This window comes from Halosimplex rubrum, assembly GCF_013415885.1.
Lineage (GTDB): Archaea > Halobacteriota > Halobacteria > Halobacteriales > Haloarculaceae > Halosimplex > Halosimplex rubrum.
Map to the genome: position 1 here is coordinate 4,066,577 of NZ_CP058910.1, position 109,195 is coordinate 4,175,771.

Consider the following 109,195-nt stretch of genomic DNA (forward strand, 5'->3'; position numbering starts at 1 on the left):
GAACGCGATGGTTCCCGAACCGCACCCACGCCGAATCGCCCTCCCGCCCGGCCAGCGCGAACCGCCGGGCGGCGCACCGCGCGCGCCCGCGGAGGTGGCGCCGTGAGCCGCTTCGACCGCCCGTTCCGGTTCGTCACGGAGCACAACCTCGTCGTGCTCCTGCTCATGCTGCTGGTGACCGCCGGCGTCGTCGCCGGGATCGGCCAGCTAGAGACCCAGAGCCGGATGAACGGCTCCGACGCGGTCGGCGACACGGAGGTCGCACAGAAACTCGACTACATCCGGGCGAACTACGGAGCGAACGACAGCGAGTCGAACGCCACGTCGGTCAGCCCCGCACCGGTCTACGTCCGCAGCGACGGCGGGAACGCCCTCTCGAAGGCCGCCCTGCTGGACTCGCTTTCGTTCCAGCGCCAGGTGGTCGACAACGAGTCGGTCGCCGCCGCACTCGGCGACCGGGAGCCGTTCGGCGTCGCGAACCTCGTCGCGAAGCGGCTCGCGGGGAGTCCCGCCGCCTCCCTCGCCGACCAGGTCGCCGCGCTCGAATCGGCGAGCGCGACCGAGGTCGAACGCGCCGTCGAGTCGACGGCCACCGAGAACTCCTCGGCCGCCGCGTTGCTCCCCAGCGACTACGAGCCGGGGACGGCGACCGCCGAGAGCCGTCGAGTGCTGTTCGAATTCGAGAGCGCCGACGACGGCGACGCCGCGGCCGAACGGCGTACCGCCGCGACCGCCGCGCTGTACGAAGCGGCCCGGGACCGCTCGGGCCCCGAGTACTTCACGCTCGGCGAGCACGCGGCCGCGACGGCCAACGCCAACTACAGTCAGCAGATGATCGAGCTGATCCTCCCGGTCGCGCTGCTGGCCATCCTGTCGGTGCTCGCGTTCGCCTACCGCGACCTGGTGGACGTGATCGTCGGGTTCACCGGCGTCGTCCTCTCGGTGCTGTGGATGTTCGGCATCCTCGGCTGGATGGGGATCCCCGCCGGGTTCACGCTCATCATCGGTCCCGTCCTCGTCGTCGGCCTCAGCGTCGACTACGGGTTGCACGTGTTCACGCGCTACCGCGAGGAGCGCGAGGCGCGGAGCGCCTCGCGGGAGCAAACGGGGAGCGCGCGGCGCGACACGACCCGTGAGCAACGCGGTGACGGCGAGGAGATCCGCGAGCCGATGGCCCGCGGGCTCTCGTCGGTCGCCGTCGCGCTCGGGCTGGTGACGCTGACGGCCGCGGTCGGGTTCATGTCGAACATCACGAACGAGTTCGGCGTCATCAGGCAGCTGTCGATCGGCATCACGCTGGGCGTCGTCTCGACGTTCGTCGTCTCGCTGACGCTCGTCCCGGCGCTGAAGGTGACCGTCGACCGCCTGCTCGAACGCGTGGGCCTCGACCGTCGCAAGCAGCCCCTCGGCGAGACCCGTCTGATCGAACCGCTGCTCGGGAGCGGCGTCCGCCTCGCCAAGCGGGCCGCGCCCGTCGTGATCGTCCTCGCCCTCGTCGCCGGGTCGGCCGGCGCCGTCGCGTGGACGGATCTCGACCGCCAGTCGGTCCAGCAGAACCAGGACGACATCGCCGACTGGAAGCAGGATCTGCCCGGGCCGCTCGCCTGGGAGACGAGCGAGTTCGACGCCCTGTCCGCCTACGTCGACGACAACTACCGCGCCGCCGACGAGGACGCCCGCAGCCGGTCGCAGGTGTTGCTGGAGGGCGACGTGACCTCGCCGGCCGCGCTCGCCGCCGTCCGGACCGTCCACGACCGCGCGGCCGAGGAAGGAGCGGTGTTCCAGCGGGCGGGCTCGGTCCCGGCCGTCTCGCCGCTGTCGGTGATGGGATCGGTCGCCGCCGGAGACGACGAGTTCGCGGCGACGCTCGCCGAGGCCGACACCGACGGCGACGGCGTCCCCGACCGGAACGTCGAGAACGTCTACGACGCGTTCTACGCCGCCGCGCCCGAGCAGGCGAGTCGGGTGGTCGAGCGCACGGACGACGAGTACCAGTCGCTTCGGGTCGTCGTCCCGATCGCCGAGAGCGCGACCATCGCCGAGCAGGCCGACGCCATGCAAGCGGTCGCCGGGGGCGTGAGCGCCGACGGTGTCGACGCCACCGCGGTCGGCACCGGGACGCTCAACGAGGCCGAGCTGTCCCAGACCACCGACAGCATCCTCACGACGCTGGTGGTCGCGCTCGCCGCCGTCGCCGTCCTGCTGACGCTCATCTACCGGCTCGCCACCGGGAGCGCGACCCTCGGCGCGGTGACGGGCGTCCCCATCGTCCTCGTGACCGCGCTGGTCGTCGGCGCGATGTACCTGCTCGCGATCCCGCTGACGCTGCTGACCTCGCTGTTGCTCAGCCTCGTCGTCGGGCTCGGTATCGACTACAACATCCACGTCAGCGACCGGTTCGCCCAGGAACTGGAACGGGGCCGGACCGTCACCGGCGCGCTGCGGACGGCGGTGACCGGCACCGGCGGCGCGTTGCTGGGCAGCACCCTCACCTCCGTCGGGGCGTTCAGCGCCCTGCTGCTCCACCCCCACCCGCAGATCACGAGCTTCGGGGCGCTCGTCGTCGTCGCCCTCTCGCTGTCGTTCGTCGTCGCCGTGTTCGTCCTCCCCAGCCTGTTGCTGGTGTGGGCCGACTACGGCAGCGTCGACGCGGTCCGCAGCGAATCCCCGGCCCGCGAGGGGCCGATGGCACAGGACTGACCCGACCCCCGGACTCCCCCGTTCAGTTCTGCCGCGAGCGCGCGACCGCGCCGACGACCGCCGCGACGACCGCACCGACCGCGAGCACGGTGCCGAGCGGCGACGGTCCGGAGCCCGAGGTGGGCGTCCCGAGCACGCTGTCGCCGTTCGAGTTCGACTCGGTGTCGTCGCCGTCGCCGCCGTCGGCTCCGTCGCTCACGGTCCCCGCTCGGTCACTCTCGGTTTCGTCGCCCTCGGTCGCGGTCGGCGACGCCCCGACGGCACCCACGTCCTCCTCGGGGATCAGCCGCGAGCTCTCGAATCCGGTGAGGTAGTCGTAGCAGGCCTCGATGTCGGCGGTGTCGAAGTCGGCGCCGCCGGTCGATTCGACGACGCCGCCCTCGCCGATATCGGCCATCGTCGGACCGGTCGACTCGTCGCCGGTGCCCACGCGCTCGACGTCGTAGGGCTGGTACGGCGAGTACACCTCCCAGACCACCTCGCCGTCGGGCGTCACCTCGACGATGCGGTGGGCCCGCCGGTCGGCGATCAGCGTGTTGCCGTTCGGCAGCCGGTCGGCGTCGCGAGGCTCGCTCAGCCTGCCGCCCCGAACCGCCCACGTCCGGTTCCACGAGTCGCCCTCGCGCTCGTACTCGACGACGCGGTCGTTGAGGCTGTCGGCGACCAGCACGGTCGCGTTGCCGCCCTCGCTACCGAGGTAGTCGGGGTTGTGCTGCTCGTGGAGGATCGAGGTGTCGTCGTCCTCGCCGAGCGTCCACTCGACCTCCTTCGTCTCGCGATCGATGGCGACCACCTTGTCGAAGTTGCGGACCGAGACCATGACGACGCCGTCGCGGATCTGCTCGACGTCGTTGTTGTGGGTCCAGTCGCCGCCGAACTCGCCGCCGCCCGACTCGGGGTAGTGCTCGCTGTAGTTGGCGAAGTAGTACTCCCAGGTGACCCGCTCCTGGGTGAGGTTGTAGATCAGCACGCGGTCCTCGCCGTCCCGGCTCATGTCGTTCATGAGGAGTTCGTCGCCGTTGATCAGGTCCACGTCGTGGGTGTCGTAGGCGTTCTCGAAGCGGCGTTCCGAGACGTGCTCGCCCGTCTCGGGGTCGATCTCCTCGATCAGCGTGTCCCGGCTGTCGGTCGTCGCCTGGAGGATATTGCCGTTGTCGAGCACGTCGATGTCGTAGCTCCACCAGCGGCCGGCCGCCGTGTCGTTGTGGACGCCGACGATCGACCCGTTCGGCCGAGCGCCGACGACCATCGCGGAGGTCTTCTCGCCGCCGCGGGCGCCCTGGATCGAGAACAGGGTCGACCGCTCGGGCGTTCGTTCCATCGTTCCGACGCAGGGATTCGACGCCTGTTGGAGGCCGGTCGCCCCGAGGTCGACGGCGGGCGCGGCGCCCGCGCCGGAGCGGTCGCCGGCCGTCGCGACGCCGCCGGTGGCGCCTGCGACCGGGACCGCCAGCAGCAGCGCGACGAACAGAGTAGAGAGGACGGTTCTGCGCATCTGCCACGAGTATCGACCGAGGCGGTTAACTCGGTTACGACTCCCAGCGGAGTCGCCACCGACCGCGACGGCGACCCCGATACCGCTACGGCGACCCGCGGTAGAACTCGACCAGCCGTCGCGTGTGGGGATGGGTCGGGTCGTCGAGTACCCGGTCGGTCGACCCGGCTTCGACGACGTGGCCGTCGTGCAGGACCGCAAGCCGGTCGGCGAGCGTCGCCAGCGCCGGGAGTTCGGTCCCGAGCGCGACGAGTGTGGGACCGCCGGCGCCGGTGGCCCCGCCGCCGGTTCCGACCGCCGATTCGAAGCTACCCAGGCGGTCGCCACGGGCGAGGTGGGCGACCGCGGCCGGGCAGTCGTCGACGACCAGCACCGCGGGGTCGGCCAACGCCGCCCGTGCGAGGTCCGCGAGCTGGGTCGCGGCGGCGTTCAGTTCTCGGGCGCGCGCGTCGAGCACGCGGTCGGCGTCGAGGCCCACCGCCGAGAGCAGCCGCTCGGCTCGCGCCTCGTCGGTTCCGGTCGCTCGGAGCGCCGGCCGGAACTGCCCGCGGAGCGTCGAGGTGGGGTCGAACCCACCCGCGTCGCCGCCGACGACGGCGACCGCCTCGCGGCGGAACCGCTCGCGTTCGGCGTCGTCGAGGTCGAAGACCGAGACCGGGTCGCCGCCCTCCGGGCGGTAGCCGACCGACCCGGAGACGCGAGCCGACGCCGGGAACCCGTCGACCAGCGCCCGCGCGAGCGTCGTCTTTCCGCTCGCGCCGTCGCCGACGACCGCCAGTCGATCGCCGCGCTCGACGGCCAGGTCCAGTCGGTCGAGGACCTCGTCGCCGCCGTACGCGACCGAGAGGCGTTCGACGGCGAGGACCGGGTCGTCGGGTTCGTCGACGGGGGCGTCGACCGGCGCGGCGACCATCGTGGCACGACGTTCGGGCTTCGGCCATCTATGGGTTCCGGCGGTTCCCCGAAGCGTCACGCCTATACTCGGCGGTGGGGAATCGCGGGTATGAGCTGGCTGCGGGGGCTGTTCGGCGACGGCGAGTCGGCGGGCGCGGACGACCCGAGCGATGCGACCGCCGCGGGCGCGACCGGGAACGACCGCGACGCTCGCGGGCACGACCAGCCGCGGGTGGGGCTGTTCGTCGACGGGCCGAACGTCCTGCGCGAGGAGTTCGACGTGGACCTGGACGACGTGCGGGACGCGGCCGAGCGCTACGGCCACCTCGCGTTCGGGCGCCTCTACCTGAACGAGAACGCGCCGGCGGGGCTGATCCAGGCCGCCGAAGCGCGGGGGTTCGAGGTCGTCTCGACGAGCGGCGACGTGGACGTGAAACTCGGCGTCGACGCGACGGCGGCGACCGTCGAGGAATCGATCGACGTGCTCGTCGTCGCCTCCCGGGATACGGACTTCAAGCCGGTGCTGGAGGCGGCCGCCGAGCGCGGGCTGGCGACCATCGCCGTCGCGCCCGGCGAACACGGCCGCTCGGACGCGCTCCGCAACACCGCCCACGAGTCGATCACGCTGGAGTAGCGGCGGGCCGACCCGACCCCCTGGCCCACCGGCCGTAGTACAACAGTTAACTCGGCGGGGGCGCATCGGTCGGTATGCGCAGGATCGACGGTCGGAAACTCGCGGCCGGGCTGGTGACGGCGCTACTGGTCGGACTCCTCGTCGGATACGTCCTCGCGGTGGTCCTCTGACCCGCGGGGTCGCCCCACCGCGCCGACCGGGCGCCCCGCGGCCGGTCTCGCGTTCAAGGCGTGATAATCGGGGCCGAGTCTTTAACCGGGCGAGCGGAAATCGTCGGACATGCTCCGGATCGACGGACGCGTGCTCGCCGCGTCCGTGCTCGGCGTCTTCCTCGTCGGCGCCATCGTCGGATTCGCGGTCGGCGGCGGAAGCGGGCAGCCCGGCGGCCCGACGACGCCGACCGACGCCGGGCCGGGCGACGGCGCCGCGCCGACGCCGACGCCCTCGCCGGTTCCGACGCCGACGGGGACGGCCCTCCCGACGACTGCGGCGACCGCTTCGCCGACCGCCTTCCCGACGGCGACGCCCCCGTCCACTCCGACGGCGACGCCCTCGCCGGTTCCGACGCCGACGACGACTCTCGCGCCGACGGTGACGTCCGAACCGACGCCGACGGCCACGCGGACGCCGACCCTGATCCGCCGGTTCGACACCGCGGAGATCGAGCGACAGCTGCGACGGCTGATCAACGACTGGCGGGAGGACCGGGGACTCGAACCGTTCGGCTACCCCGACGGGACGGTCGTCCGGAAACTCGACCGGATGGCGACCGCTCACAGCGTCGACATGGCCGACCTGGGCGAGACGGTCCACCGGATCGACAACCGCTCCAGCGCAGGCCGCTACCGCGCCGCCGAGCTCTTCGAGACCTGCCAGTTCAAGAAGAGCGACGCACAGTACATCGTGACGCCGACGCGCAACCGCCTGGAGGTGCTGGGCAAGACCTACGCCGGGAAATCCTACCGGGGGCCGAACGGCACTCGCTACAACGAGAACGAGTCGATGGTCGCGCGAGCGGTCTTCGAGAACTGGCGGACCGACTCGGTGTTCCGCGACCGGCTCGCGTACGCCAACGCCACCCGGATCGGCATCGGCATCGAGACCACGGAGCGAAACGAGGTGTACGTGGCCGGGAACCTCTGTGGCGTCTACGGGAGCGCGTAACGCGGGCCGTTCCCCGGCGGCCCGCGGTCGCCTCGCCGACCCCACAGCGAACGGTTTTTTCGAGCGCGCGCCGGAGGCCCGGACATGAACGCGGAGATAGCGGGTCCGGTCCTCGACGACCACATGCACTTAGACCCCGTCCACGGCCGCGGCGTCGACGCCGCCCGCGAGTTCGCCGACAGCGGCGGCACGCACCTGCTCGTCGTCAACAAACCCTCCTGGCACCTCCTCGATTCGCTGCCCGAGGGCGCCGACGACTTCCGCGAGGTGTTCGACCTGACCGTCGACGCGGTCGAGCGGGCCAGCGAGGCGTTACCGGGACGGGCCTGGCCGGTGCTGGGCGTCCACCCGGCGCTCGTCTCGCAGCTCGTCGACGAGGGGCTCGACCCCGAGGAAGCCCGGGACCTGATGCAGACCGGGCTCGACACGGCGGCGGAGTACGTCGCCGACGGGCCGGCGCTCGCGCTCAAGTCCGGTCGGCCCCACTACGACGTGAGCGACGCCGTCTGGACGGCCTCGAACGACGTGATGAGACACGGGTTCGGCCTCGCGGCGGAGACCGGCTGCGCCATCCAGCTGCACGCCGAGAGCGGCGAGGACTTCACGGAAGTCGCCGAGTGGGCCGAAGCGCGGGGACTCGCGCCCGAACGCGTCGTCAAGCACTACTCGGGCGGTCGGCTGGACGGGATCACCAAGAGCGTCATCTCCCACAAGGACGAACTCGAACTCGCGATCGAGGAGGACGAACCGTTCATGATGGAGACCGACTTCATCGATGATCCGGACCGGCCGGGGGCGGTGCTGGGCGTCGGGACGGTCCCTTCGCGGGTACGCTGGCTGCGCGAGCGGGGCTACGACGAAGCCATCGAGCGCGCCCACGTCGATACGCCGGCGGCGGTGTACGGCATCGACACCGAAGGGACGCTGGAGTGAGCCGGTACCTTTTCGATTCGCTGAGGGGAACGGGTGGGCATGGACGACCATCGCTGTCCAGACTGCGGCGTCTCGATGGAGGAAGTCGAGTTCGGCATGAGCGACGCCTGGAACCCCCACGTCAGGACCGGCGAGAAGCGCGAGGGCCTGCTCGGCAAACTCGGGATGAGCGAAACGGCGGACGTGACCACGCTGATGTGCCCCGAGTGCGGGCTGTTGCGGTTTTACGCCGATATCGACGAGGGCGAAGAGGACGCCTACTGAGGCCGGGCTGTGTGGTCGTGGTGCGGTCGCTGTGGCCGCGAGCGCGTGCCCGCGCAGGGGCGCGGGCCGCGAGACCTCGGGGAAGGGCAGGCTTGCCGCGGATGTCCGGCGCCGGAGGCGCCGGTTCACCGGCCGCGAGGCGGAGCCGAGCGGTCGGCCTTTTTCGCCCACGTTTTTGCGCCGAGCGGTACCCGCAGGGCCGAAGGCCCGAGGATACCCGAGGCGGAAAAAGGTGGGTCGAAAGCCATATCACCGGAGCGACGAACGACGTTGTATGAGCAATCAGCCGGGGGAGTACTACACGCCCGAACGCTGGCAGAACTGGCTGGACAGGATCGACGAGGAGGACCTCGACCCCGAGGACGACGACACCGCGCAGTTGCTCTGGAACATGCAGGACGACACGGCCATCGCCGTCGTCAAGGTCGTCTCCGACTTCGAGGAGGGCGTCCTCGACGAGGACGAAGCCCTCTCGGAGATCGAGGAGATGCGCGAGGTCGTCCTCGCCGAGCCGGAGTTCGACGACGAACAGGCGCTGATGCTCGTCGACAGCGTCCAGACCTCGCTGGTCTGTGTCTTCTACGCGGCCGAGGAGTTCGTCGTCGGCGGCACCGCCGAGGACGCGCCCATCGGCGAGTACGTCGGCGCCGCGGCCGACGCCGAGGCCGAAGAGGACCTGGACACGGCGCTTTCCTACTGCGTCCAGGCGGGGACGCTCGTCATCGACGGCGCCGAGTTCGACCCGTCGATGGCCGAGGAGGTCGACCCCGGGCTCGTCGTCCAGTGGGTCAACGGGCTCGACAGCCTCCAGACGGCGATGAAAGACCCCGAAGTCGTCGAGGAAGACGACGAGTAACCCTCCGAGGCGCACGCGACGGTCCGCGGCGGCGTCCCCGCCGCCGCGACGGCCCGCGCGGCCGCCGTCGACCGACCCCGGCTCGACGGGCGAGCGGTCGTTATCAGGGTGGAAAATCGGGGACACAGGTTTTTGCACGCCGAGGCGGTAGTCCGGCGACATGGAGCCGTGGGACGACAGGGGCCAGTCCATCCAGATCGGGGCGGTCCTGGTCTTCGCGGCGCTGATCCTCCTGTTGTCGCTGTACCAGGCGACGATCGTCCCACAGCAGAACGAACAGGTCGAGTTCGACCACAGCCAGCAGGTCCAGGGGGACCTGCTCGACCTTCGCAACGCCGTCACGTCGATGTTCGGCGAGTCGGCGAGTCGGTCGGTGTCGATCCGGCTGGGGACGACCTATCCCTCGCGAGTGCTGGCGGTGAACCCGCCGCCGGTGTCGGGGCTGTTGCGGACTGATGGGACCGCCGACGGCGACGTGTCGTTCGCGCTCTCGAACGTCGAAGCGCTGGACGAGGAGACGGACGATTTCTGGGACACCGGCGGGTCGCCGCGGGAGTACCGGACGGGTGCGATGGTCTACCGGCCGAGCTACAACGAGTACGGCCAGCCGCCCCGGACCGTGTACGACTCGACGGTGCTGTACGACAACTTCACCTTCGAGGGGGCGACCATCGCGCGCAGCGACCAGACGCTCGTCGACGGATCGACGGTCTCGCTGGTCGCGCTGAACGGCTCCCTCCAGCGGTCCTCGTCCGGCGCCACGTCCGTCGACGTGCGACCGGTCAGCGCGTCGAGCACGACGGTGGCGGTGACGAACCGGGCGCCGAGTGACCCCCTCACGGTCCGGACCGCGACCCGACTGCCCGAGTCGACCTGGGAGGAGTTGCTGGCCGACGAGGCGAACGTGACCGACGTGCGGACGAGTTCGCTGCCGGTCGACGGGTTCCGGACGCTGGAAGTCGACCTGCGGCCGGGCACCTACGAGCTTCGGATGGCGAAAGCGGGCGTCGGGACGCGGGTGACGGGGACGGACCCGGCGTACATGACCGACCTGGCCGCGGACGGGTCGACGGTGCCCGAGGGGGGATCGGTCCGGCTGACCGTCGAGGTGCGCGACGCGTTCAACAACCCGATTGCCGGCGTGAATGTGACCGGGAACTCGACGGATCCGGCGGTCGGGACGCTCGCCTCGAACGAGGTGACGACCGGCGACGACGGCCGGGCGACGTTCCGCTTCGACGCGAAGTCGGTCACCGCGGAGACGGACGTGCCCGTCGAGTTCAACTTCACGCTCGATTCGTCCCCTTCGGCGTTCGATCCGCGCGACCCGGAGGACATCGAGGCCGTGGTCGAGGTCCAGAACACGCAAGTCCCCGGGGGGTCGGGCGGTGGCGGCGCGGGCTACTCGCTCACCTGGACGGACGCCACCTCGCTCCCGGGGACGACGAGCGGCGGTGAGCCCTGCACGTCGGCGCCCGACCCGTGCGAGGTGGCGATGCAGTCCGAGACCTCGACGAGCCAGATCGGGGCGCCGGTGGGCTTCGGATCGAACGACACGGGCGTCGCGCGCGTCCTCCAGCGGTCGACCGCGACGGACTCGGACGGCACGGCGGAGACGACGGTACGGTTCGAGCGCGCCGTGGGCAACGCGACGCTGTGGACTCAGAGCGCCGGCACCAACGACACGCGGCTCGTCTCGACGCCGTCCTACGAGAGCTTCGAGTCGGGCTTCGGGAAGTACGGCGTGTTCGGCTCGTTCCAGGGGTCGGGCCCGGAGTTGACCTCGGCCCAAGGATCGAACAGCGGGTCGTCGGCGATCGTGTTGCACGGTGGCGACGACGGCGGCATCGTCACGACCGGGTACGACACGACCGGCGCCGAGATGGTCGTCGTCCAGTACTGGGCCAAAGAGAGCGACGAGGGCGACCTGAACGACGGTAACGGCGCCCTGTACGTCGAGTATCTGGACGGTGCCGGGACCTGGCAGACGGCGGACACGCTCCCGCTGACCGGGACGAATCCGGGACAACAGCGGATCGTCAGACTCGGAGCCGACGCGATCCACGGGAACTTCTCTCTTCGCTTCCGCCAGCAGGGCGCCGACGACGCCAACGACGAGTGGCTGATCGACGACCCCCAGATATCCGTGATCGGGAAGGCCGTGGGCGGCGGCGAGGCCGGCGGGCGGGCGCCGGAGAACGGTGGTGGCGGTCCGGGCGACGGACCCGCAGACACGACCCCGCCGACGATCTCCGAGGCGGAGGCCACTCACGACGATAACTCCTTTTTGCCGTTCGGCGATTTCGACGACGAAGTTTTATTTACCGTCGATTCAGAGGACGCTTCGGGCGTGGAAAGCATCACTCTCACCGTCCAGCGGTCCACGAACGGAAATCAGTTGGCCCAGCGGACGGTCCAGTCACCACCGGGCGGTGACCTCGACGGCGAAGCGCTTGATCTCGGCACCGAGGTGAGTTTCAACGGGAACAACGGCCTGGACATCACTATCGAGGTGGTCGACACCGTCGGTAACAGCAGGACCTGTACCGGGAAGATCGACTCCGAGGACGGAACCGTCTCACTGGCGGACGGAAGTCTCTCGTGCAGTCAGACCTCGGTCGCCTCCGTTCCGCTCGTCGCGCCGCCGGGCGGCGGAGCTGGTGGTGCTCTTCCCCCTTCCGTTGCCGTCTTCGGCGTGTTGGTCGCCCTCGCTGCGGCCGCGGTGATGGGGAGCCAGTTCCCTTTGCCCGTCGTTCGACACCCGTCGATACGATAGTCGACAGGCACTTGTAGGAGTCTCACGGAATTCGACGCATGACATCCGTCGGTATCGACGCCATCGAGATCCGGACGGGGAAGCTGCGACTGGACCTGCCGGAGACGTTCGCGCCGGCGCAGGGCGACGACCCCGGCAAGTACACGAAAGGGCTCGGTCTGAACGCGAGTTCGTTCCCGGACGTGTACGAGGACATCGTGACGATGGGGGCCAACGCGGCCCACGACCTGATGGAGCGCAAGGGTCTGGAGCCGGAGGACATCGGCCGCATCGACGTGGCGACGGAGTCGGCGTTCGACAACTCCAAGCCCGTCTCGACGTACATCGCGGGCTGTCTCGAACAGGTGTACGACGGCGACTTCCACCACGCCAACAAGGGCGAGCGCAAGTTCGCCTGCATCTCGGGCACCCAGAGCTTAGACGACGCGTACAACTGGATCCGCGCGGGACGCAACCGCGGTCGCTCGGCGCTGGTGATCGCCACCGACACCGCGCTGTACGCCCGCGACGACCCCGGTGAGGCCACCCAGGGCGCCGGCGCCGTCGCCTTGCTCGTCAGCGAGGACCCCGACGTGGTCGAACTGTCGACCGATCAGGGCTACGGCAGCGCCGACGAGACGGACTTCCTGAAGCCCCAGCAGCAGTTCCCGAGCGTCGACGGCAAGCGATCCGTGCAGGTGTACCTCGCGCGGATGCGCGAGGCCGTCGAGGACTTCGAGTCCGTCGCGGGGACGATCCACCCCGACGACGCGGCGCTGATCCCCTTCCACACGCCGTTCCCGGGGATGGTCCGCAAGGCCGCCGCGCTCGCGTTCCGCCACGTCAGCCGCGACACGGAGATCGAGGAGGACCTCGCCGGCGAGATCGGCCGCCAGCCCCGCCGCGAGGCCTTCGACAGCGAGGAGGCGTTCCGCGAGGCCGCCGCCGACTACACCGACGATCTGACCGACACCGACGCCTACCGCGAGTGGTACGCCGAGACCGTCGAGCCCACGCTGACGATCTCCCGCGAGGTCGGCAACTGGTACACCGGGTCGGTCCACGTCGCCCGCCTCTCCGGGCTGAAGGCCGCCTACGAGGACGATATCGACATGACCGGCGAGACACTGATCGTCGGTTCCTACGGCTCGGGCGCCCAGGCGGAGATCCACGCCGAGACCGTCCAGTCGGGCTGGGCCGAGGAGATCGAGGCCCTCGATGTCGACGAGCAGTTGGCGGCGCGCTACGAGTTGACCTTCGAGGAGTACGAGGACGTCCACGACGTACACAACCACGACGAGGACGCCGGCGCCGCCGACGTGGACCAGTTCACCGCCCCCGAGTCGGAGTTCGTCTTCGACGGCTGGGGTCGGATGGGCGAGCGCAAGTACACCTACGTGGAGTGATCGACTGAGAGCGACGGCGTCGCTCGAAGTCGCTTTTTTGGTCCAGATTTTTTGGCCGAGCGGGTCCCGCAGGCCCCGGAGGGGCCGAGGAACCCCGAGGCGAAAAAAGGTGGTCGCGAGTTCGTCTTCGACGGCTGGGGTCGGATGGGCGAGCGCAAGTACACCTACGTGGAGTGATCGACTGAGAGCGACGGCGTCGCTCCCGAATCGCCGCCCCGCAGTTTGATAGTGGTCAGGCCGAAACGGGTAGCCGTGAGCAACTGGTTGTTCCCGGACCGCGACGTGTCGGGGGCGCCCGACGACGGCGTCGACCCGGCCGACCCCGACGTGGACCCCGCGGAGGCGAACCTGGACACCGAGGCGACCCACGTCGAACCGCTCCGGGTCGACGCCGTCGACCCGGGGACCAGCATCCTGATCGCGGGACCGGCGATGACCGGCAAGCGGCGACTGCTGTTCGACCTCGTCGGCGGGTCGGCGTCGAAGACGGCCGCGTTCGTGACGACGAAAAAGCCCGCGCGAAAGGTGGCCGCCTGGTTCGCCGCGACCCGCCCCGAGACCGAGGTCTGGGACCGCTCCGTCGTCGACTGTACGGGCAGCGCCGGCCGCGAACGACGGTCCCGCACCCCCGAGATCGACGATCTGCGCGTGGTGTCCAGCCCCGGCGACCTGACCGGCGTCGGCATCGAGCTGACGGGCGTCCTCCGGGAGTGGCACCACGACTCGGTCGCGGACCCGCGCGTCGGCCTGCACTCGCTGTCGACGCTGCTGATGTACACCGACCTGAAGCGCGTCTACCAGTTCCTCCACGTCGTCACCACTCGCGTCGCCAGCGTCGACGGCGTCGGCGTCTACACCCTCGACGTGAGCGCCGGCGGGTCGGCCCACGACGCGCTCAAACAGCTGTTCGACGCCATGGTCGAGGTCCGCCCCGGCGACGACGGCTCGGAGTTCAGAGTCCGGGGCGGCGACTTCGGCCCCCGCTCGTGGACGACGTTCTGAAACGCAGATAGCTGACCGTCGAACGCGGTCGCCGCGGTCGCCGTCCCGGCGGCGGCGCGAGACCGCGTCGGTGTCGGTACAGGCAGAAGATACTTGTCACGGTGTACCAAACCCGGCGGTGAAGCCATGACGGACCACGCGACGCGACCCGGCGAGGCGGACAGTGCCGAGAGCCAGCCGTCCGCGGACGTGCGAGTCGCCCCCGCCGACACCGAGGGCGTCGCCGCCACGGACGCCTACGAGGTCGACGGCGGCGTGGTCCTCTTCGATACCGAGAACCCGCTCGCCTGGGTCGAGTCCGACGACGCGCTCGCGCTCGGGCGGATGGCCTGAGCGGCGACCGCGGCGACCGACCGAGTGGGAACCCTTTTGCACGCGAGCGCGCAACTCGCGGACGTGTTAGGCGACGGTGACGGCGACGACGACCCGTTCGAGGACCCCTTCGAGGAGGGACGCTCCGAGTCCTCGCTCGGGCCCGACATCCCGGAGGTGGACGTGCCCGAAGTGGAGGTGCCGTCGGTCGAGACGAGCCACGACGACTTCGACGCCGACGTGGACCCGGAGCTCAGGCGGACGTTCTGGCGGCTCGTCGTCGTCTTCGACGTCGCCCTGCTCGCGCTGTCGCTCGGGCCGATGTTCGTCTACTTCCGGGGCGACTGGGAGACGGGCGGCCCGCTGTTCGCGCTCGGCGCGATCTCCTTCGCCTACGGCGTCTTCACCTACCGCCGCTATCGCGCCGACGACGACGCCGGCGAGCCGGACGCCGTCGGCGAGTGACCGCGTTCCCGCCCGGCGGCCTCGCCGACCGGAACCGCTAACCCCGCGAGGCCGCTACCGCCGCCCATGCGAACGGTCCGCGACGAGTCCGGGCGGCGTCTGGTCCTGCTGAAGGAGTCGAGCGACGCCTCGCTCGTGCGCGACCCCGAGACGGGCGAACAGCGCCACGTCCCCAACGGCCGGATCGAACCCGTCGACGGCGAGTCGCCGCTGGAGACGGCCAGCCGCGCCGTTCCCGAACCGGTCCGGGCCGTGGCGAGCGCCGTCCACGACGACCGCTCGCTCGGGCTCCTGGTGGAGATCGACGCCCGCTCACCCGTCGACGTGCGGACGCTGACGGACGCGGTGGACCTCTGCGAGAGCGACCTGCACGGCCACCTCTCGGAGTTCCGGGCGGCCGGTCTCGTCACGGAGACCGACGCCGCCGGCGTCCGCGGCTACGAGACGACCGAGCGGGCGAGCGACGGGCTGGCCGCGATGCGCGGCAGTGCCCGCGGCGACGGCGACGACCCGGGGGCTGATGACGACCCCGCAATCGGCGACGCCTGACCAAGACATTTACCGGAGCGCTCGCCACGGGGAGGTATGAGCCGGGACCGGCTGCGGGCGCACGTCGTCGGCGAGCGCCCGAAGCGGATCCCGGTCGCGTTCGGGGTCGGCGTCGCCGCCGCGGTCGCGCTCGAACTCCTCTTGGCGGCACTGGGTGCAAGTGGCGGATTCGCTGTGGTGACCGTCGTCACCTACGTCCTCGGTGCCGCGGGGCTGACTCGCCTCGTGCTCCGGTGGTCCGGCGGACTGGTCACCGTCTGGGGCGGCGTGTTCCCCCTGATGTTCGCGTTCGCCTGGCGGTTGTTCTCGTACGTCGGGCCCGGGCCCAGTTTCGGTCAGATACTCGGCCCGGCGGTCGCGTACACGGTCGGTGTCGGGACAGTGTGGTACGCACTCGGGATCGCTCTCCTGACGCCGCCCGGAGACTCGCTTGCGCGCCCCACTCGGTAATACGGGGTCGCCCGAAACCCGGGCCTGTCCGGGCGTGGCATCCGGTCTCAGTCGTCGGCCTCGACGGCCTCGGCGAGGCGGTCTTCCGGGCTCTCGCGGCGGACCGACGAGCGATTGGTGGTCGAGTCCTTCTCGACGCGGACCAGGTCGTCGGCGGCGCCGACGAGTTCGTCGTCGTGGCTGACGACGAGGATCTGCTCGACGCCGTACTCGCGCATCGCCTCGACGAGTTCGACGAGCTGGGAGACGTGGCCCGAGTCGAGGAAGACGGTCGGTTCGTCGAGGATGAGCGGCGGCATCGGGGCCGCGCCCTCGATACCCTCGGCGAGCAGCCGGTAGATGGCACACCGGAGGCTGAGGTTAAAGAGGGCGCGCTCGCCGCCCGACAGCTGTTCGGGGTCGAGCGGCTCGCCGTCCTTCTGGTAGACGGTGAGTTCGTACTCGCCGGAGAGCTCGATGCGGGCGTACGAATCGTTCTGGTAGACCAGATCGAATATCTCGTTGAGCATCGCCTCCAGGCTCTCGACGTTGCGCCGGCGCAGCTCGGCGCGCAGGTCGCCGTACATCCGCTGGAGTTGCTCGGCCTCCTCGTACAGCGAGTCGAGGCGCTCGACGGCGTCGGCCAGGTCCTCACGGCGCTCGCGCAGGGACTCGAGTTCCTCGATCTCCGCCTCGACGCCGCCGATCGCGCTCTGTAGCTCGTCGCGCCGTTCGCGCAGCTCCTCCAGCTTCGCGTCGGCCTTCTCGATGTACTGCTCGGCGTTCTCGCGCTGCTCGCGCGCCCCCTCGATCCGGTCCTCGTCGAACGCCTCCTGCAGGTCCGACCGGCGCTCGCGCTTCTCGGCGAGGCGTTCGCGGCGCTCGTCGTTGGTCTCTTTGAGGTGCTCGCGCCGGTCGCGCAGGCGCTCGACGGCGTCGGTCGCGTCGGCGACGGCGTCAAGCAGCTCCTCGACCCGTTCGAGTCGTTCGCGGCGCTCGCGGATCGTTCCGACTTCCTGGTTGATCTCACCGACGCGTTCGCGCGACTCCTCGGCGGCGTCCTCGCGGTCCGCCGCCGCTTCGCGCTTGTCCGCCGCCTCCGATTCGAGGTCGTCGGCCTCCTCGCGGAGCCGCTCGGCCTGCTCGACCTTCTCTTCGACAGTCTGTTCCTCCTGTTCGAGTAACTGCTCGAACGTCGATTGGTCGGACCGACACTCACGGATCTCGGACTCGACCTCGACGAGCCGTTCGGCCTCTTCGAGCCGGTCCTCGAGGTCGTCGCGGCGCTCGCGGGCATCGTCGAGGTCGTTTTCCAGCTCGGCCAGCCGCTCGCGGTCGTCGTCGATAGACTCGACGTGGGGCGAGTCGTCGACGTCCTGGCCGCATTCGGGACACTTCCCCTGCTCCAGCAGCGCCTCGGCCTCCTCGATCCGCTCGCGCTGGTTCTTCACGTCCGATTCGAGGCTGGCGACGGTCTCGCGGACCTCGCTCAGATCGTCGCCGACCTCCTCGCGGAGGGTCTCGGCCTCGCCGAAGTCGACGGGCGCATCGTCGAACTCGCTCTCCAGGGAGTCGATGCGCTCGGCCAGCCCGTCGATCTTCTCGCGACGGTCGCCGAGCGCGTCTCGGGTCTCGGCCACGTCGGATTCGAGGTCGTCGGCCTGCTCGCGCTTCGCTTCGGCCTGCGATTCGAGGTCGTCGGCGCTCTCCCGGAGGTTCTCGGCCTTGGTCGTGTGCTCGGACACCGCCGCGGTCACCTCCTGCAGCGTCTCCTGTAGCTCGTCGTCGCGCTCGGCGAGGTCGTCGAGCCGCGACTCGACGGCGGCCGGCTCGGGCAGGTCGTCGGCGCTCCCGTCGAGTTCGGTCTCGGGGAGCAGATCGCCCAGTTCCTCGCGGTGCTCCGTCCTGGTCTCCCGGTGGTCGGCGATCGTCTCCGCCAGCTCCTCGCGGTCGCGCTCGGTCTCGGAGATGGTCTCCCGGAGCGCCTCGATATCCGATTCGAGGTCGTCGAGTTCCGCGCGCTTCTCCTCGTGGCTGTCGAGGATCTCCGCGGCTCGGTCGCGCGTCTCGACGGCCTTCTCGCGCTGGCCCTCGAAGCGTTCGATGTCCGAGGTGACCGATTCGAGGTCCGTCCGGTGGTCGTTGAGCCGCGCGTGGAGGTTCTCGTCTTCCTTGGCCTCGATCTGGTCGTCGAGCTGTGAGAGCGAGCCGCGCTTGTCCCGGCGGACGCGGTCGACGCCGACGCGGGCGTCGCTGGCGCGCTCGCGGTACTCCTCCAGTTTCCCGAGTTGGAGCAGCGAGTCGAGCATGTCCTGGCGCTCGTCCGGGCTGGCGTTGATGAGTTTGTTCACCTCGCCCTGGCGGACGTACGCGCAGTTGACGAACGCCTCGGCGTCCATCCGCAGCAGGCCCTCGACGTAGCCGCGCACGTCGCGGGCGCCCTCGACGGTCCCCTCGGGTCCCTCCAGCACGCACTTGGCGGTCTGGGCCTGCTCGCCCGTCGCCCGCACGCGCCGTTCGACGTGGTAGGCGTCGCCGTCGTGGGCGAACCACAGCTCGACCTCGGCGTCGTCGGCACCGATGGTGACCACCTCGTCGAGGGTGTTGTCCAGCGCCTTCGAGCCGTACAGCGCGAAGAAACAGGCCTCCAGCAACGAGGACTTGCCGCTGCCGTTGAGCCCGTGGATGACCGTCACCCCGCGGTCGAGGCGCACGTCCGCATCGTCGTAGCACTTGAAGTTCGACAGCCTGACGCGCTCGAACCTCACTGGTACTCACCCCAGGTGGCCTGGCCGTCCTCGTCCTCGTCCTCGTCGGGCGCTTCGGTTCCGTCGTCGGGCGTCACGTCCGCATCGACGGGCCCCTCGTCGCCGTCACTGCCTTCGTCTGCAGCGTCGTCGTCCCCAGCGGATCCGGCGGACTCGAACGCCGCGGGGTCGCCGTCCGCGACGAGGTCGGCGACCGTGTCCTGGACGACGTCGTCGACGTTGGAGTCGGCGACCTTGCTGGCGCGGACGGTCTCGTCGATCGAACGGGCCGCGTCGCTGAGGCCCAGGTCGCGGACGCGCTCGCGGACGGCGTCGTCGGGGTCGGCGAAGGAAACCTCCCGCTCGCTCTCCTCGGCGGTCTCCCGGCGGTCGGTGACGCGGGCGACCAGCGCCCCGCGGTCCAGCGCGAACTCCTCGACGGCGGCGGGCGTGACCGGCTCGCCCTCGCCCTCGACGGTCACGACGACGACGGCGTCCGCCAGGTCGTACTCGCCGACGCGCTGGCGGACGCGCTCGACGCCCTCGCCCTCGCCGAGTTCGAGGTCGACGAAGACGAACTCCCGGGTGTCCAGCCCCCGACGGCGCACGTCCACCTCGCCGTCGAACTCGACGACGTTGTACCCGCGTTCGTCGCGCTCGGCGGCGCTGGTGCGCTCGGTCGACCCGCAGTAGGTGACCCAGGTGTCGTCGACCTGCGCGGTCTCGGCGTGGTGGTTGTCGCCGAGCAGGAGCGCGTCGAACTCGACGTCGGTCGTCGCGAAGATCTCGCTGGGGTCCCACTCCCCGAAGTCGAACGGCTCGAACAGCCCGTGCGTGACCAGGGCGGCGTGGTCGGCGTCGTGGGCGTCCAGGTCGAGTTCGAACCCCTCGCGCTTCGAGCGCGGGACGAAGTCCAGTCCGTAGAAGGCCGTCGCTCCCACCTCGACGGGGTCGGGGCCGAGTCGGGTGGCGAGCCCGAGCGACTCGAACAGATCGAGCCACTGGCCCTCGCGTTTGGCCTCGTGGTTGCCGACGACGGCGAGGAAGGGCACGTCGGCGTCGTCGAGCGTCCGCAGGACCGAGAGAGTGCCCATGATGTCGTCGAGGGTCGGCCGCCGGTCGTGAAAGAGGTCGCCGGCGTGGACGACCGCGTCGACGTCCTCGGCGGCGGCGTCGTCGACCACCTGGCGGAACGCGTCGAGGTAGTCCCGCTTGCGCTCCGGCCGGTGGTACTGCCGGTAGCCGAGGTGGGTGTCCCCGGTGTGTATCACGCGCGTCATCTGTCACCGGGTACGAAACCCCCGCCTAAAGAGGTGTCGCGAGCGCGGTGAAAGTGTTCTCGCGCGGTACGGTCGACGTGCTCCCCGGTTCGGCGGTCCCGGCACGGCGGGGCGGTGAGAGAGCGACGAGAACGCGTGGAGAGCGGCTCGGGCGGAGGACGGTTCGGGGGCGAGACTATTCGATCTCGAGCGTGTAGATCCGCTTGCGGGCGTCGGCGAAGGAGAATCGCGAACTGACCACGTCGACGTCTTCGAGTCGGTTCAGCGCGTAGCGGACGGTCCGCGGGGGCAGCAGCGTCTCCTCGGCGAGCTGGCTCTGGGTCAACGCGTCGTTGTACTCCAGGGTCTTGGCCACCAGTTTCGCGCTCGGCGGCAGGTCGCGAACGGCGTCCCAGCCCTCTTCGGCCGCCGATTCCGCCTCTGCAGTTTCGGACGTGCTCATGCTGTCTTCCGCTTCTGGATACAGCCTAATAATATTTCCCGTTTCGAATAATTACCTCTGTGAATCTATCGGCAAGAACCGCGGCCGCGGTCAGCGGGACGGGATCTCGGTTGTTTCGAGGTAACGTACCACATAATTTTCCCAGAGAATCGGCCGACAGCGTCGGAGACGAGTGAGACATCTCGGATCGGCAAGTGACCCGACCGACCCGAAACCTCTTATTATCCCATCCGCTAGCAGGGGTGTAATGACCGACACCGTGGACGAGGTGGACCTGCCGTACGACGACGACGCGTCCCAACAGGACAAAATCGAGGCGCTGGAGGAGCGCCTGGAGGTGCTCGAGTCGCAGAACGAGGAGATGCGGGACAAGCTGCTGGACGCCAACGCGGAGAACAACAAGTACCAGCAGAAACTCGAACGGCTCACCCACGAGAACAAGAAGCTCAAGCAGTCGCCGCTGTTCGTCGCCACGGTGCAGGAGCTGACCGACGACGGCGTCATCATCAAACAGCACGGCAACAACCAGGAGGCCATCACCGAGGTCACCGACGAGATGCGCGACGACCTCGAACCCGATTCGCGCGTGGCCGTCAACAACTCGCTGTCAATCGTCAAGAGCCTCGAAGACGAGACGGACGTGCGCGCCCGCGTCATGGAGGTCGAGGAGTCGCCCGAGGTGACCTACCAGGACATCGGCGGTATCGAGGACCAGCTCGAAGAGGTCCGCGAGACCGTCGAGATGCCGCTGAAGAACCCCGACATGTTCGAGGAAGTCGGGATCGAACCGCCGAGCGGCGTCCTGCTGCACGGCCCGCCGGGCACCGGCAAGACGATGCTCGCCAAGGCCGTCGCCAACCAGACCGACGCGACGTTCATCAAGATGGCCGGCTCCGAACTCGTCCACAAGTTCATCGGCGAGGGCGCCAAGCTCGTCCGCGACCTCTTCGAGCTCGCCCGCCAGCACGAGCCGTCGGTCCTGTTCATCGACGAGATCGACGCCATCGCGGCCAAGCGGACCGACTCCAAAACGTCGGGCGACGCCGAGGTCCAGCGGACGATGATGCAGTTGCTCTCGGAGATGGACGGCTTCGAGGAGCGCGGCGAGATCCGCATCATCGCCGCCACCAACCGCTTCGACATGCTCGACCGGGCCATCCTCCGTCCGGGCCGCTTCGACCGCCTGATCGAGGTGCCCAAGCCGGACATCGAGGGCCGCGAGCAGATCTTCAAGATCCACACGCGCAAGATGAACCTCGACGAGGAGCTGGACTTCGCCCAGCTGGCCGACATGACCGGCGAGGCCTCCGGTGCCGACGTGAAGGCCGTCTGCACCGAGGCAGGCATGTTCGCCATCCGCGACGACCGCACCGAGGTCCGCATGCAGGACTTCCTCGACGCCTGGGACAAGATCCAGGCCGAAGACGAGGAAGAAGACATCTCGCGTACCTTCGCCTGAGCGGCGCCCACGGTCGTCGGTCACGACCGCAACCGTTTTTTCGCTTTCGCTGTCAGTTTCGGTATGCCCTCTAGACGAGACATGCTCCGCGCGACGGCCGGAGCGGCCGCGCTGTCCGCGACCGCCGGCTGTCTCGGAACGGGCCCCTCGGCCCCGGTACTCAACTGCCTGAGCGCGACCAACGACACCGCGGAGAGCCAGACCGTCCACGTGCTCGTCGAGCACGAGGGCGAACTCGCCGCCTGGGAGACGGTCGACCTGGCCGGGCAGGAGGAGTCCGGGGCGTCCCGAAAGTGGGTCGAGCGGACGTGGCCCGCCGAGCCGGCGCCGTTCCTCGTTCGGGCACGCGTCGAGGGACGCGACGGTCGGAAGCGGGGCGATTCCGCCGAGCTGGCCGACGGGAACTACATCCACTACGATTTCGAGGTCGAGACCGCCTCCGCGACGCTCTGGAAGAACTCGGTCCCGGACCCGGGCGACCAGTGTGCGGGCGCACCGGTCGCGACCGACACGCCCCGTCCCACCCGCTGAGGCGGGTCACCGGCTCGCGTCGCGCTCGTCGACCCGCGGGAGCGAGACGGTGACGACGTTCCCACCCGGTTCGTTCGCCGCGAAGGAGAGTTCGCCGCCGAGCGAGTTCACGCACCACTGCATCACCCAGAGGCCGACGCCGGTGCCGTGGTAGGTGCTGCTGGCCGCGACGGTCTCGTCGAGCACGTCGGTCTCCACGTCGGGGATCGGCGGCCCGTCGTCGGCGACGCGGATCACGCACTGGCCGCCGTCGTCCGCGGTCACGGTCACCTCGACGGTCGGTGACTCGCGGTCGTTGTGTTCGATCGCGTTCTCGACGGCGTGTTCGAGCGCGTAGCGAAGCCCCTCGTCGGCCATCAGCCAGGCGTTCTCGTCGACGACGAGGGAGAGCTCCGCGTCGGGATAGGACTCGCGGGCGCCCTGGACGACGGGTCCGACGACCGCGCGGACGTTCGTCGGCTCCCGCTCGGTCGCGTCGGGTTCGGCCATCTCCTCGATCTGGGTGACGGAGTCGCTGAGGCCGCCGACCTCGTCGGCGACTCGCGCGATCGTCTCCGCCTCGGCGGACAGCGCCTCGTCGTCGACGGCCCGGCCGACGTGGGCCGCGCGCCCTCGCACGAGGTCCATCCTGTTGCGGAGGTTGTGACGGACGATCCGACTGAGCAGGCGCAACCGCCGCTCGCGGGTCCGGTACTCCGTGATGTCGTCGATCTCCGCGAGGACGCACTCCTCTCCGTCGATAGTCGTCGGACTCAGACGGACCCGAACCCAGCGCAACTCCCCGGTCGCGCGCTCGATCTGCCACTCGAAGCTCTGGCGCTCGCCGGCGGCGGCCGCCCGGATCCGCCGCGTGGCCTCGCTCTCCGTGTACTTGGTCGACGGTGCGGTGTACTCGCCGACCGACATCTCCCGGAGCTCCGCCGCCGAGTAGCCGTACAGCTGCTCCAGGCGCTCGTTCACGTCCAGAATCGCACCGCTCTCGGGGTCGTGAAGGGTGATCCCGGTATCCAGGTCGTCGAACGCCGACGGGAGCGTTACGCCCCGGAATACACTCATTACCCGATCGTTGTGATTCCAGTCGCTTACCAGATGGGCCTAAAGAATTTGGCCGATAGCTACGACCGCGGGACAGCGGTCGGGCTCGACCACTGTCCCGTGGGAGCGACGGGGACGGGAGGGTCCGAGTCGGCTACCCCAGCCGGAAGGTCTCCAGATTCTTCGGCGCGACGGTTCGCATGCCGAACTCCTCGTAGAGCGCCGACGAGAGGTGGTCGGTCGACGACTCGTCGCCGTGGACACAGAGGACCGTCTCCGGACGGGGGTTCATCGTCTGGACGAACGTCTCCAGGCCCTGACGGTCGGCGTGGCCGGAGAAACCGTCGACCGTCTCGACGCCCATGTTCAGGGCGACCCGGTCGGCCCCGCGCCCGCTCGTGTCGTTCAGCGAGATCTCGTCGCGACCCTGCTGGATCTGGCGGCCGAGCGTCCCCTCGGCCTGGTAGCCGACGAACACCAGCGTGCTCTCCGGGTCGCCGCCGAGCAGGCGGAGCCAGGACATGATCGGGCCGCCGGTGATCATCCCCGAGGTCGTCAGGACGATCGCGGGCTCGTCGTCGGTGATGTCCCGGCGCATCTCCTCGCCGCCGTCGACCTGCCGGAACTGGTCGGCGAGGAACGGGTTGTCGTCCTCGTAGAGGATCCGCTCGCGGAGCCGTTCGCGGAGGTGGTCGGGATAGGCGGCGTGGATCGCCGTCGCCTCGCGGATCATCCCGTCGAGGTACACCGGCATCGTCGGGATCCGGTCTTCCCGCATGGCCTCCTCGAGCACGAGCATGAGCTCCTGTGAGCGCCCGACGGCGAACGCCGGGATGAGGATCTTCCCGCCCTTCTCGTGGGCCTCGTTGATCACCGTCTCGAGCTTGCGCTCGGAGTCCTCCTGGTCGGTCTGGTAGTCGTCGCGGCCGCCGTAGGTCGACTCCAGTATCAGGGTCTCGACCCGCGGGAAGTCGTTGACGGCGCCGTCGAGCAGGCGGGTGTCGCGGTAGTGGATGTCCCCGGAGAACGCGACGTTGTAGAACCCCTCGCCGACGTGGAAGTGCGAGACGGCCGACCCGAGGATGTGCCCCGCGTTGTGCATCGTCAGCTTCACGTCGGGGGCGATGTCGGTGACGTTGCCGTACTCGACGGGGATCGTGTGTTTGAGCGCCTCTCGAACCATCGCGCTGTCGTACGGCGGCGTCCGTCCCTCCTTCGAGGCCACGTCGAGGTAGTCGAGCTGGAGCAGTCCCATCAGGTCCCGCGTCGGCTCGGTCGTGTAGATGGGGCCGTCGTAGCCGTACTTGAACAGGATCGGGATCAGCGCCGAGTGGTCGAGGTGGGCGTGGGTCAGCACGACGGCGTCGATCGAGTCCGGGCCGGCCGCGAGCGCTTCGGGCGCCTGGAGGTACGGCACCTCCCCCTCGGCGCCGGGCTTGTCGCCGCAGTCGATCAGGATCCGCGTCTCCGGGGTCGAGAGGAGGAACGAAGCGCGGCCGACTTCGCGACAACAGCCCAGCGTGGTGACGCGGACCCACTCCTCGTCGGTCGTCGTCGGGCTGTGGATCTGCCGCCCGACGTCTTCGAGGATCGTCTGTCGCTCGTCGCGCTCCCCTTTGAGGAAGTTGCGGACGTTCGAGACCGTCGAGGACTCGATCGGGGGCGTCCGGACCACCTCGGGCGTCCAGCCGACCGCCGCCCTGATATCCTCGAGCGTTTCGCCGTGACGGCCGATCACCATCCCCGGCTTCTCGGCCTCGATGTGTACCTCGCCGGTCGAGCTGTCGAAGTCGAGCGACTGGACGCCGGCGTCGTCCGGGATCGTGTCGCGGATCGTCCCCTCGGCCTCCCGCTCGGGGACGAGCGCGTCCGCGGTCGGACGGACCGTGATGCGTTTCTTGAACGTACTCGCCAGCTTCGGCACGAGCCGGTCGCGCTCGGCGAACGTCTCCACGTCGGGCGAGTAGATGACCAAGTCCGGCCCCTCGAACTGGACGCTCGAGATCTCGATGTCGTCAGGTGTCTCTTCGTCGATCTGCGCGTGGATCTCGTCGATCGAATCGTGTGTCGTTTTCATGCGTTTCCTTCGAATCCGGGTCCGCGCCGCGAGAACCGCCGAAAAACCCGACGGCTACCGGGTCGATACCTAGACTCAGTTCGAGCGCGAGTAAGAATCTTCCCTTCCGGACCGAGCGGAGTCGACGCGAACACGCGGGTCGTTCGTCTCCGCGCCCGGGCGACGGAGACGCGCTCCGAGCGATCGGAGCGAGTAATAGCCTTTAATAATTGTTGACGCGTGTGTTGTTATATGAGCGTCGTAAGCGTCTCGATGCCGGAGGAACTGCTCGAGCGGATCGACCAGTTCGCGGACGACCACGGTTACACCGGTCGGAGCGAGGTAGTCCGGGAGGCCAGTCGGAACCTCCTCGGCGAGTTCGAGGACAAGAAACTCGAAGGTCGCGAGCTGATGGGCGTCATCACCGTCGTCTTCGACTACGAGACGACGACCGTCGAGGAGAAGATGATGCACCTCCGCCACGAACACGAGGACCTCGTCGCCTCGAACTTCCACAGCCACGTCGGCGGCCACCACTGCATGGAGCTGTTCATCCTCGAGGGGTCGCTCGAAGACATCTCGACGTTCGTCGGCAAGATCCGGGCGACGAAGGACACGCTCACGGTCGACTACTCGGTGCTGCCCGTCGACGACTTCGGGCCGCTCGCCGATATCGACTGAGCCCGTTCTCTCTCCTCGCCGAGTTCAGACCGTAGCAGCGACGGCTGCGGACTCCTCGGAGTGATATTAAGATTCCATCTACAGACCACAGATAGTATTATAATTAACCTTAGAATTGGTACCGCCGATGGTTCGAATGTCGCGCCGAAGACGAGATAATCAACGCCTCGAACAACCTCGCGATGGCCACCAGCGTCGCCTACATGGGCCTGATCAGCCTGGCGTTCCTCTGTATGGACGGCGGGACCTCGACCGGCCGAACAGCTAAGTCCGCGGGCGTTCACGTTCGGTCGTGAACGCGCTCGACCGCTTCGACGAGCCCGCGTGGGTCACTGCCGCGGCGACGCTGGTCAGCTACGGCCTGATACTCGCGGTCCTGTTCGCGCTGCTGTTCGTCGTCCCATTTCTCGTCTACTCACAAACGATCGCCTGACCGACCGCCGGGGATTCGACGGACCGGGACCGACCGGTCAGTACGCCCCGGTGGTCACGCTCGTCCCCGCTTCGTACACCGAGCAATCGACGAAGAAGTCGTCCGCCGGATTTCCGACCTCGACCCAGACGCCGATCCGCTCGCCGTGGTCGGCCGACGCCTCGACGTACAGGAGGCCGGTCGCGCTCGACGATTCCAGCGGCGCTGCGGCGGCTCCCGGCTCGATCGTCAAGTCGTAGCTATCCGTCCACTCGAACCGAGACTCGTCGACCTCCCCGTCCGCCGCGGCGGCCTCGAAGTCGTCGCGGAACGAGTCGGTTCGCTCCTCCAGAGGGTCGACCGCACCCACCTTCCAGACCCGCAGGTCGACGCTGCGGGGCGCCCCGCTCTCGTTTTCGACGGTGTACGGCGGACGGTCCTCGGACTCGGTGCCCGAGACGAGCGAACAGCCGGTGACCGCGACCGCGGCCGGGACGGCGGCGAGCAGGCCGCGCCGCGCCGCGTCCATCAGTCGACGAGCTCGGCGATCTGTCGCGCTTCGCCGGAGGGCGAGGCGTTCTTCTCGACCATCCGCAGGACCTCGTGGTCGGTGATCTCGGGGTAGGGCTTGTCGATGGCGTCCTCGATGAGCGACTTCTCCAGGCGGAAGTCGTGGCCCTCGTAGACCACGTCGACGCCCTGTTCGTCGAACGAGAGAGCGGTCATACGCCGGGGGTAGGCCAGCGCCCCTTAAATATCTGGAGGTCACGGGAGATCCGCCGACCTGGGTCGCGGACCGCCCGGGGAGCGGATTTATCCGTCGGGGCCGAGAGTGCGTCGGTACGGATGACAGGGGAGGCGGGCGACGACGGCGACGACCTCAGCGGCCGCGACCTCGCCGGGACGAACTTCCAGGGCGCCGACCTCGCGGGCGTCGACCTGAGCGGGACGGACCTCTCGGGAGCGGCGCTGACGGGCGCGAACCTGCGGTACGCCGACCTGAGCGGGGCGGATCTGACCGGTGCGGACCTCAGAGGCGCCGACCTCGTCGGGGCGGATCTCTCCGACGCGGACCTCTCCGACGCGAGCCTGGTGGGTGTCGATCTGGACAGTACGAACCTCGACGGCGCGGAACTCGCCGGCGCGGACCTTCGCGGGGCGAGGGCCGGCGACACCGGCACCGGTGGCGCGAGCGGGGACAAGTCGCTGTCGTCGACGGTCGCTTCCGTCGCGGGCGTCGGGACGCTCGTCGCCGGTCTGGCGGCCCTGGCCCTCGGCGTGTCGTGGTTCTGGTTGGTATTCGTGGTCGGCTTCCTCGTCGTCGCGCCGGTCGCCGAGTGGCTCGCGGGTCGCTACGACTCCCACGCCGACGATGCCGGCGACGCCGAGCCCGACGAGGCGGCGGACGCCCTGGCCGAACTGCGGGACCGCTACGCCCGGGGCGACATCGACGAGGCGGAGTTCGAGCGCCGTGTGGAACGCCTGCTCGAAACCGAGTCGGTCGACGACGCCGAGTCACACTACGGCGCGGACGACACCACGGATGCCGACGGGACAGTCACGGCCGGCCGGGGCGTCGAATCGGACCGTGACGGGGACGCCGATCCGGAACGCGAGCCCGAGTGAGCGCGAGCCCGGCGACCCCGGGACACGGCTGCAGTGTCACCGTCAGACGTGCGTCAGACGCGCGTCGTGCGCGGTGTGAGGCTTTATTACGACCGAAATCGCTATAGACGGTGTGCCGATCCGCTCGGACCCGCTCGACGAACTGACGATCCCGGACGGGACTACGGTCGAGGAGCACGACCTGGTGACCGACGGGGACGTGATCGTCGGCGGGCAGAGCACCGTCGAGTTCGGTGTCCGCGGCGACGACATCATGGCGGGCGAGCGGGTCACCTTCGACGGCCACATCGAGGCCGAGGGCGACTGTCGTCTGGACATGTGGAGCGAGGTGGAGGAGGACGTACTCGTCGGCGGCGACGCCTACCTCGGCGAGCGGACCCGGGTCGGCGGCGAGCTCAAGGTCGCCGGCAACGTCGACATCGGCGACGACGTGGACATCGAGGAGAGCTTCGAGGCCAGCGGCCACATCGTCATCCGCAACCCGATGCCGACGGTCGTCTTCCTGGTCGTTTACCTCTCGCAGCTGCTGCGCATCGGCGAGGAGGAGGCCGCCGAGGACCTGGCGAGCCAGCTCGTCGACGCCGAGGACGAGGAAGACGAGCCGGTCGTGATCCCGCGGGGCGCCCGCGTCAGCGACGACGCGTGGCGCGTCTCCACGCCGGCCACCGTCGGCGACGACTGCCGGCTCCACGGGAACGTCCGCGCCGAATCGCTCGAGGTGGGAAGCGACAACACGATATTCGGCAGTCTCCGCGCCCGCGGCGACGTGACCGTCGGCCCCGACAGCGAGATCAAAGGCGACGTGACCACCCGCGGCGGCGACGTGGCCGTCGCGAGGGGCGCGACCGTCTGGGGCGACATCTCCGCCGAGGACGTCGAGCTCCACGAACACGCCGTCGTCGAGGGGAAGATCCGCGTCAGCGGCGAACTCACCCAGGTCCGCGACGCGCTCGGGCCCGACCCCGCCGACGACGGGACGGACACCGACGCGGACGCGGCGGACGACGCCGAATCCGAGTCGGCCGACGAGCTCGATTCGGCGGACCCCGAATCGACCGAGAGCGAGACGGACGACCCGACCGAGACCGAACCGGACGACCCGACCGACGCTACCGGAGACGACCCGGCCGACGCTACCGGAGACGACCCGGCCGACGCGGACGGCGAGTCCGAGGGCGAACCCGACGACGACCCGCCGGCGGTCGAGAGCCGCGAGACGGTCGAGGCGGAACTGGACGGCGTCGTCCCGATGATGGGCGAGGACCCGGCCCACAGCGAGAACGGCCACGACGAGGACGCGGAAGTCGTCCCGGACGCCGACTGACCGAACGCGGGACGAGCGACCGAAAGCGGCTTTTCCCGGCCGACGGTACCCGGTAGCATGCTCTCTATCGCGCTCGCCGGCAAGCCCAACGCCGGCAAGTCGACCTTCTACAAGGCCGCGACGATGGCCGACGTGGACGTGGGCAACTACCCCTTTACGACCATCGACGCCAACCGCGGCGTCACCCACGTCCGTACCGATTGCCCCTGTCTCGACCGCGAGGAGCGCTGCGGGCAGGAGAACTGCCACGACGGCAAACGCTTCGTCCCCGTCGAACTGCTCGACGTGGCGGGGCTGGTCCCGGGCGCTCACGAGGGGCGCGGACTGGGCAACCAGTTCCTCGACGAGCTCTCGAACGCCGACGCCATCCTCCACGTCGTCGACGCTTCTGGGGGGACGGACGAAGAGGGCGAACCGGTCGAGGTCGGCGAGCACGACCCGGTCGAGGACCTGCAGTTCATCGAGGAGGAGATGGACCTGTGGCTGGCGAGCATCGTCGACCGCAACTGGGAGGGCGTCGAGCGGGCCTCGCGCTCGCCCGACTTTGACATCGACGAGGAGCTGACGGAGCTGCTCACCGGCGTCGGCGCGACCGAGTTGGACGTGGCCCGCACCCTGCGGGACCTCGACTATCCCGACGACCCGATCCAGTGGACCGACGAGCACCGCGAGGAACTGGCGAGCGAGATCCGCGAGCGCACGAAACCCATCGTCGTCGTCGCGAACAAGGCCGACGTGGCGCCGCCCGAGAACCTTCAGGCGCTCAAGGAGCGCAACGAGGCGACCATCCCGACGACGGCGGACGGCGAGCTCGCCCTGCGGAAGGCCGCCGAGGCGGGCGTCGTCGACTACGACCCCGGCGACGCCGATTTCGAGATCGTCGGCGACGTGAGCGACCAGCAGGCGGAGGGCCTCGAACAGATCCGCGAGGTGATGGCCGACCACGGCGGCACCGGCGTCCAGCAGGCGCTGGACACCGCCGTCTACGACGTGTTACAACAGATCACGGCCTACCCCGTCCAGGACGAGACCCACTGGACCGACGGCCAGGGCAACGCGCTGCCCGACGCCTTCCTCCTCGGGTCGGGGTCGACGCCGAAAGACCTCGCCTACGCCGTCCACTCGGACATCGGCGACGGCTACCTCCACGCCGTCGACGCGCGGAAGAGCATGCGCATCAGCGACGAGGAGGAACTCGACGAGGGCGACGTGATCAAGATCGTCTCGACGGCGAACTGAGCGGGGAGGCGACCGAACGGTCCGTCACCCCGTGATTCGCGTCCAGAGTCGCGCGAGCAGATCCGATCCGGCCGACCCGGGACCGCCGTCGTCGCCCCCGAGCGACCAGCCGGCGGCGTCGGCCACCTCGGCGGGCGTGCGGTACTCCCAGCCGGTCGCGTCGGCGATCCGGCGGTCTTCGGGCGTCGTGCCGACGAAGACGTGCCGGGGCGCGTCGCTGGACTCGCGGATCCCCTCCATCGTCAGCCAGATGTCTCGATCCCCGAGTTCGAAGTCCTGCGCGAGGTCGTGGTCGGCGACGAACTCGACGACCGCGTCGGTGTCGTTGGCGACGACGCCGACGTAGCGGCTCCACTCGCGGGCGTCGGCGAAGACCCGCTTTGGGTCCGCGAACTGCTCGATGGCCGCGAGTTCGAACGCGAGGGTCATCTCGCTGCTCCGGTCGCCCTCGGCGGCAATGCTCATACGCGTGTATTCGGGCGCTTCGGGTAAAGCACCTGTCCGCGTGACGTTCAGTTCGGAGCGTGTGCTGGCCGCGATACACCCTCGATTTTCACACACTTCTCGAAAGGCGTACAAGGTGACAGTGCGTCTCACTGCGTGGCAGATCCCACAAAAAGCTGTGAACCCGTTCCAAGCGGTTCCCACAAACAAACTCTAAATGAGAGAATATCCGTGCTAAGTTTTAACAGACAGTCGAATGATGGATCAGAAGTAATGCCAGACCCAGAGTTGCCGATGCTCCCGGACGGCACGACGCTTCGATGGCAATACCTTGAAAAAAGCGAATATTCCGCGATTACGATCTTTGCGGAAGTTCAAGATGGCCGGATCCAGTTCCAAGGCGAACCGAGGAGTCCCTCGGGCGCAACACGTGATTTTGACACCCTGATTAGAGGGGAAGACGGTTACGCGTGGGACTATCCGTGGGAAGAGTGGGAGTGGAACACGGGCGAAGAATGGGTTCCGATCAAGAGACTCAGAGAAGGAGATAGCTGATCCATCGACTCACTCGAAGATGGTTAGACGCCGCAGGATCGGGAGATTATAAGAGCGACTCTCCGAGTTCAAGGCTGTATCAACACTCCGAGTCTTGCAGTGACGTTCCGATTAGAGATTGATAAGACGAGCAGGCTCCGGATACTGATTTACCTGCCTTTACTGTCCGCTCACTTATAATTCAAGCTGGCCGTTGACATCAGTCGTCGACGACGATCGTCTCCCAGTCGTGGTCGCCGTGGGCGCCCTCGCGCTCCTTGGCGGCCTGCTCGACGCGGATGAACTCCGCCTTCTCGCGGGCCGCCTCGATCGTGTGGCCGCCGCAGTAGGAGAGCCCCGATTTGATGCCGGCGCAGAACTCCGCGGCCACGTCGGCCAGCGGGCCCTTGTACTCGGTGAACCCCTCGACGCCCTCGTCGGCGTCGACCTCGGCGCCGGCGTCCTCCTTGTCCGAGCGCTCTTCGGCGGCGGCGGTCGTCGCCATGCCGCGGGACTTCTTGTAGCGCTCGCCGTCGACCTCGACGATCGCTGGTGGCGTCTCCTCCGTGCCGGCGAAGAGGCTGCCCATCATCACCGTGTCGGCGCCGGCCATCAGCGCCTTGACGGCGTCGCCCGACGAGCGGATGCCGCCGTCGGCGACGATGGGGATACCCAGTTCGTCGGCGGCGTCGGCGCAGTCGTCGACGGCGGTGAGCTGCGGGACGCCCGCGCCGGCGACGCGGCGGGTCGTGCAATGACTGCCGGGGCCGATCCCGACTTTCACGCAGTCGGCGCCGGCGGCCGCCAGGTCGCGGACGCCCTGCGGCGTCGCGACGTTGCCGACGACCAGGTCGGTGTCGGGGAACTCCGCGCGGAGGCGTTCGACGGTGTCGAGACAGCGGTCGAGGTGGCCGTGGGCCACGTCGACCATCACGCAGTCGACGCCCGCGTCGACGACCGCCGCGGTGCGGGCGACGGCGTCCTCGGCGATGCCGACCGCGGCGCCGACCGGCTGGCCGGCATCGACGACGCGTTCGACGGCCGCGGCCTGTTCGTCGACGGTCATGAACCGGTGGATCGTGCCGAACCCGCCGGCCCGGCCGATCGCGACCGCGGCGTCGGGACCCGTCACGGTGTCCATGGGGGCCGAGAGGAGGGGGTTGTCGAGTTCGATATCGGCAGTCAGGCGCGTCGAGAGATCGACGTCGCTCCGACTGTCGACGGGCGACCGCTGTGGGACCAGCAACACGTCGCCGTACGAGAGCCCGGTTCGGAGGTCGTTCATACCGCCACAATCGTAACGCGTCCGACCGTAAAGCGGTGACGGTCCGCGGAGAGCGTAGCCGGTACCTACTCCCGTCGCCGAGCGGGCGGGTCCGGCGCGGCCTCGCGCCGTCCGGTCAGCCCAGCGGGCGGAACCACACCGCGGCGACGAGGACGGCGAGGAAGAGGTACGACCCGCGGATGAGCAGCATCGTCGCGAGTTCGGGCTCGGCGCGGCGGGCGACGAGCGCGACCGCGCCGAAGACGAGCGCTGCGAGCCCGGCGCTGGGGGGGATCGCCCGTAGCCCGAGCGCGAGTGCGACGACGGCGACCATCCCCGTCGCCATCAGCGCGTAGGCCGCCCGGTAGGCGCCGCGTTCGCCCAACACGACGGCGACCGTCCGCTTGTCGATCGAGCGGTCGTAGTCGAAGTCCTGGGCGTCGTCGACGACCTTGATACCCGAGAGGACGAGGAGAAAGACGCCGGCGAGCCCGACGATCGCGGGCGTGAGCCGGCCGGTCTGGACGTAGAATCCGCCGACCAGGGCGAGCGCGATCCCCGCCGGATAGCCCGTCGTGGCGCCGACGGTGTTGGTGTCGAGCTGCGGGGCGTGGAAGTACCCCAGCGCCCACGTCGGCGCCGTCAGCGCGGCCGCGCCCGGCCCGGCGAGCGCCCAGACGGCGGCGAGCGCGACCAGAAACCCCGCCGTCGACCCGGCGAGCGCGCGCCGGCAGGTCGAGGCGGAGAGGGGATGGCTGTCGTCCTCGTCGCGGACGTGGAAGTCGACGTAGCCGTCCTTGACGTGGGCCGTGTAGACGGCGAAAAAGAGCGCGGCGACGTGGGCGCCCGCTGTCGCCGGGTCGACCGCGCCGGCGAAGACGCCGCCGAACAGCGACGCCGAAAGCGGCGGCAGCATGAACACCGGGTGGACCTGCGAGAGCAGCGCTCGAACGACCGGAACTCCACCACTGGCGTGCGTGGCCTCCCCCATGGGGTCCCGTTGGGCCGGGAGCGACAACGTTCTTTCGCAGGATCAGGTCTCGCACCCCGACGACGCCGACGATACTAACAAACATGCCAAACCACTATGGTCCAACAGCCCCAACATTGGTCTATGTCGAGCGGTGCTATCGATATCGACGAGTTCGAAGACGCTGACGCCAACGAATTCGAGGAACGGAATGATACCGAGCGAATCGTACTGTTCCTCGACGAGAATGACGACCGGGCGTGGAAGGCTGCGGTGATTGCCGAACGACTCGGGCTGGAGACCGACGCTGTCAGTGCGATCCTCTCACGATTGAAGGAGCGTGAACTCGTGCGACACAAGCGCCCGTACTGGGCGATCACGGCCGACAAGGAACGACTTCAGTCGGCCTACCGGCTCCACCGACATCACGAGACGGCAGACGATCAGTGCGGTGAAGAGCGTCTCGAAGCCCTCCGAACCGAGGAGATGGAAGAGGTACAGTGACTGCGTTCGAAGAACTGGAACGCGGTGACATCGTCTGGGCGGCCGATCCGCTCTCGGAGAAAGGTCGCCCGATGCTCGTGCTGGGAACGCCTCGATTCCCGAATCACGGCGGCAACTCATCACGGTTCTGATTTCCACGAAGACCTATCACGAAGCGACACTCACGCTCAGAGACGACGACTACGAGGGCGACCCACTCGGGGAACGAGTCACGTTCTCCCGTGGTCGCTCGCGACTCTCACCAGTGCCGCGGACATTGACCACTACCTGACATCGCTCGTGGACGACCGCACCGAGGATGTGGCGAGTCAGGTGATCGAGTACATCACCTCGTGACATCCTCTCCGCGACGGACGGAACAATTCCATCTTCGAAGCAAGACAGGTCGAATACCGCTGATTCGCTCGCGCGCTGTATGCAGCCCGCTCAGAGCGACAGCTATCGGAACCGGAAGTACATTTCACGACCAGTTCCCAGGAGAAGCGAACACCCTCCGGAAGCGGACCCCGACCGCTCATGTGCGTGCGACGACGATACCATGGTATGGATAGCGGTCGCGTGGCTCAGTTCGTTGCCGGCACCTTCGCCCTCGGTATCGTCACGCTCTGGGCGACCGTCGCGGGCGTCGCGCCGCCGAGCGGCGGTCTGGCGACGGTCGTCTGGCTCGCGACCGCTCTCGTCGTCGCCGCAGGGCCCGTCGAGCGGGCGCCGAACCGGCTGGTGCTGGGCGGCGCCGCCGGCCTGGTCGCGCTCGCCGCTGCCGTCGCGGCCGAACCGCTCGCCGCTGCTCCGCTCCCCGACATCGGCGTGCTCGGCGCCTACACCTACCTCGCGACAGAGGTGGTCTTCGGGTCGCTCGCGCTCGCACTCCTCGTCCGGGCGGGCCGAGCGGCACTCCGCCGCGCGGCGGTGACCGTCGCGGTCATCTACCCGCTGGCGTACGTCTGGGACTGGTACACGCTCGAGGTCGGCGTGTTCGCCGTTCAACTGCGGACGGGCGTCGAGTTCGTCGGGATCCCCGTCGAGGAACACCTGTTCATGGTCGTCGTGCCGGCGCTGGTGCTGGGCGTTCACGAGACGCTGCACGGTCGGTCCGAGACGGAGTGACGCGAGGGCGAAGGGCCGACACGCGGGGGCGGAACCGGGGCGGCGCCTAAACGAGGTTGTCGTCGTCGAAGACGAACGCGGAGACGTGCGAGGCGAGCCGCCGGGCGTCGTCTTCGGTCTGGGCGTGGAGCTCGCCGGCGACGTGGCCGGTCTCGCCGCCGACGCCGGCGGTCTGGGAGTCGGGGTCGACGCGGACGGAGTACGAGCGCAGCGAGCGCACGTGCTCGCGGAGTTTCCGCAGGGCTCGCTCGGAGAGCTGGCCGTCGAGGTGCTGCAGGTCGTAGCGGACGACGTAGCCGCGCTCGCCCTCGCGGACGGCGACCACGGGGAGCCCGCGGTCGGCACAGCGGTCCCACAGCGAGCGCCCCTCCGCCTTGGTCTCGTAGGTCGGGACGTTCGACGGCGTCAGTTGGTCCATCGCCCGCCGGTAGGGTCGCGAGACGTTTCTACGTTCCGCACGCGAATGTCGGCCGGGCTCGAACCGCGACGGGTCGGTCCGGCGGACCACCGGAGCGCGCCGACGCGTCAGGCCACCGCGTCGTAGGCGTCGCCCATGATCGAAAGCGCCTCCTTCAGCGTCTCGACGTTCACCGCGTAGGAGATGCGGGCGTAGCCCTCGCCGTGCTCGCCGAAGGCCTCGCCGGGGACGACGACGACGCCGCGGTCGATGACCTCGTCGACGAAGCCCTCCGGCACTTCGGGCATCGCGTAGAAGGCGCCCTTCGGCGTGGGACAGTCCAACCCGATGTCGGCGAGGCCGTCGAGGAGTACGTCGCGCCGTTCCTCGAAGGCCGCGACCATCTCGTCGACGGGCTCTTGCGGGCCGGTCAGGGCGGCCTCGGCGGCGTGCTGGGCGGCGGCGGTCGCGCAGGCCTGGCCGTACTGGTGGACCCGCAGCATCCGCTCGATCCGGCGGTTGGAACCGGTGACCCAGCCCAGCCGCCAGCCCGTCATCGAGTAGGTCTTCGAGCAGGCGCTCACGACGACGACGTTGTCGGTCTCCGCGAACTCGATGGGAGAGCGGTGTTCGCCCTCGAAGACGATGTGTTCGTAGACCTCGTCGGAGATGCAGAGCACGTCGTGCTCGTCGGCGATGCGGGCGAACTCGCGCATGTCCTCGGGCGACTGGACCGCGCCCGTGGGATTGGCGGGGCTGTTGACGATGAACGCCGCGGTGTCGTCGGTGATGGCCGCCTCGACCGCCGCGGGGTCCATCGTGAGGTCGTCTCGGAGCGCGACCGGCTTCGGTTCGCCGCCCGCGAGGTGGGTGAGCGCGTCGTACGAGACGAACCCCGGGTCGGGGAAGACGACTTCCTGCCCCTCGTCGACGTGCGCTTCGAGAGCGATGTGCAGCGCCTCGCTCCCGCCCGCGGTGGCGATGACGTCGTCGGGGTCGACCTCGATGTCGCGGTCCGCGGCGTACCGATGGGAGATGGCCTCGCGGAGCGACTCCGTGCCCTTGTTCGAGGTGTACTCGTCGGCCTCGCCCGCGCGGATGGCCTCGATGGCGCCCTCGCGAGCGTGCTCGGGCGTCGGGAAGTCCGGCTGGCCCAGCCCGAGGTTGATCGCGTCCTCGCCGGCGGCCTCGAAGACCTCGCGGATCCCGCTTATCGACACCTGCTCGACGCGTCGGGAGAACTCCGTCATACCACATTCGCGGGCGCGCTCCCCGATAACTGTTGAGGGTCCGCGCCGTCGCGCTCGGTCGAGCGGAGCCACCGAGTCCGCCGGCCAGTCCCGTCGACGCGCCCGACCCGACCACCAGCAAGCTTACCCGCGTCCCGGCACGACGAGGAGACCATGCACGCACGACAGGGGCTGGCGGCGCTGGCGGTCGTCCTCGTGACGGTGACGGCGGGCTGCGGGTTCATCACCGGCCAGAGCGCGCTGGCGTTCGCCGCCTCGCCGGCGACGGCGAGCGACGACGCCCTCTCGGAGACGGGCTACGAGGAACTCGCCGTCGCCAACTCGACGGTCACGCGCAACTTCAGCGCCGCGGGTCAGACCCGGCAGGTCGAGGTGACCAACCAGCAGGCGAGATACGAGCGCGCGGTCGACCTGGGACCGCTGGGCTCCCAGCGGGCGGCCGCGTTCGTCACCTTCGCGAGCCCCGAAGTGGAGGTCGCGACGCGGACGTTCAACCCCGTCTCGGACATGTCGACCCAGGAGGTTCTGAGCCAGTTCGAATCCCAGTACGAGGGGCTGTCCGTGGGCAGTCACGTCGACAACCGCAGCGTGCGAGCGCTGGAGGGCCAGCGTACCCTCCAGCAGTTCGAGGGGACGGCGACGCTCTCCGGCAGCGAGGTCGACGTGTACGTCCACGCCGCGAAGTTCGAACACGAGGGCGACTACATCGTCGCCGTCGGCATCTACCCGCAGCGCCTCGACGGCGAGACCGAGAGCGTCGTCGCGCTCACCGAAGGCCTCGAACACGACACCGAGGAGTAGCCGGAACTACTCGACGAACCCGAACGTATTTTCCGGGCCGTCCGCCGACCGCGTGTACTCACCGGCCGGACCGGCGCAGCGCGTCGAGCAGGACGGCCCACGCCAGCGCCGAGAGGCCCACGTCCCGGACGAACACGTCGACGAAGAAACCGCCCTCGACGACCGCCGCGAGGGCGAGATAGGCGGTCGTGGCCGAGAGCGAGACGGCCGCGACGCCGGCCGCGAACGCGGTCGCCCGGTCGGCGAGTATCGCCGCGCCGAAGCCGACCTCCAGAACACCGTTGACGAGCATGAACGCGACCGGCGAGACGACCAGCCACGGCGCCAGCCAGTCGGTGACGTAGGCGGCCCAGACGCCGGGCGCGAGCAGTTTGTGGACGCCGGCGAGCAACACCATCGCACCGAGCCCGGCGCGGGCGACCGAGAGCGGCGCCGGTGTGCGGTCGACGAGCCGAGTCACCGGCTCGTCGCCGACGAGGCGGCGGAGGTCCATCGACCCGTCGTTGGGGGCGCTGGTCCAAAACGGCACCGGGCCGACCCCGGGATCGGAACGTCACGACGCGTTCGACCGCTCTCGCCGTGACCGCTCGCTCGTCGGCGGTCTCGGGCGAGCGTGTCGTGAAACGGGAGCGAGCGACGGCGACCGCGCTCGACGGCGCGCCGCCGCAACCGCGAACCGCGTCGCTCGCACTGGTCGGTCACACGTCGAAAAGGCCGGTCCGCGAAGGAGTGGTAGCCGGGCGGCGTTACATGTAGCCGAGGTCGCGCAGGCGCTCCATCAGGTCCTCTTTGTCCTGGGCGCGGCCGGCGCGTTCGGTCGTCGAGTCGAGATCCTGCTGCCAGGCGGGCTCCTCGGCGGCTTTGTCGGTACTGACCTCGCTACCGAGCGAGCGGAAGCCGGCGAAGTACTTCGGCGAGACGGGGATGTCGTCCTGTGCGACGCCCTCGGGGAGGTCGTCGTCGGTCTCGGGGACGTAGCCCTCTTCGGGGAAGTCCTCGACGGTGTCGGGGACGACGAAGTTCCAGAAGGCGTCCCAGACGGCGGCCTCGTCGAACTGGAGGATGGTCTGGACGCGGTCGTGGGGCGGGTAGATGTCCGGGTCGTGCCGGGGCGAGAAGAACGTCTCGTCGGCGCGGGACTCCTGCTCGTCCCAGCGGATGCCCGAGATGATGCCGTCGACGTCGTGCTCCTCGATGGCGTCGTTGAGCGCGACGGTCTTGAGCAGGTGGTTGCCGACGTAGGTGTCCAGCAGGAACGGGAACGAGTCCTCCTCGTACTCCAGGATGTTGCGGACGTGGTGCTGGTTGTGCTCCGAGAGGTCGTCGATCTCGATATCGTCGCCGGGCTCGAGCCCCTGCTCGTCGACGATCTCGCCGACGTCCTCGTTGCGGGCCCAGATCACTTCGAGGTCCCACTCGTCGGCCCAGTGCTCGACGAAGTCGATCAGCTCGTCGAAGTGCTGGTAGTGGTCGATGAACACGACCGGCGGCACCTCCAGGTCGAACTGGTCGGCGACCTCCTTGACGAAGTAGAGGGTGAGCGTCGAGTCCTTGCCGCCCGTCCACATCACGACCGGGTTCTCGTACTCCTCGAGGCCCTGTCGCGTGACCTCGATGGCCTTCTCGATCTTGTCGTTGACGTGCGGGTAGTCGGCCGGGTCTTCGCCTTCGCCTTCGCTGTAGTCGACGTCCAGGTAGTCGGGGAACTCGGCTGACATCGGTAATGAGATGTAATTACCGGGTCGGTTAAGTTCTTTTTGGAGGACCAGTCGTCTGTCGGATGTGGCCAGTTGGCACGGGGCGAGCGGTGATCTGGACCGGCGGTCGGGGCGGGCGATCGGAGCGGGCGGTCGGGGCGGGCGTTCGTGTCGGTCGGAGGACAGAAGGGGGTCGGGGTCGAACGGGGAGGTGATGAGTGCCGGCACCGACCAGCGCGGCGGAGCGGCGGACGCACCGGATTCCGAGGAGGGCGCCACCGGCGAGAGGCGGTCGATCCGGGAACTACACCGGGAGGCGCGGTTCACGCGGTGGTTCCGGTGGCACCTGGTCGCGGCGCTGGCCGTCTTCTTCGGGAGCGCGTTCGCGGCCTACGCGGTCGTCGGGTCGATCCCGATCGCGCAGCTGGAGGCGCTGATCGAGGAGGTTCAGACGGGGATGCCGGCCGACAGCCCGCTGCCGGAGCTGGCGTTCGCGCCGCTCTTGCTCAACAACCTCAGGGCGCTGCTGTTGATCGCCCTCGGGACGATCACCGGCGGGCTGCTCTCGCTGTTCGGGCTGGTCGTCAACGGCGCCCTCGTCGGCGCGGTGGTCTCGGTCGTCGTCCGCCAGACCTCGTGGGCGGTGGTTCTCTCCCTGTTGATCCCCCACGGAGTGATCGAGCTCTCGGCGTTCTTCGCCGCGGCGTCGATCGGGCTGCGGGTCCCCCACCGGATCGTCCGGTATCTCCTGGGCTGGGACGAGACGCCGCTGTCCCGGGTCGAACTGTACGAACTCGCCGTCATCGCGGCGCTCCTCGTCGCCATGATCGGCGTCGCCGCCTGGATCGAGGTGTACCTCACCCGCGACGTGGCCGAGTGGCTCCTGGGTCCCGGCGCCCTCCCGGAGTGACGGGCCCGACCCGGCGTTCAAGTTCGTCGATCGTCGTATGAACCTTCGGTGGAGTTATACGTGGGACTGGAGAACCCGCGCTCAATGAGTACGACCGCACCAAGTCACAGCGACGATAGCCGGCCGCCGAGCGAGGTCGTCGTCTCGTCGGTCGCGGCACACAAGGGTGTCGAGCAGGTCGCGCTCCCGCCGCTGTACGAGGCGCTCGACCCGGACGCGCTCGACGCGCTGTTCACGACGCCCGGCGGGGCCGCCGGGCGGGTGACGTTCGACTACGCGGGCTGTACGGTCGAGTGCGCGAGCGACGGGAGCGTCGACGTGCGCGACGCCGCGGCGTAGGACGGGGACAGCGGACCAGCGGCCGGTAGACCGGTGGGTACGGGAGAGCGAACGGGAACCGATAGGAACGACGGCTATCCGCTGATGAACTCGTTGTCGCGCCAGTTGACGCCCTCGGAGTCCTCGTCGTCGCGGGGGTCCTCGACGACGTTGATCGAGGCGGGCCGGTCCTCGCCGTCGACGATGCGGACGGCTTCCAGATCGTCGTCGGGGCACGTGATCGCGGTGAGCGTGCCCTTTTCGGCCACGCGGGCGATCTCACAGAGCACGAGGAACATCTCGTACTGGAGGGTACTGTTCTGGAGGACGGTCTCGCGGTCGCCCTTGAAGCAGGCGTACTCGACGAGCTCCGAGGGGGGTTCCTCCTCCTCCTCTTCGAGGGCGCCCCACTGCGGGCCGCCCGCCGTGTCGGTGGTGTGGACCGGTGAGCTGTCCTCGTCTTCGTCCTCTTCGATCTCCTCGTAGACGCGGTTCTCCGTGACGCTGGCTTTCAGCTGTGCCGTCGGCGTGTACTTGCTGATGCTCTCGTCGGCGGAGACCGCGCTGATGATGAGCGTGTTGTTCCGGCGGGTGATGTCGACGTCTTCGATGTCCTCGGGTAGATCCGGGTCATCGAAGAAGTCGTACACGTCCTCCAGGGGCAGTTCCAGTGTCGAGTGGAGTCTGTATACGCGGGACATAGTTGATGGAATCGCCGGCCGTCCGCTGACGACGGTGCTACACCTGCGTAGGACGCCCACCCATATAGGGCCTACCCTTCCGATTCGGCACAGACTTGCCCGTCACCGGCGGGCCCCGGTCCGTCCCCACCCCGCGAATCCACCGCGGACGGCGGCATCGCGTGGGTTTTTCACCGTCGAGACCGGATCCCCGACCGTGCAAGAGTACGAGCGCAAACAGCTCCTGGAACGCATCGGCCGCGAGGGAGCCACCGTGGGTGCGACGATCCCCGAGCGCATCGAGATACAGGGGGAGCACATCGACCTGCGGGAGTTCGTCTTCGAGATCAAGCGCCGCGACACCGTCCCCGCCGGCGAGCGCGAGCGCGTCGATCAGGCCAAGAAGAACCTCCGGCGCGAGCGCCGCGAGCGCAAGGAGATGATCGAGGACGGCGACATCTCCCGTACGGAGGGCGAGGAGTTGACCGAGGCGATCGTCGGCATCGACCGCGCGCTCAACGCCCTGGAGAACCTCGGCCCGACGAACCTCGAAGCCGAGATCGAGGCCCAGGAGACCGCCGACAAGAAGCGCTGGATGAACTTCCTCAAGAAGGCGCTGGGCCAGGACCAGGACAGCCAGGGGAGCCACCGGTCGAGGTCGCCATGAGCCGCAACGACGAGATCGCCGACCGCCTCGAGGAGTTCGCCGACCGCCTCGAAGCCGACGGCGTCGAGTACAAACCGCGCGCCTACCGTCGCGCCGCCGAGAACGTCCGCGACTCGCCCGCCGACGTGGCCGGCCTCGCCGCCGACGACGGCGAGGCCGCCATCGGCGAGATCGAGGGCGTCGGCGACGCCATCTCCGCCAAGATCGTCGAGTACGTCGAGACCGGCGAGATCGAGGAGCTGGAAGCCCTGCGCGCGGAGATGCCCGTCGACATTGGCGCACTCACCCGCGTCGAGGGCGTCGGCCCGAAGACGGTCGGCAGCCTCTACGAGGCGCTCGGCGTCGAGACGCTCGACGACCTCGAGGCGGCGGCCGAGGCCGAGGAGATCCGCGATGTCAGCGGTTTCGGCGCCAAGACCGAAGGGAACATCCTGGAGAACATCGAATTCGCCCGCGAAGCGACCGAGCGCGAGTTACTGGGCGAGGCCCGCCCCCGCGGCGAGGGTGTCGTCTCGTATCTGGACGGGCAGTCCGGCGTCGAGCGGATCGACCTCGCGGGGTCGCTGCGGCGCTGGAAGGAGACCATCGGCGACGTGGACGTGCTCGTCGGCAGCGACGACGCCGAGGCGGTGGTCGCGGCGTTCGTCGACTGGCCGGAGGCCGACGCCGTCATCGAGGCCGGCGACCAGAAGGCCAGCGTCCGCTCGGGGGAGGTCCGCGTCGACCTCCGGGTCGTCGACCCCGCTGAGTTCGGGAGCGCGCTGCAGTACTTCACCGGCAGCAAGGACCACAACGTCAAACTCCGGAACGTCGCCATCGAGGCGGACCTGAAGATGAACGAGTACGGCGTCTTCGATGTCTCCGACGTGGACGACCCCGACGCCGACCAGCGAGCGGGCGAGCGCGTGGCGGGGGAGACCGAGGCGGGGATGTACGAGGCGCTGGACCTGCCGTGGATGCCCCCCGAGATCCGGGAGAACTGGGGGGAGATCGAGGCCGCGCAGGCGGGCGAACTGCCGGATCTCGTCGAGCCGTCGGCGATCCGCGGCGACCTCCACACCCACACGGGCTGGTCGGACGGCGACCACACGGTCGCGGAGATGGTCGAGGGCGCCGCCGCCTTCGGCCACGACTACGTCGCGATCACCGACCACGCCACCGGGCCGGGGATGGTCGGCGGCGTCGGCGTCCCCGACGAGGAGTTGCGCGAGCAACTGGAGGAGGTCCGAGCGGTCGCCGACGAGGCCGACATCGAGGTGTTCTCCGGCGTCGAGGCCAACGTCGGCACCGACGGATCGGTCTCGGTGGCCGACGACCTGCTGGCCGAGCTGGACGTGGTCGTCGCCTCGCCCCACGCCGGGCTGGACGGCGACGGCACCGACCGGCTCGTCGCGGCCGCCGAGCACCCCGAGGTCGATATCATCGGCCACCCGACGGGCCGATACATCAACCAGCGGTCGGGGCTGGACGTGGACGTCGAGCGGCTGGCGTCGGCCGCGGCCGAGTCCGACACCGCGCTGGAGGTCAACTCGAACCCGGCCCGGCTGGACCTGGGCGGCGGCGCGGTCAAGGCCGCGGTCGATTCGGGAGCGACGATCGCCGTCGATACCGACGCCCATCGGCCCGAGAGCTACGAACTCGTCCGCTACGGCGTCCACACGGCGCGTCGGGGCTGGGCCCAACAGACCGACGTACTCAATACGCGAGGCGTCGAAGGCCTGCGCGAGTTCCTCGAATGACCGGCGACGAGTCCGACACCGACGAGCGCGCGAGCGACCGGCGAGCGAGCACCGCGACCGCCGACGCGGTCGCGGACGAGGGCGCGGACCGGGGCGACCGCGGTGGTCGCGGCGACGGCGACGGGGGCGAGTTCCCCCAGGAGCCGGCGGGCGAGACGGCGCTGTTGCTCGACACCATGCTCGGGAAGCTGGCGACGTACCTGCGGATGTGCGGGTACGACGCCGCCTACGCGGGCGAGCGCGGTATCGAGGCCGACGACGACGTGCTGGCGCTCGCCCACACCGAAGGGCGGGTGCTGGTGACCCGCGACCGCGAGCTGGCGGCCCGCGCCGAGCGGTCCCAGCCCCTCTCGACGCGGGAGGTGACCGAGCAACTGCTCGAACTGCGGCGGTCGGGATTCGACCTCGAACTCGCCGACGAGCCCGCGCGCTGCTCGGCCTGTAACGGCCCGCTCGAACGCGTCGACCGGACCGAACCGACGCCCGACTACGCTCCCGAGACTCACGAGGAGACCGTCTGGCGCTGCCGTAACTGCGGTCAGCACTTCTGGAAAGGCAGCCACTGGGACGACGTGGCGGGCACGCTCGACGACCTGTGAGCGAACCGTCGGCGTCCGGCAAGCAACACGGATTAATAACCCGGTGAACCTACCCTCGGAGGAATGACGCTATCGGACGAGGCCCGCGAGCGACTCGCGGACGTGGTGGCGCTCCAGCCGACGAAAAACGCCGAGTTGCAGGCCCAGTGGGACATGGACAGCGGGAGCGACGTCCACCAGTACCTCGAATCCGAGCTGAAAGACTACTACTACCGCGACGAGGACAGTCTCATCTGCGCCACCCCGGAGGCCAACAGCCTGGTCGGCGACGACGTGGAGGGCGAGATCGACGAACAGGTCGTCACCGTCCCCGCGTTGCAGGCCGCGGCGATCGACGCCCTCCCCGACCACGACGACGAGCCCCAGAGCGTCGTCGCGACGCTGCACGACCTGCGCGACGCCGGTCGCGACCCCGAGGTCGACGAGGTGCGCTCGGCGCTGCGCTCGCTCGCCGAGAAGGGCGTCGTCGAGCGCGTCCAGAAGACCGTCCCGACCTACCGGCTGGCCGTCGAGCGCGACGCGCTCGAAGTGCAGCGGCTCGACGACGAGAGCGACTGACCGACGGCGACGACCGACGGCGAACGGTGCGGCCCGCTCGCACCGGTCGGCCCCGTCGAACGGAGTCGTTTACGGGCTCGCGGCCGTACGGCCGGGCGATGACCGCCTTCGACCCGGAGAAGTTCGAGGACAAGTACGTCCACTACATGGACGAGCTACAGGCCGCGTACAAGAACGCCTACCAGCACTTCCACGGTCGATACGACTCGACGCTGCTCAAAGCGATCGACCGCCGCGTGCTCGACGAGAGCGAACCGCTGTACCAGGGTGACGGCGAGTTCCGGGTCGAACTCCCGGAGAATCCGCGCGAACGGGCGGGAGACCTGCCGGTCGACGACGAGACGTTCGACGCCGTCCTCGACGAGTTCGTCGAGCGAATCGAACTGGAGTTGCGGCGGATCTTCGGGTTCGAGGAGGACTGAGTGCGGGTCGCGCGCCGTACCGAACGGTCGCAGCCGCCTACGCTCTCTCGTCCAGCTCGGGTCGCTGACGCCGCCGCTGGCGCTCCAGCAGTCGCTTGATCCCCTTGCCCGGCCCGCCGGAGATGGGCCAGTCGCCCGACCGCCACACCGGCGGTTCGGGTTCGAACTCCGAGCAGGAGCCCGAGCACTCGCCGGCGGTGGGGTGACATTCCTTCGCGGCGCAGTACGGGAGAAACCCCGCGGACTCGTCGGTGAGCCGGAAGTGTCGGCAGTCGGGGCGCATCGTGTCGGCGTAGGAACGCCAGCCGCGGCCGTAGGCCCGCTCGGCGAGTTCGAGCCGCTTGTCGGCCTTCCACTCCGGATCGGCGTACTCGAAGCGGGCTGCCGAGGCGTCGCGGTCCCCACCAGCCGGTCGTTCGAGAATTCTGGTACCGGGGTCGTCGACGGGCAGCGAGCGGGGGTGCCAGGACACCGCCGCGTCGCCCGCCGCGTCGACCGTGAGGACGCCCGCCTCGACGGGCACGTCCTCGATCAGCGCCGGCTCGACGGTCCCGCCTGTCTCGGTCGTGGCGACCCACACCTCGTCGGCGAGCGAGATCGCCACGTCGCGCTCCAGTTGCGGGCCGAGCGCGCGGGCGGCGCTGGCGTCCAGATCCGGCTTGTTCTCGATGGCGACGATCCGCTCGACCCAGTCGGGGTAGACCCACTTTCGCCGGATCTCGACGCGGTTGTTCGACCGGCGACGGGTCTCGACGACCCCGCGGTCGGCCGCCTCGTGAACCGCCTCGCGGACGTACCGCCAGGGGTAGCCCGGATCCGGGAGAGCGTCGCGGTACCAGGTCCACTCCGCCGGCGCGTTGCGGACGACGTGGAGCAGGTCCGAGTCGAGTTCGTCGAGCCCGAAGTTCGCCCGCAGGGCCAGTCCCTCGGGGTCGCACTCGACGACGACGGTGTCCCATCGGCGCCGCTTGGTCCCGATCTGTCGGGCGACGACGGCGACGCTGTCGCCGTCCCCGGTTTCGGTCCCCGCTGGCGGCCACGCCCGCTCGGCCCACTGACAGACCGCCAGCTCGAAGAGAAACTCCGAGTCGTCGACCGCACCGCCGCCCGTGGGTGACACGACCCGACGTAGGCGCCGCCGGGCGGATATACGTTTCGCGAACCGGTACCAGTGCGACGGGTCGTCGACCGGTGCTCGACCTCGATACCCGCGGCCGAACGTCGGAGTGTCCCTACCTGTCACTGGTACGTAGTTTTAAATGAGGACGCGCCGCAGGTGCGACCATGGTCGGAGATCCACAGGGGGTCGGAGTCGGAGCGGTGCTACAGGCGGGTCCGAGCGCGGGCGAGGCGTTCTTCTCGACGTTCCTCGTCCTGTTCGGCGCGGTGCTGCTGGTGACGCTGGTCAGTGTCGCGGGGGTGTGGAAGACCTTCGAGAAGGCGGGACAGCCCGGCTGGGCCGCCGTCGTCCCGGTCTACAACGTCTACGTCCTCGTCGCGGAGATCGCCGACCGCGACATCCTGTGGGTGCTGTTGAGCATCTTCGTCCCCATCGCCGCGGTGATCCCGATGATCGACGTGGCGAAGGCGTTCGGCAAGGGGACCGGCTACGGGGTCGGGCTCGCGTTCCTCGGGTTCGTCTTCTTCCCGTTGCTGGGCTTCGGCGACGCTCGCTACCGCGGCGCGTCTCCCTACTGAGACCGGCGCGGTCGCTACCGACGCGGCTGGTCGCCGACAGCGGTCGACCGTCCCCGCGCGGGCGGCTCCCGCGACGCGGCCGTCGTCACTCCTCGTCGTCTTCGTCCTCGTCGTCGGCGAGTTTCTCGTCGAGGAACTCGTGGGCCTCTTCGAGTATCTCGCGGGGGCCGTCCTGCGTGACGGTGTTGATGGCCTGTTCGTAGTCGCGCCACTGCAGGTCGCGGTGCTCGTGGGAGAGCTCCGCCGACGCCTCGAACGAGCGGGCGATGAACAGGTGTACGGTCTTGTGGATCGTGTTGCCGTTGGCTTCGAACACGTAGTCGTAGTCCTCTCGGAAGCCGTCCAAGAGCCGGAAATCGCCGATCCCGGCCTCCTCTTTCACTTCGCGGATGGCGGTCTGCTGGAGCTCCTCCTCGCCCTCGACGCCCCCTTTCGGGAACTCCCAGTCGCCCGGGCGACTCTTCAGGAGGAGGTACTCCCGCCGGCCACGCGTATCGCGAAAGAGGATGGCTCCCGCGCTCGTGGCCTCTATCATTGCCACTAAGTACTCTATCACTCCTTAAGTGAATATCGGAGCGTCGTCACGGTGACCACTCGGGTTCCCAACATGACCTGGGGGCAAACGCATGGCTTATCCCGGTGCCCGGCGACCGGACGGACATGCCCTTCGTCACGAAGCTCACGTTCACGAGCGGGGACCGACGGCTCCTCGACGACGTCGTCGACGGGGTCAAGGCCGCCGCCGAGCGCAAGGGCGTGGAGCTGAAAGGGCCCCATCCCCAGCCGCCGACGGACCACCGCGTCCCCCAGTCCAAGCGGCTGGCCGCCGACGGCGGGAGTTTCGAGCCCTGGCAGTACACCGCCTACACCCGCACCGTCGAGGTCCACGGCCACGACGACTTCGCCCGCTCGGTCGCCGGCGACGACTACCCCGACCGCATCCACGTCGAAGCCGAGATCGAACAGGTCCGCTGAGTTCGAGCCGGCGACGCGTCGCTGTTTTCGAAGGTCTCGCGGCCACGGCGCCGTCCCGGCGATCGAAACCGCCGTCGCCGAAACCGACACGTTCTCGCGGCGCCCACCACCCCGTATGAGCGCGCCGAGTCGCGAGCGACTGGTCGAGTTACGCAGGGCGTTCCACCGCAGGCCCGAGCCAGCCTGGCGGGAGTTCTGGACGACCGCGCGGATCGTCGACGAACTCGAAGCGATGGACGTGGACGAACTCCTGGTCGGCCCGGAGGTGCTCGCCGACGGGGAACGCATCGCCGTCCCGGACGACGAGGAACTCCGGCGGTGGTACCGCCAGGCCGAGGAGGCGGGCGCGAACCCAGAGACCCTGGAGCGACTGCGCGGCGGGCACACGGGCGCCGCGGCGGTCCTCGAACGGGGGTCGGGTCCGACGGTCGCCCTGCGGGTCGACATCGACGGCCTCCCGCGCGCGGAGTCGGACGACGACGCGCACGTCCCCGCTCGCGAGGGCTTCCGGTCGGAACACGAGGGGGCGATGCACGCCTGCGGCCACGACGCCCACGTGACGATCGGGCTCGGCGTGCTGGAGGCGGTCGCCGGCAGCGACTTCTCGGGGACGCTGAAGGTGTGCTTCCAGCCCGCCGAGGAGGCGATCGGCGGCGGGAAACCGATGGCCGAGAGCGGCCTGCTCGACGACGTCGACTACCTGCTGGCCGTTCACGTCGGCCTCGACCATCCGACGGGGGAGGTCGTCGCGGGCGTCGAGGGGTTCCTGGCGGTCCACCAGTTCCGGGCGGACTTCTCGGGCGAGTCGGCCCACGCCGGCGGCCGACCGGGGTCGGGGCGCAACGCCGTCCAGGCGATGGCCGCCGCGGTGGGGAACCTCTACGCGATCCCCCGTCACGAGGACGGCGTGACCCGGGTCAACGCCGGGAGGGTCGGGGGCGGGAGCGCGACGAACGTGATCCCGGAGACGGCGTACATCGAGGGCGAGGTCCGCGGCGAGACGACCGAACTCATGGAGTACATGCGCGACCGCGCCCGCTCGGTGATCGAGGGCGCGGCGGCGATGCACGACTGCGACGCCGAGTTGACGCCCGAGGGCGAGGCGCCGGGCGCCGAGAGCGACGACGCCGTCGTCGACGTGGTCGAGGCGATCGCGGGGCGGACGGCGGGCGTCGACTCCGTGGTGCGCAACGACGACCTGGGCGGGAGCGAGGACGCCACCGTCCTGATGAACCGTGTCCACGAGCGGGGCGGGCGAGCGGCGTACGTCGGCGTCGGCACCGACCATCCGGGGGGCCACCACACCGCGACCTTCGACGTGGACGAGGACTCGCTGGTCCCGGGCGTCGAGGTGCTGGCCGGGACGATCCTGGCGCTCGCGCGCGACCGGCCCTGAGCGGGGGAAGACGAGCCCCGAACTCAGGCCGCGGGGCCGCGCCAGCGGTAGAGGACCCGTCCGCTCGCGGCACCGGGTTCGACCCACGAGACGGAGATCTCCGTCCGCGAGAGGTCGAGCCGGCTCGCCGCCGCCGGACAGACCGTCCCGACGGTGACCTGCGCGTCCGTCCCGGCGGCGACGGTCGACCCCGGGAACCCGAGCTCCCCGAGGTCGTAGCGGTCGGTGACCGACCCGACGCCCCGACACCCCGCGTTAGCGACGTGGACCTCTACGTTCTCGCCGGCCACGACGTCGCCGCCGGTGAACTCGACCGTGAGTTCGTGACCGCCCCTGTCGACGTCGAACTCGCTCTGGACCGCGACGGTGGGCGACCCCGACAGCGATCCCTCGAACCCCATGAAGAACGTCGCCGCCGTGGCCGCCAGCAGGACGGTGATCGCGACCATCAGGATGACCCCGATGACCGGTGAAACAGCTCTCGACGAGTCGCTCCCTATCATGCTTGCCTTCCCCACGCGCGCCTGAACGCTGTCCGGACGCCCCCACGGGGCGGCGACCCCAGCCGACGCCCCGTGCTCGCCCGGACCGTTCCCCACCGCGCGTTACCGATCGGTACATCGAGGAATACATATAAATATTCGTCATCATCTACGGAGTAGTCACCGCTTACTGTCCAGAATGTCGCGAGTTCCCGGTCGATCCGGCGGCTCCGGGGTCGGTGGGAAGCGGTCGGGACGGGGACGGCGCGAGCGCTCAGTACTTCGGATCGGCGCCGGTCGTCTCGTACACGTCGTCGAGGATCTCGTCGCGACGGGCCTGCCAGTCGGCGAAGCCGGCGCGACGCTCGGGGTAGTCCTCGTAGTGGTCGAGCACGCGCTCGGCCAGCTGTTTCGTCTCGTAGAGGTCGTAGATGGTCCCCCAGTGGCCGACCGACTTGACCGCGGTCTTGAGCTTGAGCCAGAGGCCGATGTCCGTCTCGCCGGCGTACAGTCCCTCGGCGATCTTCTCGGCGGGCAGGGCCGCCAGCATGCCCATCAGGCTGTCGATGTCGTAGGCGGTCACGAAGATGTTGTACACGTCCAGCGTGGCGAACCGCGCGCCGAAGTGGTCCATCACCCGCTTGTTGTACTCCCAGAGGGCGTCCTCGCCCGCGTCGCCGTCCTCGATGGCCGCGATCGCCTGCTCGCCGGCGTACTGCCCGGAGTAGGCCGCGCCGCCGATGCCGCCGCCGGTGGTGGGGTTGACCAGGCCCGCCGCGTCGCCCGCGGCGATAAAGCCCGGCGCGACCGCCGAGTCGTAGGGGCGACGGGTCGGCAGCGCGGCGCCGAGCTTGTCCTCGACGGTGGCGCCGTCGAACTCCTCGCGGCCCCGCAGGTCGCGCTTGAGGTCCTCGACCAGATGCATCGGCTCCTCGTTCATCTGGAAGCCCAGCCCGGCGTTGATCTCGGTGTCGGTCCGCGGGAAGTACCACAGGTAGCCCGCCGCGCGCTCGGTCGGCTTGAACACCAAGGCGTCGTCCCACTCGACCGGTTCGTCGACCGTGACGACCTCGCGATAGGCCGAGCAGAACTGGCTGTAACTGACGTTCGTGTCGAAGGTCGTCCCGTCGAAGTCGATCTTGTCCTGGAGGATCGACAGCGCGCCCGCGCCGTCGATCACCATCTCGGCCTCGTAGTCAACGGGGTCACCTTCGTGCATCGCGCGGACGCCCGTCACGGTGCCGTCGTCGGCCTGGGTCACGTCCTTGACGAGCGTGTCGAAGTGGATCTCCGCGCCGGCGTCGAGCGCGCCCTCGATGACGGCCTTGCCGTACTCCCAGCGGTCGATGACGGCGAGTTCCCCGGGGACGGGGATCTCCAGCACGGTGTCCTCCTGGGGGATCTCGAAGCGGCCGTGGTCGACGCCGGTGTTGGTCATCGCGGGCTCGATCTTCGACTTCGGGATCGCGTCCGGGAAGGAACTCGCGCCCTTGAGGGCGTCGCCGCAGGCGATGTGACCCCCTTCCTCCTCGGGCTTGCGCTCGAGGACCGCGACGTCGTAGCCCTCGCGGGCGACGGTCGCGGCGGCGTATGAGCCCGCAGTCCCCGCCCCGACGACGACGACGTCGTACTCGCGTGTAGTCATGCACTCCCCTGATACGCCCACGGAAAAAACTCTTTACCAACCGTATTTTCGTCCGGAGGGTTCCTCGGTCGCTGTTCCGTACTGAACGGCGCGGACCCGGACGGGTCTCTCCCCCGACCGACGGGCTACCGCGCGGTGTCGGCGGCGTCGAGGTTCTCCAGGGCGATGCCGGTCCCGGCGGCCGTCCCGAGGATCGCCGTCCCGACCAGACCCAGGATCACCACGGTCGGGTCGGCGTCGGATCCGGCGGTGTCGGCGACGAGCAGCGTCGTGAACGTGAACAGGCCGGCGAACGCGCCCGACCACAGCGACGGCCGCTTCCACGAGTCGACACGGGATTTCAGGTCGAAGTGGACCCTGCAGAGCAGGCCCAGACCGACGGCGTACACGAATCCGAAGCCGACGGCACCGAGGTGGAGACCGGCGAACTCCCAGGCGACGGCGGCCACGCCGACGCCGGCGGCGATACTCACCGGCCAGTAGCGGAGGGCGCGCATAGCTCGGTGTCGTGCCCCTCACCGAAAAGCGTTCCCGAACGGACGGTTCGTGCGGTCTCCGGCCCCGGTCAGTTCCCGTCGGCGCCGACGGGGAGCGTGACGCCGTCGCCGTCGAGGCCGTCCGCTTCGGCCTCGATCTCGACCCGGCCGCCGTCGCGGTCGGCGCGGACGACGGCGATGCAGGTGCCGTGGTAGGCCGAGCGGGACTCGCCGACCCACGGCTCGTCGCTGTCGAGGTTCCCGTTGTCGACGCCGGCGATCTCGCCCGCGCCGGAGACGGCGAAGTCGACCTCGTGGTCGGCGCGGGGGACGCGCACGCCCTCGTCGTCGACGACGGTCGCCTCGACGTACACGAGGTCGCGGCCGTCGGCGGCGAGCGTCTCGCGATCGACCGAGAGTTCGACCGCCGCGGGCTCGCCCGCCGTCTCCAGCTCGTGTTCGTCGACGACCTCGCCGTCCTCCTTCGCCACGGCCCGGAGCGTCCCGGACTCGTAGGGGACGTACCACTCGATCGGCCGCGGGCCGTAGTCGTCGGCGTGCTGGGTCCCCAGGTACTCGTCGTTCTGGTAGAGTTCGACTTCCTCGGCGTTGGTGTACGTGTAGACGTTCACGAAGCCCTGGGAGTCCTCGCGGTCGGGGAAGTTCCAGTGCTCGGAGAGGGGCGGGCCGCTCCACGCCGGGCGACAGGCCGGGCGCTCGCGGTCGTGGTCGACCGCGGCCGCGAAGACGACCGGTTCCTCCGACCAGGCGGCCTGGTGGAACCGTCCCGAGGGCTTGATCGCCCCGGTCGTGTCGATCAGGCCGGTCGGCCACCCCTTACTGGGCCACTCGCGGGCCTCGCCGAGGTAGTCGATGCCCGGCCAGAGGAACTGGCCGCAGACGTCGTCGCGCTCCTCGACGTCGTACCAGGGGTTGCGCGGGACGAAGGCGAGAGGTTCGTCGTCGGCCCCGCGGAAGAAGCGGCGGTTCTCCGACCCGAGGACGGGCAGGTCGATGCCGGCCTCGCGGTAGTCGTCGTACCAGTGCTCCTGGTAGTTGCCGACGAGCACGTCGACGTGTTCGGCGACGCGCTCGATGTTCTCGACGACGCCCTCGGTGCCGTCGCCCCACGGCGGGTTGCCGTAGGTGACGGGGCGAGTGGGGTCCATCTCGCTGGCGGCCTCGGTGAGCATCGCCAGGTCCTCGATCATCTCGTCGGAGCCCTGGTCGAAGTTCTCGTTGCCGACGCTCCAGAGCACGATGGACGGATGGTTGCGGTCGCGGTCGATCATCGCCGACAGGTCCTCGTCCCACCACTCGTCGAACCACTCCTCGGCGCCGACGTGGCGCCACTTGTCGTACACCTCGTCGACGACGAGGAAGCCCATCCGGTCACAGAGGTCGAGCAGTTCGGGCTGGGGCGGGTTGTGCGCCGTTCGGATGGCGTTACAGCCCAGCTCTTTGAGCGTCTCCAGCCGGCGCTCCAGCGCGCGCTCGGTGACGGCCGCGCCGAGACAGCCGGCGTCGTGGTGGAGGTTGACCCCCTTCATGTCGACGGGCTCGCCGTTGAGGAAGAAGGCCTCGTCGGCCGTCCACTCGAAGGTGCGGACCCCGAAGGGCGTGACGGAGTCGTCGACGGCGAGGGCGGCGGAGCCGCCCTCGTCTCCCCCGTCCTCCCGGTAGACGACGCTGCGGGCGAAGTAGCGGGTCGGGTCGTCCAGCGTCCAGCGCTCGGGGTCGGCGACGGAGAGCCGCTGCTCGAACTCGTGGAACGCGCCGGGTTCGACGGTCGCCTCGTCGCCGGCGGTCGCGACGATTTCGCCGTCGGCGTCGAGGATGTCGGTCTCCAGCGCCACTTCGACCGCCTCGTCGTCGTCGTTGGTGACCTCGGTGAGCACCTGCACCTCGGCGCGCTGGCGGTTGACCGCGTTGGTCCGCACGTCGGTCCCGAAGGGTGCGACCGAGACGGGGTCCGTCTCGGTGAGGTGTACGTCGCGGTAGATGCCCGAGCCCGTGTACCAGCGGGTGTGGGGGTGTTCGTCGTTGGCGACGCGGACGGCCAGCGTCTCGCCGCCGGTGACGCCGAACTCGCTCAGGTCGTAGTTGACCGTCGAGTAGCCGTAGGGGCGGCTGCCGACGTGTTCGCCGTCAACGTACACGTCGAAGTCGCGGTAGACGCCGTCGAAGCGCAGCGTCGGTTCGCCCTCGATGTCCTCGGGGAGGTCGCGGCGGTACCAGCCGACGCCCTCGGGGGCGAAGCCGCCCGCGGCCTCGCTGGGGTTGTCGGGGTCGAACGGACCCTCGATGCTCCAGTCGTGGGGGACCTCGACGGCTTCCCAGTCGCTATCGTCGAGCGCGGGGTCGGCGCCGTCGTCGACGTCGCCACGCGTGAACCGCCAGCCGGTCTCCAGGCGGCGGCTCCGTCGGTGCTGCTCGTCGGGACCGTCGGCAGTCGACATACGCGCAGGTCGCCCACACGAGTCAACTAGCTTGCGGCATCGGCGGAGGGTTCCGGAGTCGACAAGGCGAGCCCGGCGGCGGCCATCGTCCGGTCCCGGCCTCGCCGTCACGCAAAGCTTTAGCCCGGGCTCACCCCTACGCCGGGGTATGGTAACCGCTCTGTCCGGCGGGACGGGCACGCCGAAGCTCCTGTCGGGCGCCGACGCCGTGTTCGAGCCGACCGAGACGACCGTCGTCGGCAACACCGGCGACGACGTGGAACTGAGCGGCCACCTCGTCTGCCCGGACGTGGACACCGTCCTCTATCTGCGGGGCGACCGCCTCGACCGCGAGACGTGGTGGGGCATCGCCGACGACACGGCGACCACCCACGGGGAGCTCGTCGACATCGCCGAGGCGGCCGGGCTGGGCACCGAACCGCGCTACCTCGCCGACGACCGCCAGACCGCGGGTCGCGATATCGCCCGGTGGCGCCGCTTCTCCGGCGTCGGCGAGTTCATGCTGATCGGCGACGCCGACCGCGCCGTCCACCTGACGCGGACGAGCCTGCTCGACGAGGGCCACACGCTCACGGAGGCGACACGGACGCTCGCCGACGCGTTCGGCCTGACCGTCGATTTGCTGCCGATGAGCGACGACCCCGTCGCGACCATCGTCCACACCGAGGAGGGACCGATGCACTTCCAGGAGTTCTGGGTCGCCCGCGGCGGCGAGCCGGCGATCGAGTCCGTCGAGTTCCGGGGGAGCGAGGACGCCACTGCTACAGACGCCGTGCTCGACGCGCTGGCCGACCCGGTCGTGGTCGGTCCCTCCAACCCGATCACGAGTCTCGGGCCGATGCTCGCGGTCGACGGGGTCGCCGACGCGCTCGCCGAGACGCCGGTGGTCGCCGTCTCGCCGTTCGTCGAGGACACCGTCTTCTCGGGGCCGGCGGACGACCTGATGGAAGCGGAGGGCTACGAGGCCAGCACGGCGGGCGTCGCCGAGGCGTACCCGTTCGCCGACGCGTTCGTCCTCGACGAGGCCGACGGCACGGACCTCGACCGGCCGGTCGTCCGCACCGACACGCGGATGGGCGACGAGGCCGACGCCGAGCGGGTCGCCCGCGCCGCGTGCGAGGCGCTGGAGGCGGTGCGATGAGCGGTCGCGGCCCCGGTGGCGACGCACCGTTCGCGCCCCGACTGGCGCTGGCGAGTCTGAGCGGGCAGTCCGACGCCGAGTGGGCGCGGGCGGCCGGGGAGTTCGCCGGCGCGGCCTTCCTCGGCGGGATCGCGCTCGACGGGCCCACCCGGGAGGCCGCCCGCCGCATGGTCGGCCGCGACCGCGAGGAGTTCCTTCCCGACGAGCCGCTGGCGTTCGTCGACGAGCAACTGGCCGCGCTGGCCGACGCGCCGCTCCGGCCGGCGTTCAACGTCCGCGCGAGCGAGCCGGGACCGATCCGCGCGGCCGCCGCTGTCTGCGCGGACCACCGCGCCATCCTCGAAGTCAACGCCCACTGTCGCCAGGACGAAATGTGTGCCGCCGGCGCCGGCGAATCGCTCCTGTGCGAGCCCGACCGACTCGCCCGGTACGTCGCGGTTGCGGCCGAGACGGGCGCGACGGTGAGCGTCAAGGTCCGAACGGAACTCGCGGGCGTCGACCCCCCGGCGGTCGCCGCGCGGCTGGACGACGCGGGCGCCGACATCGTCCACGTCGACGCGATGGACTCGGAGGGCGTCGTCGCCGAGGTGGTCGACGCGACCGACGCGTTCGTCGTCGCCAACAACGGCGTCCGCGACCGCGAGACGGTGCGAGAGTACCTCGACCACGGCGCCGACGCGGTGAGCGTCGGCCGACCGAGCGACGACCCGCGCGTCCTCCGGCGAGTCCGCGCCGCCGTCGACGAGCGGTTCGGCGGCCGCAGCGACCCCGGCGGCGGGTTTCGCGGCCGTGCGACACCGGCCGACACGGGAGGGCGCAACTCGTGAGGACCGTCGCCCAGAACGCCGAACTCGCACTGCTGCTCGAAGTCGCCGGGACGCCCAAGCCCGGCAACGTCGACCGCCACCGCGACCACGACGACCTGCGTTTCGAACACTTCCTCGCCGGCGCGGTGGGCGCCCGTGACGGGCTGGACGCGGCCGCCCGCGGCGAACCCCTGGGCGAGTCGTTCCGCCGCGCGATCGAGGGGATGAGCGCACAGCGCGGCGGCAACACCCAGTTCGGTGCGATCCTGCTCCAGGCACCCCTCGTCGCCGCCGCGGGCGCCGAGGACCGCACGCTCTCGCCCGAGGGCGCTACTGCCGTGGTCGACGCGACCACCGTCGCCGACGCGGCGGACTTCTACCGGGCGTTCGAGGCCGTCGACGTGGCCGTCGACGACCCGCCCGAGGACATGGCGGCGCTGGACGTGCGCCGCGGGAGCGACGCCGTCCCCGCCCTGAAGGAGCGCGGACTGACCCTCGCCGCCGTCATGGAGCGGTCGGCCGACCGCGACGGCGTCGCCCGAGAGTGGGTTCAGGGGTTCGACCGGACGTTCGCCGCCGCCGAGTCGATCCTGTCGGCGGACTCCGAGCGGCCCGTCGCCGACCGCGCCGCCGACGCGTTCCTCGAACTGCTGGCCGCCGAGGTCGACACCTTCGTCGTCACCCAGCACGACCGCGCGACCGCCGAGCGGGCGACCGAGCGCGCGCGGGCGGCGCTGGACGGCGATATCGACCCGGAGGAGCTGGCCGAGGAGTTCGCGGCGGAAGATATCAACCCGGGGACGACCGCCGACACGGTCGCCGCTGCGCTGTTCGTCGCGCTCGAACGGGGGCTCGAGGTGTGAGCGACGGCGACGGCGCCAGCGGGAGCACCAACGCGGAGTGGCCCGTCGAGATCGCGGGCGTCGTCGAGTCGGTCGTCACCACGCTCGGCCCGAACGACCGCTGGAACGTCGCCGCGCTCGGCCTCCACGCCGGCGACCCGGTCACCGCCCGGACCTACGGCCGTACCCGCACCTGGCGCAACTTCCGCGAGCGCGGCGGCGGCGTCGTCCAGTTCACCCGCGACCCCGTCGACTTCGTCGACGCCGCGCTCTCGGTCCGCGAGGTCGACGACCCCGTCCTCGACAGCGCCGACGCCTGGGTCGAGGTCGACGCCGAGCGCGTCGGGACCGACCGCGAGGGAGACACCGAGATCGTCACCTGGGAACTCCGACCGGTCGACGGCGGCGTCGAGCGACGGGTCGTGCCGACGACGAACCGCGGCTTCTCCGCCGTCGTCGAGGCCACCGTCGCGGCCTCGCGGCTGGACGTGCCCGGCTACGACCGCGAGACGCTGCTCGACCGACTCGCCTACTTCGAGGGCGTCGTCGAGACCGCCGGTAGCGACCGCGACCGCGCCGCCTTCGACCGGCTCGACGAGCTGGTCGACGCCGAGTGGTAGCCGCGCCGCCTGGCCCCGCTCGGCCCCTCGACGCGGTCCGGAGGCCGAAAGCATTTGGTCGGACGGTCCCGGACGGCGTGTATGGACTACGACGAGGCGGGGCGGACCTGCCGGCGGATCCTCGACGCGGTGAGCGAGGCGGTCATCGCCGACGATCGGTTCCTCGAGCAGGTCCTGACGGGCGTCCTCGCACAGGGACACGTGCTGCTGGAGGACGTGCCCGGGACCGGGAAGACGCTGACGGCGCGGTCGTTCGCCAGCGCGCTCGGCCTGTCGTTCTCGCGCATCCAGTTCACGCCGGACCTGCTGCCCTCGGACATCACCGGGTCGAACGTCTACAACGAGGGGACCGGGGAGTTCGAGTTCGTCCCCGGACCGGTCTTCTCGAACGTCGTGCTCGCCGACGAGATCAACCGCGCGCCGCCCAAGACCCAGGCGGCGCTGCTGGAGGCGATGGGCGAGGGGCAGGTCACCGTCGACGGCGAGACGACGGCCCTGCCGGATCCGTTCTTCGTCATCGCGACGCAGAACCCGATCGAGCAGGAGGGCACGTTCGGTCTGCCGGAGGCCCAGCGCGACCGCTTCGTGTTCAAACTCGCGATGGGCTACCCCGGGTTCGACGACGAGCGGACGCTGATCGACCGCCGGGCCGACCGGACCAGCCAGTCGCCGAGCGTCGACCCCGTGGTCGGCCCCGAGACCGTCGCGGAGCTGCAGGCGGTCCCCGAGACGGTCTCGGTCGACGGGAAGCTGCGGGACTACGTGGTCGAACTCGGGCGGGCGACCCGGGCGGACGACCGCGTCGACGTGGGCGTCTCGCCGCGGGGCGTGCAGCGGCTGTTCGAGGCGGCGCGGGCGGCGGCCGTCATCGAGGGACGGAGTTACGTCGTGCCCGACGACGTGCGAGGGGTCGTCCACGCGACGTTCGCCCACCGGCTCGTGCTGACGACGGAGGCGAGCGTCCGCGACGCCGACCCCGTCCAGGTCGTCGACGACGTACTGGATCGGGTCGCCGTCCCGGCCGTCGACGAACCGCGGTAGCGCCGTCGGGTTCGAGTCGGGTCTGTGTTTTCGGGGCTACCGTAGCGCGGCGACGAGCAACAGGAGCCCGGCGACGACGACGGCGAGGGCGAAGGGGACGGTCGTCACGTCGGCGATCGTCGCGTTCGCGGCGACGCGGTGGACGGCCGCGGCGAGGACGGCGCCGCCGGCGCCGACGGCGAGCGTGGCGCCGACGTGGACCGATTCGGGGGCGAGCGTGTCGGCGGCGGTTCCGACCTCGCGACCGAGGGCGGCCCCGTACTCGCCGGCGTCCCAGACGACGAAACTGGCGACGACGGCGCCGAGGACGAGCGGCGCGCCGACGCCCGCACCGGTGGCGAACGCGGCGGCGACGAAGGTGCCGAGGGCCGCGAGCGCCGGGCCCGGCGCCGACTCGGGGAGCGCGCCGGCACTCGCGACCAGCGCGAGCGCGAGCGAGAGCGCGGCGGTCATGCCGACGAGGACGGCCGCGAGCGTCGTGACGACCGGGAGCGAGCCGTAGAACTCGACGACCGCGCCGGACTGTCGGGTGAACGTCGTCTCGAACGCCCCGGGGAGCGCGTCGGCGACGAACGACAGCGTCGGCGAGAGGACGACCCCGTGGAGCGCGACGGCGAGCGCGACGACCGCGCCGCCCCCGAGGAACGGCGTGAGCGCGACGACGGCGTCCGCCGCTCGCCCCCGGGCCAACCGCCCGAGCAGCCAGACCGCCGCGGCGGTCCCGCCGGCGACGAGCGCGGTCGCGAGCAGGAGCGCGCGAAGCGCGTGGCTCGCGGTCACGGCCGCGAGGACGCCGTAGACCCCCGGCGTGACCAGCGAGCGGAGGTCAGCCGGGACGAGGACGAACTCGACCAGCGTCAGGGGGAGCGCGAACGCGGTGCCGACGAGCGTCCGTCGGGCACCGCGGACGACCGCTTCGGCCGCCGCCTCGACGCGGTCGTCGGTCCGCGGCGTCGACAGTTCGGCGACGGGGAGCGCGTCGACGCCGCGAGCGACCGTCAGCGACGCCGCCGCGACGAGGAGCGCGAACGTGAGCAGGTGCGTGCGGCCGGGGACCGGCGCGACGACGGCGCCGACGGCCCTGCCGACGCGCTCGACGAGCGGGGCGAACACCGGTGCCTCGCTCGCACCGCCGAAGCGCGCGAACAGTGCGGTCAGGAGCATGACCGCGGCGGCGACCAGCGAGACGACGAACGTCTTGACGGCGAGTTTCGCGTACGCCCAGACGGTCCCCGAGTGGAGTCGCCCCGAGACCGTCGCGAACCCGCCGACCAGCGCGAGCGTCCCGCCGAGGACGACGGCGGTCGCGCTGACGATCCGGAGTCCGCGAGGGCGGATCTGCGAGACCGCCGTGACCGGGTACGCGGCGGCGAGCAGGTCGAGGAACGCGTAGCCGACCGCGACGGCGAAGCTCGCCCCGACGCCGAGGGCGAGCACGCCCGCGGCCGCCGTCGCCGGTCCGCGCCACCGGTCGCGGTCGACCAGCCACAGACTCGCCGCGAAGACAGCCGCGTGTGCGACCGCGACGACGACGGAAAGCGTCGGTCCGGCGCCCCCGATCAACGCCACGGCCGCCGCCAGCGAGACGACGAGGACGACCGCGGCGCTGGCCCTCGTCGGCGCACCGCCTCCCCCGGACTCCCCGCTCCGTTCGACCGCTCCGCTCGCTCCCGCTCGCGACTCCCCGGGCGAGTCGGCGGCGGTCGCGGGGGGTATCGCGGCCGCGTCGTCGGTCGCCGCATCGCGAGCGTGTTCGTCAGCCACGGGGCCCTCCCGACAGCCGCGACAGCGCGGCCGCCAGCGCGCCCTCGATGGGGTCGTCCCGGTCCCAGTCGACGGCGGTCGCGCCGGTCGCGGACACGTCCGCCAAGCGAACGCCGCGCTCGTGGCCGGCGACGCGCCCGCCCAGCGACGCCTCGCTCGTGGCGCCCGGGCTGAGGACCACCACCGGGTAGCCGCGGCGGCGGAGCCGACGGACGAACGAGACCGGCCAGTCGTCGACCAGCGGCGTCACGAGGACGACCTGCGCGGTCGCCGGGAACTGCGAGAGGAGGATATCAACGGCGTTCGCGCCGCCGTCGGGCGCCGCCGGTTCGCGACGGGTCGTCGATTCCGCCCGGTCGCCGGCCGCCCCGTCTTCGCTCACCGCTCCGTCGTCCGCTGGTCCGTCGTCGCCGACCGCCCCGTCGGTCGCCGTCACGCTCCCCTCGCCGGCGTCGGGGTCGTCGGCGACGCGCTGGACGGCGTCGAACAGCGTCCGCGCGATCGCGGTCGCGTCGTCGCGCTCGCCGTCGACCCAGGGGACCGGTCCCGCCCCGGTCGGCACCGACGAGGCGGTCTCGTCGATCCCGAACGCGGCGACGCTCGTCGTTACGTCGCCGTCGACCAGCGTCTCGTAGATCCGCTCGGCCGCGTAGCCGCCCAGCGAGGCGGCCGTGGGCGCGCCGGCGTGGGGGCGGACCCGTCCGACCGCCCGCGCGTCGACGGCGACGACGACCCGGACCGCCCGCTCCTCGCGGTAGGAGACCGTCGACAGCTCCTTGGTCTTCGCGAACCGGCGCCAGTCGATGCGGCCGATCGAGTCGCCCGGGCGGTACTCCCGCGTCGAGTGGAACTCCAGGCCCTCGCCGCCGCTGTCGGTCGGGTGCGTCCCCGCGCTGACCGGCGTCGCCGACCCGACCGGCGCCGCCGACATCGGGTCGAGCGAGGACAGCTCCCGCTCGCCCGCCGCCGGCACGGTTTCGGTGACGAGGCGCCCCGCGCTCAGCGACCGCAGGCGTACGACCGGGTCGGCAAAGGCGAAGTCGCCGCGCTTGGCCACCACGTCGTAGGCGACCGTCGCCGTCTCGTCCGGCCGGAGGACGAACGAGCCTCGGGGCGAGCCGTCGACGACCGCCAGGTCGTCCGGCACGCCGTCGACGACCCGCAGGTCCGACAGGGTCGCCTCGGAGACGTTCTCGACGGTGAGTCGGACCGTCACCGACTCGCCCGGCGGCGGCGTCGCCTCCGAAAACGACCGCTCGACCGCGACCGCCGCGTCCGCCGGGACCGACGAAACCGCGCCGTAGACGACGTATCCCAGCGGTATCGCCGTCGCGGCCAGCAACAGCGGCGACGCGTACAGCAGCCCGAGCGCGACGAGCGCGCCCGCCGCGACCGCGCCGACCCGAAAGCGGTAGACGCGCTCGTGGCTCACGACTCGACACCTCCGGCCGGCTCGCGTTCGGTGTCTTCGGATCCGGTGTTCGCGGCCGCTTGGGAGTCGTCGCTCGCGGCCGCTTGGGAGTCGTCGCTCGCGGCCGCTTTGGGGTCGTCGCTCGCGGCCGACTCGGCGACCTCGTCCAGCGCGTCGACCGTCCGCCGGATCCGGCGTTCGCGTTCGCGCTCGGGGTCGAGCCAGAGTCGGAGTCGCGACCGAAGCGTCGCGACGGGGCCGTCGTCCCCCGAGAGAACGGCCGCCGCGGTGCGGTCGTCGGTCCACGTCCCGGTCGCGACGGCGCGGTCCGCGGACTCGCGGTCCCGCCCCTCACGAGCGAGCCGCGCGACGGCGAGCCGGCGGAGTCGCTCGCCGACTTCCTCGCCGGCCCGCTCGTCGCCGCCGACCGCCCGGTCGACCGTCTCGTCGAACGCCTCGGCCGCCAGCGTCCCGTCGGGCGCGGTCGCGGTCTCCGGTTCGTCGGCGACGACGGCCGCGAACCGCCGGCTCCCCGCCGGCGAGCCGGAGACCAGTCGCGACTCGCGCGCGGTGACGGCCGCCCGGAGCAGCGAGAGGCCGAGCGCGGCGCTCCCGACGACGAACAGGTCCCGCGGCCCGACGGCCGCGGCCGCGCTCACCAGCGTCGAGAGCGGTGCGGTCTCGGCGACCGCCGTCGGCGCCGCGACCGCCAGCGCCCCCAGCAGCGTCGCGAGGACGCCGAGCCCGCCCAGCGCCGCCCGAAGCGTCCCCATCAGTTCCCTCCCGCCTCCCCGTCGCCCGCCCCGTCGGCGTCGTCACGGGTGCTCTCGGTGGCGTCGAGCGCCGATTCGATACGCTCGATAGCGCCCTCCACGGCCGGGACGGACTCGTCGGGCGAGCGGGGGCCGTACTCGACTGCGCGGAACTCGTCGCGCAGCGTCGCGACCGCCTCGGCCGGGAGGCCGTCGGCCGTCACCGCGTGGTCAGCCAGTTGCCCCGGCGTCTTCGTCCGCGGCCGCCGGACCGAGACGCTGTCGAGGAACCGACCCCACGCCTCCCGGATCGTCAGGTGAGCGGCGTCGCCGTCGCCCTCGCCGCGTCCGGCCGTCGAGTCGCCGCTCCGTCCGGCCGCTCCGCCCGCAGACACGCCGGGGCGGAGCCGCCGCGACAGGTCGTCGAGCCACCCGCCCAGCGCCGCAAGCAGTTCGGCCGGCGAGCGCTCGCCCGCGACCAGTCCGCGGAGGTACACGAGCGTCGCCCGGACGCGCGCCGCCGCGGCGACCGCGGCGCCGACGAACCCGCGGACGACCCAGCGAGCGAGCCTCCGGGCCCCGACCGCGACCCGCCGCGGGACCGCTCGCGGGTCGAACGACCGGCGCGCGGCGCCGACCGCCGCGAACGCGACCAGCGCGACCGTCGCGAGCGCGAGCGCCGCCGTGTTGACCAGCGGGTTCGCGACCGTCGTCCGCGCGGTCTGTCCGCTCGCGGCGACGGCGACCGACGCCGACGACGCGAACGGGAGCGTCACCGCCAGCGTCCCGTCGACGCCCGTCGTCCCGACGAGCTCGCCGTCGACGCGGACCGGCGCCCCGCCGACCGACTCGTTGCCGAGCCGCGCCGTCACCTCGACGGGCGTGCCGGCGATCGGAAGCGGCCAGAGCGGGTCGGTCCCGACGGTCAGCCCGTCGAGTTCGAGCGTCCGCTCCCCCGCGATCGGGTCACGGGCGACTCCCAGCGTGGCGTTCCCCGGCGACTCGGGGAGCGCCACGTTCGCTCGGCCGTCGGCGTCGGTCCGTGCGACCGCCTCGCCGTCGATCGTCACGGTCGCGTCGGGGACAGCCACGCCGTCGACCGTCGCCGTGAGGAGCACGGTCGCCCCGGTCCGCACGTCGCCGGAGACCGACAGCGTCGCGTTCGTCGCCACGTCGAACGACCGCGAGGTGTCGTTAGCCGCCTGCCGGCGCGACGCGCCGTTCGACACCCGGCGCGAGGCGTTGTCCGCCAGCGTACGGGAGACGGCCGCGGCCTTCCGGTCGGCGAACCACCCGCTCGCTGACGCGGACCGCGGCTCCGGTGCGTCGATCGCCGCCGGGCCGCCGGCTCGAACGTCCGACCCCGTCGTCGTCCCGCCCGAGACGGTCACCGTCAGGTTCTCCGCGAACGGGACGCGGCCGGTGACCGTCCCATCGCGGCCACTCCAGCCGACCTGTTCCCCGTTGAACGCGACCCACGCGCCCGCGACCGGCTGGGCGCCCGCTTCGACCGTCACCTCCACGGTCGCCCCGGGCGCGGCCGTCCGGTTGAGCGATACGTCGTACCCGCTCGTCGGTTCGTCGGGCTCGCTCGGCGGCGTCTCGACCGGGCCGCTGGGGGTCACCGGCGTCGACGGCGGCGGCGTCGCCACCGGCCCAGACTGGGTCCCCGGGTCGGTGGCCGTTCCCGGCCCCGTCCCGTTCTCGCCGGCGTCGGCCGAGAACGTCTCGCCCGGGCTGCCCTCCTCCTGTGGCGCGTACCGCCCCGGCGCGCCGCTCTCCTCGTAGGCCGACTGCTCGGCCCGCAGCCGCTCGGCGCCCGGCGTCGGGTCGAACCGGACCCACCCCACGTCGGCGAAGTACACCTCCACCCACGCGTGGGCGTTCATCGCCCGCACCTGGAACGTGTTCGCGCCGACCTGCCGGCCCGTCGAGTAGCCGACGACGTAGCGGGCGGGGATCTCCTGACTGCGCAGCATCGTCACCATCGCCGTCGCGAAGTGCTCGCAGTAGCCCGCGTCCATCCGCGTGACGAACTCCCGCGCGACGTTACCCCCCGAGGGCCGCGAGGCGTTCAGCGAGTACTCCTTGTTCGCCTCCAGCCACCGCTCGATCCGCGCCGCCGTCTCGTAGGGGTTCTCCGTCCCCTCCGTGACGTTGTTCGTGAACGGCCGCAGCGACACCGCCGTGCTCGGCGGCAATCGGGTGTACCGCCGCTCGATCTCGTCCGGGTAGTCCCGCCCGCTCGCCCGGAGGACCGCCGGGTCCCGCGGCGGCGTCCGGCTCACCCCGACGTAGCTGGCGCCCGCCGACAACCGGTCGTTCGCGCGGGCCAGCCCGCCCTCGGTCAGCGAGACGCCCGCCGCCCGTTCGAGGTCCGTCGGCCGCCACACCGTCGGCGCGGCGCTCGCCGCCTGGACGAGTTCGACGCGGTAACGCGTCTCCTCCCCCCGGACCGGCGCCGTCGCGTCGCTCGGCCCCGAGCGCGACCACCCGCTCCCCGTGTAGGTGTCGTACGCCCCCGTGCGCCAGTAGTTCGAGTCCTGACTCCGCACCCGGAAGTGGACCTCCGTGTCCTGCGAGCGGAAGGGGTTCCCCCCGCCCTCCCCGATCGGTTCGCCCACCGACGTGCTGTTACCGACGTTCAGCGCGCCGAACCCGCTCCCGCCCGATTCCGGCGGGCCCGCGCCGTCGCCCGACCGGTTCTCGGCGCCGGCGGGCAGCGGTATCAGCGACTCCGCCGGTGCGTCGCCGAGCCCGACCGACGCCGCCGCCGGGATCAGCGCCGTCGCCAGAATCGCTGCGACGACGCAGGCGACCGCCAGCGCCGCGACCCCGTACTCGCGGGTCGGCGCCGTCTCGCCGAACTCGAAGCGCTCGTCGGCGTCGCTCATCGGTCAGTCCCGGCGGGGAGGGCGGACAGAAACGGTCCACTCCGGGCGATGCATTCACTGAGAGGTGGGGTGCCAGAAACAAATACTTCGTGGTCACACGCTCGTTTCCGGCGCTCGCGCCGGTCTCGCGCGACCCGCGAGGGGCGGTGTTCAGATAAGGATGAAGGGTGAGGCGGTACGTTTTCAAAGTGATCTATGCCCGAAAACGACCGCCTCGGTGGATGTTTGGACGAGATTGACTTAGAGTTTGTTGAACGCGAGGCGACACCGAAGCTGCTGATGAAGCTCAGTATTCAGCTGCATCTTGCTGGACTTTCGCTTTCGAATACTGTTTCGTTTCTTGAAGTATTCGGTGTCGACCGGGCACGATCCACCGTTCATAATTGGGTTCACAAGGCCGATCTACAGCCGGAGACTGGTCGCTCACCGGATCACGTTGCGGTCGACGAAACCGTGATCCAAATCGACGACCAGCAATACTGGCTGTACGCAGCGGTCGATCCCGAATCGAACGAATTACTCCATACACGGCTTGAAACAACGAGAACAAACGCTCTCGCAGAACGGTTCTTCGGTGAGATTCGCCAGAAACACGATGTCGACGACGCCGTGTTTCTCGTCGATGGCGCTACCCCACTGAAAGAAGCCTGTCACCGACACGGCCTCGATTTCAGATACGAACGCCACGGAAATCGTAACAGTGTCGAACGTGTCTTTCGTGAAATAAAACGCCGTACCTCTTCGTTCTCAAACTGCTTCAGTCACGTCGATCCAGAAACTGCCGCCGACTGGCTCAGATCATTCGCTTTCGCATGGAATCGGCTTATCTGAACACTACCCCCGCGAGGACGCGCAAGGGCTATGTGTCCCGCCGAGAGAGGGGCGGCTATGATCGACGGCTCCACCTGCCCCAAGTGCGACGGGCACGTCAGCACCACCGACGGCACCACCTACGTCTGCGACGACTGCGGCGCCGAGTTCGACTCCGCCGACCTGTTTCTGCCCTGATCGCGGCGCGTCAACGAGTCGAACGGTCGGGCCGGCTTTCGAAATCCTTTTTTCTCCCCTCCCCGCACTCGGAGATACGCCCGACGGCGAGCCGCCTTAGCTCAGACTGGGAGAGCACTCGACTGAAGATCGAGCTGTCCCCGGTTCAAATCCGGGAGGCGGCATTTTCCTGCGAACGACGTGAGCAGTGAAAATGCTCACGAGCGCGATTCGAACCCCGGAAGTCACGCGCAGCGAGCGGAGCGAGTGAGCATGTCTCCTCCGGTTCAAATCCGGGAGGCGGCATTTCCCGATCCCGACCGACGGGAGGAAGCCTTTCGGCCATCGCTCTCGAACGATGTACCCGTGCGCTCCACGCTCCTCGCCCGCTCGAAACGGCCGCTCCGGTACGTCATGGGTCTCTCGTACGTCCTCGCGGGAGTGCTCCACTTCGTCGCTCCGAAGACGTACGAACGGGTCGTGCCGCCGCAGTTCCCGCGGCCGCGGACGCTCGTCTACCTGTCCGGACTCGCGGAAGTCGGACTCGGCATCGGTGTGTTGTTCGAACGGACGCGTCGCCGCTCGGCGTGGGGCATAATCGCGCTGCTCGTTGCGGTGTTCCCCGCGAACGTCTACATGGCGACCGGCGACGACTTCGAGCTGGGGGACGTTCCGGCGCAGTTGCGTGACCCGCACGACGCGGCGCTGTGGGCGCGGTTGCCGCTCCAGGCCGTCCTCGTCGCGTGGGCGTGGTGGTACACCGACGAGTCGTCGGAGTCGAACGATCGGAGAATTTGAAAGCGTCCGCACGGTCGAGTGAGAGTCATCGCACACCGCAGCGGGCTCGTAGTCGCGACGCCCGACCCGGAATCAGCTCGATGAGCACATTTTAGTACACCTTAGATAATACCCGAGTATGACTCGACGGGGGCGAAGCGGATCGGACGCGACCGGAAGCGAGGAGCGGACGCTCGTCGTCGGCGGCGACCGGCCGATCCGGATCAGCGCCGGGCACAGACTCCAGCATCACGACGGGAAGTGTGCGCGACCGCACGGACACAACTACGAGATCCGCGTCGAGGTGACGGGACGGCTCCGCGAGGAGGGATGGGTCGTCGACAAAGGCGATATTACTGCAGTCATCTCCGAATGGGACCACATGTTCCTGCTGGAGCGGGGCGACCCGCTGGTCGAGGCGTTCGAGGCGAGCGGCGACGGCGACGCGGCCGTCGTTCTCGACCACCCGCCGACGGCGGAGGTGATGGCGGTCGTCCTCGAACGGAAGCTGCGCGAGACGTTCCCCGAGACGGTCTCCGACGTGGCGGTCGAAGTGAGCGAGACGAGCGAACTCCGCGCGGCGTACTGATGCCGGTGAACGACGCGGTCGACGGCGAGACGGCCGACCGCCCCGACGGCGAGGCGGCGCTGCCGGTCAACGAGCTGTTCTACTCGCTGCAGGGGGAGGGGAAGCTGGCGGGCGTCCCGAGCGTGTTCGTCCGGACAAGCGGCTGTAACCTCCGGTGCTGGTTCTGTGACTCCTATCACACGTCGTGGGAGCCGACCCACGCCCGGATGGGGATCGACGAGGTCGTCGACGCGGTGGGCGAACACGACGAGGCCGACCACGTCGTCGTGACCGGGGGCGAACCGATGATCCACGACGAGGTGGTCGCGCTGCTCGACCGGCTCGACGACGCGGGCTATCACACCACCGTCGAGACGAACGGGACGGTCCATCGGGACGCGCCGATCGACCTGGCGAGCGTCAGCCCGAAGCTGGCGAGCAGCACGCCGACCGCCGATCGGGACCCGAAGGGCGACGGCGAGTGGGCCGACCGCCACGAGGACCGACGGGTCGACGTCGAGGCGCTCGCGGCGCTCGTCGACGACTACGAGACCCAGCTGAAGTTCGTCGTCACCGGCCGCGACGATATGGCGGAGATCGAATCGCTCGTCGACCGCGTGCGCGAGGCGGCGGGGACACCGATCCCGGACTCGGACGTGCTGTTGATGCCCGAGGGGCAGACTCGCGAGCGGCTGGACGAGACGCGTGCGGCGGTCGCCGAGCTGGCGACGGAGTACGGCTACCGGTACACGCCGCGGCTGCACGTCGACCTGTGGAACGACGCGCCGGGGACCTGAACGCGGACACGAGAGACAAACGATGACTGACAACGACCGAGCGGTGATTCTGGTATCGGGCGGGATGGACAGCGCGACCGCGGTCTACGAGGCGATAGATCGGGGCTACGAACCGTACTTCTTCCACACGTCCTACGGTCAGGAGACCGAGACCAGAGAACGGGAGTGCGCCGAGGCGCTCGCCGACGAGGTCGACGCCGCCGACTTCTGTCACGTCGAGACGCGCCACCTCGCGGCGATCGGCGCGTCGAGCCTGACGGACGACGAGATGGACGTGGCCGACGCGGACCTCGACAGCGAGGCGGTCCCGACCTCCTACGTCCCCTTCCGGAACGCGAACCTGCTCGCGATGGCGACCTCCTACGCGGAGGCCAACGACTGCTCGGCGGTGTTCATCGGCGCCCACAGCGAGGACTTCTCGGGGTATCCGGACTGTCGACCGGAGTTCTTCGACGCCTTCCAGCGGGTGATGAACGTGGGGACGAAACCGGAGACGGAGATCGAACTCGTCGCCCCGTTCGTCGAGTGGTCGAAGACCGACATCGCCGAACGCGGGCTCGAACTCGGCGTGCCCTACGGGATCACCTGGAGCTGCTACCGCGAGGAAGCGCCGGCGTGCGGAACCTGCGACGCCTGCGCGTTCCGGCTCCAGGCGTTCCAGCGAGCCGGCGTCGCGGACCCCATCGACTACGCCGAACGGCCGGAGTACTGACCGCGAGGGGCGCGACCGTCCGACTACCGCTTCGGGAGCGTCGCGATGAACTCGTCGGGGCCGACGCGGTCGACCGTGTATCCCTCGGCGTCAAACGACTCGACTTCGGCGGCCATCTGGTGATACAGCGGCGCCGGTTCGTGGTCGTTGACCAGCGTCAGCGCCTCGCCGCTCTCCAGGTCCTCGAACGCGTCGAAGATCTTCGGGTGTCGCTTCGGCGGCGGGATCTCGCGGAGGTCCAGTTGCTGTCCTGCCATCGTCGGGACGGACGTGCCCCTCCCGCGAGTCGGTTTCCCGGAAGATGTTCGCCCGGCGGAGCGTGAGTCACGCGGAGGGTCCCGCCGTGACCGCCCAGACCGTGCTCTGGATCGACTTCCCGAGGAAGTACCCGACGAGCGCCCACAGGACGGCCCGCTCGGGACTCTGGACGGCGGCACCCACGGCGCCACAGGACGCCGCGAGGAGGAGCCCCGGACGCGCCAGCGTCGACAGCGATGGCATGGTGCGTCCTCGGTCGGGCCGCGACAAGAGCGTTCGTCCGAACGGGTTCGGTCCGGGGAGAGGCGGGCGAGGCACCTGGCGGGGACCGCGGCCGTCACCCGAAATCCGTTCGACAGGCCACCGACCACTCGCAGTCGGATTCCCGACAGATTCGGTCGTAGAAGCGGCTCAGCCCCTCCGAATCCGTCTCCGGGAGGACGTGCAACTGGACGGCGCGGTTGCGGACGGTGACGCGGAACACGTCGGCGGTCGCCTCGTCGCGGACGAGATACAGCGGCATGGGCAGCTCCATAAAATCACCCGAGCGGTAGGTGTCGGCGTCGATCACGTCGGTGACGAGCGCTTCGAGGTCGCCGTCCGAGCGGTCGGCCTCCGGGGTGAGGACGAAGACCGTCTCGCCCTCGTACTCGACTCCGCCGCTACGAGGGTAGGTTCGCTCCGGTCGCCCGGGGATGGCGAACGAGGGGTCACGCGCCGGCATGTGGTCGCCTCGCCCGGAGATACGGCGCCATCCCTTTTAACTTCTCGCGCGAGCCGTTGGCTCACGTGTCGTCGCGCTCCGTGCGCTCGTTCGAACCGTCGGCAGACGCGTCGCCGTCTCCGCGGGAGTCGAGATCGCGTTCCTCGGGCGCGAGCGCGGCGTCGAACGCCGAGGTGTCGTCCAGTCCGTCGAACATCTCCGCGAGGTCGTGGCGCAGCCGGTCGAGCTGTCGGTCCAGTCGGTCGAGCGCGTCCTCCTCGTCGGCCAGCGCCGCTCGGCGTTCGGCGAGGTCGTAGAACTCCTCCAGCCCCGCCCGGTATCGTGCGCGCGCCGCGAGCCACTGCACCGTCTCCCGGACGGCCACCGGGTCCCGCCTCACGACCGCGTCGACGGTGTCGGTCTCGACGGCCGTCCGGCCCGAGTCGGACACCGACACCCCGACCTGACAGTCGAACTCGCGCGCGCGAACGTCCGTCAGGAGGGAGTCGATCGACCCGTCGACCAGTTCGGCGTCGACGAGGACGACGTCGACTTCCTCGTCGAGGCTTTCGCGGAGGGCGTCGGCGCTGTAGGCGGTCCGGACGGTACCGTCGTCGCGAAGCGCGCTCGCCAGTGCGTCGGTGGCCGCGGGCTCGGCACCGGCGACGACGACGAGGTGCCGTGCCGGGGGCATATCCGGCGGGAAGGACGGGAAGTATAAAGAGCCACCCCTTTCCTGTCCCTCGATTACGTCAGAGACCGGCCCCGGCCGAGCGGCCGCGGTCGGCGTCGACGACCGCGTCGCAGACGATCCGGAACGTCTCGACGGTCTCGTCGTCGTGAGCCGCGGGATCCAGATGGAAGACGACGACGCCGTCGACGCGTCGAGCCACCTCGCCGAGCGTGTAGACGAACTTGAACGCGGTCGGTTCGTCGACGTAGCCGAGCACGCCGGTCAGCGAGTGGACCGCGACGCCGACGCGGTCGCCGGCGTCGTCGGCCCGCTGGAGCACGTCGCTGACCCGGCGACCGATCGCCTCCAGATCCGTCGGGTCGACGACGCGTTCGACCGGCACGGGACCGTCGGCGTCGGCCGTCTCCGTTGTCGAGCGCGTCGTCCGATCCACGTCCACGCACGCGGCGAGCGGCGGCCCGGTGTCGGCCTCGCGCTCCCACAGCGACAGCCACTCCGACGCCGGCTGAGAGATCGTGACCGGGACCGCCCGGTCGATCCGGTCGTCGAGACCGTCGAGAACGGTCAGACAGGCGTCCGTCGGCCGGTCGGACACGTCGGGAGCCAGCAACAGCACCGTCGTCGCGTCGCCGATATCCGCCGCTCCCCGGATGCGGACGGTCACGAACTCCCCCTCCCGAACGGACGGAACTGCATCACTTCCTATCAGTCCACCGGGTCCACACGACTATGAGTGTTGTCGTTCCCTGACACCCGTCCGCCATCCCCGGGTTTCAGAACCTATTAGCGAATTTTGAGGTATGTCTGAAATATCGTTTTCTAATCTCTGTCGAAGATACTGATAATACAAGTCTTAATTTATCCCGAACTTTTAGATAAATTCAATCACAGACGGCCTGAATAAACACTTGGCTATGAGCCAAGAATCAACGCGACTCCGCGAATTCCTCGAAGAGAACCCCAAATGGATCGGCGTCATGTTCAGCGCGCTGCTGCTGCTCTCGCAGGCCGGCTCGGTGACGGCCGCGTCCGGTGGTTCGCTGACCGGACCGTAGTTTCAGATATCGTTTAGTTCGCTGCTCCATCGCAGGGCACCATCGAACTCCACGGGGAGATCCTGTTTGTAGATGAAACTCCGCAGCTGTTCGTCGGATAACTCGTACTCGTCCATCTTACCCGAGTTCATGTAGAATCGGTTGATGCCGTCTATCACCGGAGAGAAGACCGTCCCCATCGGTGTAGAGAGTGACGGGTATCCGTAGATAGAGACCCGATACTCGCTCGGATCCGGCCGATCGACCACGACCCGGTGCGGCGTCCCGGACTGGTTCTCGACGATCGACGCGCTCGCGTCGCCGACGACGAGGTAGTGGTGGCCGATCTGTTCGTACTCCTTGATGATCGAAACCGTGGCGGCGAGCGAAAAGCCCTGATTGAGCAGTTTCGCAGCGGTATGGCCGACTGAGGTGGCGGCCTCGTTGACGATGTCGGTGACCGTGGCGATGCCGGCCATGGCGCCGGCGTCGACGAGGCCGCGGCCCTGCTCGTAGGAGTCGCAGGCGTTGAGGAGGAACGCGCTGACGTTGACCTCCGAGAGGTGCCGGGTGTCGAGGTAGCCGTCGGCACAGCGGATCCCCTCGTCGTCGACGTGGCCGATGTAGTGGAGGAAATCGATCTCCGACCGCAACAGTTCGCGCATCTCCATCGCGGTCAGTTGCTCGTGGGCTTCGATGCCGAACTCGATCCAGTCGCGCGTGCCGTAGATCTCGGAGACGACGTTCTCGTCGGTCATCTCCTGGTCGTTGCAGACGACAGCGACCTGAATCTGGGGGTCGGTCGTCGGCTCGAACTCCAGCCGCCGGTAGTAGGCGTCGACGGTCATCTTGCTCGCGCCGACCGGAAGCCCCTCGCCGACGTAGGCCTGCTCGATGCTGTCGGCGGGTTCGGGGCGGAAGATCTCGGAGGTCGCAGTCGAGGGCGACGACTCGGAGCGGGTCTGTGTCCGGGTACTCCGCCGGAGCGCCTCGGGGTTGTTTCTGAAGAAGGACTCGACCTGGTCGGTGAGTTCCTGCAGCGCTTCGTCGCGGGTTTCCTGAGAGTGCGGACAGCGGACGACGGCGAGTTCGTTCGCGAGGAACGGGAGCGCGCTGACGTTCGCGGCGTCGGGTCGCACGTCGGCGGTGAGCTTCCACTTGGGTACGACCTCGGCGACCGCGTCGAACGGCACGTCCAGATACGCCCGCAACTGCTCCGACAGGGGCCGCTCGTAGACGTCCGCGAAGTCCAGGTCGACCAGGGATTCGACCGCCGCCCGCTCGTGGAGGTCGACCTCGTAGTACCCTTCGGTGCGCGTGACGCAGTCCATGAGGAACACGTGTTTCAGCACGCGCTCGACTTCGGCCTCGAAGCCGTCGTCGCCGTCGAGCGGGAACGACCAGTCCTCGCCGGCGATCCGCGGCGACGGACCGGGTTCGATCCGCGCACCCGTGTAGTACGCCAGCGGCACGACGGGGTAGATGTACTCCTCTATCGGCGGCACCTCGATGCCGACCCCCGTCTCCGGAGCGGCGATCGAGTCCGGTACGTCCAGCCGGTCGCCGAGCTCCACGAGCGGTGGATGGCCGCGTAGCGACGGGAACGACCGCTCGCAGCTGGTGGTCTTCAGCGCCGAACCGAGCGTCGAGAGCGCCCGCATCAGGTCCTCCGGCTGCTCGGTCGTCGTGACGGTCGCCGCCGGCTGTTCGTGGACCGACCGCGCGCCGACGTGGATCCGGTCGGTCTCGGAGAGTGCGATCCGAACGGTGTCTCCCATCGACGTGACTTCGATCCCGCCCTCGATGGCGAACTGGAGCTTGACCTGCGTCGTCGCCAGTTCGACGTTGTACCGGCCGGGCGGCACGCTGACGGACTCCTGGTCCGAGACCTCCGCGACGGTGTTCCCCTCGGCGTCGCGGATCCACAGCGGGACGAAGTAGGGCGTCTCGACGGCCGTGGTCCGCACGGTCGCGCCGGCGTCGGCGGGGAAGTAGAACTCGTCGGGGTCGCAGTCGTCGATCCCGGGCTCGTCGGGCGTCAACAGCGAGAACTGGGTCTCCTGGATCGGGTCGGTAACCTGGATACCGTCGCGACTCGGATGCGGGCGGATCTGCGGTCGAGTGGCGTCCGGGTCGACGTTCATGTTCGGAGGGTTCCGTCGGCTCTCACGGCGTCACAGGGGAGACCCACGCCTGACCCGTGCGAGCGAATAGGCGTGAGAACGCGGTGAGGAGAAAAAAGCCTGTTGGCCCCGAGCACGTCTCAATCGGAGAACAGGCTGGTGTGGACGGGCGCGAACGAGGGGTCGTCGTCCTCGGGCGGCTCGTCCGTGTCCGTGACGGCCGTCCCCTCGACGCCGTCGGCGAGGAAGTCGGCGAGCGGCGGCCCGACGCTCTCCGGTTCGACGAGGAAGGCGTCGTGGCCGTGGTCGGACTCGACGAGGTGGTGGGCGGCGGCCACGTCGGCCGCGCGGAGCGCGTCGGCCAGCTCTTCGGCCTGCGTGGGCGTGAAGTGCCAGTCGCCGGTAAAGGACATCACGAGCGCCTCGCCGTCGAAGGCGGCCAGGGCGTCCTCGTCGGACTCGAAGCCCGCGGCGAGGTCGTAGTTGTCCATCGCTCGCGTGAGATAGAGATACGAGTTGGCGTCGAAGCGTTCGACGAAGCTCTCGGCGTTGTAGTCGAGATACGACTCCACGTCGCGGTAGGGGAAGAAGCCGGCGGCGGGGTCGGTCGGGAACGACCGGGCGGCGTCGCGGCCCGCCGCGCGGCGGCCGAACTTCTGCTCCATCGAGGCCTTCGAGAGATACATGACGTGGCCGATCTGGCGGGCGAGCGCGAGCCCGTCGGTCGGTTTCGGACCGTCGCCGTAGTAGTCGCCGCCCTGCCAGTCGTCGTCGGTGGTGATGGCGCGGCGGGCGATGGCGTCCATGGCGAGACACTGCACGTCGAGTCGCGCGGCGGCGGCGATGGGGGCGATGCGCTCGACGTGGTCGGGGTGTTGTTTGGCCCACTCGATGACGTTCATGCCGCCGACGCTGCCGCCGACGACGGCGTGGAGGTGCGGGACCCCGAGTTCGTCGAGCAACTGACGCTGGGCGTCGGTCCAGTCGGTGACGGTGACCGCCGGGAAATCCGTGCCGTAGGGCTCGCCGGTCTCGGGATTGGTGCTCTCGGGGCCGGTCGTGCCGTAACACGAGCCCGGGACGTTGGCACAGAGGACGTAGTACTCGCGGGTGTCGATGGCCTTGCCCGGGCCGACGATGTCGTCCCACCAGGCGCGGGCCTGCCCGTCGGTCTCGTCGTCGGGGTGGCGCCCGGCGACGTGGGCGCTGCCGGTCAGCGCGTGACAGACCAGCACCGCGTTGTCGCCCGTGAACTCGCCGTAGGCCTCGTAGGAGACCTCCAGCTCGGGGATCGAGCGGCCGCACTCGAACTCGAACTCGCCGAGCGCGACGGCGTCGCGTTCGATCTCCATCTACGAGTCACCCGCGTTCGGCGTTCCGTCGCTCGCCCCGGCGTTGGCGCGCTCGATGGCGCCGTCGACGTCCGCGAGGATGTCCTCCGCGTCCTCGATGCCGACCGACAGCCGCACCAGGTCGGGCGTGACGCCGCTGGCGCGCTGTTCCTCGGGAGTGAGCTGCGCGTGGGTCGTGCTGGCGGGGTGGATGACTAAGGTCTTCGCGTCGCCGATGTTGGCGAGGAACTGCGCCAGGTCGGTCTCCTCGCAGAAGCGCTTGCCCGCCTCGAAGCCGCCCGCGAGGCCGAAGGCGACCATGCCGCCGTACCCACCGTTCAGATACTCGCTGGCGTGGTCGTGGGTCTCGTGGGAGTCGAGCCCGGGGTAGGTGACCCACTCGACGCCGTCGTGGTCGGCCAAGAACTCGGCGACGCGCTGGGCGTTCTCGCAGTGGCGTTCCATCCGGAGCTCGAGCGTCTCGGTCCCCTGGAGGGTCGCCCAGGCGTCGAAGGGCTTCTGGCCGTCGCCCAGCGAGCGGACGGCGCGCTGGCGGGCGGCCGTCGCGAAGGCGCGATCGCCGAACCGCTCGGCGAAGGTGACGCCGTCGAAGGCGTCGTTGGGTGCGCCCAGCTCGGGGAACTTCTCGGGGTGCTCCGCCCACGGGAACGAGCCGCCGTCGACGAGGACGCCGCCGACGGTGGTGCCCGAGCCGTGGATCCACTTGGTGGTGGACTCCCAGACGATGTCGGCGCCGTGGTCGAGCGGGTTGCACAGCGCGGGCGTCCCGAAGGTGTTGTCGACGAAGACGGGGACGCCCCGCTCGTGGGCGACCTCGGCGATGGCCGCCATCGGCGGCGTCACCAGCGAGGGGTTGCCGATGGTCTCGTAGTGGACGTAGGCGGTGCGGTCGTCGATGGCCTCGGCGTAGGCCTGCGGGTCGAGCGTGTCGACGAAGCGAGTCTCGATCCCGCGGCGACTGCCCATGTTCGAGAGATAGGAGTGGGTGCCGCCGTAGATGGAGGAGGCGGTGACGACGTTGTCGCCCGCCCGGGCGAGGATCGAGGTCGCGGCGTCGAGGGCGGCCATCCCCGAGCCCGTGGCGACGGCCGCGGTCCCGTTCTCCAGCGCGGCGAGCCGGCGTTCCAGCGTGGAGACGGTCGGGTTGTCGAACCGCGAGTAGACGTTGCCCCCGTCGTCCAGCGCGTACCGGTCGGCCGCCGTGTCGGCGTCGTCGAACACGTAGGAAGTGGTCTGGTAGATCGGCGGCGCTCGCGCGCCTGTCGCCGGGTCCACGTCCTGGCCGGCGTGGACACAGCGCGTCCCGAAGGCGTACGGATCGGTCATGTGTGTCGTGCATATATCCACAAACATCTATAACCACGAGTTACGGCAAATATCTCAGCGTCTGAGATCCTCTCGCACGCCGTGCGAGCGGGGTCCGGCGCACGCGCTCACGGGCGCTCGGTCTCGATCACGGACAGCGAGCGGTCGACGGTCACGTCGAGGCGGTCGTCGCCGGCTCGGAGCGGGACGGTGACGTGGAGGGGGTCGTCCCGGGCGACCGCGATGTCGTCCGGGTCGCAGGCGTCGACGGTCCACAGCGGGTCGGTCAGCAGGTCGGGCGCGTTGGCGGCGACGAACGGCAGCACCTCGGGGTGGTAGATCAGGATCTCGGGGAGGTCGGTGCAGAAGAAGTTCTTGCAGTACGAGCAGTGGTGGACCACCGCGGGGCCGGGCATCGCCTGTTCGAGCTCGCTCGACTTCTCCCCGTCCGGCACCACGTCGTGGTACATCTCGCTCGCGCAGGTGGGACAGACGTGGCTGGCGACGGTCAGCAGGTCCCGGCGGGCGTAGAGGCTCGCCGCCGACAGCACGGCGTCGGGGTCGTTCGACCGGATCGCGCCCGGCGGGAGGTGGTACTTGAACGCGAGCGCGCCGCAGTCCCCACAGCGGACGACGAGCATGCTGTTGCGGTAGGTCGCTTCCAGTCTCGCCCCGCAGTCGGCGCAGTCGGCGTCGACGGGGAACGGCTCGACGGTCGTCCGGTCGGTGAAGCTGTCGGCCTTGATCGCCTGATAGAGGATGACACCGGGGTACAGCAGGCCGTACCCCTCCGCTTTCTCCTGGACGAACACGCCGAGTAGCTCCTGGAGGTGGTAGTTGAACCGACCGCTGTCGGACACGTCACAGCGCTGGCGCAGCTCCTCGAAGGGGAGCGGGCGGGGCTGGCTGCCCTCCTTGGCGTCGCCGAGTTCCAGCAGGATGGTGACGCGCAGTTCGTTGCCCAGCAGGGAGAACGCCTCCGCGGGCGGGACCGACCGTCGCTCGGAGACCTGAAAGCCGTCGGTCATCGGCACACATCTCGCGCACCCAGCCATTTATGACTGTCTCTCGGTTCGGAGGTCGCGCTCCGAGGCGAACCGGACCCGCCGGAGCGCCGGGAGCCGACGACGGTCGACCCGAAAGGACTTGGCCCGTCGACAGATTCCTCCCGCTATGGGCCGCCTCGGCGACTTCGCCGCCATCTGGTTCGGGACGCTCCTCGCCCTGAACTTCGCCGTCTTCCCCGCCCTCGGAGCGCCGCTGGGCATCTACGTCGAGACCGCCCTCTCCGCGCTCGCCGGCCTCGTCCTCGCGACCGTGCTGGTCTTCGGACGGGGCGCATCCCTGCCGACGGTCGTCGGTTCCGATTCGCGCTGACCCGTCGGGAACGAGTGACCCGCGAGGCGGACCGCCCCGCCCGTGACGTCGGTCGGCGGGCGTTCGTCCGCGGAGTAGAGGCCCGTTAACGGGAGCGGGTCGAGCGTTTGACCGACACAAGCCGAGCATAACGAAGGTAGTGTGACCGTAGGTGTCGGTATGCTCGTCTCAGAGTCGCAGTTGCTCCGGGCGTGGCGGACGGTCGCGTTCGTGGGTCACTTCTCGCGGGTCGAGTCGCTGTCCTCGCGCGGCACGAACAAGATTCTCGCGTACCACTCGGTCGGCGGCGGGTTCCACGACGACATCGACCCCGACCGGCTGCGTCGCGACATCGCGTACCTCGACAGGCACTACGAACTCGTCGACCTCCCGGCCGTCCGCCGGCCCAGCGACGAGAAACGGGTCGCCCTCATCTTCGAGGACGGCTACCGCGACTTCGCCGAGAACGTCGTGCCCGTCCTCCGCGAGTACGACGTGCCGGCCACCGTCTTCGTGATCGCCGACGCCATCGGCGACCCCTCGTTCACCCACAACGACCGCTTCGAGTACGAGTACATGGACCGCGAGGACCTCCTCGCGCTCCTCGACGAGGACCTGGTCACCATCGGCAACCACACGCGGACCCACCCGAAGCTCGCCGAGGTCCCGCCGGACCGCCTCGAACGGGAGATCGTCGGCGCCAAGCGCCGCCTCGAACGCGTGCTCGGCGTCGAGGTCGACCGCTTCAGCTACCCCTACAACAGCTGCACCGACCGCGCCGCCGCGGTCGTCCGCGAGTCCCACGACATCGGCGTCGCCGGCCGCGGCCGCCGCGAGCACATCTCCGCCGAGACCAACCCCGAAGTGATCCCGCAGGTCAACGGCGCCAACCCGTTCTGGGAAGTGCGCTGGGACCTCTCCGACGCCGGCACGTTCGTCGGCTCCCTCGCCGACCGCCTCGTCGGGCGGGCGGTCTGACTGGGCGACTCGACGGCGCGGCGACGCGACTCGCCGAGCGAGACGACGAACCGCAGAACGCCACCGCCAGGACTCGAACCTGGGACAACCTCGTGTCTGCGGCACGCAGGTGACCTGCGCACCCTAACAGCGAGGTGCTCTACCAACTGAGCTACGGCGGCACGCATGCATCCATAGCCGGAGTTGTTGTATAGGGATTTCGTTTTTCCTTCGCCACGACACGGAGTCACGTACGGCGATTCGACCGATGGTCCCCGCCCTCGCGACACATCGGACGGGTTTTCACCGGTCCCGAACAACCCCGACCCATGAGCGACGAGTTCGACGCCGTCGTCGAGCGGGTCCGCGAGCGGGTGACGCCCGACGACGACGAACGCGAGCGACTCGGCCGCGTCGTCGACGACCTCCGCGAGCGCACGCGCGACGCCGTCGCGGATCTGCCGGTCGACGCCGACGTGGTCCAGGTCGGGTCGACGGCCCGTGACACCTGGCTGGCGGGCGACCGCGACATCGACCTGTTCGTCTCGTTCCCGACGAGCGTCGGCCGCGATGAGCTGGAGTCCTACGGCCTCGAAATCGGCCACGCCGTGTTACCCGACGGCCACGAGGAGTTCGCCGAACACCCCTACGTCAAGGGGACCTACGGGGGGTTCGACGTGGATCTCGTGCCCTGCTACGCGGTCGCCGACGCCACCGCGATCCGGTCGGCGGTCGACCGCACGCCCTTCCACACCGAGTACCTCGCCGAACGCATCGACGCCGACCTGGCGGGCGAGGTGCGGGTCGCCAAGCGGTTCCTCGCCGGGATCGGCGTCTACGGGAGCGACCTCCGGACCCGGGGGTTCTCCGGGTATCTGACCGAACTGCTCGTCCACGAGTACGGCGGCTTCCGGCCGTTCGTCGAGGCCGCCGCCGAGTGGCACCCGCCCGTCGCGTTCGACCCCGAGGACCACGCCGACGCGTCGTTCGACGACCCGCTCGTCGTGATCGACCCGACCGACCCCGAGCGCAACGTCGCCGCCGTCTGTAGCGCCGAGGCGGTCGCACGGCTCCAGCATTACGCTCGCGACCTGCTCGCCGAGCCCCGACCGGCGCTGTTCGTTCCCGACGACCCCGAACCCGTCGACCACGACGCGGTCGCCGCGGCGTTCGAGCGCCGCGGGACCGCGCCGGTCGCCGTCCGGTTCGACGCGCCCGACATCGTCGACGACCAGCTGTACCCGCAGCTCGACCGCTCGCTGGCGGGGCTCGTCGGCGAACTCGACCGCCGCGGGTTCGACGTGCTGCGGGCGGCCGCGTGGGCCGAGGAGACGGTCGTCCTGTTCGCCGAACTCGAAGTCGCCGAGCGGCCGGCCGTCGAGCGCCACGAGGGACCGCCGGTCGGCGTCCGCGACCACGCCGAGGGGTTCTACGACGCGTACGCCGACGAGGTCGCCGCGCCCGACGACGGACCGGGCACCTACGGTCCGTTCCTCGACGGCGACCGCTACGTCGTCGAGCGGCCCCGCGAGTTCCGGACGGCGGTCGGACTGCTGGAGAGCGACGCCGTCTTCGACGTGGCGCTGGGCGCGCGAGTCGAGGCGGCCATGGACGAGGAGTACGCGGTGCTGTCGGGCGACGACGTGGGCGCGCTCGCCGGCGAGTTCGGCGTCGAACTGGCGCGCTATCTCGACCCGCGACCCTGACGGCGGTTCTCGGTCACGTCACGACCGGTCTCGGCCGCGTCACGACCGCTCACGCCGTCGACGACGAATAAAAACAGTCGACACGTCCGGTCCCGTCGGACGGAGTCACTCGGTGTCGATAGCGTAGAGCCGCTGGCGGGCGTCCGCCGGGTAGATCCGTTCTTCGACGATGTCGGCGTCCGTCAGGTCCGACAGCGCGCTGCGCACGCTGCGCTGGGAGAGGCGCGTCTCCTCGGCGAGCGTCTTCTGAGTCAGTGGGCCTTCGTACTCGAGGACCGTGTACACGAACTTCGCGCTCGGTGTCAGATCGTCGAGTTGCGATTCCCAGTCACGATACGATTGTTCCGTACAACAGCACACGGGGAAAGGTCACCAACAGCACGGTTCCGCACGCTCCCATGTATAGATTTCCGCGGTGCGTTGATGTGTATCCCGGTACCCATCAGATCACGGACTGATACTCGGGACCCGGTCGCTCTCGGGAGACTGACAGACCGAACGCTACCCCGGGACAGTGCCGGTCACCCGGAGGACGCCCCTCGACGCGGTGTCGGACGGGCGGTCACTCGTCGGCGAGGTCGAACCCCTGGCCGCGCACGTCGTCGACGACCTGACGCGCGGCGTCCTGCACGTCCTCGTTGGGTTCGGCGGGGGTGTAGCCGTCGAACACCTCGTGGACGGTGCGGATGCTCTCGGTCAGCGTGTCGAGGCCGTAGCCGCCCTCGAGGACGAACCCGAGGCCGGTGCCGACGCGGTCCGCGAACTCGTCGACGCGCCGGGCCAGCAGGCCGTAGCCCTCCGTGGAGACGCGCATCCGCGAGATGGGATCGTGTTCGTGGGCGTCGAAGCCCGCGGAGACCAGCAGTAGGTCCGGGTCGAACGCCTCGAAGGCGGGGAGGATCAGGTCGTCGACGGCGGCGAGGTAGCCGCTGGTGGTCGTCCCCGGCGGGAACGGGACGTTCATGGTGGTGCCCCGGGCGTCGCCGGTTCCCGTCTCGGTCGCGTCGCCGGTCCCGGGGTAGATGCCGTCCTCGTGGATCGAGACGAAGAAGACGTCCTCGCGGTCGTCGAAGATGTCCTGGGTGCCGTTGCCGTGGTGGACGTCCCAGTCGAGGATGGCGACGCGGTCGGCGTCGCGGTCGTCGATGGCGTGCTGGGCGGCGACGGCGACGTTGTTGAAGAAACAGAAGCCCATCGCGTCGTCGTAGACGGCGTGGTGACCCGGCGGGCGGCCGAGCGCGAAGGGAGTGTTCCGTCCGTCCGCCCCGTCGAGCGCCTCGTCTGCGGCCCAGTTGGCCATGCCGGCGGCGGCCAGGGTGGCGTCCCAGGTGGCCTCGACGGCGACGGTGTCGGCGTCCCAGTCGCCGCCGCCGTCGGCGCAGAACGCCTCGACCGAGTCGACGTAGTCCGCGTCGTGGGCGGCGGAGACCTGCTCGACGGTCGCGTCCTCGGGGGAGACGTACCTGACGCCGTGACACTCCGAGAGGCCCTGGCGGATGGCCCGCAGGCGGTCGGGGCTCTCGGGGTGGCGCTTGCCGGTGTCGTGGTCGAGACAGGCCTCCCGGTAGCCGAAGTTCATGCGGTCACTCGTAGTACTGGCTCAGTCGAAAGTAGGCCTCGACGTCCTCGGCTTTGACGGTCCGCCGGTCGGCGTGGCGCGCCAGGTCCGCGGCGGCCGCCGCCACCCGGTCGGCGTACGACTCTAGTTCGGCCGCCAGCGCGAGGCGAGCGTCCATGGAGACGCGGTAGTCGTCGATGTCGAGGCGAGCGATGCGGTCGACCGGCGCGATCGGGAGTTCCAGATCGTCCTTGTCCCCGGTCGCTTCGGTGCCGAAATCCGACGCCATCAGCGTCTTCCGCCCGTCCGCGGTCGCCACGTCCGCCGCGTCGACCGCTCGCTCGGCCCCGCGCTCCTGGATGCGGCGGGCGAGTTCCTCGGCGGCCTCGGCGCTGACGCGCAAACTCCCGGCGTTGCGCCGGATAATAGTGTCGACCGGCGCGAACGGTAGCTCGACGCTCATAGAACACAGGCGGGCCGTTCCGGCCTTAAGCGTTTCCGAAACCCGCTCTGGGCCCTCGACGGCCGATCTGCCGTCGCGATCCACTGTTGGCACACAATCACGTCGGCAGCGACTGGCCGACAGCGGCCGTCTACGCGGTCAGAACACGTCGTCGGCGTCGAGCCGGTCGTCGACCATCGCGCCGCGGGCGGTCACTTCCTGCCCGAGCGTCAGCGCCGCCCCGGTCTCGACCTGCATCGTCTCCTGGCCGTCGTCGAGGATGACCGGGTCGCCCGTCTGGACGACCGTCCCCGTGAACTCCACCTCCTCCGCGGCGGCCGCCGCTGCCCCGCCGGACGCCGCTCCGTCGGACGCCGCTCCGTCGGACCCGTCTGCGTCGCTCGTCCCCGAGTCGCCGCCGTCACCGTCACCGGTGAACGCGCCGAGTCCGGCGTCCGCGTTCGAACCGCCGTTCCCGCCGTCACCGGCGCCCGTACCGCCAGCCGAGGGCGCGGCCGAGCCCGCACCGGTGTCCTCGTCGAGGACGACCACGGTCGACTGCCAGCCCGCCGACGCCTCCAGGTCGTCCTGCCAGCCGTCCTGGATCTCGGCGTCGGCGACGAACACCTCGTCGCCCGGCGCGATCTCCTTGTCCGCCTTCTCGCCCCACAGCGCGACGCGGATGTCCCCGGTGTCGTCCTGCACGCGGACGTTCCGGACCTGCCCCTCCGAGCCGTCGTCGCGGTCGAAGGTCCGCTTGGGGTCGGCCGACCGGACGACCCCCGCCAGGTCGACCACCTGGTCCATCTCGACGCCCCCGATGGCGTCGGCCTCCGGCGTGAACTCGACCGTCTCGTCGATCTCGTCGATGGCGCCGTGGTCGCCGACGTGCAGTTCGAGGTCGCCCTCGCGCTCGCGGACGTAGCCGTCGACCACCTCGACGGCGGTCCCCGGGTCGAGTTCCGTCGCGCGGTCGGCCCGCTCGTCCCACATCGTCACGCGCACGCGACCGGTCTCGTCGCCCAGCAGGAGGTTCGACACCTTCCCCTCGCTCCCGTCGTCGCGGTCGAACGTCCGGATCGAGTCCGTCTCCAGGACGATCCCCCGGACGTTCACGTCGGACTGGCCCATCGTCAGCGCGTCGACGGTCGACCCCTCGCCCAGCTCCACGTCGATCTCGGCGTCGTCGTCCGGTTCTGCTTTGTCGACCGACACTTCGAGACCGTTGTAGCCGTCCTTCGGTCGGCCGGCGATCCGGAGCACCTGGCCCTCTTCGAGCATCCCCTCGGTGATGGCCTCGGCCTCCTGGTCCCAGAAGGCCAGCCGGACGGTCCCGGTCTCGTCGGCGGCCTCGACGTTGACGACGCGGCCGTCCTCGTCCTCGCCGTCCCGTTCGAACGTGCGCAGGTCGCCGATCGAGACCACCTTCGCGAGGAACTTCACCTCCTCCATCCCCGGTTCGATGTCCGCGACGGTGTCGACCTCCCCTTCGTTGAGCTCGTGGGCGATCAGCATCGCCGCCGTCTCCTCGTCCGCGAGCCCGCCCATCTGCTCGACCTTCTGTTCGACGGCCTCGCGGAACTCCTCCTCGGAGACGTCCGTATCGAGATCCGCGTAGACCTCCTCGATCGCTCCCATTAGTATAGCCGTTGGCATGGTTGCGCTCCGCTTAAGCGTTGTCGTTGCCTCGCTACCCCGCTCGCGTCGCTCGATTTCGGCGCGGCGCCGAACGACGGTCTCTCCGCCGCTGGGACCGGTTCCGCCACCGCCGTCGCGTTCATAGCACGGACTGGTCGGACCCTCCGATATAAAGTTGCGGACGGACGACCGCTCGTCGTCGGCGTCCCCGACGGCCGATCCTTCTTGTAGTCGGTGACCCAACGCACGGTCGTGTCCCGGAGTCCGACCCTGACGCTGGTCGTCGCCTTCGTCGCCGTCTTCCTCGTCCAGCGCGTCGTGGCGCTGCTGCAGATCCCCTTCGCGTTCGCGCTCGCGCCGCCGGTCGGCGACCGACCGTGGACGCTCCTCACCAGCGTCTACGCCCACCTCTCGGTCGGCCACCTGCTTGCCAACGTCGCCGTCCTCCTGCTGGTCGGGCTGTACCTCGAACGCCGGACCTCGCGGCTGCGCTTTCACGCCTTCTTCCTCGCGACCGGCGCGCTCGCCGGGCTCGCCGAGGTGTGGGTCAGCGGCCTGCTCGGCCCCGGCCCCGGCGTCGCGGTGCTGGGCGCCAGCGGCGGCATCGCCGGGCTGGTCGGGTACGTGCTGGCGGGCAACCGCATGAGCGACACGCTGCTGGACCGGACGCCGCTGTCCCCGCGAGCGCAACTCGGCGTGTTCGTCGTCGTCGCCGGCGCCGTCACCGTCGTCACCGCCGGCCCCGGCGTCGCCCTGATCGCCCACTTCACCGGGCTGCTGATCGGGCTGGCTGCGGGGCGCGCGCACCTGTTGCGGCCGTCCGGGTCGGTGTGAGCGTCCCGGCGGGCCGCGGTGTTCAGATAAGGTTTGAAAGGTGAGGCGTAGCGTTTTCTGAGTGATTCATGCCCGAAAACGCTAGCCTCGGCGGTAATCTCGACCAATTCGACTTAGATTTTGTGGATCGAGAAGCGACACCGCGACTGTTGATGAAGCTGAGTATTCAGTTGCATCTGGCTGGACTCTCACTTTCGAATACTGTTTCTGTTCTTGATGTATTCGGTGTCAAACGTGCTCGTTCAACTGTTCATAATTGGGTTCACAAGGCTGATTTACAGCCCGAAGGTGGACACTCACCGGATCACGTCGCGGTTGACGAGACCGTGATCCGACTCAACGACGAGCAGTATTGGCTGTACGCTGCTGTCGATCCGGAAACGAACAAACTGCTGCATACAAAGCTGAGACCAACTACAACGAAGGTTCTTGCTCAGTCATTTCTCGCCGAGCTCAGCGAGAAACACGACGTTGACGATGCCGTGTTTCTCGTCGATGGCTCCAAATCGTTACAAGCTGCGTGTCACCGACATGGCTTCGATTTCAGATACGAAAAACATGGAAATCGGAACGCTGTTGAACGTGTCTTTAGAGAAATAAAGCGGCGAACTATATGCTTCTCAAACTGTTTCAGCAACGCCGAAACAGAAACAGCTGACGATTGGCTCAGATCGTTCAGCTTCGCATGGAATCAGCTTATCTGAACACGATGCGGCGGGCCGGCCGAACCTATTTCCAACTGGAGCGACACGTCGGACCGTGACACCGACTCGTCGGAGTCTCTTGCGAACCGTCGGGACCGGCTCGCTCGCCGGCCTCACTGGCTGCGGCGCCATCGGCGGACGGACGGCCACACCCGACTGCGACGTGGCCTGCTTCGAGAGCGACCGCGAGCGCGCCGACGACGGCCCCGACAGCCTCACGCTCACCCACGTCGCCGGTCGGGACCTGTCCGCCGGGGAAGTCGCCGTCTCCGGGGTCGCGTTCGACTGGCCGCCCGCCCGCGAGTCCGGTTTCACCTACTCGTGGGCCGAGCTGGCCGATGTAGGCCCCAAAGACGGGATCGCCGGCCGGTCGCTGGTCGTCGAGCCTGCGCTGGTCGACGCCGTCCGGATCTCGTGGATTCGCGACGGCGAACCGGTCGAACTCGGCGCGTTCCGCGTGGCGGACTGCGAGCGCGGCGTGGCCTGTTTCGAGGCCATCCACCGGGGTGCCGACGACGCGCTGGACCGGTTGACCGTCCGCCACGTCGACGGCCAGGATCTGCCCGCCGAGGAGGTGTTCCTGACCGGCGTCGCCGAGGAGTACCCGCCCGACCCCGAGACCGGTCGGACGGTCGCCTGGCACGAACTGAGCGACCTGGCGCCCGGCGACGGCATCGCCGGCGCGACGGTCCAAGCGAAGCTCGGCCTCGTCGAGCGAGTTTCCGTGCTGTGGCGCCGCGGCGGCGAGGAGTCCGCCGTCGAGTCCTTCCAGTTGTACTAGTCGTCGATCGCCCGTGGGGCGGTACGAACCCCCTATCTCACAGAAAATCCGCCGCTGTCACGCTCTCCAGATACGACTCGCTGACGTACCGGTATTCGATCTGTCCCTCGAACCCGTGCTCTGGAAGTAACCGCTCGGCCGCCCGTCCAGCCGGTCTGTCCGTCGTCAGGAGGTCGACACCCTCTGCGTCACCGCCGTCGAGTAACTGGGCGGCGAGGCCGACCAGTGCCGTATCCGCCTTTTCGATACCGTCTTCCTCACGCCCGGTTTCGTTCGCGATCACTCGCCGCGCGTCGTCCATGACCGTCGAGACGAGTGGGTTCGCGTAGTCGAGTTCCGCGGCGACGACGATCCATCCTTCCTCAAAGCCCGTCGAACACGGGATATCTCCGGACGGGTACTCGTCGGCGATCGAGTCACCGCCGAGTTCTTCGTACACGCGCCGCGGCACGCTGAGCGTAACGCCAGCCCGACAGACCGCCCCGCGCAGCCGCTGGAACTTGTCGTTGTCGGGGCCACCACAGCGGACGAAAACGCCGGTATCGGCGACGTAGGCGGTCGTCATTCTCCGACGGCGTAGGTTTCGACGACCGGTTCGAGCGCCTGCAAGACGATCTCGGCTTCGAGCGGTGAGACGTCGAGTTCGCGGGCCGCGATGCGGGCGTTGACCGAGCCCTCGACGTACTCGGCGGCGTAATCGAGCGCCTGAGCGAGGCCGTCGAGGCCGTGACGGTCGACGAAGGTGTCGATGTCGCCGTCGTCCTCGCGACGCGCGACGGCCGCGATCAACGCCGGAGCGATGGTTCGGGAGTTCCCGTCCGTCGTCAGCGTGAGCGTGACTGGCTCGGCGGCGTACTCGCACGGCCGCTGGTCGCGGACCTTCTCGACGAGGCCGGCAGTCTCCAGTTTCTCGACGTAGTCGTACGCCGTTCCCTGCGGCACGCCGAGATCCTCGACGAGGTCGGCGACGGTCACCGGACCATCATCGAGAATGTGAGCGTAGATCCGGGCCAGTGCGGGCGTCTCCAACACGTCGACCACAGTCTGGAGGTGTCGGATCGGCGGGTGGCTCGACCCCGTCGGGGACTTCGCCATCTCGGTTACGAATTGCAGATAATTCGTGATAAGGGTTCCGGCGGTCGGGGGAACCGTCGGCGGGACGACAATTCAATACAGCTGCTTCTCCTTCTCCTCGCGCTCCCGTTCGCGCTCCTGCTCGGCCTTCGACTCCCGGCGACGGGCGATCCACTCCCGCACACCCGGAACGTACGTCCGGCGCATGTCGCGGGCGAACGCCCAGATGCCGTAGACCCAGAAAAAAAAACAGCAGGGTCCCCATGCCGAAGTACAGCCAGGTGGCGGTCGAGACCATCAGGTCTCCTCCCGGGCGCCGGGGTGGCCGCCGCCCATCGCCTCCGAGCGGAGGATGTCGTGGCAGACCGCGTCGCCGGTCTCCGTGTCGAAGACGTGGATCTTCCGGCGGTCGAGGACGACCTCGATGTCCTCGTCGCCGGCCAGGTCGCTGTCGGGCTCGACGCTCATCAGCAGTTCGTCGGCGCCGTGGGCGCTGGCGGCGCCGCTGGTACCGGTGTCGGCGCCGGCGGCGTCCTCGCCGCGCAGGACGAGGTAGACGAATATCTGGTCGCCCATCGGTTCGAGCACGTCCGTCCGGGCGCGGATGCGCCGGGTGGGGTTGGCGAGTTCGCCGGCCTCGCTGGCGGGGTAGACGTCCTCGGGGCGGACGCCGATGGTCACGTCGTCGCCCTCGACGAGTTCGGGGACCTGCGCGGGGTCGAACGCCACGTCGAACCCCTCGGTCCGTATCTCCTCGGCCTCGACGGTCCCCTCGACGAAGTTCATGCCGGGCGAGCCGATGAACCCCGCGACGAACAGGTTCGCCGGCTCGTCGTAACACACCAGCGGCGGCGCGATCTGCTGGAGGTGGCCCTCGTTCATGACGGCGATGCGGTCGGACATCGTCATCGCCTCGGCCTGGTCGTGGGTGACGTAGATGATGGTCGTGTCTAGTTCCTTGTGGAGGCGCTGGAGTTCCGTGCGCATGTGGACCCGGAGCTTGGCGTCGAGGTTGGCCAGCGGCTCGTCCATGAGGAAGACGGCGGGTTCGCGGACGATGGCGCGGCCGATGGCGACCCGCTGGCGCTGGCCGCCCGAGAGCTCGTCGGGCATCCGGTCGAGCAGCTCCTCGATCTGGAGGATCTCGGCGGCGCGCTCGACGCGGCGGTCGATCTCGTCGCCGTCGAAGTCGCGCAGCCGGAGCCCGAAGCTCATGTTGTCGTGGACGTCCATGTGGGGGAACAGCGCGATATTTTGAAAGACCATCGCGATGTCGCGGTCTTTCGGCGGTTTCGTCGTCACGTCGTCGCCGGCGATGGTGATCGTCCCCTCGCTGGGGATGGTGAGGCCGGCGATGGTTTCGAGCGTGGTCGACTTGCCACACCCCGAGGGGCCGACGAGCGTGACGAACTCGCCGTCCTCGATGTCGAGATTCATGTCGTCGACCGCCGTGACGTCCGCGTAGCGTTTCGTGACGTGTTCGAGTCTGACTTCTCCCATTGTGTTACTCCTTGAGTGCGCCCGCAGTGAGTCCGCTGACGATGCGCTCCTGGGCGATCACGACGAGGATCACCACGGGGAGGACGCCGACGATACTCGCCGCCGCCATCAGGTTGTAGAAGGCCTGATACTGGCCCTGGTAGTTGACGACGCCCCAGACGATGGGCGCCCAGTTCTGTGCCTGCCCGTCGGTCATCAGGAACGAGATGAAAAACTCGTTGTAGACGCCGATGAAGGTGAGGACGCCGGCCGTGGCGACCCCCGGCGCCGACAGCGGGATGATCACGCGAAAGAGGGCGCCGATGCGGGTGGCGCCCTCGACGCGGGCCGCGTCCTCCAGCCCGTCGGGGATCTGGCTGTAGAAGGTCGTGAGGATGAAAATAGAGAGGGGGAGAAAGAGCGCGCTGAACGGCGTCACCATCGCCCCGGGCGTGTTGAACCAGTTCGGGCTCGATATCGTCCCGACGGCGGGGAGCGTGAGGATCTCGACGTTGCCCGTGAAGAACTGGAAGAGGGGGATGATAAAGGCCGCCGGCGGGAAGTAGGAGATGGCCAGCAGCACGAGCAACAGGGCGGTCTTGCCGCGGAACTGCAGGCGGCCGAAGGCGTAGCCGGCGAAGCTGGCGACGAGGAGGACGATGAGCGTCGTCGTCAGCGCGATGACGATGCTGTTGAACATGTAGACGTGGAACGGCAGCCGCTGGAACATCTCGACGAACGAGGCGGGGTTGAACCCGTTGGGCAGCAGGCCGATGTCGGTCATCCGGTCGCCGGGCGTCAGCGCCAGCACGAGCAGCCAGTAGAAGGGAAACAGCGTCGTCACGAGGAAGAAAACCGTGACGACGTAGAACAGGAACTGGTAGGCGTCGCCGGGGTTGCGGATGGCCGCCCGGGTGCGCTGGGCGATCGGGCCGTCGTCGTCGCTTTCGCTCTCCTCGACCGTCTGGGGGGCCATCAGGCGCCCACCTCCAGGTCGGCGAACTTGACGATGTACACCAGCGCGACCAGGGCGACGATGCCGGCGGTGATGAACGCGACGGCGGCGGAGGTGGCGTAGCGTCCCGACCGGAAGGTAGAGACGACCAGGCAGGTCAGCGACGGCAGGGTCGAACAGCCGCCGGTCGTCTCGATGATACCGTAGACGCGCATCGACTGGATGGTCCGGAACAGCAGCGCCACGAGGAGCGCCGGCAGCACCAGCGGGAAGGTGATGTAGCGGAACTGCTGGACCCTCGAGGCGCCGGCCACCTTCGCCACGTCGTAGAGGCTGCGGTCGACGCTCTGGAGGCCGGCGAGGATGAGCAGCGCCATGAACGCCGAGGTCTTCCACACGTCGGCGACGATGACGATGATCAGCGTGTCGGTGGTGTTGATCAGCGGGTTCGCCGAGAACACGCCCAGGCTCTGCATCACGTCGGTGCCGACGCCGATCCCCGGCTGGAAGAACAGCCAGAAGATGAGCCCCTGGATGGCGATGGGCACCGCCCACGGGATGAGGATCGCGACGCGGACCCACCGGCGCCCGCGGAAGCTCTGGTCGAGGACGAGCGCCTGCCCGAAGCCGATGACCGTCTCCAGGGTGACCGCGATGGCCACGTAGATGAGCGTCACCGTGAGCGCGCTCTGGAACGGCTGGCCGAAGTCGAGGAAGGGGCTGCCGAGGACGGCGTTTCGCTCGCCGGTCAGCAGTTCGACGTAGTTCTCGAAGCCGACGAACTCGCCGACGTACTCCGCCGAGAACAGGGCGTCGGCGCGCAGCGACATCTCGAAGGTGCTGACCAGCGGCCACAGCGCCATCGTCGAGACGAGCAACAGCGTGGGCACGAGGAGGACGTACGCGAACCCCTGTTCGGAGAGACGCTCGGTCCAGTTGGCCGGGGCGACCGCCGCCGACCGCAGGCGGCCGCGGCCGTGTTCGTCGCTGGTCGCCATGTTAGACGCTCTGTTCGAGTTCTTCGAGGCTCCCCGCGAGCGCGGACATCGCCTCTTCTGGGGCCTGCTGCTGGGCGATCACCGCGTTGACGCGACTGGCGATCTGCGAGGACTGGTCGGGCCAGACGACCGTCACCGGCCGCGGGATGGCGTTCTCGCCGGCCACCCGGAGCGTCTCCAGGTGGGGGCCCCACGGGTCCACGTCGCCGACGTTCTCGGGGTCGAACAGCCGCCGGTCGCCGGTGAGGTAGCCGAGTTCGCTGAACTGGAACGTCCGGAAGCTCTGCTGCATCGTCGCCTCGATCACCTGGACCGCCGCGTCGACGTTCTGTGAGTTGGGGTTGACGGTGAGGTGCCACCCGCCCAGCGCCGAGGCGGTGCCGCCGATCCCCTCGTATTCGGACTCCTCCTGGCTGACCGCGTAGGGGATCGGCATCGTCCCCAGGTCGTCCGGCGAGAGGTCGCCGGACTCCTCGAAGGCGGTCGCCGCCTCGAAGATGCCGCTGGGCCAGTACCGCAGGGCGACGGCGTTGCCGTTCGTAAAGGGCGACAGCGACGGCCCCTCCGTCCACTCGAGGACGGCGTTGGGCGAGATCTGCCGGTAGCCGTCCAGCGCCTGCTCGTCGTCGGAGCCGTGGATGAGCGCCCGGACCATCCGCAGCGCCTGGTGGACGGGCTCCTCGTTCACCGTGACCGGGCGGTCGCCGACGGGGCCAAAGAGGGTATCCCGGCCGCCGAAGTAGGCGCCGCCCCAGGTGCTCATGAACTCGTTGAACGTGCAGCAGGCGAGGCCGACGTAGTCGGTCCCCTGCCAGTTGAAGCCGTACTCCACGTCGGCGTTGCCGTGGGTCTCGGCGATGACCTCCGAGAACCGCTGCCAGGTCATCGGCTCGGTCCCCCAGTTGTTCCCCTCGGGGTCGAAGCCCGCGTCGGTCACCAGGTCCTGCCGGTACTGGATCGTCGGGAAGCCGACCTGCCAGGGGACGCCGTACAGCTCGCCACGCGGGCCGCCTCCCATCCCGGTCCCGGTGTCGGTGTCGCCCCCGCCGCCGCCGACCGCCTGGGCGGGCGCGCGGGCGCTCTCCAGGGGCGCCTCGAAGTAGTGCTCGTCGAGCATCGACTGGGCCTCCTGGGAGAGCCGCTCGCTGAGGTTGACGAGCTGGTCGCGGACGATGAAGGGGATCGTCCACCCGCTGTCCATCCGGAACACGTCCGGCGTCTCGCGGCCGGCGTTGAGCCAGCTGCGGTACTGGGCCTGCACGTCGCCGGATATCTCCGAGGTCGAGAGGAAGGTCACCTCGATGTCCTCCGAGAGGCCGGCGTCGTACAGCGCCTGGCGGGTGTCCTCGGCCCGGTCGGTGACGTTCGACGGCATCGCCATCTCGACGGTCCCGCCGCCACCGCCGCCACCGCCGTCGCCGCCCGTCCCGTCTCCGGTCCCGTCCGTTCCGTTACCTGCTCCGGGCCCCGCGCCGTCCTGGCAGCCGGCGAGCCCGACCGCGCCGGCCACGCCGACGGCCTTGACGAACCGCCGCCGCGAACTCGACGCTCCGGGCCCACTCTCCGCTCCCGACGATGAGTTCTGGGACATATCTCTCACGATCGATGCTGCCAGACTAAGGTATAGTCCGCCATCCGCTGACACGCTCGGGATAACCGCGGGTTACCGCCGGCCCCGCTGTCGAAACGGTCGCCGCCGATTTGATGACGGGTGCCCGACATACCGCATGGAACTCGTCGGTCACCGGGGTTGCCCCGACCACGGTCCGGAGAACACCGCCCGGGCGGTCGCGTCGGCCGCGCGCCACCTCCCCGCCGTCGAGGTCGACCTCCGGCGCTGCGGCTCGGGCGAACTCGTCGCCGCCCACGACGAGCGCGTCGACGGCTTCACCGACGGGACCGGCCGCGTCGCCGACCTCGACCTGGCGGCCTTGCGGGGCCTGCGCGTCGACGGCTCCGACGAGCCCGTCGCCACGTTCGCCGAGATTCTCGACGCCGCCCCCGTCGAAACGACGCTCCACGTCGAACTCAAAGAGCCCGGCCTCTGGCGGGACGTGCAGGCGACGCTGGACCGGACGGACCGGCCGCCCGTTCGCCTCTCGTCGTTCTCGGCGCCGGCGCTGGCCGAGATCGCCCGCTCGGAGTGGGACCCGGAGACGGGCCTGCTGTTCGGCGACCACCCGATCGCGAACCTTGACCTCGCGGCCGCGCTGGACTGCGCGAACGTCCACCCGCCCGCGGGGCTGTGTCTCGACCCCGGCGGTCGCGCCCTCGTCGAGCGAGCCCACGACGCCGGGTTCGGCGTCTACGCCTGGGGACTGGACGCGGCGGCCGGCGACCGGGAGAGTCGGTCGGCGACGGTCCGGGGGCTGGCCGACCGCGGCGTCGACGGCGTGACGACCGACACCTGGGACCTCCCGTCGCCGTAGCGACCGCCTACGGGCCGTAATCCACGCCTAGGCGACCGAACCGACGATACGCTCAAACGGGCGACCGCCGAACCGCGAGCCATGCGACGACTCCGGAGAGCCGACCGGTCGAACGGTGTCCGAGCCGCGCCCGCGGACTCGGTGTCCGGCGGGGAGGAACCGGGAACCGACGACCCGACGCCGGCGACGCTCGCGGAGGCGACGACGGCCGACGGCGAGGCGATGCTCGCCGACCTGGTCGAGGCGGGCGTCGTCGACGCGACCGGTGGCGACGCGCGACTCGCGGCCGACTTCGACGAACACCGGCGGACGGCGGTCGAACGGCTCCGCGCGCTCCCGCCCGACGACCTCGCGGCCGCGACGCTCGCCGTGGCGCCGACCGCGACGAGCGCCGAGGCGGTGACCGAGGGCGAGCGAACGTTCGTCGTGCTCTCGGACGGGTCGAGCGAGCCCGCGGGGGAGGTGTGGCTACGCCGACCCGTCGCGGTCGCCGAGACGGCCGCCGCGCTCGCGCTGGCGGAAACCGCCGACCTCGACGCGGACCGCCGGGCGGTCGCCGCCCACGGCCTCTCCGTCTACCTCGACGACTGCCCGGTCTGCGGGACCGACCTCGAAGCCCGCAAGGCCGGCGGCTGCTGCGGCCCGCCGCGCACCGACGCCGAGGGCCACCCGCTGCGGGCGCTCGTCTGCGTCGACTGCCGGACGCAGTTCGTCGCCTTCGAGTAGCCGCGGCGCCACTCGTCCGGTGTGACCCGCTATCTCCTCGCGACCGCGTCGGTCCACACGACCGCCGCGGCCGCCGACTACCTCGCCGACCGACTCGGCGCCGACGACGAGGTCGTCGTGCTCACGGCTTCGGAGCCCGACCTCGACGCCCGCGACGCCGGCGACGCCGCCAACGTCGCCCGGTCGCGGTTGCTGCCCGCGACCGTCGACGTGCTGGAACGGACGGGCGACCCCGCCGACGAGATCCGAACCGTCCTCGCCGAGCGAGACGCCGACGCGCTCCTGCTCGGGCCGCGCCGGGGTGACCCAGCGGCGAGCGGCGACGGTGACGGCCCGGCCGCCGGTTCCGCGCTCGGCTCGACGGTTCGCGCGCTGCTCGGTGACGTGGCCGTGCCGGTCGTGGTCGTGCCGGTGCCCGAGTCGTCGGAGCCCGCCTGACGCCGCGGTTCCCCTCGCATCGCCGCCGAGTGTCGCGGGAGTCGCCACCGGCGGCCGCGCCGGTCAGTCGTCCTCGGCCGCGAGCCCGATATCGGCGCCGTCGGCCTCGATACTCCCCGTGTCTGGCGTGGTCCGCTCGCCGCGGGCGGACTGGATCTTGCCGACCGCGACGGCACAGACGTAGATCCCCACGGCGAAGAGGACGATGACCCCGCCGGCCGTGACCCCGCCGTAGTAGGCGGCGGCGATGCCCAGCAACACCGCCAGTTCCGCGAGGACGACCGAGACCACGAGCGACTCGGAGAAGCTCCGGGACACCTGGGTCGCACCGGCGACCGGGACCACGAGCATCGCCGCGACGAGGATGACGCCCATGATCTGCATCGCGCCGACGACGACCATCGCCGTCAGCATCACCATCACGCGGTTGTACCAGTTGACGGGGATCCCCGAGACCTCGGCCGCGGTCTCGTCGAAGGTGACGTACAGCAGCTGGTTGCGCGTGACGGCCACCGTCCCGACGATGACGGCGAACAGCACCAGGAGGATGGCCGCGCTCTGTGGCGACACCGTCGAGAGGTTCCCGAAGAGGAACTGGTCGACGCCGACGGCGAGCCCGCCCGCGTTGAGGCTGATGAGGGTCGTTCCCAGCGCGAACCCCGTCGAGAGGACGATCGCCATCGACACGTCGTTGTAGGCGTCGGTGGTCTCGGAGATGAGTTCGATACAGAGCGCGGCGATCATCGCCACGATGACCGCGGTGAGGTACGGCGACACCCCCAGGTCGATGACGGCGTTGAGGAACAGCCCGACGGCGACGCCGGCGAACCCGGTGTGGGCCAGCGCGTCACCGATGAGCGCGAGCTGTCGGTGGACGAGGAAGGTCCCGATGAGCGGCGCCATCACGCCGACGCAGAGCCCGACGAGTATCGCCCGCTGCATGAACCGGAAGCGCGGGTTCAGCATCTCCAGGCCCGTGAGGTAGTACGCCCAGTCCATCAGCCAGTACCACTGCTCTAAGACCCACAGGAGGACGCCGAAGACGAGGTCGCCGACGGCGCCCAGCCCGCCCTGCAGGGGGAGCGCGAGCGACGGGTCCACGACCGACGGGGTCACCAGCGACGGGTCCACGGCGGCGAGGACGGTCGCCGCGAGCGCGGCCGCCGCTCCCGCGCTCATCCGTCGACCCCCGCCAGCGACCGCGCCCCGGGCCCGAACGCACGGGCCAGCGCGTCGCTGTCGACGAACTCGTCGGTCGGCCCGTCGAAGTACACCTCGCGGTTGAGACAGACGACGCGGTCGGCGTGTTCGACGACCGCCCCGAGGTCGTGCTCGATGAGCAGGACGGTGATCCCCTCGGCGTTCAGCGCCGCCAGCAGGTCGTAGAAGGCGTCGACCGACTCGGCGTCGACGCCGACGGTCGGCTCGTCTAAGACGAGCAGGTCGGCCTCGCCCGCCAGCGCCCGCGCGATGAACGCGCGCTGGCGCTGTCCGCCCGACAGCTGCGTGACGCGCCGGTCGGCGAACGCCGTCATCCCGACGGTCGCCAGCGCCTCGTCGACAACGGCCCAGTCCTCGCTCGATAGCCGCCCGAACCCGACGTGGGGGAACCGACCCATCTTCACCACCTCGCGGACGGTGATGGGCATCTCCTTCGCGGCGCTGGCGTGCTGGGAGACGTAGCCGACCCGCTCGCCGTCGTCGAAGCGGTCGGCGCGCTCGCCGAACAGGCGGGCCCGTCCCGCGTCGGGTTCGAGCAGCCCGAGCATCAGCTGCATCAGGGTCGACTTCCCCGAACCGTTCGGGCCCACGACCGCGACGTACTCGCCCGGGTCGACGGCCAGCGACACGTCCTCGACCACCGGCGTCGCCGTGTAGCCGAAGGTGACGCCCGCGAGATCGACGACCGGCTCGCTCGCCGTGGCCTCCGCGTCCGCCGCTGTGGTCGTCCGCTCGTCCGCTCTCTCCGCGGTTCCGGAGTCGATATTCTGCGAGTTCATCTCGGTTCGAAGTTCCGCCACTGTTCGAGCCACTCGGCCGACGGCGCCGCGTTCTCGGGCGTCTCGTTGCCGAGGACGATGTCGAGCGTCGGCATGTTGACGTTGTACGCGATCTCCTCGTAGCCCCAGTTCCGTGCGACCCACTCCTCGTGGACGCCGGCGTACGGCGTCACGGGGAAGTACGCCTCCACGTCCGTCTCGCGGACGAGCTGCTGGGCGGGGCGCTGGGACTCGAAGACGCCGTTGGCGATATACTTGATATCGTTCTCGCGGATGACTCGCTCGGCCTCGCGGATGTCGGCGGGCTTGACGTCGCCGCTCGCCGCGAGGCTGGTCACCAGCGGTCGCATCCGCACGCCGTAGCGCACCCCGAGGTACTGGAAGGCGTTGTGCGCGGCCAGCTGGACGACGTCGCGGCCGGACCGGTCGAAGATGGCCTCGTAGTCCGCGTCGATACGGTCGAGCACGTCGGACTTGTACGTCTCGGCGTTCTCGCGGAGGGCGTCGGCGTGTTCTGGGACGATCTCCGCGAACCCGTCGGCGATGTTGTCGACGGACCGCTTCGCGCGCCGCGGATCCAGCCAGAAGTGCGGGTCCTTCCCGCGCTGGGCGCCGACGCCCTCCTCGTCGCGGTCCAGCGACGCGGCGAGGTCCACCAGTTCGATCCCCTCCCGGACGTTGATCAGCGCCGTGTCCACGCCGTCGCCCTCGATGGTCCGGATAGCTCGGTCGGCCCAGGGCTGGAACTCCTCGCCGACGTGGACGAACGCGTCCGCCTCGATGATGCGCCGGGTGATGCTGGCGTTGGGCTCCCACCCGTGGCCGTGCAACCCCGTCGGGACGAGGTTCTCCACCGTCAGCGGGGTCCCCTCGGCGATCCGTCGGCCGAAGTCGAAGAAGCTGAAAAAGGACGCCACGGCGACCGGCTCGCTCCCGCCGTCGCCGTCGCTCCCGGCCTCGACCGGCGCGCTCGGGAGCGCCGTGCAACCGGCCACACCCGCCAGCATCGCCGCGCCGCCGGCGCGGAGCGCGTCCCGTCGCGTCACTGCCTGTTGGTCGTCTGTATCGTGTGACATGACTTAGCACCAAATCCAAAAATTAGACTTGTCTAATCCATAGTTCGTGAAAGGCACGTTTATATATTTCGGTCAGGGAAACAACTGCTGACGGGGCGCTGGGACGGCGACGGACACCGGCTCGTTCCCGCGGATCGCCGAACCGACGCCTCGGTCGGTACCGCCGTTCGGAGAACGTCGCGGGGGCGGCCGGTGCGGGAACCGTCGGTCCGCTACAGCCGGTCGAGGACGGCTTCGGCGTCGTAGTTGAGGGGTAGCTCCCGCGAGCGGCCCCGCCCCTCCACGTCGGCGTAGCTGGCGGCCGTCGACGTGCCCGTCGTGTCGTGCCACTGGTGGCACTGTAACCTACGCGTGGTCGTCGATCCAGCGGCACCACGCCTCGAACGCTTCGGCGCCGCACTGGTCGGCGATCGAGTGTAGTGTTCCGATCCGAACTTCCGTGTGCATCGGAACGTCTACGTTTCTGACCTCTCCGGTGTCGGCGTTCTCGTACCGGAGTCGAACGTGACTCCCGGATCGGGAGACAGGTTCGTACCCGAAGTCGGTCAGGACAGCGATGATCTCCCGTCCCGAGAACGTCGTCCGCACCATCAGCAGTCAACGAAGAAACTCGGGGAGCGGTCCGTCGGCGTCGCGCTCGTCCGGATCGACATCGAGTTCGTCTCGAAGGAACTCGTCGGGGTTTTCGATGGACTCGCCGCCGCCCTCGTGGAGTTCGAGTACCTCCGCGAGCTGTGCGAGCGCCTCCGCGCGGCTGTCGCCACCGCGTGCGAGCCCCGTCTCTAGGTCCCGTGCGGTGACTGTCCCGTCGTCCTCCCGGACGAACTCGACGCCGTCGGGACCGTCGCCGTCGGGGTCGTCGGTCGCGCTTGCCATACGCAGACGTTGCTCGGTTTCGGCGATAAACCTTCGCCCGTCAGCACCGGACTATTTCAATTCGACCAGCAGGCTCCGTGCGACCCGTTCGAACCCGAGTCCCCCGGCCAGCGCCACAGAGGCCGTCCACCGTTCGACCGTCCGATACTCCACGAGATGCCCGCGGTCGAGCGCGTGGGCGGTCGCCGCAGAGACCGCCGCCTTGGCGTGCCCCTCGCCGCGGTGTGCCGGGTGCGAAGCGACCGCGAGTTTCGCCACACCGTCGACGACGCCGTACTGGACCGCCGCGACCGGTCGGTCGGCTCGAAGCACTGCGAACGTCGGTACGTCGGCATCGACAGCGAGTCCCGAACGCACCCACTCCTCGACCGGACAGGGGTCGCGGAGCCAGTCGAGTCGACGGGGCTCGATCCGCCGGACCCCGCGTTCGACGGGATCGAAGGTGGTTTCGTCGCAGTACTCGACGAACTGGGGACCGAGCACGTCGTCGACTGCCGCCACGGGTTCGACCAGCGCCCGTGCCCCTTTGCGGTCGATATCGAACGGGACGTGGTCGGCGTGCTCCCGGAGCGCCTCGAGAAATGCGGGCGGTGCGCCGACGGCCCCGCCGCTCTCCCAACAGAGAATTTCGACGCCGTTCTGGCCCCATTCCGTCACCGTCGTCGCCGAGTCGAAGACCGACTCGGGGCGGCAACCGATGATGTCGGCCCAGTGGCGCCTGGCAGTTCCACGGGCATCGGAGTGCATATCGAACCGAGCGCTCGCGCGTGAAAAAAGCGTTTGCAGGCCCTGTGAACGAGTGTCGGACGTCCCTCAGAGCCGCTCCAGCACCGCGTCGGCGTCGTAGTTCAGCGTCAGTTCCCGCGAGCGGCCCCGTCCCTCCACGTCGGCGTAGCTGGCGGTGATGATCCCCAGCTGGTCGAGCTTGTTCGTCACCTCGGAGTAGCGGGTGTAGCCCAGCCCGGTCTCGTCGTTGAACACGTCGTAGATGTCGCCGGCGCGCTTGCCGTCGTGCTCGGCGATCACCTCCAGCAGGGCGCTCTCGGCCTCCGAGAGTTCCTGCAGGCGCCGCGAGAGGTGGACGTACTTGGACTTGTCGTAGGCCTTCTCGACGTCCTGCATCTCGATGGCCTTGCTCGCGCGCATCTCGGCGTTGAGCCCCGCACGGCGCATCAGGTCGATGCCGACGCGCAGGTCCCCGCCCTGTTCCTCGGTACACTCGGCGACCCGGTCGAGGACCGGCGCGTCCATCACGCCCTCGTGGAACCCCCGGTCGACCCGCTCTTCGAGGATGTCGACGATCTCCGTCTGGTCGTACTTCGGGAAGTACACGTCCTCCGGACGGAAGACGCTCTGGACGCGCGTGTCCAGCGCGTCGATCACGTCGAGATCCAGGTCCGAGGAGATGCAGACGACGCCGATCTTCGCGCCGCCCTGCTCCTCGTGCGCGCGCAGGAGCGAGTAGAGGGTGTCGGAGGCCTCGTCCTCGTAGAAGAGGTAGTTCACGTCGTCGAGCGCGACCGCCAGCACGCGGTCGTCGTCGACCAGCTGGTCGGTGATCTGGGAGAACAGCTTCTTGAACGAGATGCCCGAGGAGGGCGGCTCGTAGTCGAACACCCCTTCGAAGAGCCGCGAGAACACCGAGTACCGGGTGGAGTTGACCTGGCAGTTGACCCGCACCGTCTTCACGTCGGTCTGGGCGCGCAGTTCGCCGAACAGCTTCTGGACCGCCGTGGTCTTGCCCGTCCCCGGCGGCCCGCGCGCGACGACGTTGAGCGGTCGCGAGCCCCGGACGGCAGGGCGGAGCGCGTACTTCAGCGTCTCCATCTGCGTGTCGCGGTGGAGAAACGTCTCCGGCAGGTAGTCGATCTCGAAGACGTGTTCGTCGCGGAACACCGACTCGTCCCACGACAGCATCCCCTCCTCGGGGTCCTCCGTCATTACTTTCACCACGCTCCCCGCGCCACTTAACCGTTTGCCAGTCGGGGCGAAAGTGGAACGCAACCGCCAGCAGACGGTATGTTTTCCCGACCGTCGGGCCGAAAACTGGTCGGCGTCCCGCGGAACCGCCCTGGGCTCGACGGAAGTGAAGCGGGCGTCGGGCGGTTCGACGAGTGGTGTCGCGCGGCGATGGATCGAAGCCGAGCCGGCGGGACGCTCCCCCAGTATGGAGCCGACCGAGGCGACGCTCTGCCATCCCGTCGTCGACGACTCGATGCACGTCCACGTCTTCGCCGCGACGGCGTCGAGAGCGAGCCCGAGACGACCGAGGAGGCCGTCCCGGAGTGGTACCCCACGGAGGCGGTACCCTACGACGAGATGTGGATCGACGACCGGGTGTGGCTCCCGCATCTCGTCGCCGGCGAAACCTTCCGCGGGACGTTCGTACTGAGCGACGACGGCGAGTCACTGGTGCGCTACGAGATGGACATCGGCGTCGCCGTGGAGTGAGTCGGCGGTCAGTGCAGAGTGTTGTGGTTGCAGTGCGGTCGGCGCGTGCTGTCGAGCGTGCCCGCCTTTTGGCGGGCCGCTCGAAATAGCCGCGCGAGGGATGAGAGAGCCGAAGGCGAGCGAATCGGCTGGGGAGGCTCGTGGCTGCCTGCGGTGCTGTGCGGGGCAGTTACCGTTGCGGTGCCGTGCGGTCCCTGGTGGACTGAACGGGCGAGGCGTGCTCGCGCCGGTAGTCGCCTGAGCGGCCACTATCCGCGCGGGCGGTGCCGAGAGCGCGGATATCCCGCTCAGCGACCGCGAGCGCGTCGAGGACGTTCATCGCGTGCTGTCATCTGCAGTCACGATCGTCCCCGTTTCTTCCACGAATGAGCAACTCGAAACCACTGCTCAACTCGCAACCCGAACAGACCATCGTCGCGATGCTCCCGGCAGGGCTTTTGCGTCGTCGCCACGTAGCGCCGGCCAGTCATGCAACTCGACGCCGACAGCGCGGCGGTCGTCGTGGTGGACATGCAGAACGGGTTCTGCCACCCCGACGGCAGCCTCCACGCACCGGGGAGCGAAGACGCGATCGAACCCGTCGGCGAGGCGGTGTCGACGGCCCGCGAGGCGGGCGCCGAGGTCGTCTGGACCCGCGACGTACACCCGCCCGAGCAGTTCGAGGACGCCCACTACTACGACGAGTTCGACCGCTGGGGCGAACACGTCCTCGAAGGCTCCTGGGAGGCGGAGATCGTCGACGGGCTCGACCCCCGTAAGGAGGACCTGGAGGTCGTGAAACACACCTACGACGCCTTCTACGAGACCCAGCTGGAGGGGTGGCTCGACGCCCACGACATCGACGACCTGGTGATCTGCGGGACGCTGGCGAACGTCTGCGTGCTCCACACCGCCTCCAGCGCGGGCCTGCGAGACTACCGGCCGGTGCTGGTCGAGGACGCCGTCGGCCACATCGAGGAAGGTCACCGCGAGTACGCCCTGGAACACGCCGATTTCCTGTTCGGCGAGGTCGCGCCGCTGGCCGACATCGAGTTCGCCTGAATGGATCCCGACACCGATCCCGGTCGGCTCCGCAGATACGAACCGCGGGACCGAGATGCCGTCTGGAGTCTGCACCGGACCGCGCTACGCGACGCCGGCTCGAACCCCGAAGACGTGCCCGACAACGACGACATCCGCGCTATCGAGGCGAACTACCTCGACACAGGCGGGGAGTTCCTCGTGGTCGAAGTCGGCGGCCAGGACGGGGACGGCGAGGTCGTCGCGATGGGCGGGCTCGCCGTCGAGGGCGAGGAGATCCCCGACGGAGCGGGCGAACTACTGCGGATCGCGGTCCACATCGACCACCAGCGCGAGGGCTACGGCGGCCGGGTCGTCGCCGGGCTGGAGGACGCGGCCCGCGAGCGCGGGCTCGACCGGGTGTTCCTCTGGACCGCCCAGCGCCAGCGGTCGGCCGTCCGCTTCTACCGCTCGCGAGGCTACGAGGGCACCGACCACCGGACCGAGGGCGAGTACGAACTGCTGCGCTTCGAGAAGGCGCTGGGCTAGCGGGACGCTCGGACGGACGGATCCGCCGGTCAGCGTCGTCTGACCGCGAGCGCCGCCGCGAGTGCGAGCGACGACCGTCGCGGTCTCGCGATCGGGCATTGCGAGCGATCGGCGCGGACGCAGGATATCTCTTCTAGTCAGAACAAACTGTTTTCGATAGGGCGAGCGTCCGGGTCGGGGGAACCGCGCCTCGACTATCGCCGGCGGAACTCGACCGAGACGGCGTCGCCGACGGAGAGCGACATCGACTCGTCGACGAGTTTCACGGCCGCCCGTTCCCGGCCGAGCGCGAGCGCCAGACCGGTGATCGGTTCGCCGTCGGCCAGCACCGTCGGGTCCGTCCAGGCCACGTCGCGGCCGTCCACGCTCCCGACGCGCTCGCCGAGGAGGAACGCGTCGGACGGCCGGCCCCGGGCGCGGAGCAGCCCGCCGCAGTCGTAGTGGGGGAGCCCGCCGTCGAGGACTCCGATGGACTCGCCCCCCGCGTCCGTCGCGGCGAGGCCGGCGAAGCGCTCGCCCGGGGCGGGGTGGGTCGGCGAGTCGAGGACCGCGTAGGTGTCGCCCGCCGCGACCACCGTCCCGGTCCCGTCCCAGTCGAGCGCGTCGACGCCCAGCGTCGGGTCGATCTCGACCGGCAGCGACCCCGCGGCGCGGTGGTGGTTCGCGCCGTGCTCGCGAAACCCCAGGTGGAGGTGGTTGGCGACCCACGGCGCGAAGAACCCGGCGCGGACGAGTCGACCCAGCGAGTCGCCCACTGCGACGCGCTCGCCCGGTTCGACGGCGGGGTCGACGTGCAGGACGCGCGCGACGGCGTCGCCGGCGTCGACGAGGATCAGGTGGTCCTCCTCGGCCGCGTACGGTCGTGACGGCGCCCGCACGGTCCGGGTCTCGACCACCTCGCCCGCGACCGGCGAGGGCGCGTCGATCCGAGGGCCGTCCTCGGGGTTCGGCCGGAGCGTGTCGCCGCCGGCGTCGCCGGGGTACAGGTCGACTGCGCAGCCGCGGTCGTGGGCGTCGAACGGCGAGTCGTAGAGGGTGACCCGTCGGAAAGGGGCGAGCGACTCGGCGGACAGCGTGACGGCCATCGGCGGCGGTTGGGCGAGCGGACACATTACGGTCGCGCTTCCGGGTCGAACGCGGACCACGCCGCTCGCGGCCCGAACCGAACACTCCCTCGGGGTCGCCGACAGGGATTTGACCGCGAATTCGAATATTCGGACGATACGCCGGTGCGGCGGCGACGCTGACACTCACCGGTACCCTCCCGGTCGGCGATAGCGCGACGAACGACTCCGCGGAGACCGGCCGCTTCGGCGGGCGGGCCACGGCGACGCCGGCCAGCGACGCGACGGTGACGGTCCCCCGACGGCGTCGAGGCGGCCGACCGAACCCGCGGGGCCGCCCGCACCGGGCAGAACCCGGTTCCGTATCGCGATATGGGATTTATCCCAGTTCGCACACCCCTCTCTCGTCGGTTCGAACACGAACGAGAACCGGTTAGTCAGGCGGGGTCAGCGGCGGATTCGCGGTCGCAGGCGACGCGGTCGCCCACGGAGAGCGTCGCGGGGGCGCCGGGGACGCGGGTGTTGACCATCAGGCGGTAGAAGTGGTCGTACCAGTCGCGGTCGACCCACTCGGGGAGGGTCGCCCGGCGGCGCTCGACGAACCGCTCGCGGAACCCGTCGTCGGACTCCCCGGTGTCCGGGTCCCGCGTCGGAACGACGCAGCGCTGACAGGGGTTGACGCCGGCGAACTCGACGCCGCCGACCGAGAAGCCGACGGTCGACGCCCGGTCGGCGTACAGCCGGTCCTCCCAGAAGGCGGGCGCGTCGACGACGAGGTTCGGCCGGAAACGCCGCCGCAGTTCCGCCGCGTCGACGGCCGGGCGGCCGGACTCGCCGTCGAACCACGACGCGACGGCCTCCAGGGTCGCCGTCGAGATGAGCGTCGGGCCGCCCGCCGACGTGTCGTCGGGGTGCCCCTGTTCGTCGTCGCGTCGGACGGTCACGTCGTAGCCGAAGAACTCCGAGAGCCACGCTTCGAGTTCGCCGCGGTCGGCCTCGGGGTCGAATCGGGCCCACTCGTCGCTCCCCTGCTCGCGCAGACGGACCTCGCCCGCGCCGAAGTCGAACTCGGAGCGGATCCGGTGGACCCGTCGTTCGTTTTTCCCGTTGACGTAGTCGCCGTCGGCGTCGAACAGCGCGTAGCGGCGGTCGGACTCGATGGCGCCCGAGTCGGCCAACCGGACCGACTCGACGGGTTCGGGGTCGAGCGACTTGACGGGGTAGACCCGGATCTCGGAGAGCGGTGGCATACCTCCCGTTCGCGGCGCCCGCCCCTTCAGGTTGCGGTTGCCGCGACGCCTGCCGCCGGCCGAACGCGTGCGGCCGTGGCGGGCCGGGGCGGTCACGATTCGCCGGCGAACGCCGTCAGGACGGCCGACTCCGCCCGCCGCAGGAGTTCCCCCGCCGTGCTGGGTGCGCAGTCCAGTGCCGTCGCCACGTCCGCGACCGAGCCCGACCGGTCCACGTCGTAGTAGCCGACGGCGACGGCGGCTTCCAGCGCCTCTCGCTGGCGGTCGGTCAGCCGCGCGGGCTCGGGCCAGCGGCGGAACTCGCGGACGCGAACGACCTCGGTGTCGAAGGCGGCGTCCAGATCCCGGTAAAACTCCGCGAGCGCGTCCGACTCGCCGACGGCCTCGAACCGCGCCGCGCCGGACCCCCGGAAGGAGACGGGCGGGACGAAGGCGACCCGTGAGTCGGCGACCGCTTCCAGCGCGGCCTCGGGGAGTTCGTAGGCCGACTGCCGGACGAACGCGTAGGTCCCCCCGTCGGCGGCCACCAGCCGCGTTTCGGTCGCCGAATCGACCGCGTCGAGCACCTCGTTCACGGCCGCCGGCTCCGCGTCGAACCAGGTGAGCGTGGTCACGTCGGCCGTCGGCCCCCAGATCAGCAGCTCGGCCCGCGTCACCGGCCCGTCACCCGTCAGTCGCCGATGGAGCGGGTGGGCCGCCTCAGGCGGGTACGTCGTCTCGAAGGTGACCTGCCGCATCGCTCGCTCCGTCGTGCTCAATATAAAAGACCGTACTGATCCGGGACAACGACCGAGGGTCCGGCTCGCCTACGATCGATCGATGACTCACTCGACGCCCGCTCGTGAGCGTCCCAACGGGACCGACACCCTGTCGCCGGAAGCCGGGGGGAGCGGCGCCGCCCCGACGGCAGCGGACGCCGAGGACCCGCGAACGGTCGAGTACGGGACGGCGGGGCGGCGGCTGGCCTACGGCGAGTGCGGGACGCCCGACGGCGACCCGGTCGTCTTCCTCCACGGGACGCCCGGGTCGCGACGACTGGGCGTGCTCGTCGACGACGCCGCGCGCGCGGCCGGGATTCGTGTGCTCGCCCCTGACCGGCCGGGGTTCGGCCGCTCGACGGACTGGTCGGGGCGCCGGCCGACAGACGCGCCCGCGTGGGTCGAGCCGCTGCTCGCGGACGCCGGGGTCGAGCGGGCGCGCGTCCTCGCGTTCTCCGGCGGCGCGGCCGACGCGCTCGCGCTCGGAGCGACGCGGCCGGACCTGGTCGATCGGATCGACCTCGTCTCCGGAGCGGCGCCGCCGTCGGTCGCCGCGGCGACGCCGCGACTCCAGCGCCTCCTGGGCCGGCTGGCGGCGACGACGCCGCGACTCCTCGGGGCGATCCTCCGGGGGCAGACTCGGCTGGCCGAGCGGACCGGACCGTCGACCGTCCTCGCGCAGTACACCGACGACCCCGGCCAGATTCCGGCCGACGCGGCCGAACTCGTCCGCGCGGACTTCCTCGAAGCCCTCGGCCGCTCGCGCGACGGCGCGGTCACCGAACTCGCCTGGATCGCCGAGGGGTGGGGCGTCTCGCCGGCGGACGTGACGGTCCCGGTCCGTCTGTGGCACGGGGGCGGCGACGCGAACGTGCCGGTGGAGGACGCCGAGCGCCTGCGTGACCGGTTGCCCGACGCCGAGCTGACCGTCCTCGACGGCGACCACCTGACGACGCTGCTGGACGCCCGGTCGCGCGCGTTCGATACCGCGCCCCGGGGTTGATTGCCCCGGCGCCCGATCGACCGGTATGGTCGAGCGACGCCACGAGACGGCCGTCGTCGACGGTCACCGGATCCACTACCTGACCGCCGGGGACCCGGGGGATCCGCCGCTGGTGCTGTTGCACGGCGGGATCGTCGACGCCGCGGGCGTGAGCTGGGGCGCCGTCCTCGAACCGCTCGCCCGGGAGTACCGCGTCGTCGCGCCCGACCTGCTCGGCTACGGCCGCAGCGCCAAGCCCGACGTGACCTACTCGCTGGATACGCACGTCGACGCGGTCGCGGCGTTCGTCGAGACGGTCGGCCTGGAGCGTCCCGCGGTCGCCGGCATCTCGATGGGCGGCGGCACTGGGCTGGGACTCGCGCTCCGGTCGCCCGAGCTGGTCGACCGCCTCGTCCTGCTCGACAGCTACGGGCTCGGCCGGGAACTCGCCAACGGCGGGCTCACACGCCTGCTGTCGAAACAGGGGGTGACCAACAGACTCGCTATCGCGCTGATGCGGCGGAGCCGCGGGTTCACGAAGGCCAGCCTGGAGAATATCGTCCACGACACCGACCGCCTCTCCGCCGACGCGGTCGACGCCGTCTGGGCGGAGGCCAAACGCCCCGGCGTCGGGACGGCCTTCCGGAGCTTCCGAGCGGCGGAAGTCGGACCCGAGGGCTACCGGACGGACTTCACCGACCGGCTGGGCGGCCTCGACACCCCGACGCTGCTGCTCCACGGCGAGTTCGACGAGGTGTTCCCCCACCGCTGGAGCGAGCGCGCGGCCGCCCGGCTCCCCGAGGCCGAGTTCCGACTGCTCGACGACTGCGCCCACTGGGCGCCCCGCGAGCGACCGGACGCCGTCGTCGACCTGATCTCGGGATTCGTCCCGCGGTAGCCGCCCGTCTTTCGGGATATCTCCATTCTACACACCGAGCGACCGATTCGTCGCCGTCTCCGTACTGTGGGTCGTCCCGCTCGCCCGCGGACGATAAACTGTATTTCGCGATAGGAAAATCAAGCCACGCGGGGAACGGCGGGGGACGATCGGACGGGCGAAAACCGGCTACAGCGCGTCCAGGAAGGCGTCGATAGCGCCGCTCTCGGGGTGGCAGTGGCAGTAGGTCCCGAGCGTGCGGTACTCAGTGAGTCCGTCGCGGCCGTCGTCGATGCCGTCCCCGCGTTCCACGTCGAACGCGAAGCGGGCGTCCTCGGCGGTGTCGGCCGAGGAGTAGTGGAACTCGTGGCCCCGGCGGCGCTCGCCCGCCGCGGCGGTCAGCGTGTCCGTCCGCGCCTGGAGTTCGACGTGGTCCAGCGCCCGGTAGCGCTCGTGCATCGCCACGTCGGCCGGCAGGACGCCGGCCATCTCGTGGGTCTCCCCCGCCGTGGTCGTCAGCGACTCGGAGAGGGCCATCAGCCCGCCGCACTCGCCGAAGACGGGGAGGCCGTCGGCGGCGCGGTCGGCCAGCGTGTCGAGCGCGGGGCTCGCCGCGAGGTCGGCGGCGTAATTTTCGGGGTAGCCGCCGGGCAGGTAGACGCCGTCGCAGTCGGGCAGGCCCTCGCCGTCGGCGGGCGCGAACGGGACGAGTTCGCCCCGCTCGCGGATCCGTTCGAGCGTCGCCGGGTAGACGAACCGGAAGGCGTCGTCGCGGGCGACGGCGACGCGCGGGCGGGCCGTGTCCTCGTCGACCGAGGGGATCGTCCCCGTCGGCCGGCCGCCCGCCCGCTCGGGTTCGGGCGGTTCCCGGGCCACCGCACGCAGGCGGTCGACGCGGAGGTGCTCGGCGGCGGCGTCCAGCGCGCCGTCGCCGAGCGGCGACTCGTCGCCCATGTGGAGGCCGAGGTGGCGGTC

At 69.9% G+C, this 109,195-nt stretch carries 117 protein-coding genes, 2 tRNA genes and 1 pseudogene (1 of these 120 only partly in view); 62 read left to right on the plus strand and 58 right to left on the minus strand.

Translation table 11 applies throughout. The features are described 5' to 3' along the window. The first annotated feature begins 102 nt into the window (after nucleotides 1-102). Nucleotides 103-2,700 (plus strand): MMPL family transporter, encoded by a 2,598-nt coding sequence (locus tag HZS55_RS20430; protein WP_218927245.1) that lies wholly within the window; start codon nucleotides 103-105, stop codon nucleotides 2,698-2,700. 22 nt (nucleotides 2,701-2,722) lie between these two features. On the opposite strand, the gene HZS55_RS20435 is transcribed toward HZS55_RS20430, so the two are convergent. Beyond that, nucleotides 2,723-4,195, minus strand: coding sequence for an aryl-sulfate sulfotransferase (locus tag HZS55_RS20435; protein ID WP_179909382.1), 1,473 nt, complete (start codon nucleotides 4,193-4,195; stop codon nucleotides 2,723-2,725). Nucleotides 4,196-4,280: 85 nt separating this feature from the next. Continuing rightward, a complete protein-coding gene (locus HZS55_RS20440) occupies nucleotides 4,281-5,108 on the minus strand; it encodes an ATP-binding cassette domain-containing protein (RefSeq protein WP_179909383.1) in 828 nt (275 codons plus the stop codon). 90 nt (nucleotides 5,109-5,198) lie between these two features. On the opposite strand from HZS55_RS20440, the gene HZS55_RS20445 reads away from it, so the two are divergent. The 13 genes from HZS55_RS20445 to HZS55_RS20500 all read left to right on the plus strand — a co-directional run bounded on the left by HZS55_RS20445 (nucleotide 5,199) and on the right by HZS55_RS20500 (nucleotide 15,879). Then, complete coding sequence (locus HZS55_RS20445; protein WP_246308315.1) at nucleotides 5,199-5,723, plus strand: NYN domain-containing protein; 525 nt, start codon at nucleotides 5,199-5,201, stop codon at nucleotides 5,721-5,723. Nucleotides 5,724-6,002: 279 nt separating this feature from the next. Next, a complete protein-coding gene (locus HZS55_RS20450; RefSeq protein ID WP_179909384.1) occupies nucleotides 6,003-6,887 on the plus strand; it encodes a CAP domain-containing protein in 885 nt (294 codons plus the stop codon). A gap of 84 nt (nucleotides 6,888-6,971) precedes the next feature. Further along, nucleotides 6,972-7,820, plus strand: a complete 849-nt coding sequence (locus HZS55_RS20455) for a TatD family hydrolase (protein WP_179909385.1) — start codon at nucleotides 6,972-6,974, stop codon at nucleotides 7,818-7,820. Between the two features lie 39 nt (nucleotides 7,821-7,859). Next, on the plus strand, nucleotides 7,860-8,084 hold the full coding sequence (locus HZS55_RS20460) for a hypothetical protein (protein WP_179909386.1): 225 nt from the start codon (nucleotides 7,860-7,862) through the stop codon (nucleotides 8,082-8,084). Between the two features lie 274 nt (nucleotides 8,085-8,358). Then, a complete protein-coding gene (locus HZS55_RS20465) occupies nucleotides 8,359-8,940 on the plus strand; it encodes a DUF2150 family protein (RefSeq protein ID WP_179909387.1) in 582 nt (193 codons plus the stop codon). Nucleotides 8,941-9,100: 160 nt separating this feature from the next. After that, a complete protein-coding gene (locus HZS55_RS20470) occupies nucleotides 9,101-11,716 on the plus strand; it encodes an Ig-like domain-containing protein (protein WP_179909388.1) in 2,616 nt (871 codons plus the stop codon). A gap of 38 nt (nucleotides 11,717-11,754) precedes the next feature. Then, nucleotides 11,755-13,101, plus strand: coding sequence for a hydroxymethylglutaryl-CoA synthase (hmgB, locus tag HZS55_RS20475; protein WP_179909389.1), 1,347 nt, complete (start codon nucleotides 11,755-11,757; stop codon nucleotides 13,099-13,101). A gap of 51 nt (nucleotides 13,102-13,152) precedes the next feature. Beyond that, entirely contained in the window at nucleotides 13,153-13,278 is a 126-nt protein-coding gene (locus tag HZS55_RS22895; protein ID WP_281372764.1) for a hypothetical protein, read from the plus strand. Between the two features lie 75 nt (nucleotides 13,279-13,353). Beyond that, nucleotides 13,354-14,103: a DUF7504 family protein gene (locus HZS55_RS20480; RefSeq protein ID WP_218927246.1), complete on the plus strand. Its 750-nt coding sequence runs from the start codon at nucleotides 13,354-13,356 to the stop codon at nucleotides 14,101-14,103. Nucleotides 14,104-14,229: 126 nt separating this feature from the next. Further along, on the plus strand, nucleotides 14,230-14,436 hold the full coding sequence (locus HZS55_RS20485) for a DUF7331 family protein (RefSeq protein WP_179907697.1): 207 nt from the start codon (nucleotides 14,230-14,232) through the stop codon (nucleotides 14,434-14,436). 63 nt (nucleotides 14,437-14,499) lie between these two features. Further along, entirely contained in the window at nucleotides 14,500-14,880 is a 381-nt protein-coding gene (locus HZS55_RS20490; RefSeq protein WP_179909390.1) for a DUF7322 domain-containing protein, read from the plus strand. A gap of 66 nt (nucleotides 14,881-14,946) precedes the next feature. Further along, the gene (locus tag HZS55_RS20495) at nucleotides 14,947-15,429 is read left to right on the plus strand and encodes a DUF7346 family protein (protein WP_179909391.1); all 483 of its coding nucleotides are present in this window, start codon (nucleotides 14,947-14,949) and stop codon (nucleotides 15,427-15,429) included. Nucleotides 15,430-15,465: 36 nt separating this feature from the next. Next, nucleotides 15,466-15,879, plus strand: a complete 414-nt coding sequence (locus tag HZS55_RS20500; RefSeq protein ID WP_179909392.1) for a hypothetical protein — start codon at nucleotides 15,466-15,468, stop codon at nucleotides 15,877-15,879. A gap of 47 nt (nucleotides 15,880-15,926) precedes the next feature. Here the strand turns inward: HZS55_RS20500 and rad50 are convergent, their stop codons facing one another. From rad50 to HZS55_RS20515, 3 genes are all read right to left on the minus strand, one after another. Next, the gene (rad50, locus tag HZS55_RS20505) at nucleotides 15,927-18,626 is read right to left on the minus strand and encodes a DNA double-strand break repair ATPase Rad50 (RefSeq protein ID WP_179909393.1); all 2,700 of its coding nucleotides are present in this window, start codon (nucleotides 18,624-18,626) and stop codon (nucleotides 15,927-15,929) included. Continuing rightward, entirely contained in the window at nucleotides 18,623-19,885 is a 1,263-nt protein-coding gene (gene mre11, locus HZS55_RS20510) for a DNA double-strand break repair protein Mre11 (RefSeq protein WP_179909394.1), read from the minus strand. Before mre11 ends, rad50 begins: the two co-directional genes overlap by 4 nt. A gap of 175 nt (nucleotides 19,886-20,060) precedes the next feature. Further along, nucleotides 20,061-20,327 (minus strand): MarR family transcriptional regulator, encoded by a 267-nt coding sequence (locus HZS55_RS20515; RefSeq protein WP_006883821.1) that lies wholly within the window; start codon nucleotides 20,325-20,327, stop codon nucleotides 20,061-20,063. 247 nt (nucleotides 20,328-20,574) lie between these two features. Here HZS55_RS20515 and pan1 point away from each other — a divergent pair, with 247 nt between their 5' ends. Both pan1 and HZS55_RS20525 read left to right on the plus strand, forming a co-directional pair. Next, entirely contained in the window at nucleotides 20,575-21,786 is a 1,212-nt protein-coding gene (pan1, locus tag HZS55_RS20520) for a proteasome-activating nucleotidase Pan1 (protein ID WP_179909395.1), read from the plus strand. 63 nt (nucleotides 21,787-21,849) lie between these two features. After that, entirely contained in the window at nucleotides 21,850-22,317 is a 468-nt protein-coding gene (locus HZS55_RS20525) for a twin-arginine translocation signal domain-containing protein (RefSeq protein ID WP_179909396.1), read from the plus strand. A 6-nt stretch (nucleotides 22,318-22,323) separates the two neighbouring features. Here the strand turns inward: HZS55_RS20525 and HZS55_RS20530 are convergent, their stop codons facing one another. Then, nucleotides 22,324-23,373, minus strand: coding sequence for a PAS domain-containing sensor histidine kinase (locus HZS55_RS20530; protein WP_179909397.1), 1,050 nt, complete (start codon nucleotides 23,371-23,373; stop codon nucleotides 22,324-22,326). Nucleotides 23,374-23,506: 133 nt separating this feature from the next. Continuing rightward, complete coding sequence (locus HZS55_RS20535; RefSeq protein WP_179909398.1) at nucleotides 23,507-25,429, minus strand: beta-CASP ribonuclease aCPSF1; 1,923 nt, start codon at nucleotides 25,427-25,429, stop codon at nucleotides 23,507-23,509. 231 nt (nucleotides 25,430-25,660) lie between these two features. On the opposite strand from HZS55_RS20535, the gene nikR reads away from it, so the two are divergent. Together nikR and HZS55_RS20545 are read left to right on the plus strand one after the other, a co-directional pair. After that, nucleotides 25,661-26,089 carry a nickel-responsive transcriptional regulator NikR gene (gene nikR, locus HZS55_RS20540; protein WP_179909399.1) on the plus strand — a complete coding sequence of 143 codons (429 nt, stop codon included), beginning with the start codon at nucleotides 25,661-25,663 and terminating at the stop codon, nucleotides 26,087-26,089. A gap of 292 nt (nucleotides 26,090-26,381) precedes the next feature. Next, complete coding sequence (locus HZS55_RS20545; protein ID WP_179909400.1) at nucleotides 26,382-26,522, plus strand: hypothetical protein; 141 nt, start codon at nucleotides 26,382-26,384, stop codon at nucleotides 26,520-26,522. Nucleotides 26,523-26,559: 37 nt separating this feature from the next. Here HZS55_RS20545 and HZS55_RS20550 read toward each other — a convergent pair whose 3' ends face one another. Together HZS55_RS20550 and HZS55_RS20555 are read right to left on the minus strand one after the other, a co-directional pair. Then, nucleotides 26,560-27,030 carry a hypothetical protein gene (locus tag HZS55_RS20550; RefSeq protein WP_179909401.1) on the minus strand — a complete coding sequence of 157 codons (471 nt, stop codon included), beginning with the start codon at nucleotides 27,028-27,030 and terminating at the stop codon, nucleotides 26,560-26,562. After that, nucleotides 27,030-27,227: a DUF5800 family protein gene (locus HZS55_RS20555; protein ID WP_179909402.1), complete on the minus strand. Its 198-nt coding sequence runs from the start codon at nucleotides 27,225-27,227 to the stop codon at nucleotides 27,030-27,032. The genes HZS55_RS20550 and HZS55_RS20555 overlap by 1 nt, the downstream gene beginning before the upstream one ends. Nucleotides 27,228-27,347: 120 nt before the next feature. Here HZS55_RS20555 and HZS55_RS22470 point away from each other — a divergent pair, with 120 nt between their 5' ends. The 3 genes from HZS55_RS22470 (at nucleotide 27,348) to HZS55_RS20575 (ending at nucleotide 30,690) form a co-directional block, all read left to right on the plus strand. Beyond that, a complete protein-coding gene (locus HZS55_RS22470) occupies nucleotides 27,348-28,127 on the plus strand; it encodes a pentapeptide repeat-containing protein (RefSeq protein ID WP_218927247.1) in 780 nt (259 codons plus the stop codon). Nucleotides 28,128-28,239: 112 nt separating this feature from the next. After that, nucleotides 28,240-29,451 (plus strand): polymer-forming cytoskeletal protein, encoded by a 1,212-nt coding sequence (locus tag HZS55_RS20570; protein WP_179909403.1) that lies wholly within the window; start codon nucleotides 28,240-28,242, stop codon nucleotides 29,449-29,451. 57 nt (nucleotides 29,452-29,508) lie between these two features. Further along, the gene (locus HZS55_RS20575) at nucleotides 29,509-30,690 is read left to right on the plus strand and encodes a redox-regulated ATPase YchF (RefSeq protein WP_179909404.1); all 1,182 of its coding nucleotides are present in this window, start codon (nucleotides 29,509-29,511) and stop codon (nucleotides 30,688-30,690) included. A 24-nt stretch (nucleotides 30,691-30,714) separates the two neighbouring features. Here the strand turns inward: HZS55_RS20575 and HZS55_RS20580 are convergent, their stop codons facing one another. Continuing rightward, on the minus strand, nucleotides 30,715-31,155 hold the full coding sequence (locus HZS55_RS20580) for a DUF7124 domain-containing protein (RefSeq protein ID WP_179909405.1): 441 nt from the start codon (nucleotides 31,153-31,155) through the stop codon (nucleotides 30,715-30,717). 252 nt (nucleotides 31,156-31,407) lie between these two features. Here HZS55_RS20580 and HZS55_RS20585 point away from each other — a divergent pair, with 252 nt between their 5' ends. Then, complete coding sequence (locus HZS55_RS20585; protein ID WP_179909406.1) at nucleotides 31,408-31,689, plus strand: hypothetical protein; 282 nt, start codon at nucleotides 31,408-31,410, stop codon at nucleotides 31,687-31,689. Between the two features lie 199 nt (nucleotides 31,690-31,888). Here the strand turns inward: HZS55_RS20585 and HZS55_RS20590 are convergent, their stop codons facing one another. Beyond that, nucleotides 31,889-32,953, minus strand: a complete 1,065-nt coding sequence (locus HZS55_RS20590) for a guanosine monophosphate reductase (RefSeq protein ID WP_179909407.1) — start codon at nucleotides 32,951-32,953, stop codon at nucleotides 31,889-31,891. A gap of 115 nt (nucleotides 32,954-33,068) precedes the next feature. Continuing rightward, entirely contained in the window at nucleotides 33,069-33,923 is an 855-nt protein-coding gene (locus tag HZS55_RS20595; protein ID WP_179909408.1) for a UbiA family prenyltransferase, read from the minus strand. 123 nt (nucleotides 33,924-34,046) lie between these two features. Between HZS55_RS20595 and HZS55_RS20600 the strand changes: the two genes are divergently transcribed. The 3 genes and pseudogenes from HZS55_RS20600 (at nucleotide 34,047) to HZS55_RS23080 (ending at nucleotide 35,513) form a co-directional block, all read left to right on the plus strand. Next, the gene (locus HZS55_RS20600; protein WP_179909409.1) at nucleotides 34,047-34,406 is read left to right on the plus strand and encodes a MarR family transcriptional regulator; all 360 of its coding nucleotides are present in this window, start codon (nucleotides 34,047-34,049) and stop codon (nucleotides 34,404-34,406) included. Further along, nucleotides 34,403-34,742 (plus strand): annotated as a pseudogene (locus HZS55_RS23075) (type II toxin-antitoxin system PemK/MazF family toxin). Before HZS55_RS20600 ends, HZS55_RS23075 begins: the two are co-directional and overlap by 4 nt. A 207-nt stretch (nucleotides 34,743-34,949) precedes the next feature. Then, on the plus strand, nucleotides 34,950-35,513 hold the full coding sequence (locus HZS55_RS23080) for a lycopene cyclase domain-containing protein (protein ID WP_394353544.1): 564 nt from the start codon (nucleotides 34,950-34,952) through the stop codon (nucleotides 35,511-35,513). Nucleotides 35,514-35,559: 46 nt separating this feature from the next. Here the strand turns inward: HZS55_RS23080 and HZS55_RS20610 are convergent, their stop codons facing one another. Together HZS55_RS20610 and HZS55_RS20615 are read right to left on the minus strand one after the other, a co-directional pair. After that, nucleotides 35,560-35,931, minus strand: coding sequence for a hypothetical protein (locus tag HZS55_RS20610; RefSeq protein ID WP_179909411.1), 372 nt, complete (start codon nucleotides 35,929-35,931; stop codon nucleotides 35,560-35,562). 107 nt (nucleotides 35,932-36,038) lie between these two features. Continuing rightward, nucleotides 36,039-37,160 carry a pyridoxal phosphate-dependent aminotransferase gene (locus HZS55_RS20615; RefSeq protein WP_179909412.1) on the minus strand — a complete coding sequence of 374 codons (1,122 nt, stop codon included), beginning with the start codon at nucleotides 37,158-37,160 and terminating at the stop codon, nucleotides 36,039-36,041. 153 nt (nucleotides 37,161-37,313) lie between these two features. Between HZS55_RS20615 and HZS55_RS20620 the strand changes: the two genes are divergently transcribed. After that, nucleotides 37,314-37,961, plus strand: a complete 648-nt coding sequence (locus tag HZS55_RS20620) for a DUF6517 family protein (RefSeq protein WP_179909413.1) — start codon at nucleotides 37,314-37,316, stop codon at nucleotides 37,959-37,961. A 58-nt stretch (nucleotides 37,962-38,019) separates the two neighbouring features. On the opposite strand, the gene HZS55_RS20625 is transcribed toward HZS55_RS20620, so the two are convergent. Both HZS55_RS20625 and HZS55_RS20630 read right to left on the minus strand, forming a co-directional pair. After that, entirely contained in the window at nucleotides 38,020-38,454 is a 435-nt protein-coding gene (locus tag HZS55_RS20625) for a DoxX family membrane protein (RefSeq protein ID WP_179909414.1), read from the minus strand. 253 nt (nucleotides 38,455-38,707) lie between these two features. Beyond that, entirely contained in the window at nucleotides 38,708-39,679 is a 972-nt protein-coding gene (locus HZS55_RS20630; RefSeq protein ID WP_179909415.1) for a phosphoadenosine phosphosulfate reductase family protein, read from the minus strand. Between the two features lie 193 nt (nucleotides 39,680-39,872). Between HZS55_RS20630 and HZS55_RS20635 the strand changes: the two genes are divergently transcribed. Then, nucleotides 39,873-40,568 (plus strand): stage II sporulation protein M, encoded by a 696-nt coding sequence (locus tag HZS55_RS20635; RefSeq protein WP_179909416.1) that lies wholly within the window; start codon nucleotides 39,873-39,875, stop codon nucleotides 40,566-40,568. A gap of 84 nt (nucleotides 40,569-40,652) precedes the next feature. Then, entirely contained in the window at nucleotides 40,653-40,907 is a 255-nt protein-coding gene (locus HZS55_RS20640) for a HalOD1 output domain-containing protein (protein ID WP_179909417.1), read from the plus strand. A gap of 74 nt (nucleotides 40,908-40,981) precedes the next feature. On the opposite strand, the gene HZS55_RS20645 is transcribed toward HZS55_RS20640, so the two are convergent. Next, entirely contained in the window at nucleotides 40,982-41,587 is a 606-nt protein-coding gene (locus HZS55_RS20645) for a DUF7110 family protein (RefSeq protein WP_179909418.1), read from the minus strand. A 196-nt stretch (nucleotides 41,588-41,783) separates the two neighbouring features. On the opposite strand from HZS55_RS20645, the gene HZS55_RS20650 reads away from it, so the two are divergent. From HZS55_RS20650 to HZS55_RS20670, 5 genes are all read left to right on the plus strand, one after another. Then, nucleotides 41,784-42,233, plus strand: a complete 450-nt coding sequence (locus HZS55_RS20650; protein ID WP_179909419.1) for a DUF5788 family protein — start codon at nucleotides 41,784-41,786, stop codon at nucleotides 42,231-42,233. Further along, nucleotides 42,230-43,972 carry a DNA polymerase/3'-5' exonuclease PolX gene (polX, locus tag HZS55_RS20655; protein ID WP_179909420.1) on the plus strand — a complete coding sequence of 581 codons (1,743 nt, stop codon included), beginning with the start codon at nucleotides 42,230-42,232 and terminating at the stop codon, nucleotides 43,970-43,972. The genes HZS55_RS20650 and polX overlap by 4 nt, the downstream gene beginning before the upstream one ends. Before the next feature lie 161 nt (nucleotides 43,973-44,133). Further along, complete coding sequence (locus HZS55_RS20660; RefSeq protein WP_394353568.1) at nucleotides 44,134-44,571, plus strand: Mut7-C RNAse domain-containing protein; 438 nt, start codon at nucleotides 44,134-44,136, stop codon at nucleotides 44,569-44,571. A 63-nt stretch (nucleotides 44,572-44,634) separates the two neighbouring features. Further along, nucleotides 44,635-45,129 (plus strand): DUF5797 family protein, encoded by a 495-nt coding sequence (locus HZS55_RS20665; protein WP_179909422.1) that lies wholly within the window; start codon nucleotides 44,635-44,637, stop codon nucleotides 45,127-45,129. Between the two features lie 98 nt (nucleotides 45,130-45,227). Next, nucleotides 45,228-45,551, plus strand: coding sequence for a DUF5783 family protein (locus HZS55_RS20670; RefSeq protein ID WP_179909423.1), 324 nt, complete (start codon nucleotides 45,228-45,230; stop codon nucleotides 45,549-45,551). 37 nt (nucleotides 45,552-45,588) lie between these two features. On the opposite strand, the gene HZS55_RS20675 is transcribed toward HZS55_RS20670, so the two are convergent. Next, nucleotides 45,589-46,671: a DUF5787 family protein gene (locus HZS55_RS20675; RefSeq protein WP_179909424.1), complete on the minus strand. Its 1,083-nt coding sequence runs from the start codon at nucleotides 46,669-46,671 to the stop codon at nucleotides 45,589-45,591. A gap of 164 nt (nucleotides 46,672-46,835) precedes the next feature. On the opposite strand from HZS55_RS20675, the gene HZS55_RS20680 reads away from it, so the two are divergent. Next, nucleotides 46,836-47,249 carry a DUF5684 domain-containing protein gene (locus HZS55_RS20680; protein WP_246308316.1) on the plus strand — a complete coding sequence of 138 codons (414 nt, stop codon included), beginning with the start codon at nucleotides 46,836-46,838 and terminating at the stop codon, nucleotides 47,247-47,249. Between the two features lie 85 nt (nucleotides 47,250-47,334). On the opposite strand, the gene HZS55_RS20685 is transcribed toward HZS55_RS20680, so the two are convergent. After that, on the minus strand, nucleotides 47,335-47,784 hold the full coding sequence (locus HZS55_RS20685) for a bis(5'-nucleosyl)-tetraphosphatase (RefSeq protein WP_179909425.1): 450 nt from the start codon (nucleotides 47,782-47,784) through the stop codon (nucleotides 47,335-47,337). A gap of 125 nt (nucleotides 47,785-47,909) precedes the next feature. Between HZS55_RS20685 and HZS55_RS20690 the strand changes: the two genes are divergently transcribed. Both HZS55_RS20690 and HZS55_RS20695 read left to right on the plus strand, forming a co-directional pair. Further along, a complete protein-coding gene (locus tag HZS55_RS20690) occupies nucleotides 47,910-48,224 on the plus strand; it encodes an uS10/mL48 family ribosomal protein (RefSeq protein ID WP_179909426.1) in 315 nt (104 codons plus the stop codon). A 115-nt stretch (nucleotides 48,225-48,339) separates the two neighbouring features. Beyond that, nucleotides 48,340-49,620, plus strand: coding sequence for an amidohydrolase (locus HZS55_RS20695; RefSeq protein ID WP_179909427.1), 1,281 nt, complete (start codon nucleotides 48,340-48,342; stop codon nucleotides 49,618-49,620). 23 nt (nucleotides 49,621-49,643) lie between these two features. On the opposite strand, the gene HZS55_RS22485 is transcribed toward HZS55_RS20695, so the two are convergent. The 4 genes from HZS55_RS22485 to HZS55_RS20715 form a co-directional block, all read right to left on the minus strand. Beyond that, nucleotides 49,644-50,069 (minus strand): type IV pilin, encoded by a 426-nt coding sequence (locus tag HZS55_RS22485; RefSeq protein ID WP_218927250.1) that lies wholly within the window; start codon nucleotides 50,067-50,069, stop codon nucleotides 49,644-49,646. 307 nt (nucleotides 50,070-50,376) lie between these two features. Continuing rightward, nucleotides 50,377-51,747 carry a geranylgeranyl reductase family protein gene (locus HZS55_RS20705; RefSeq protein WP_179909428.1) on the minus strand — a complete coding sequence of 457 codons (1,371 nt, stop codon included), beginning with the start codon at nucleotides 51,745-51,747 and terminating at the stop codon, nucleotides 50,377-50,379. 125 nt (nucleotides 51,748-51,872) lie between these two features. Then, complete coding sequence (locus tag HZS55_RS20710) at nucleotides 51,873-52,244, minus strand: hypothetical protein (RefSeq protein WP_179909429.1); 372 nt, start codon at nucleotides 52,242-52,244, stop codon at nucleotides 51,873-51,875. A 68-nt stretch (nucleotides 52,245-52,312) separates the two neighbouring features. Then, on the minus strand, nucleotides 52,313-54,682 hold the full coding sequence (locus tag HZS55_RS20715) for a glycoside hydrolase family 2 TIM barrel-domain containing protein (RefSeq protein ID WP_179909430.1): 2,370 nt from the start codon (nucleotides 54,680-54,682) through the stop codon (nucleotides 52,313-52,315). A gap of 148 nt (nucleotides 54,683-54,830) precedes the next feature. Here HZS55_RS20715 and cofD point away from each other — a divergent pair, with 148 nt between their 5' ends. The 5 genes from cofD (at nucleotide 54,831) to HZS55_RS20740 (ending at nucleotide 59,132) form a co-directional block, all read left to right on the plus strand. After that, nucleotides 54,831-55,823 carry a 2-phospho-L-lactate transferase gene (gene cofD, locus HZS55_RS20720; RefSeq protein WP_179909431.1) on the plus strand — a complete coding sequence of 331 codons (993 nt, stop codon included), beginning with the start codon at nucleotides 54,831-54,833 and terminating at the stop codon, nucleotides 55,821-55,823. Beyond that, entirely contained in the window at nucleotides 55,820-56,650 is an 831-nt protein-coding gene (locus HZS55_RS20725) for a tRNA-dihydrouridine synthase (RefSeq protein ID WP_179909432.1), read from the plus strand. Before cofD ends, HZS55_RS20725 begins: the two co-directional genes overlap by 4 nt. Next, complete coding sequence (locus tag HZS55_RS20730) at nucleotides 56,647-57,492, plus strand: triphosphoribosyl-dephospho-CoA synthase (protein ID WP_179909433.1); 846 nt, start codon at nucleotides 56,647-56,649, stop codon at nucleotides 57,490-57,492. The genes HZS55_RS20725 and HZS55_RS20730 overlap by 4 nt, the downstream gene beginning before the upstream one ends. Next, the gene (locus HZS55_RS20735) at nucleotides 57,489-58,091 is read left to right on the plus strand and encodes a DUF447 domain-containing protein (protein ID WP_179909434.1); all 603 of its coding nucleotides are present in this window, start codon (nucleotides 57,489-57,491) and stop codon (nucleotides 58,089-58,091) included. The genes HZS55_RS20730 and HZS55_RS20735 overlap by 4 nt, the downstream gene beginning before the upstream one ends. A gap of 81 nt (nucleotides 58,092-58,172) precedes the next feature. Next, nucleotides 58,173-59,132, plus strand: a complete 960-nt coding sequence (locus HZS55_RS20740; RefSeq protein WP_179909435.1) for an AAA family ATPase — start codon at nucleotides 58,173-58,175, stop codon at nucleotides 59,130-59,132. A gap of 36 nt (nucleotides 59,133-59,168) precedes the next feature. Here HZS55_RS20740 and HZS55_RS20745 read toward each other — a convergent pair whose 3' ends face one another. From HZS55_RS20745 to HZS55_RS20760, 4 genes are read right to left on the minus strand one after another with little or no spacing between them, the layout of a single operon-like run. Beyond that, on the minus strand, nucleotides 59,169-60,896 hold the full coding sequence (locus HZS55_RS20745) for a DUF7519 family protein (protein WP_179909436.1): 1,728 nt from the start codon (nucleotides 60,894-60,896) through the stop codon (nucleotides 59,169-59,171). Beyond that, on the minus strand, nucleotides 60,889-62,328 hold the full coding sequence (locus HZS55_RS20750; protein WP_179909437.1) for a DUF58 domain-containing protein: 1,440 nt from the start codon (nucleotides 62,326-62,328) through the stop codon (nucleotides 60,889-60,891). The genes HZS55_RS20745 and HZS55_RS20750 overlap by 8 nt, the downstream gene beginning before the upstream one ends. Continuing rightward, nucleotides 62,325-63,080 (minus strand): DUF7269 family protein, encoded by a 756-nt coding sequence (locus tag HZS55_RS20755; RefSeq protein ID WP_179909438.1) that lies wholly within the window; start codon nucleotides 63,078-63,080, stop codon nucleotides 62,325-62,327. Before HZS55_RS20755 ends, HZS55_RS20750 begins: the two co-directional genes overlap by 4 nt. Next, nucleotides 63,080-65,953 carry a transglutaminase domain-containing protein gene (locus HZS55_RS20760; protein ID WP_179909439.1) on the minus strand — a complete coding sequence of 958 codons (2,874 nt, stop codon included), beginning with the start codon at nucleotides 65,951-65,953 and terminating at the stop codon, nucleotides 63,080-63,082. The genes HZS55_RS20755 and HZS55_RS20760 overlap by 1 nt, the downstream gene beginning before the upstream one ends. 195 nt (nucleotides 65,954-66,148) lie before the next feature. On the opposite strand from HZS55_RS20760, the gene HZS55_RS20765 reads away from it, so the two are divergent. From HZS55_RS20765 to queC, 6 genes are all read left to right on the plus strand, one after another. Then, a complete protein-coding gene (locus HZS55_RS20765) occupies nucleotides 66,149-66,784 on the plus strand; it encodes an IS6 family transposase (protein ID WP_179909440.1) in 636 nt (211 codons plus the stop codon). Between the two features lie 267 nt (nucleotides 66,785-67,051). Continuing rightward, a tRNA-Phe gene (locus HZS55_RS20770) sits at nucleotides 67,052-67,125 on the plus strand. Nucleotides 67,126-67,354: 229 nt separating this feature from the next. Further along, nucleotides 67,355-67,738 carry a DoxX family protein gene (locus tag HZS55_RS20775; protein ID WP_179911944.1) on the plus strand — a complete coding sequence of 128 codons (384 nt, stop codon included), beginning with the start codon at nucleotides 67,355-67,357 and terminating at the stop codon, nucleotides 67,736-67,738. Nucleotides 67,739-67,856: 118 nt separating this feature from the next. Then, a complete protein-coding gene (locus HZS55_RS20780; protein ID WP_179909441.1) occupies nucleotides 67,857-68,306 on the plus strand; it encodes a 6-pyruvoyl trahydropterin synthase family protein in 450 nt (149 codons plus the stop codon). After that, the gene (locus HZS55_RS20785; RefSeq protein ID WP_179909442.1) at nucleotides 68,306-69,082 is read left to right on the plus strand and encodes a 7-carboxy-7-deazaguanine synthase QueE; all 777 of its coding nucleotides are present in this window, start codon (nucleotides 68,306-68,308) and stop codon (nucleotides 69,080-69,082) included. The genes HZS55_RS20780 and HZS55_RS20785 overlap by 1 nt, the downstream gene beginning before the upstream one ends. A gap of 22 nt (nucleotides 69,083-69,104) precedes the next feature. Further along, nucleotides 69,105-69,794 carry a 7-cyano-7-deazaguanine synthase QueC gene (gene queC / locus HZS55_RS20790; RefSeq protein ID WP_179909443.1) on the plus strand — a complete coding sequence of 230 codons (690 nt, stop codon included), beginning with the start codon at nucleotides 69,105-69,107 and terminating at the stop codon, nucleotides 69,792-69,794. Nucleotides 69,795-69,817: 23 nt separating this feature from the next. Here the strand turns inward: queC and HZS55_RS20795 are convergent, their stop codons facing one another. The 5 genes from HZS55_RS20795 to HZS55_RS20815 all read right to left on the minus strand — a co-directional run bounded on the left by HZS55_RS20795 (nucleotide 69,818) and on the right by HZS55_RS20815 (nucleotide 72,113). Beyond that, complete coding sequence (locus HZS55_RS20795; RefSeq protein WP_179909444.1) at nucleotides 69,818-70,051, minus strand: DUF2249 domain-containing protein; 234 nt, start codon at nucleotides 70,049-70,051, stop codon at nucleotides 69,818-69,820. Nucleotides 70,052-70,118: 67 nt separating this feature from the next. After that, nucleotides 70,119-70,295: a hypothetical protein gene (locus tag HZS55_RS20800; protein WP_179909445.1), complete on the minus strand. Its 177-nt coding sequence runs from the start codon at nucleotides 70,293-70,295 to the stop codon at nucleotides 70,119-70,121. Nucleotides 70,296-70,389: 94 nt separating this feature from the next. Next, complete coding sequence (locus tag HZS55_RS20805) at nucleotides 70,390-70,776, minus strand: hypothetical protein (protein WP_179909446.1); 387 nt, start codon at nucleotides 70,774-70,776, stop codon at nucleotides 70,390-70,392. A gap of 61 nt (nucleotides 70,777-70,837) precedes the next feature. Further along, a complete protein-coding gene (locus tag HZS55_RS22900) occupies nucleotides 70,838-71,449 on the minus strand; it encodes a response regulator transcription factor (protein WP_179909447.1) in 612 nt (203 codons plus the stop codon). Nucleotides 71,450-71,507: 58 nt separating this feature from the next. Beyond that, entirely contained in the window at nucleotides 71,508-72,113 is a 606-nt protein-coding gene (locus HZS55_RS20815; RefSeq protein WP_179909448.1) for a DUF7504 family protein, read from the minus strand. Nucleotides 72,114-72,363: 250 nt separating this feature from the next. Here HZS55_RS20815 and HZS55_RS20820 point away from each other — a divergent pair, with 250 nt between their 5' ends. After that, entirely contained in the window at nucleotides 72,364-72,504 is a 141-nt protein-coding gene (locus HZS55_RS20820; RefSeq protein ID WP_179909449.1) for a DUF7503 family protein, read from the plus strand. Nucleotides 72,505-72,506: 2 nt separating this feature from the next. Here the strand turns inward: HZS55_RS20820 and HZS55_RS20825 are convergent, their stop codons facing one another. The 4 genes from HZS55_RS20825 to HZS55_RS20840 form a co-directional block, all read right to left on the minus strand. Continuing rightward, entirely contained in the window at nucleotides 72,507-74,627 is a 2,121-nt protein-coding gene (locus HZS55_RS20825) for a hypothetical protein (protein ID WP_179909450.1), read from the minus strand. A gap of 119 nt (nucleotides 74,628-74,746) precedes the next feature. After that, nucleotides 74,747-75,958, minus strand: coding sequence for a homoserine O-acetyltransferase MetX (metX, locus tag HZS55_RS20830; RefSeq protein ID WP_179909451.1), 1,212 nt, complete (start codon nucleotides 75,956-75,958; stop codon nucleotides 74,747-74,749). Further along, on the minus strand, nucleotides 75,959-77,284 hold the full coding sequence (locus tag HZS55_RS20835) for an O-acetylhomoserine aminocarboxypropyltransferase/cysteine synthase family protein (protein ID WP_179909452.1): 1,326 nt from the start codon (nucleotides 77,282-77,284) through the stop codon (nucleotides 75,959-75,961). Between the two features lie 107 nt (nucleotides 77,285-77,391). Continuing rightward, nucleotides 77,392-78,291, minus strand: coding sequence for a helix-turn-helix transcriptional regulator (locus HZS55_RS20840; protein ID WP_179909453.1), 900 nt, complete (start codon nucleotides 78,289-78,291; stop codon nucleotides 77,392-77,394). A gap of 145 nt (nucleotides 78,292-78,436) precedes the next feature. On the opposite strand from HZS55_RS20840, the gene HZS55_RS20845 reads away from it, so the two are divergent. Both HZS55_RS20845 and HZS55_RS20850 read left to right on the plus strand, forming a co-directional pair. Further along, nucleotides 78,437-78,640: a hypothetical protein gene (locus tag HZS55_RS20845; protein WP_179909454.1), complete on the plus strand. Its 204-nt coding sequence runs from the start codon at nucleotides 78,437-78,439 to the stop codon at nucleotides 78,638-78,640. 159 nt (nucleotides 78,641-78,799) lie between these two features. Next, a complete protein-coding gene (locus HZS55_RS20850) occupies nucleotides 78,800-79,597 on the plus strand; it encodes a polysaccharide deacetylase family protein (protein ID WP_179909455.1) in 798 nt (265 codons plus the stop codon). 58 nt (nucleotides 79,598-79,655) lie between these two features. Here the strand turns inward: HZS55_RS20850 and HZS55_RS20855 are convergent. Further along, nucleotides 79,656-79,758 (minus strand) — tRNA-Asn (locus tag HZS55_RS20855). A 147-nt stretch (nucleotides 79,759-79,905) separates the two neighbouring features. On the opposite strand from HZS55_RS20855, the gene cca reads away from it, so the two are divergent. Further along, the gene (gene cca / locus HZS55_RS20860; protein ID WP_179909456.1) at nucleotides 79,906-81,282 is read left to right on the plus strand and encodes a CCA tRNA nucleotidyltransferase; all 1,377 of its coding nucleotides are present in this window, start codon (nucleotides 79,906-79,908) and stop codon (nucleotides 81,280-81,282) included. A 105-nt stretch (nucleotides 81,283-81,387) separates the two neighbouring features. Here cca and HZS55_RS20865 read toward each other — a convergent pair whose 3' ends face one another. From HZS55_RS20865 to HZS55_RS20880, 4 genes are all read right to left on the minus strand, one after another. After that, nucleotides 81,388-81,567, minus strand: a complete 180-nt coding sequence (locus HZS55_RS20865) for a MarR family transcriptional regulator (RefSeq protein WP_006883039.1) — start codon at nucleotides 81,565-81,567, stop codon at nucleotides 81,388-81,390. 277 nt (nucleotides 81,568-81,844) lie between these two features. Beyond that, nucleotides 81,845-82,861: a histone deacetylase family protein gene (locus HZS55_RS20870; RefSeq protein ID WP_179909458.1), complete on the minus strand. Its 1,017-nt coding sequence runs from the start codon at nucleotides 82,859-82,861 to the stop codon at nucleotides 81,845-81,847. Nucleotides 82,862-82,865: 4 nt separating this feature from the next. Then, nucleotides 82,866-83,303: a histone family protein gene (locus HZS55_RS22905; protein WP_179909459.1), complete on the minus strand. Its 438-nt coding sequence runs from the start codon at nucleotides 83,301-83,303 to the stop codon at nucleotides 82,866-82,868. Between the two features lie 138 nt (nucleotides 83,304-83,441). Beyond that, nucleotides 83,442-84,920 (minus strand): single-stranded DNA binding protein, encoded by a 1,479-nt coding sequence (locus tag HZS55_RS20880; protein ID WP_179909460.1) that lies wholly within the window; start codon nucleotides 84,918-84,920, stop codon nucleotides 83,442-83,444. A 252-nt stretch (nucleotides 84,921-85,172) separates the two neighbouring features. Here HZS55_RS20880 and HZS55_RS20885 point away from each other — a divergent pair, with 252 nt between their 5' ends. From HZS55_RS20885 to HZS55_RS20895, 3 genes are all read left to right on the plus strand, one after another. Then, nucleotides 85,173-85,754 carry a rhomboid family intramembrane serine protease gene (locus HZS55_RS20885; RefSeq protein ID WP_246308318.1) on the plus strand — a complete coding sequence of 194 codons (582 nt, stop codon included), beginning with the start codon at nucleotides 85,173-85,175 and terminating at the stop codon, nucleotides 85,752-85,754. A 68-nt stretch (nucleotides 85,755-85,822) separates the two neighbouring features. Continuing rightward, nucleotides 85,823-86,458: an IS6 family transposase gene (locus HZS55_RS20890; protein ID WP_179909462.1), complete on the plus strand. Its 636-nt coding sequence runs from the start codon at nucleotides 85,823-85,825 to the stop codon at nucleotides 86,456-86,458. Between the two features lie 55 nt (nucleotides 86,459-86,513). Further along, a complete protein-coding gene (locus HZS55_RS20895; RefSeq protein ID WP_179909463.1) occupies nucleotides 86,514-87,239 on the plus strand; it encodes a hypothetical protein in 726 nt (241 codons plus the stop codon). Nucleotides 87,240-87,276: 37 nt separating this feature from the next. Here HZS55_RS20895 and HZS55_RS20900 read toward each other — a convergent pair whose 3' ends face one another. From HZS55_RS20900 to HZS55_RS20925, 6 genes are all read right to left on the minus strand, one after another. Further along, on the minus strand, nucleotides 87,277-87,804 hold the full coding sequence (locus HZS55_RS20900; protein WP_179909464.1) for a hypothetical protein: 528 nt from the start codon (nucleotides 87,802-87,804) through the stop codon (nucleotides 87,277-87,279). Beyond that, nucleotides 87,801-88,334, minus strand: coding sequence for a DUF7437 domain-containing protein (locus tag HZS55_RS20905; protein ID WP_179909465.1), 534 nt, complete (start codon nucleotides 88,332-88,334; stop codon nucleotides 87,801-87,803). The genes HZS55_RS20900 and HZS55_RS20905 overlap by 4 nt, the downstream gene beginning before the upstream one ends. Nucleotides 88,335-88,610: 276 nt before the next feature. Further along, on the minus strand, nucleotides 88,611-89,813 hold the full coding sequence (locus HZS55_RS20910) for an ABC transporter ATP-binding protein (RefSeq protein WP_179909466.1): 1,203 nt from the start codon (nucleotides 89,811-89,813) through the stop codon (nucleotides 88,611-88,613). Nucleotides 89,814-89,817: 4 nt separating this feature from the next. Then, the gene (locus HZS55_RS20915) at nucleotides 89,818-90,768 is read right to left on the minus strand and encodes a carbohydrate ABC transporter permease (protein WP_179909467.1); all 951 of its coding nucleotides are present in this window, start codon (nucleotides 90,766-90,768) and stop codon (nucleotides 89,818-89,820) included. Beyond that, complete coding sequence (locus tag HZS55_RS20920; RefSeq protein ID WP_179909468.1) at nucleotides 90,768-91,745, minus strand: carbohydrate ABC transporter permease; 978 nt, start codon at nucleotides 91,743-91,745, stop codon at nucleotides 90,768-90,770. Before HZS55_RS20920 ends, HZS55_RS20915 begins: the two co-directional genes overlap by 1 nt. A 1-nt stretch (nucleotide 91,746) precedes the next feature. Beyond that, nucleotides 91,747-93,336: an extracellular solute-binding protein gene (locus HZS55_RS20925; protein WP_179909469.1), complete on the minus strand. Its 1,590-nt coding sequence runs from the start codon at nucleotides 93,334-93,336 to the stop codon at nucleotides 91,747-91,749. A gap of 136 nt (nucleotides 93,337-93,472) precedes the next feature. Here HZS55_RS20925 and HZS55_RS20930 point away from each other — a divergent pair, with 136 nt between their 5' ends. The 3 genes from HZS55_RS20930 (at nucleotide 93,473) to HZS55_RS20940 (ending at nucleotide 95,338) form a co-directional block, all read left to right on the plus strand. Then, nucleotides 93,473-94,174 carry a glycerophosphodiester phosphodiesterase gene (locus HZS55_RS20930; RefSeq protein ID WP_179909470.1) on the plus strand — a complete coding sequence of 234 codons (702 nt, stop codon included), beginning with the start codon at nucleotides 93,473-93,475 and terminating at the stop codon, nucleotides 94,172-94,174. Between the two features lie 81 nt (nucleotides 94,175-94,255). Continuing rightward, nucleotides 94,256-94,900 (plus strand): hypothetical protein, encoded by a 645-nt coding sequence (locus HZS55_RS20935; protein ID WP_179909471.1) that lies wholly within the window; start codon nucleotides 94,256-94,258, stop codon nucleotides 94,898-94,900. Nucleotides 94,901-94,921: 21 nt separating this feature from the next. Next, on the plus strand, nucleotides 94,922-95,338 hold the full coding sequence (locus tag HZS55_RS20940; RefSeq protein WP_179909472.1) for a universal stress protein: 417 nt from the start codon (nucleotides 94,922-94,924) through the stop codon (nucleotides 95,336-95,338). A gap of 63 nt (nucleotides 95,339-95,401) precedes the next feature. On the opposite strand, the gene HZS55_RS20945 is transcribed toward HZS55_RS20940, so the two are convergent. The 7 genes from HZS55_RS20945 to HZS55_RS20975 all read right to left on the minus strand — a co-directional run bounded on the left by HZS55_RS20945 (nucleotide 95,402) and on the right by HZS55_RS20975 (nucleotide 101,231). Beyond that, entirely contained in the window at nucleotides 95,402-96,517 is a 1,116-nt protein-coding gene (locus HZS55_RS20945) for a metal ABC transporter permease (RefSeq protein ID WP_179909473.1), read from the minus strand. Continuing rightward, complete coding sequence (locus tag HZS55_RS20950) at nucleotides 96,514-97,338, minus strand: metal ABC transporter ATP-binding protein (RefSeq protein ID WP_179909474.1); 825 nt, start codon at nucleotides 97,336-97,338, stop codon at nucleotides 96,514-96,516. Before HZS55_RS20950 ends, HZS55_RS20945 begins: the two co-directional genes overlap by 4 nt. Continuing rightward, nucleotides 97,335-98,414 (minus strand): metal ABC transporter substrate-binding protein, encoded by a 1,080-nt coding sequence (locus tag HZS55_RS20955; RefSeq protein WP_179909475.1) that lies wholly within the window; start codon nucleotides 98,412-98,414, stop codon nucleotides 97,335-97,337. The genes HZS55_RS20950 and HZS55_RS20955 overlap by 4 nt, the downstream gene beginning before the upstream one ends. Before the next feature lie 345 nt (nucleotides 98,415-98,759). After that, nucleotides 98,760-99,005 (minus strand): type II toxin-antitoxin system HicA family toxin, encoded by a 246-nt coding sequence (locus HZS55_RS20960; protein WP_179909476.1) that lies wholly within the window; start codon nucleotides 99,003-99,005, stop codon nucleotides 98,760-98,762. Between the two features lie 6 nt (nucleotides 99,006-99,011). Next, nucleotides 99,012-99,290 (minus strand): type II toxin-antitoxin system HicB family antitoxin, encoded by a 279-nt coding sequence (locus HZS55_RS20965; protein ID WP_179909477.1) that lies wholly within the window; start codon nucleotides 99,288-99,290, stop codon nucleotides 99,012-99,014. Between the two features lie 51 nt (nucleotides 99,291-99,341). After that, a complete protein-coding gene (locus HZS55_RS20970; RefSeq protein WP_179909478.1) occupies nucleotides 99,342-100,037 on the minus strand; it encodes a GNAT family N-acetyltransferase in 696 nt (231 codons plus the stop codon). A gap of 66 nt (nucleotides 100,038-100,103) precedes the next feature. Continuing rightward, on the minus strand, nucleotides 100,104-101,231 hold the full coding sequence (locus HZS55_RS20975) for an ORC1-type DNA replication protein (protein ID WP_179909479.1): 1,128 nt from the start codon (nucleotides 101,229-101,231) through the stop codon (nucleotides 100,104-100,106). Between the two features lie 189 nt (nucleotides 101,232-101,420). On the opposite strand from HZS55_RS20975, the gene HZS55_RS20980 reads away from it, so the two are divergent. The 3 genes from HZS55_RS20980 (at nucleotide 101,421) to HZS55_RS20990 (ending at nucleotide 103,289) form a co-directional block, all read left to right on the plus strand. Continuing rightward, a complete protein-coding gene (locus tag HZS55_RS20980; RefSeq protein WP_179909480.1) occupies nucleotides 101,421-101,741 on the plus strand; it encodes an NUDIX hydrolase in 321 nt (106 codons plus the stop codon). 468 nt (nucleotides 101,742-102,209) lie between these two features. Next, nucleotides 102,210-102,782 (plus strand): cysteine hydrolase family protein, encoded by a 573-nt coding sequence (locus HZS55_RS20985; RefSeq protein ID WP_179909481.1) that lies wholly within the window; start codon nucleotides 102,210-102,212, stop codon nucleotides 102,780-102,782. Then, nucleotides 102,783-103,289: a GNAT family N-acetyltransferase gene (locus HZS55_RS20990; protein ID WP_179909482.1), complete on the plus strand. Its 507-nt coding sequence runs from the start codon at nucleotides 102,783-102,785 to the stop codon at nucleotides 103,287-103,289. 194 nt (nucleotides 103,290-103,483) lie between these two features. Here the strand turns inward: HZS55_RS20990 and HZS55_RS20995 are convergent, their stop codons facing one another. The 3 genes from HZS55_RS20995 to HZS55_RS21005 all read right to left on the minus strand — a co-directional run bounded on the left by HZS55_RS20995 (nucleotide 103,484) and on the right by HZS55_RS21005 (nucleotide 106,340). Beyond that, nucleotides 103,484-104,374, minus strand: a complete 891-nt coding sequence (locus tag HZS55_RS20995) for a hypothetical protein (RefSeq protein WP_179909483.1) — start codon at nucleotides 104,372-104,374, stop codon at nucleotides 103,484-103,486. Nucleotides 104,375-104,790: 416 nt separating this feature from the next. Continuing rightward, entirely contained in the window at nucleotides 104,791-105,603 is an 813-nt protein-coding gene (locus HZS55_RS21000) for an MOSC domain-containing protein (protein ID WP_179909484.1), read from the minus strand. Between the two features lie 92 nt (nucleotides 105,604-105,695). Beyond that, nucleotides 105,696-106,340, minus strand: coding sequence for a helix-turn-helix domain-containing protein (locus HZS55_RS21005; RefSeq protein WP_179909485.1), 645 nt, complete (start codon nucleotides 106,338-106,340; stop codon nucleotides 105,696-105,698). An 82-nt stretch (nucleotides 106,341-106,422) separates the two neighbouring features. Between HZS55_RS21005 and HZS55_RS21010 the strand changes: the two genes are divergently transcribed. Both HZS55_RS21010 and HZS55_RS21015 read left to right on the plus strand, forming a co-directional pair. Continuing rightward, nucleotides 106,423-107,364 (plus strand): alpha/beta fold hydrolase, encoded by a 942-nt coding sequence (locus HZS55_RS21010; RefSeq protein ID WP_179909486.1) that lies wholly within the window; start codon nucleotides 106,423-106,425, stop codon nucleotides 107,362-107,364. Between the two features lie 25 nt (nucleotides 107,365-107,389). Continuing rightward, nucleotides 107,390-108,241, plus strand: coding sequence for an alpha/beta fold hydrolase (locus HZS55_RS21015; RefSeq protein WP_179909487.1), 852 nt, complete (start codon nucleotides 107,390-107,392; stop codon nucleotides 108,239-108,241). 168 nt (nucleotides 108,242-108,409) lie between these two features. Here HZS55_RS21015 and HZS55_RS21020 read toward each other — a convergent pair whose 3' ends face one another. Beyond that, nucleotides 108,410-109,195, minus strand: partial view of a cobyrinic acid a,c-diamide synthase gene (locus HZS55_RS21020; protein WP_179909488.1) — the 3' portion only. 543 nt of this gene lie beyond the right edge of the window; the window shows 786 of its 1,329 coding nt (coding positions 544-1,329); its start codon lies beyond the right edge, outside the window; it ends in the stop codon at nucleotides 108,410-108,412.

Coding starts and splice junctions, on each gene's coding strand:
- HZS55_RS20435 (WP_179909382.1), bottom strand. CDS start 4,195: ATGCGCAGAACCGTCCTCTCTACTCTGTTCGTCGCGCTGCTGCTGGCG.
- HZS55_RS20440 (WP_179909383.1), bottom strand. CDS start 5,108: ATGGTCGCCGCGCCGGTCGACGCCCCCGTCGACGAACCCGACGACCCG.
- HZS55_RS20445 (WP_246308315.1), top strand. CDS start 5,199: ATGAGCTGGCTGCGGGGGCTGTTCGGCGACGGCGAGTCGGCGGGCGCG.
- HZS55_RS20450 (WP_179909384.1), top strand. CDS start 6,003: ATGCTCCGGATCGACGGACGCGTGCTCGCCGCGTCCGTGCTCGGCGTC.
- HZS55_RS20455 (WP_179909385.1), top strand. CDS start 6,972: ATGAACGCGGAGATAGCGGGTCCGGTCCTCGACGACCACATGCACTTA.
- HZS55_RS20460 (WP_179909386.1), top strand. CDS start 7,860: ATGGACGACCATCGCTGTCCAGACTGCGGCGTCTCGATGGAGGAAGTC.
- HZS55_RS20465 (WP_179909387.1), top strand. CDS start 8,359: ATGAGCAATCAGCCGGGGGAGTACTACACGCCCGAACGCTGGCAGAAC.
- HZS55_RS20470 (WP_179909388.1), top strand. CDS start 9,101: ATGGAGCCGTGGGACGACAGGGGCCAGTCCATCCAGATCGGGGCGGTC.
- hmgB (WP_179909389.1), top strand. CDS start 11,755: ATGACATCCGTCGGTATCGACGCCATCGAGATCCGGACGGGGAAGCTG.
- HZS55_RS20485 (WP_179907697.1), top strand. CDS start 14,230: ATGACGGACCACGCGACGCGACCCGGCGAGGCGGACAGTGCCGAGAGC.
- HZS55_RS20495 (WP_179909391.1), top strand. CDS start 14,947: ATGCGAACGGTCCGCGACGAGTCCGGGCGGCGTCTGGTCCTGCTGAAG.
- HZS55_RS20500 (WP_179909392.1), top strand. CDS start 15,466: ATGAGCCGGGACCGGCTGCGGGCGCACGTCGTCGGCGAGCGCCCGAAG.
- mre11 (WP_179909394.1), bottom strand. CDS start 19,885: ATGACGCGCGTGATACACACCGGGGACACCCACCTCGGCTACCGGCAG.
- HZS55_RS20515 (WP_006883821.1), bottom strand. CDS start 20,327: ATGAGCACGTCCGAAACTGCAGAGGCGGAATCGGCGGCCGAAGAGGGC.
- pan1 (WP_179909395.1), top strand. CDS start 20,575: ATGACCGACACCGTGGACGAGGTGGACCTGCCGTACGACGACGACGCG.
- HZS55_RS20525 (WP_179909396.1), top strand. CDS start 21,850: ATGCCCTCTAGACGAGACATGCTCCGCGCGACGGCCGGAGCGGCCGCG.
- HZS55_RS20530 (WP_179909397.1), bottom strand. CDS start 23,373: ATGAGTGTATTCCGGGGCGTAACGCTCCCGTCGGCGTTCGACGACCTG.
- HZS55_RS20535 (WP_179909398.1), bottom strand. CDS start 25,429: ATGAAAACGACACACGATTCGATCGACGAGATCCACGCGCAGATCGAC.
- nikR (WP_179909399.1), top strand. CDS start 25,661: ATGAGCGTCGTAAGCGTCTCGATGCCGGAGGAACTGCTCGAGCGGATC.
- HZS55_RS20550 (WP_179909401.1), bottom strand. CDS start 27,030: ATGGACGCGGCGCGGCGCGGCCTGCTCGCCGCCGTCCCGGCCGCGGTC.
- HZS55_RS20555 (WP_179909402.1), bottom strand. CDS start 27,227: ATGACCGCTCTCTCGTTCGACGAACAGGGCGTCGACGTGGTCTACGAG.
- HZS55_RS22470 (WP_218927247.1), top strand. CDS start 27,348: ATGACAGGGGAGGCGGGCGACGACGGCGACGACCTCAGCGGCCGCGAC.
- HZS55_RS20575 (WP_179909404.1), top strand. CDS start 29,509: ATGCTCTCTATCGCGCTCGCCGGCAAGCCCAACGCCGGCAAGTCGACC.
- HZS55_RS20580 (WP_179909405.1), bottom strand. CDS start 31,155: ATGAGCATTGCCGCCGAGGGCGACCGGAGCAGCGAGATGACCCTCGCG.
- HZS55_RS20585 (WP_179909406.1), top strand. CDS start 31,408: ATGCCAGACCCAGAGTTGCCGATGCTCCCGGACGGCACGACGCTTCGA.
- HZS55_RS20590 (WP_179909407.1), bottom strand. CDS start 32,953: ATGAACGACCTCCGAACCGGGCTCTCGTACGGCGACGTGTTGCTGGTC.
- HZS55_RS20595 (WP_179909408.1), bottom strand. CDS start 33,923: ATGGGGGAGGCCACGCACGCCAGTGGTGGAGTTCCGGTCGTTCGAGCG.
- HZS55_RS20600 (WP_179909409.1), top strand. CDS start 34,047: ATGTCGAGCGGTGCTATCGATATCGACGAGTTCGAAGACGCTGACGCC.
- HZS55_RS23080 (WP_394353544.1), top strand. CDS start 34,950: ATGGATAGCGGTCGCGTGGCTCAGTTCGTTGCCGGCACCTTCGCCCTC.
- HZS55_RS20610 (WP_179909411.1), bottom strand. CDS start 35,931: ATGGACCAACTGACGCCGTCGAACGTCCCGACCTACGAGACCAAGGCG.
- HZS55_RS20615 (WP_179909412.1), bottom strand. CDS start 37,160: ATGACGGAGTTCTCCCGACGCGTCGAGCAGGTGTCGATAAGCGGGATC.
- HZS55_RS20620 (WP_179909413.1), top strand. CDS start 37,314: ATGCACGCACGACAGGGGCTGGCGGCGCTGGCGGTCGTCCTCGTGACG.
- HZS55_RS20625 (WP_179909414.1), bottom strand. CDS start 38,454: ATGGACCTCCGCCGCCTCGTCGGCGACGAGCCGGTGACTCGGCTCGTC.
- HZS55_RS20630 (WP_179909415.1), bottom strand. CDS start 39,679: ATGTCAGCCGAGTTCCCCGACTACCTGGACGTCGACTACAGCGAAGGC.
- HZS55_RS20635 (WP_179909416.1), top strand. CDS start 39,873: ATGAGTGCCGGCACCGACCAGCGCGGCGGAGCGGCGGACGCACCGGAT.
- HZS55_RS20640 (WP_179909417.1), top strand. CDS start 40,653: ATGAGTACGACCGCACCAAGTCACAGCGACGATAGCCGGCCGCCGAGC.
- HZS55_RS20645 (WP_179909418.1), bottom strand. CDS start 41,587: ATGTCCCGCGTATACAGACTCCACTCGACACTGGAACTGCCCCTGGAG.
- polX (WP_179909420.1), top strand. CDS start 42,230: ATGAGCCGCAACGACGAGATCGCCGACCGCCTCGAGGAGTTCGCCGAC.
- HZS55_RS20665 (WP_179909422.1), top strand. CDS start 44,635: ATGACGCTATCGGACGAGGCCCGCGAGCGACTCGCGGACGTGGTGGCG.
- HZS55_RS20670 (WP_179909423.1), top strand. CDS start 45,228: ATGACCGCCTTCGACCCGGAGAAGTTCGAGGACAAGTACGTCCACTAC.
- HZS55_RS20680 (WP_246308316.1), top strand. CDS start 46,836: ATGGTCGGAGATCCACAGGGGGTCGGAGTCGGAGCGGTGCTACAGGCG.
- HZS55_RS20685 (WP_179909425.1), bottom strand. CDS start 47,784: ATGATAGAGGCCACGAGCGCGGGAGCCATCCTCTTTCGCGATACGCGT.
- HZS55_RS20690 (WP_179909426.1), top strand. CDS start 47,910: ATGCCCTTCGTCACGAAGCTCACGTTCACGAGCGGGGACCGACGGCTC.
- HZS55_RS20695 (WP_179909427.1), top strand. CDS start 48,340: ATGAGCGCGCCGAGTCGCGAGCGACTGGTCGAGTTACGCAGGGCGTTC.
- HZS55_RS22485 (WP_218927250.1), bottom strand. CDS start 50,069: ATGGTCGCGATCACCGTCCTGCTGGCGGCCACGGCGGCGACGTTCTTC.
- HZS55_RS20705 (WP_179909428.1), bottom strand. CDS start 51,747: ATGACTACACGCGAGTACGACGTCGTCGTCGTCGGGGCGGGGACTGCG.
- HZS55_RS20710 (WP_179909429.1), bottom strand. CDS start 52,244: ATGCGCGCCCTCCGCTACTGGCCGGTGAGTATCGCCGCCGGCGTCGGC.
- HZS55_RS20715 (WP_179909430.1), bottom strand. CDS start 54,682: ATGTCGACTGCCGACGGTCCCGACGAGCAGCACCGACGGAGCCGCCGC.
- cofD (WP_179909431.1), top strand. CDS start 54,831: ATGGTAACCGCTCTGTCCGGCGGGACGGGCACGCCGAAGCTCCTGTCG.
- HZS55_RS20725 (WP_179909432.1), top strand. CDS start 55,820: ATGAGCGGTCGCGGCCCCGGTGGCGACGCACCGTTCGCGCCCCGACTG.
- HZS55_RS20740 (WP_179909435.1), top strand. CDS start 58,173: ATGGACTACGACGAGGCGGGGCGGACCTGCCGGCGGATCCTCGACGCG.
- HZS55_RS20755 (WP_179909438.1), bottom strand. CDS start 63,080: ATGGGGACGCTTCGGGCGGCGCTGGGCGGGCTCGGCGTCCTCGCGACG.
- HZS55_RS20760 (WP_179909439.1), bottom strand. CDS start 65,953: ATGAGCGACGCCGACGAGCGCTTCGAGTTCGGCGAGACGGCGCCGACC.
- HZS55_RS20765 (WP_179909440.1), top strand. CDS start 66,149: ATGCCCGAAAACGACCGCCTCGGTGGATGTTTGGACGAGATTGACTTA.
- HZS55_RS20775 (WP_179911944.1), top strand. CDS start 67,355: ATGGGTCTCTCGTACGTCCTCGCGGGAGTGCTCCACTTCGTCGCTCCG.
- HZS55_RS20780 (WP_179909441.1), top strand. CDS start 67,857: ATGACTCGACGGGGGCGAAGCGGATCGGACGCGACCGGAAGCGAGGAG.
- HZS55_RS20785 (WP_179909442.1), top strand. CDS start 68,306: ATGCCGGTGAACGACGCGGTCGACGGCGAGACGGCCGACCGCCCCGAC.
- queC (WP_179909443.1), top strand. CDS start 69,105: ATGACTGACAACGACCGAGCGGTGATTCTGGTATCGGGCGGGATGGAC.
- HZS55_RS20795 (WP_179909444.1), bottom strand. CDS start 70,051: ATGGCAGGACAGCAACTGGACCTCCGCGAGATCCCGCCGCCGAAGCGA.
- HZS55_RS20800 (WP_179909445.1), bottom strand. CDS start 70,295: ATGCCATCGCTGTCGACGCTGGCGCGTCCGGGGCTCCTCCTCGCGGCG.
- HZS55_RS20805 (WP_179909446.1), bottom strand. CDS start 70,776: ATGCCGGCGCGTGACCCCTCGTTCGCCATCCCCGGGCGACCGGAGCGA.
- HZS55_RS22900 (WP_179909447.1), bottom strand. CDS start 71,449: ATGCCCCCGGCACGGCACCTCGTCGTCGTCGCCGGTGCCGAGCCCGCG.
- HZS55_RS20820 (WP_179909449.1), top strand. CDS start 72,364: ATGAGCCAAGAATCAACGCGACTCCGCGAATTCCTCGAAGAGAACCCC.
- HZS55_RS20825 (WP_179909450.1), bottom strand. CDS start 74,627: ATGAACGTCGACCCGGACGCCACTCGACCGCAGATCCGCCCGCATCCG.
- metX (WP_179909451.1), bottom strand. CDS start 75,958: ATGGAGATCGAACGCGACGCCGTCGCGCTCGGCGAGTTCGAGTTCGAG.
- HZS55_RS20835 (WP_179909452.1), bottom strand. CDS start 77,284: ATGACCGATCCGTACGCCTTCGGGACGCGCTGTGTCCACGCCGGCCAG.
- HZS55_RS20840 (WP_179909453.1), bottom strand. CDS start 78,291: ATGACCGACGGCTTTCAGGTCTCCGAGCGACGGTCGGTCCCGCCCGCG.
- HZS55_RS20845 (WP_179909454.1), top strand. CDS start 78,437: ATGGGCCGCCTCGGCGACTTCGCCGCCATCTGGTTCGGGACGCTCCTC.
- HZS55_RS20850 (WP_179909455.1), top strand. CDS start 78,800: ATGCTCGTCTCAGAGTCGCAGTTGCTCCGGGCGTGGCGGACGGTCGCG.
- cca (WP_179909456.1), top strand. CDS start 79,906: ATGAGCGACGAGTTCGACGCCGTCGTCGAGCGGGTCCGCGAGCGGGTG.
- HZS55_RS20870 (WP_179909458.1), bottom strand. CDS start 82,861: ATGAACTTCGGCTACCGGGAGGCCTGTCTCGACCACGACACCGGCAAG.
- HZS55_RS22905 (WP_179909459.1), bottom strand. CDS start 83,303: ATGAGCGTCGAGCTACCGTTCGCGCCGGTCGACACTATTATCCGGCGC.
- HZS55_RS20880 (WP_179909460.1), bottom strand. CDS start 84,920: ATGGGAGCGATCGAGGAGGTCTACGCGGATCTCGATACGGACGTCTCC.
- HZS55_RS20890 (WP_179909462.1), top strand. CDS start 85,823: ATGCCCGAAAACGCTAGCCTCGGCGGTAATCTCGACCAATTCGACTTA.
- HZS55_RS20900 (WP_179909464.1), bottom strand. CDS start 87,804: ATGACGACCGCCTACGTCGCCGATACCGGCGTTTTCGTCCGCTGTGGT.
- HZS55_RS20905 (WP_179909465.1), bottom strand. CDS start 88,334: ATGGCGAAGTCCCCGACGGGGTCGAGCCACCCGCCGATCCGACACCTC.
- HZS55_RS20910 (WP_179909466.1), bottom strand. CDS start 89,813: ATGGGAGAAGTCAGACTCGAACACGTCACGAAACGCTACGCGGACGTC.
- HZS55_RS20915 (WP_179909467.1), bottom strand. CDS start 90,768: ATGGCCCCCCAGACGGTCGAGGAGAGCGAAAGCGACGACGACGGCCCG.
- HZS55_RS20920 (WP_179909468.1), bottom strand. CDS start 91,745: ATGGCGACCAGCGACGAACACGGCCGCGGCCGCCTGCGGTCGGCGGCG.
- HZS55_RS20925 (WP_179909469.1), bottom strand. CDS start 93,336: ATGTCCCAGAACTCATCGTCGGGAGCGGAGAGTGGGCCCGGAGCGTCG.
- HZS55_RS20930 (WP_179909470.1), top strand. CDS start 93,473: ATGGAACTCGTCGGTCACCGGGGTTGCCCCGACCACGGTCCGGAGAAC.
- HZS55_RS20935 (WP_179909471.1), top strand. CDS start 94,256: ATGCGACGACTCCGGAGAGCCGACCGGTCGAACGGTGTCCGAGCCGCG.
- HZS55_RS20945 (WP_179909473.1), bottom strand. CDS start 96,517: ATGAGCGCGGGAGCGGCGGCCGCGCTCGCGGCGACCGTCCTCGCCGCC.
- HZS55_RS20950 (WP_179909474.1), bottom strand. CDS start 97,338: ATGAACTCGCAGAATATCGACTCCGGAACCGCGGAGAGAGCGGACGAG.
- HZS55_RS20955 (WP_179909475.1), bottom strand. CDS start 98,414: ATGTCACACGATACAGACGACCAACAGGCAGTGACGCGACGGGACGCG.
- HZS55_RS20960 (WP_179909476.1), bottom strand. CDS start 99,005: ATGGTGCGGACGACGTTCTCGGGACGGGAGATCATCGCTGTCCTGACC.
- HZS55_RS20965 (WP_179909477.1), bottom strand. CDS start 99,290: ATGGCAAGCGCGACCGACGACCCCGACGGCGACGGTCCCGACGGCGTC.
- HZS55_RS20970 (WP_179909478.1), bottom strand. CDS start 100,037: ATGCACTCCGATGCCCGTGGAACTGCCAGGCGCCACTGGGCCGACATC.
- HZS55_RS20975 (WP_179909479.1), bottom strand. CDS start 101,231: ATGACGGAGGACCCCGAGGAGGGGATGCTGTCGTGGGACGAGTCGGTG.
- HZS55_RS20980 (WP_179909480.1), top strand. CDS start 101,421: ATGGATCGAAGCCGAGCCGGCGGGACGCTCCCCCAGTATGGAGCCGAC.
- HZS55_RS20985 (WP_179909481.1), top strand. CDS start 102,210: ATGCAACTCGACGCCGACAGCGCGGCGGTCGTCGTGGTGGACATGCAG.
- HZS55_RS20990 (WP_179909482.1), top strand. CDS start 102,783: ATGGATCCCGACACCGATCCCGGTCGGCTCCGCAGATACGAACCGCGG.
- HZS55_RS20995 (WP_179909483.1), bottom strand. CDS start 104,374: ATGGCCGTCACGCTGTCCGCCGAGTCGCTCGCCCCTTTCCGACGGGTC.
- HZS55_RS21000 (WP_179909484.1), bottom strand. CDS start 105,603: ATGCCACCGCTCTCCGAGATCCGGGTCTACCCCGTCAAGTCGCTCGAC.
- HZS55_RS21005 (WP_179909485.1), bottom strand. CDS start 106,340: ATGCGGCAGGTCACCTTCGAGACGACGTACCCGCCTGAGGCGGCCCAC.
- HZS55_RS21010 (WP_179909486.1), top strand. CDS start 106,423: ATGACTCACTCGACGCCCGCTCGTGAGCGTCCCAACGGGACCGACACC.
- HZS55_RS21015 (WP_179909487.1), top strand. CDS start 107,390: ATGGTCGAGCGACGCCACGAGACGGCCGTCGTCGACGGTCACCGGATC.